Here is a 115,343-nt window from a genome sequence, read left to right as displayed (position 1 = left end):
ACGCCCGGCCGCGACGAGGATCTCGTCGACCTCGAGGGTGTCACCGGAGCCGCGCAACGTCACCCGCGCCGGGCCTCCGTGCAGCCGGCCGTATCCGCTGTCGGCCGCGTCAGGCCGCTCGACGCGGTCGAGCTCGGTCCCGAACCGGATGTCGGCACCGCGCTCGGTGAGCGAGTTCGCGACCATCTCGCCGACGAAGGGCTCGTCCTTGGGCAGCAGCCGACTGCCGCGCACGGCCATCGTCAGCTCACGCACACCCAGGTCCAGCAGCCAGGTGGCCGCCTCGCAAGCCACCACGCCCCCGCCGAGCACCACGATGCGCTCCGGGATGTCGATGAGGTTCGTGGCATCTCGCGACGTCCACGGCAAGGCCTCGCGCAGCCCGGCCACCGGCGGGATCGATGCGATGCTGCCGGTGGCGATCACCACGGCCTCCCGGGCCCGGATGTGCCGATCGCCCACCGACACCTTCCGATCGCCGACGATGCGCCCGTGCCCGCGGATCACGTCGATACCCGCGTTCTGCGCCCACTCGACCTGGGAGCTGTCGTCGCGGCCGCTCGTGATGGTGTCGCGGCGGGCCAGGACCGCCGACGGGTCGGGCGCCACGTCGGACAGCCGTTCTCGCGCACCCGGCAGCGCCTGGGCCGCGGCCAGGGCCGCGCCGGGTCCCAGGAGGCCTTTGCTCGGCATACACGCCCAGTAGGAACACTCCCCGCCGACGAGTTGGTGTTCGATGATCACCGCTGTGCGCTCGCTGCCGCGGATGGCGTAGTCGGCGGCGTTCTCACCGACCGGTCCGCCTCCGATCACGACGACGTCGTAGGTGCTGGTCTCGGAGTTGACGCCCATGGCCCCACGGTAGGTGGCAGGCTGACGAATTGGGGTTGCGATGACAGGATGGACGGGTGACCGCTTCGCAGACTGACACCTCGCAGGTTTCCGGAATCGATCTCAACTGGGTGGACGACGGCGTCCGCGTCCAGGACGATCTGTTCGCCCACGTGAACGGCAAGTGGCTGGAAACTCACGTGATCCCCGAGGATCGCTCCCTCGACGGCGCCTTCCACGTGCTGCGCGATCGCGCCGAGGAGAACGTGCGCGACATCATCACCGAATGCGCCGATGCCGAGACGCTGAGTGGTTCGGACGCCCAGAAGATCGGCGACCTCTACGCGTCCTTCATGGACACCGACCACATCGACGCCCTGGGCATCGGGCCGATCCGCGGCGAACTCGACAAGATCGCGGCGATCACCTCGACCGACGAACTCAGCCTGCGCATCGGACGCCTGCAACGCCACGGCGTCGGCGGATTGTTCGGTTTCTACGTGGACACCGACGCCAAACAGTCCGACCGCTACCTGGTGCACGTCGTGCAGTCGGGACTCGGCCTGCCCGACGAGTCGTACTACCGCGAGGACAAGCACGCCGAGACCCGCGACGCCTACGTCGCGCATGTGGCCCGGATGTTCGGGCTCGCCGGTGTCGACGAGTCCGAGACCCGAGCCCGCGCGGTGCTCGACCTCGAGACCGCCCTGGCGGGCCATCACTGGGATGTGGTGGCGCGCCGCGACGCCGAGAAGACCTACAACCTCATGACGTTCGCCGACTTCGCCGATGCTGCCGGGGCACTCGATGCGTCGGCCTGGCTCGGCGGATTGGGCACCAGCAGCGATACGACGTTCGCCGAGGTGGTGGTGGGTCAGCCCTCGTTCATCACCGGCGCCGGCGAACTGGTTGCCGCCCGGCCGCTCGAGGAGTGGAAGACCTGGCTGACCTGGAAGTTGCTGCATTCCGCCGCCCCGTACCTGTCCGGCGACTTCGTCGACGAGAACTTCGCCTTCTACGGCCGCACGCTGACCGGTGCGGAAACCATCCGCGACCGGTGGAAGCGCGGTGTCGGATTCGTCGAGGACTCGGCGGGTTTCGCAGTCGGAAAACTCTACGTCGACAAGCATTTCGGACCCGAAGCGAAAGCCCGGATGGACGAGCTGATCGACAATCTGGTCGCCGCCTACCGCCGCAACATCACCGAACTCGAGTGGATGACACCGACCACGCGGGAGAAGGCGCTGACCAAGTTGGCGAAGTTCACGCCGAAGATCGGCTTCCCCGCCACATGGCGTGACTATGACGCGCTCACCGTCGACCGCAACGACCTGATCGGAAACGTCGCCCGCGCCTCGTCCTTCGAGCAGGACCGCGAGTTCGCCAAGATCGGTCAACCGGTGGATCACGACGAGTGGTTCATGACGCCGCAGACGGTGAACGCCTACTACAACCCCGGGATGAACGAGATCGTCTTCCCCGCAGCCATTCTGCAGCCGCCGTTCTTCGATCCGGATGCCGACGACGCGGCCAATTACGGCGGCATCGGTGCGGTGATCGGTCACGAGATCGGCCACGGCTTCGACGATCAAGGTGCGAAGTACGACGGCGACGGTAACCTGCTGGACTGGTGGACCGACGAGGACCGCACCGAGTTCTCCGCTCGCACACGTAAACTCATCGACCAATACGGCGATTTCACCCCGGTCGGCCTCGATGAGCAGTACAAGGTCAACGGCGAGTTCACCATCGGCGAGAACATCGGGGACCTCGGCGGGCTGTCGATCGCATTGGTCGCCTATCGGCTCGCAACCGAGGGGACCACACCGCCGGTCATCGACGGACTGACCGGCGAGCAGCGGGTGTTCTTCAGCTGGGCGCAGATCTGGCGCACCAAGACCCGTGACGCGGAGGCGATCCGACGCCTGTCCATCGATCCGCACTCGCCGCCGGAGTTCCGCTGCAACGGCGTGGTCCGCAACATCGACGCGTTCTACGACGCCTTCGAGGTGGCACCCGGCGACGCCCTGTATCTCGATGAGTCCGAGCGCGTCCGGATCTGGTAGAGCCGGTGGCGCAGGAATTGCGGGACCTGGCCGACGCGCGGAAGAACGTCGGTCGACGCCAGGTCGCGGCGGCGATCATCCGGCCGATCGCCGCCGCGGTGATCCTGTTGATCGGGTATTTCGCGCTGCCGATCAACAAGGAGAGTTCGGTCAACTATCTCGGGCTGATGGTGGGCGCGCTTCTCCTGACGGCGTTCTGCGCGTGGGAGATCCGGCATTTCATCCGGTCGCCGTACCCGGTGGCGACGGCGGTGGAGATGCTGGTGGCGATCGGCGCCTTCTACATCGTCGGTTTCGCCACCGTCTACTACTTGTTCTCCGAATACGCCCACGGCAGTATGAGCACCCAACTCACCCGGATCGACGCGCTCTACTTCTGCCTGACCGTGTTCACCACCACGGGTTTCGGTGACATCTCCGCGGTGTCCCAGGGGGCCCGGGTGGCCGTGTCGATCCAGATGGTCAGCACCCTGGCCCTGCTCGGCCTCGGCCTACGCTTCGTCAACCTCCTGGTGAACGCACGCGTCAAGCGCTAAGGGCCACTAAGCGATTCCGTAGTACGAACACGCGATTTTTCGCGTGTTCGTACTACGGAATCAGGAACTCAGTAGTCGTCGTCGCCGTAGACGATCATGCCGCGGATGTTGTTGCCCTCCAACATGTCGTCGTAGGCCTCGTTGATCTGGTCGAGCCGGTAGGTGTTGGTCACCAGATCACTCAGGTTCAGCTTGCCGGCGCGGTACTCGTTGAGCAGGGTCGGCACCTGGGTGCGCGGGCTCGCGCCACCGAAGATCGCACCCTGCACCCGCTTCTGCAGGAGCGTGAGTTCGAACAGGTTCATCTGGGCGTCCATGGACGAGAAGTTGCCCATACCGGTCACGATGACCTGACCGCCCTTGCCGGTCAGACTCAGCGCGGGCTGGATCATCGACCCGTCGATCTCGCCGACCGTGAGGATGGTGGTGTTGGCCATCTTGCCCCAGCTGATCTCGCCGAGGACCGGCAGCGCCTCCTCCATCGACTCGAAGGTGTGTGTGGCGCCCATCTTCTCGGCCATCTGACGTTTGAACGGCACCGGGTCGACGGCGGCGACGATCCGGGCGCCCGCGGCTGCGGCCCCCTGTACGGAGTTGATACCGACGCCACCGACGCCGACCACCACGACGATGTCACCGGCGTGGGTCCCGCCGATCTCGACCGCCGACCCCCATCCGGTGGCCACCCCGCAACCGAGCAGGGCAGCGGTCTGCAACGGGATGTCCTCTTCGATTTTGACCAGCGACGCCTGGTTGACGGTGATGTACGGCGCGAAGGTGCCCAACAGGCACATCTGGGTGAGGCCCTGGCCGTCGGTGGTGTGCGCCCGATGGGTGTCATCGGCGATGGACAGACCCGTCAGCAGGCGAGCGCCCTCGTCGCAGAAATTCTGATCACCGCGCGAACACGGATCACACACACCGCAGGCCGGAATGAAGGCGGTGACCACATGGTCACCTTCCTTCAGGTTCGTCACGCCCGGCCCCACCTTGGTCACCACGCCGGCACCCTCGTGGCCACCGAGGACCGGCATCGGCGCCGGGCTGTCACCCGTCCGCAAATGGTGATCGGAGTGACACAGGCCCGAGCTGACCAGCTTGACCTGCACTTCCCCGGCCACCGGATCACCGAGCTCGAACTCCTCGATCTGCCACTTCTCGCCCGGATTCCGGAGGATTGCCCCCTTGGTCTTCATCTCACGCACCCTTTCGTAGACAGCGTTGTGCGATCTGGTTCACATCGTCTCCTCATATGCATCTCTGCGCATACGAAATCGTTGGACTCGTTGCGGCCGTTCACGATTGAGGGGCGTTATCGATCGTTAGATCGGGCAGATCGGCCGGGCGCGTTTGCCTGCGTCCGATTCGTGTAGACATGGAGCCATGGCGACCACGCCCCGGCTCCGCTGGCTCATCCCCGCCCTGCTGCTCCTCGGTTGGCTCGTCATCGGAGGTGTCACCGGCCCGTACGCCGGCAAACTCTCCTCGGTCGCCACCAATGACAACAGCGCGTTTCTCCCCGCGTCGGCGGAGTCCACCGAGGTCAACGACATGCTCGCCGGCTTCACCGACTCCGACACCGTGCCGGCGATCGTGATCGCCGAACGGCCGTCCGGTCTGACGCCTGCCGACACCGAGTTCCTCACCACGGCCACCGCGCCGCTGGCCGGCACGGAGGGGTTCGGCGCGCAGTTCTCGCCACCGATCCCGTCGCAGGACGGGCAGGCGGCACAGATGTTCATTCCGATCTCTGCCGACGGCGAGCCCGCCGACTACGTCGCGGAACTACGCGACGCGTTGGCGTCACCGCCCGACGGCCTGACGGTGCTGGTCACCGGCCCCGCGGGTCAGATCGCCGACCTGGGCGAGGCATTCGCCGGGATCGACGGGCTGTTGCTGCTGGTCGCCGGCGTCGTGGTGATGCTCATCCTGTTCGTCGTCTATCGCAGTCCAATCCTGCCGTTCGTGGTGATCATCTCGGCGATCTTCGCGCTCGGGCTCGCCTCGGGCCTGGTATACGTCCTCGCCTCGACCGACGTTCTGGAACTCAACGGCCAGAGCCAGGGCATCCTGTTCATCCTGGTGTTCGGTGCGGCCACCGACTACGCCCTGCTGCTGGTGTCGCGGTTCCGCGAGGAACTCACCCGCAGCGACGACAAGTACGCCTCCATCCGCGCCGCCTGGCGCGCCACGATCGAACCGATCAGCGCATCGGCCGGCACCGTCATCCTGGGCGTGCTGTGCCTCCTGTTCTCCGACCTCAACTCCAACCGCAGCCTGGGACCGGTGGCCGCCATCGGCATCGCCGCCTCATTCATCGCGTCGATGACGTTCCTGCCCGCAGCCCTGGCCCTGCTGGGCCGGACCGCGTTCTGGCCGCTGCGCCCGAAGCACACCGACTCGTCGGAGCCGGACAGCACCCACCGCTTCTGGGCGGCCATCGCCGACCGGGTCGCCGCGCGGCCCCGGGCCATCTGGATCGGCACCCTGGTGGTCCTGCTCATCGGCGCGGCGTTCGCCCCCACCTTCAAGGCCGACGGCGTCGCACAGACCGACTACTTCCTCGGTTCGGTCGACTCCGTTGAGGGCGCGGAGATCCAGGCGGAGCATTTCGACGCCGGTAGTGGCGCTCCCACCTGGGTGATCTCTGAGCAACCCCAGGGGCAGGCCGTGCTGGAGGCCGTCCGGGGCGTCGACGGTGTCGCCTCGGCCGACCTCGTCCGAGAAGGCGGCAACCCCGTCGTCGTCGACGGCAAGGTCGCGATAGAGGCGACCCTCGCCGACAACGCGGACTCATTGGCCGCCCAGGACACCGTGGTCGCGATCCGCGACGAGGTACACCCCATCGACGGCGCGAACGCGCTGGTCGGCGGCACCACGGCCATCGACCTCGACACCCGCACCACCGCGATCAACGACCGCAACCTGATCATCCCCATCGTGCTGGTGGTGGTGCTCGCGGTACTGATGCTGCTCCTGCGCAGCGTCGCGGCACCGGTGATGCTGCTCGCGACGACGGTCATCTCGTTCGCGGCGACCCTCGGGGTGGGCGCCCTGCTGTTCAACGGTCTGTTCGATTTCGCCGGCGCCGACCCGGTGGTCCCGCTGTTCGCGTTCGTGTTCCTGGTGGCGCTCGGCATCGACTACAACATCTTCCTGATGACCCGGGTCCGCGAAGAAGCGCTGACCCACGGCACACGCGACGGGATGCTGCGCGGGCTGACCGCCACCGGCGGTGTGATCACCTCGGCGGGTGTGGTGCTCGCGGCGACATTCGCTGCACTGGCGGTGATCCCACTGCTGTTCCTGGCGCAGATCGCGTTCCTGGTCGCATTCGGTGTCCTGGTCGACACCCTGATCGTGCGCACCCTGCTGGTACCCGCGCTCACCCTCGACGTCGGCAAGCGCATCTGGTGGCCGAGTGCGTTGTCGCGCTGAGTATTTCGCGGCCAGTCCGGTGTCGAAGCGGATCCACGAGATGTGCCGACACCAAACAGCGACCTGAGAGTTCACAGAAATCAGTACGCCTGTCCGCCAGGCCGACTAGCGTCGATTCATCGGATTCAAACGATCGTTAGCTGGTGATCTCGATGACTCTCGCCGACCACAAGTCGCACGCCCGCGCGGACTTCGCGTCACTGCGCAGCGGGGGGCTCAACTGGGACTCGTTTCCGTTGCGACTCTTCGTCAAAGGCAATGCCCGGTTCTGGGATCCGGCGGCGATCGACTTCGCGCGTGACGCCCAGGACTGGACCGACATCACCGACGAACAGCGCCGCAGCACCACCTACCTGGTGAGTCAGTTCATCGCCGGCGAAGAAGCCGTCACCCAGGACATCCAACCGTTCATGAAGGCCATGGCCGACGAGGGTCGCTTCGGCGACGAGATGTATCTGACGCAGTTCTGCTTCGAGGAGGCCAAACACACCCAGGTCTTTCGCTGGTGGATGGACGCGGTCGGGCTGACCGGAGATCTGCAGTCCTTCGTCGCCGACAATCCCTACTACCGGCAACTGTTCTACGACGAGCTGCCGAACTCGCTGCATGCACTCGAGACCGACCCCTCACCGCGCAATCAGGTCCGCGCCAGCGTCACCTACAACCACGTCATCGAAGGCAGTCTGGCGCTGACCGGCTACTACGCGTGGCAGACCGTGTGCTCGCGCCATCAGATCTTCCCCGGCATGCAGACGTTGATCAGATTCATCGGCAACGACGAGCGCCGACACATGGCGTGGGGAACGTTCACGTGCCGCCGCCACGTGGCCGCCGACGACTCACTGTGGGATGTGGTCACCGGGCGCATGGAGGAGCTCATGCCGTTGGCTCTGGGCATGATCAACTGGGTCAACGAGCAGTTCGAGGAGCAGCCCTTCGGCCTCGACAACAACGAGTTCCTCGTCTACGCCGCCGACCGCGGCCAGCGTCGACTCAGCGCCATCGAGTCCGCACGCGGGCGCCCCGTCGCCGAGATCGACCTCGACTACTCGCCGGAGGCGCTCGAGGAACAATTCGGGGAAGAGGACGCGGCCGCGATGGGGCGGTGAGCCCGACCCGAATGTCCGCGAGCATCGCCAGTCGCTGCCGTCGACTGGATAATCCATCCGAGCCGGCCCACCGGTGATCCCGACGGACACTCGCGCCGCCTCAGGGAGTAGCAGCGCGCGAGCGTACGAACCCTACCCCCACCAGCCGGCTGGGGAGCGACGAGCGAGCGCAGCGAGCCCGCCGCGTCACGTAGCCCCCGTGACAACAAACTAGAACACGTTCTACCCTGATCTCGTGGATGCCACCTATGACGCGACCAAGCGCGAACTCTCGACCGACCAGGGCACACTCCGCTACCACGAGGCCGGCGATCCGTCGGCACCACCGCTGGTGCTGCTGCACGGTTCCGGCCCGGGTGTGACCGGCTGGCGCAACTACCGCGGCAATCTGGGGTTCTTCACGCAGACCCACCGTTGCTACGTGATCGAATTTCCCGGTTTCGGCGTGAGCGACCCAGTCGAAGGTCACCCGGTGTTGACCGCCGGGTCGTCGGTGATCCGATTCATGGACGCCCTCGGCATCGAGTCCGCGCCAATGATCGGCAACTCGATGGGCGGGGTCGTCGGCGTCAACCTCGCCATCAAGAAGCCCGACCGCGTCGAGAAGCTGGTGACCATCGGCGGGGTCGGACCCAACGTATTCAGTCCGAGCCCGAGCGAGGGCCTGCGCTTGTTGCAGGAGTTCACCGACGACCCGAGCCGCGACAAACTCGTGCGCTGGCTGTCGGCCATGGTCTACGACCGCAAGCTGATCACCGAGGAACTCATCGAGGAACGGTGGCAGGCCGCGATCCATCCGGACGCGCAGAAAACCTCTCAGATGATGTACGGGTCGGCGGCGTTCGAGATGCAGCAGCAATTCCTGGCCGCCTCCGACACCCCGCCCTACTGGTCGATGATGCACAAGGTCGCCTGTCCGACGCTGCTCACCTGGGGCCGCGACGACCGGGTCAGCCCACCGGACATGGCGATGGTACCGATGCGGCTGATCCCCGACGCCGAGTTACACGTGTTCCCCCAGTGCGGCCACTGGGTGATGATCGAGGCCAAGGAGGCCTTCGAGGCGACGGTCGCGGCGTTCCTGGTGCGCTGACGGCCGCCCTGATCGTGACCGCCGCAAATCCGGGCCACCATCATCTGGCTCGGACATACGGCAAAGAGCCCCGACCGGAACAAATCCGGACGGGGCCCTTTCGTCAGCTCAGGTCAGCTCAGAACTTTTCGCCCTAGAACTTCTCACCACGGGCTGCCTTGTCCACCAGGCTCTGCGGCGGCTCGAAGTTGCTGCCGTACTTGCTCGCCAGGTCCTTGGCACGGTCGACGAAGCCCTGCAGTCCACCCTCGTACTGGTTGATGTACTGGATGACACCACCGGTCCACGCCGGGAAACCGATGCCGAAGATCGAACCGATGTTGGCGTCCTCGACGGAGGTGAGCACACCCTCGTCGAAGCACTTCACCGTCTCGAGGGCCTCGGCGAAGAGCATGCGCTCGACCATGTCCTCCATCGGGATGACCTTGCTGCCCGACTTGAAGTGGTCACGCATACCCGGCCATAGCAGGCCACGCTTGCCGTTCTCGTCGTAGTCGTAGAAGCCCGCGCCGTCCTTACGGCCGGTGCGTCCGTTCTCGACCATCCAGTCGCTGACGCCGAACGAACCGTGCTGCGGGACCTCTTTGCCCTCGGCCTTGAGCGCTGCCTCGGTCTCCTTGCGGATCTTCTGCGGCAGGGTCAGGGTCAGCTCGTCCATCAGCTGCAGCGGCGGAGCCGGGTAACCGGCCTTGCCGCCCGCGTGCTCGATGAAGGCCGGCTCGACGCCCTCGCCGACGGCGGCGATCGCCTCGTTGACGAAAGTGCCGATGACGCGGCTGGTGAAGAAGCCACGGCTGTCGTTCACCACGATCGGGGTCTTGCGGATCTGCAGGGTGTAGTCGACGACCTTGGCGAGCACCTCGTCGGAGGTCTTCTCACCGCGGATGATCTCCACCAGCGGCATCTTGTCGACCGGCGAGAAGAAGTGGATGCCGATGAAGTCTTCCTGGCGCTTGACGCCCTGCGCGAGGATGGTGATCGGCAGCGTCGAGGTGTTGGAACCCAGGATGGCGTTCGGCTCGACGATGTCCTCGATCTCGGCGAAGACCTTGTTCTTCACCTCGACCGACTCGAAGGCGGCCTCGATGACGAGGTCGACACCCTTGAAGTCCTCGGGGTCGACGGTCGGGTGGATCCGGGCGAGCAGCGCGTCGCTCTTCTCCTGCGTGGTCTTGCCCTTGGCGAGTGCCTTCTCCTCGAGCTTCTCGGAGTAGCCCTTGCCCTTCTTCGCGGCCTCGATGTCGATGTCCTTGAGCACGACCTCGATGCCGGCCTTGGCCGACACGTAGGCGATAGCGGCACCCATCATGCCCGCACCGATGACACCGACCTTCTTGGCGGTGTACTTGGGGTAGCCCTCCGGACGCGATCCGCCACCGTTGATGTGCTGCAGGTCGAAGAAGAACGCCTTGATCATGTTCTGCGCGACCTGGCCGGTGACCAGCGAGACGAAGTAGCGCGTCTCGATGATGTCGGCGGTGTCGACGTCGACGTAGGCACCCTCGACCGCGGCGGCCATGATGGCGCGCGGGGCCGGCATGTTCGCGCCCTTGAGCTGCTTACGCAGCAACGACGGCAATGCCGGCAGGTTCGCGGCCAGCTTCGGGTTGGTCGGGGTGCCGCCGGGCATCTTGTAGCCCTTGACATCCCACGGCTGCGCGGCCTCGGGGTTCGCGGCGATCCAGGCCTTGGCGGCGGGCACCAATTCCTCGATGGAGCCGACGACCTCGTCGATCAGACCGGTTTCCTTGGCCTTGGTCGGGTTGAACCGGGTGCCCTGCAGCAGGACACCCATCAACGCGTTCTGGATGCCGAGCAGACGGACGGTGCGGACCACGCCGCCGCCACCGGGGAGCAGGCCGAGGGTGGACTCGGGCAGACCGATCTGGACACCCTTGACGTCCGCGGCCACGCGGTGGTGGGTGTGCAGCGCGATCTCCAGGCCACCGCCGAGAGCGGCACCGTTGATGGCCGCGACGACCGGCTTGCCGAGAGTCTCGAGACGACGCAACACCTTCTTCATGCCGTTGGTGTTGTTGGTGATCTCGGTGGCGACCTCTTCCTTGGTCTTGTCGCCGTGTCCGCTGGTCATCAGCTTGAGGTCCCCGCCGGCGAAGAAGGTCTTCTTCGCCGAGGTGAGCACGACACCGGTGATGTCGTCCTTCTCGGCCTCCAGCCGGTCGACGGTCGCCGCCATCGACTCCTGGTAGAGCGCGTTCATCGTGTTGGCGCCCTGGTTGGGGTCGTCCATGGTGAGGACGACGACGCCGTCGGCGTCCTTCTCCCAGGCAATCATGTTGTCACTCATAGCGTTTGTGAGATGCCTTTCTGTGAAGTGGAAGGTCAGAGACGCTCGATGATGGTGGCGATGCCCATGCCGCCGCCGATGCACAGCGTGACCAGGCCGTAGCGACCACCGGTGCGCTCGAGCTCGTCGAGGCAGGTGCCGAGGATCATCGCACCGGTCGCGCCGAGCGGGTGACCCATGGCGATGGCGCCACCGTTGACGTTGACCTTCTCGTGCGGAACCTTGAGGTCCTTCATCCACTTCATGACGACCGATGCGAACGCCTCGTTGAGCTCGAAGACGTCGATGTCGTCGACGGTCATGCCAGCGCGCTTGAGCGCGAGTTCGGTGGCCGGCGTCGGGCCGGTGAGCATGATCGACGGCTCGCTGCCGACCTGGGCGAAGGTGACGATGCGGCCGCGCGGGGTCATCCCGTTGCGCTTGCCCGCTTCCTCAGTGCCGAGCAGCACCAGGCCCGCGCCGTCGACGATGCCGGAGCTGTTGCCACCGGTGTGGACGTGGTTGACCTTTTCCACGTTCGGGTACTTCTGCAGGATGACGTCGTCGAAGCCGGCCATGTCGGCCAGACCCTGGAAAGCGGCCTTGAGCTTGCCGAGCGACTCGACGGTCGAGCCGGGACGACGGTGCTCGTCGTGGTCGAGCACGACGACGCCGTTGATGTCGCGCACCGGGACCACCGACTTCGCGAAGTAGCCTGCGGTCCATGCCTTCTCGGCACGCGCCTGGGACTCGGCGGCGTAGCCGTCGACATCCTCACGGGAGAAGCCCTCGATGGTGGCGATCAGGTCTGCGCCGATACCCTGCGGCACGATGTAGCCGTCGTAGGCGGTGGTCGGGTCGGTGAACAGGGCACCGCCGTCGCTGCCCATCGGCACGCGTGACATCGACTCGACACCACCGGCCAGCACCAGGTCGTCGAATCCGCCGGCGATCTTCGATGCACCGAGGTTCACGGCCTCCAGCCCCGACGCGCAGAATCGGTCGATCTGGGTGCCGGGCACGTTCTCGGGCAGGCCACTGTTGATCGCGGCGGTACGCGAGATCACGCCACCCTGCTCACCCACGGGGGAGACGACACCGAGGATGACATCGTTGACCTCGGACGCATCGAGCGATCCGTGGCGCGACAACACCTCGTTGATCAGACCGCTGGCCAGGTCGACCGGCTTTACGCTGTGCAGCGAGCCGCCGCGCTGCTTGCCACGGGGCGTACGGATCGCCTCGTAGATGAATGCTTGATCAGCCACGTTGAGTGTTCCTTTCGCATGAACCTTGTGTGGTTACCCTTCAAGGCTAACGTGGAATAACTTGTTTGGCTATAGCAGGTGGTCAGGCGCTCCCTTGTAACGTCAAATATGCGCTATGGTCGATTAACCATGAGTCCCGATAAATCGTCCCGGCGCACCCGGCCGGCCGACCGCAAGCGCCAGCTCGTCGAGCAGGCCGCTGTGCTGTTCGCCGATCGCGGGTACACCCAGGTGTCGCTGGCCGACATCGCCCGGGCGGCCGGAGTCACCGCACCGTCGGTGTATCGGCACTTCGACGACAAACAGGCACTGCTGGATGCTGCGGTACTCGCCGGGGTCGACGATCTCGAGACCTGCACCGACCGGGCGCTCGCCAGGCCGGACGCCACCGACCCGACCGAACTGATCGCGGCGGTGTGTTCGCTGGGCGTACGACGGCCACAGTCGACGTCACTGTGGCGTTGGGCCAGCCAACACCTGACCGATGAACAGAACCGCGAGGTGGTGCTGCGCACCCGGGCGATCCTGCACCGCTGGGGCGCGGCGCTGGCCGAGGGCACCGATCTGTCCGAGCGGGAGGCGGTCACGCTCGCCTGGGCTGTGCTGAGTGTGGCGGGCAGCCTGTCGGTGCACAACACCCGGCTCTCGACCACTCGCGCGCTGACCGAGATCGACCGACTGGTCCGCCGTGTGATCGCCCTGCGCCCGGCATCGGCACCGCCGTTGCCTCCATCGCCTCCGCCCGGCGCCGGAGTGCCCACCCGGCGAGATGAGATCCTGGACGCCGCCGCGGCCTTGTTCGCCGAGCGCGGGTACAGCGGCGTCGGCGTCGATGACATCGGCGGCGCGGTGGGCATCACCGGCCCCAGCGTCTACAAGCACTTCAGCTCCAAGCTGGCGATCCTCTCCGGAATCGGCCAACGCAGTGCCACCCGCCTCGAAGCCGGGGTGATGGCCGCCTACGCGTCCACGTCAGATCCCGCCAAACTGCTTGCGCTGCTGGTTGATTCGTATGTCAACGTGATCACCTCAACGCCCGATCTGTCGGTGTCGTTCAACAACGCCTACGCACTCGCCGGCCAACCCAACGCCGCGGATCTCGTCGACGTGCAGCGCAAATATGTGGCGCGCTGGGTCGACCTGCTGATGCAGGCCGACCCGGAACTCTCCCGCGAACAGGCGGCGGTCGACGTGCACGCCTCGCTGTCTGTGGTCAACGACGCGATCCGCATGCGCCGGGGCATGCACCGGCCCGAGTTCGGCGCGGAGATGGCGTATTTGATGAAGGGTGTGCTGGGGATCTGAGATTCCCGATGGTCGAGGAGCGGCGACGAGGGAGCCGCGCATCGAGACCCGTGGCTCCGCCGGCGGAGCGGTGTGCATACAGCTGACGGATCGTGTCGTTCGTCAGACTGACCCGAAGTGGACAGAATTCGAGGAGGGGCACCAGGTCGGGTTATCGTGCTCGAGGGGACAAGTCAGGTCGGGAAATGTCGGGGGGAACCATGTCGGAGTTGATTGTCGACCCAACGTCTCTCGGAGCAGCAGCGACGGAGATATCCCGGTGCGCCTCACGACTCATGGCTCTCACGTCGTTCGCGGGCCTCAACGGCACCACGGCGACCTTCAGTGAACTCGCCGGCCAGTTCACGGGAGCGACGAGCGACATGTCCGCGGTGGCCGCGAGCGCGGACGACACAATCGCCACTTCACTCGAGAACGTCTCGGGGACGGTGTCGGCGTTCTCCGAGCTGGTGCTCGCCGCCAAGAACACAGCCGGCGACACCGATGAGGCCGGCGCTGCCCGAATCCGGGATGCTGTGCCCTACCCCACCCGTCAGGGCCAACAAGTCGACCGCACAGTTCCGTTCAGCGTCTTGATGTCGGTGCAGCACGACTGATGCCACCGAGCTACAACGAGGTCGCGGCCTGGAATCCCGAGGTCATGACGTCCATCGCCAACGGGATCGTCCAGTTGCAGGCCCATCTCGAGGTGGAAGCGCCGAAAGCCGGGAACCCGGTTCTCGATCTCTCGCGCGATGAATGGACCGGTGAGTCGCGGGCGCCGGCGGATGATCGGGCGTCCGCACTGACCAAGTGGATCTTGGGTGTCAGCGACGAGTACGGCGATATCGCCGCGGCGCTGACGGCCGGACAGGCAAGTATCCGCGGCGCGATGACCGCGCTGGCCAACCGAACGACTCTTGCGGACGCCGACGGCTACATCCTGGATCGCGGGAGCCGCATCTACACGGTGAACTTCGATCCGGCACGGGCACCAGAGGAATCGTCCGAGTTCGACGCGGGGAAGGCATACGAACACCACTCGGCCCTGCACGCACTCGGGTCGGCAGCGGATGATGAAGTCACAGCAGCACGCGATGCGATCAACTCCGCACTCTCGGAGATCGCGGCCATGACTCCGGCCGCGACCGCCGCAAATCGCGGGATCATCGATTCCACACTGGGGTCCGGGGACGCCGAGGCAATCCGCAACGGCACCGCCACCCCCGAGCAGCGCGGCAGATTCCTCCGCGCCATGAACCTCACCCCGGAGCAATTGGAGCAACTCAAGGCCGGCGAGGACATCGGCCTCGATCCCTCGCGCGAGACGTACATCAAGAACGCGCTGGGACTCGAGCAGGGGATGAGTCTGGCTGGGCCGGCGGTGACTGGGGCAATCGCAACCGTTCAGCGACGCGGCAACGACATGCATTACGCGTACGACACACAGAGGCCAGGGGGCCGCCACTCCACTAGCCGAGCGGGAATGAGCGCCGACGACATCGCTCGGGCCGGTTCAATTGGGAAGAACCTCGCCCGCGGTGCCAACATCGTCGGGTTGGGAGTCACAGTCGCAGACGAGGGTCTAAAGTTCGCGAACGGTGAGCAGGACGGCGGCGACACCACAGCTGCCATCGTCGGTGCAGTCGGTGGCGGATGGGCAGGTGGTGCCATGGCCGGCGCAGCTATTGGCTCATTTGCGGGGCCTGTCGGCACCGCGATCGGGGCAGGCATCGGCGCTGCGATCGGAAGTAGTGTCGGCGCAAGTGCTGGAAAATGGGTGAAAGGACTATTCGACTGATGTCTAAGAATCTCCGTCGACACAGGCCCCGGCACCAAGCCTCGTCGCAGTCACGCGGGTGGTCATATTGGTTGTCAGGGACGTGGCCATGGACCAGGACTTACCTGGAAAATCTTCCATCCATCGTGACTTTCACCATCGGGGTCTTCCTCGGAATCGAACTGTCGCCCTGACAGGACAATCTTGACTGTCCTTTCGTGGGCGCACCTCAGATGTTCGCAGAACAAACACAGCGAAATTGAGCAACTCAATCTAGCGAGTCAGGAACTGAACAAGCTTGAATCAACGCGACGACGATACCCCGAACTGGAAACAGCCGAAGAGGTACTTCACCGGCAGGCTGTCCATGTTCGTCACCTATCCCATTGTTACATTCTTACTCGGCCTTGCACTCGGTTATTTCGTACTGTGAAGAGTTGCGCCAACTGCCGATGAACTCGGGGGTTGCCACCCGGGCCGTCATCGGCAGTTGGCGCAGATGCACGTAATCGGTGAAGGGACCGTTTGACCTGATGAAAATCACCTACAAGCCCCGGCACTCATCTGGCGAAGAGGCGCGGCAAGGCCACGCTGCTGAAATCATCTCGTGGTTCAGCTACTACCTCGTGAGCCTGCCGTCCGGTGTTAGTTTGATGGCTGGCCTTTTAGTCGGCGGATGGCTCGCGGACTCACCACAATGATTTCCGTCATCGAGTACGCGATCGTGAACCTCGGCGCGCCCGCAACGCTGCGCGCAACGACACCTTCCCTTGACTTCACCCCACCCCCGGCGTGGTACGACCTCGATACTGACCGCGCGCACGCGGCCAGCGCGAGTCGCGTGCTCTTGCGCTCGGAAACACCGACACCGCCTTTCGTTTCCAACGTCGCCATCCAGTACTTCAACCTGGACACCACCCAGGTGATCCGTCTCTCCGAGATCGACACCACACTCGACATCGCCGCTCTCGGCGGGGCGACGATACTCGGGCACGAGACCGAGTACGACGGCTACCTCTGCTCGGACGAAGGTATCTACACCGCCGCCGACAACAACCTGCGTGTCAGACGATCGCAACTGAGTTATCAAACACCCGACGGAAGCGCAGCGCTCACAATTTTCACCGCCACAACCACGTTGGCCCGATGGGACACCGTAGAAACCGAGATCAAGGAAATGGAGCACCAGTGGCTGACGACGACGATCCCAACAAGTGGCGTCAACTGAAGACCTATTTCAGTGGCAAGTTCTCGATGTTCATCACCTACCCCATCCTGACGTTCGCTCTCGGGCTGCTCATCGGATACTTCACGTCTTCGTGACACCTCCACCGCCGCGCCGCAGGTACAGGCCTCGCCATGGTGCCGAGTCGACCCGATGGGACTGGTCCTACGTCCTGTCGGATGCTGCCGAGAATCTCGTCACCAAGCTCATAGGCGCGCCGTCCCTACTCACCTTCGCGCTCGGTCTTCTCACGGGAAACGCACTGTCCGGATGACCCGCGGGCACCCTGTTGCCTTCACCGCCGACAACATCTCGCGCGTGGATCGATCATCCGCGCGCGAAATTTCACGCGCGAATGATGACTGGGCGCGCGACCTTCCCGACCCCGCATCAACCGGCCTCACCTAAGCTGACGCCATGACCGCACCGGGCACCGGCGAGCCCCGCTACACCCGCGACGAGCTCGTCGCCGAGCTGGGGTTGAGCCCCGAGTACGCCGAGAAGATCTGGAACGCCTTCGGTTTCGCGCGGACCTCGACGCCGGACAAGATCTTCACCGAGGCCGATCTCGACGCGTTGCGATTGTTCGCCGACTCCGAGAACACGATGCCGCAGACCGCGCAGGTGGCCACCGCGCGGGCCATCGGCCAGACGATGGCCCGCCTGGCGGACTGGCAGGCCGACCAACTCCGCGAGTTCGACCGCGACCCCGACGTCCCGTTCACCATCGACCAGATGTCGGCAGCGCTCGGGCAGGTGCAACAGCTGATCTGGCGCCGGCACCTGGCCCTGGCTCTCGACCACGGCGTGGAACTCGAGTCCGACGAGAGCCACGATCTGGTGGTGGGGTTCGCCGACATCGTCGGCTACACCAGTTTGTCTCGCCGGATCGCCCTCGACGAACTGGAGCAGCTGCTGGAATCGTTCGAGGAGAACGCCTTCGAGATCATCGTCGCCAACGGTGGGCACGTGATCAAGACCCTCGGTGACGCGGTGATGTTCACCGCGCACCATCCATCGGAGGCCGCCGCGATCGCGATCGCGATCCACCGCCTCTCCGAGTCCGACGACATCCCGCCGCTGCGCGTCGGCCTCGCCCGCGGGCGGGTGCTGAGTCGGCTCGGCGACGTGTTCGGTGAGCCGGTGAACATCGCCGCACGGCTGGCCGGATCGGCCCGTCCCGGAACGATTTTGGTCGACGACGCGGTCGCCATCGGCCTCGTCGAGGACGAGCGGTTCTATCTCCGGTCCATCCCGTCGCTGAACGTCCGCGGATATCGACGCCTCAAGGCGAAAACCCTGGAGGCCAACAAGTACTACGACGGACCGGTCGCCGGCGGCACACGGTAGATCCGCACCTCACTGGCCTTCACCACCAACGTGACCTCCAGCCCGGGGGCCATACCGAGGTCGGTCACCGCCGACCAGGTGACCTCTGCGTCCACGACCTGATCACCGCACAGCGCACGCACCACCGCGTGGTCGCCGCGAGGTAGCACATCGGTGACCTGTGCGCGCAGCTCGGTCCGCGGACTACCGTGCGGCGCTTTCAGATAGACGGCCACCGCCCGCGGCGAGAAGGCGGCGGCGCACGCCTGCCCGTCACCGAGATCATCGGCGGCGACACCGACCACCCGCCGGCCGGCACCGTCGTCGACGGCATCGGTATCGAACCGTCCGACGAAGAGATTCAACCCGGACAGCGAGGCGGTGAACGGATGCCCCGGCCGGGTGAGCACGTCGGCGGTCCGCCCTTCGTCGACGACCCGACCATGGTCGAGGACGACAACGTCACGGGCCAGCGCGACGGCATCGATCAGATCATGGGTGACCAGCACGGTGGCGCCGCGACGCTCCGCGAGCAGATCCCGTAGCAGCGATCGGATCTGCTGCGCCACCGAGATATCCAGGGCCGCGAACGGTTCGTCGAGCAACAGCACGTCGGGTTGCACCGCGAGTGCGCGGGCCAGCGCCACCCGCTGCGCCTGACCGCCGGACAGCTCGCCGGGCATGCGGTCGGCAAGGTCGTCGACCCCCACCACACGCAGCCAATGCTCGGTCCGGGCCGCGATCTCGGTCCGCCCCAATCGCGCGGCGGACGGCCCGAAAGCCACGTTGCGGCGCACGCTCAGATGCGGGAACAGGCGTGGTCGTTGCGCGAGTAGCGCCATCGAGCGACGATGTGGCGCCACGAACTGCCGGGCGTCCTGCAGCATCCGGTCCCCCACCAACACAGTCGAATCGGCGGTCCGTCGCAGCCCCGCCAGTACCGACAGCGCGGTGCTCTTGCCTGCTCCGTTCGGCCCCATCACCGCCAGCGTGGAGCCGGCGGCAACATCGAGATCCACTGAAACCGAGGGGTTGGCCACGCGCACCCGCGCCGACAATCCGCCCATCAGGCCGCCGTCCGACTCGGCCGCAGATGCACCGCGACCACCACGACCAGCGCGACCACCATCAGCACCAGTGCCAACGGCAACGCCTGCGCCGGATCGTTGATCGCGTCGAGGTAGATCCGTAGCGGCGCGGTCTGGGTGGTGCCGGGCAGGTTGCCGGCGAACGTGATGGTGGCGCCGAACTCGCCGAGCGCGCGGGCGAACGCCAGCACGGTACCGGCCAGCAGCGAGGGAACCACCAGCGGCAGTGTCACTTTCCACAATGTCCGGGTCGGGCCCGCACCCAGCGTGGCGGCGATCTGCTCGTACTCGCCGTCGGTGGAACGCAGCGCCCCCTCCACACTGATCACGAGGAACGGCAGTGCCACGAAGGTCTGGGCCACGATCACCGCCGTCGTCGTGAAGGCGATGGTGATCCCGGCGTCGTCGAGGTACTGACCCACGAGGCCATTGCGGCCGAGCGCATAGATCAGCGCCAGCCCACCGACGACCGGGGGTAACACCAACGGCAACAGCACGAACGCCCGGATCACGCGCACGATGATCCCGTCGGATCGGGCGAACACCACCGCCATCGGTACCCCGACCAGCAGACACAGCACCGTACTGGTCAACGCCGTCACCACCGCCAACCGCAAGGCATCGACAGAGGCCTCCGCGGTCACGGATGCGACGAAGTCGTGCCACGGCATCCGGATCACCAGCGCGACCGGACCGATCAGGATGAATGCCATCCCGAGCAGAGCCGGCGCATAGAGCCACCGCGGTATCCGGCGCATCAGGCCGGTGGGTTGAAACCGGCGGCGCCGAGCACTTCCCCACCGGTCTGGCCGAGGACCATGCTGACGAACATCTGCGCGTCCTCTGCGTGCGCCGCGTCCCGCAGCGTCGCGATGGGATAGGAGTTCACCACGGTGGCAAAGGCCGGGTCGCCGACCGCGGAGATCCCGTTTCCGGCGTTCTTGGCGTCGGTGACATACACCAGCCCGGCGTCGGCCTGACCGGAGGTGACCTTCGCGAGCACCGCGCTGACCGAGGTCTCCTCGCTGACCGGCGACAGTTCGATGCCCGTGTCGCGTTCCACCTGGGCGGTCGCGGCACCGCAGGGGACCTCGACGGCGCACACCACGGTCGAGATGTCCGGGTTGGTGAGGCTCTCGAACCCGTCGATGTTCGTCGGATTGCCCGACGCGGTGACGATGACCAGGGTGTTGGTCGCGAAGATCGTCGGATCGACCGCGGTGTCCCCGAGACGCTGCATCGTCGATTCATCCGCGGTGGCGATCACGTCGGCGTCTGCGCCCTGCTCGATCTGGGTCACCAGCGCCGACGATCCGGCGAAGTTGAGCCGCACGTCCACGCCGTCGTGTGCCCTCTCGTACAGGTCCGCGATCTCGGTGAAGGCCTGTTCCAACGATGCCGCGGCATAGACGTCGAGGACCGTGTGCGAACCGGTGCCGTCATTCGAACAGGCCACACTTCCCGCGACGACACACAGCGACACACCGATGACCGCACACCCTCGGCCAACGAGTCCCGAAAATCTCACGTGCTCTCCCTCATCTGGTCCCCTGCGCCCGCTCAGTCGGCCCGTCGCTCCACGATCACGGTGGTCGCCTTGACCACCGCCGTGGCCACCACGCCCGGCTGCAGCGCCAGTTCCCGCGCCGCCTCCGAGCTCATCAGGGACGTGACCTCGAACGGCCCACATTGCATGCTGACCTGCGCCATCACGCCGTCGGCGATCACCTCGGTCACGAGCCCGGTGAAGCGGTTGCGTGCCGAACGCAGCACCGCGCTGCCGTCGTCGGGTGGGCGTCGCGCGCGGTCGCGCGCGAGGGCGGCCAGTTGGGCGCCGTCGACAGTCGCCACTCCCTGCCGGCTACCGGAGGTGCTCAGTTGCCCGGCGCTCACCCATCGGCGCACGGTGTCATCACTGACACCCAGCAGTACGGCAGCATCTCTGATCCGGATCATCGACACCACTCGACATTAACCGCACAATCGTATATTTCAAGCCGAAATTACCGAAGAATCGGAATTCTTCCCCATTGTTGACTTCGAGTGAAGTTGAAGTTCTACCGTGATCTGACATGTCGGACTTCGCCGCAGCGCTGCGGCGATGAGTTTCGGGAGGCGCGCGGGTCTGTGTACCTGACGGGGCAGCGCCGTCCCGACACCGAAAATTGGCTCGCCATCTGTCAGACCCCATCGATAACGTGGAGAATCATGAGCTCACCCACTGCTCCGGCGGTAGCGCCGGCCACCCCGTCGACGCGCGACGTCGCCATCGAGGCCGTCGATCTCGTGAAGCGTTTCGGCGACTTCACCGCGGTCGACGGCGTCAGTTTCACCGTTCCCCAGGGTTCGGTCCTCGGCCTCCTCGGACCGAACGGTGCAGGCAAGACCACCACTGTCCGGATGATGACGACGTTGTCGCCGCCCACCAGCGGTACCGCACGAGTCGCCGGATACGACGTCATCGAGCAACCCGACATGGTCCGGCGCAGCATGGGGCTGACCGGTCAGGCCGCCACCGTCGACGAAATCCTCACCGGCCGCGAGAACCTCCGGATGATCGGTGGCCTCTACGGCATCGGCCGCAAGGATCTCACCCGGCGATCCGAACAACTGCTCGAGCAGTTCTCGCTGAGCGACGCGGGCGACAAGCAGGTCAAGTCGTACTCCGGCGGCATGCGTCGTCGCCTCGATCTGGCGGTCAGCCTGCTGGCCGCCCCACCGGTGCTGTTCCTCGACGAGCCGACCACCGGACTCGATCCGCGCAGCCGCACCGAGCTCTGGGATGTGCTGCGCGACCTGGTCAGGGAGGGCACCACACTCCTGTTGACCACCCAGTACCTCGAGGAGGCCGATCACCTCGCCGACAAGATCGTGGTGATCGACAAGGGCGCGATCATCGCCGAAGGCACATCGCTGCAGCTGAAGGAACAGGCCGGGGCCGCGAGCCTCGTGCTGACCGTCTCCGACCCAGCCGACATCCCCGCCGCCGAGGCGCTGCTACGCAAGACCGGCGGCGAGGTCTTCATCGACGAGGGCGCCCGCAAACTCACCACCGCGGCCGACGGGCTGGCCGACCTCACCCGCGTCGTCGGGTGGTTCGACGAGAGCGGCATCGCTGTCGACGATCTCGGCCTCGCACGGCCCAGCCTCGACGACGTGTTCCTGTCCCTCACCGGCCACCGCGCCGAAGACGAAACCTCCACCGAAGAGGAGCAGAACGCATGACCACCACCGCGTTCACCGGCAGCGCCATCTCCCAGCGCCCGGAAATCCATCAGACAACCATCTGGCAGCAGTCCTGGATTATGGTCAAACGCAACATGATCCACACCCGACGGATGCCGGAGATGCTCTCCGACGTCACCATCCAGCCGATCATGTTCGTGCTGCTGTTCGCCTATGTGTTCGGCGCGTCGATCACCAACACCGGCGGATCGTCGTACAAAGAGTTCCTGCTGCCCGGCATCATGGGCCAGACCATCGTGTTCACCGCGTTCATCGTGTCCACCGGCATCACCGCCGATCTGGAGAAGGGCATCATCGACCGGTTCCGGTCCCTGCCCATCCGACGCTCCGCGGTGATCATCGGACGCAGCATCGCCAGTCTGTTGCACTCGTCGATCGGCATCGTCGTGATGGCGATCACCGGCCTGGCCATCGGCTGGCGCATCCACAACGGTTTCGTCGACGCGGTGCTGGCCTTCGCCCTGCTGCTGCTGTTCGGGTTCGCGATGATCTGGTTCGGCATCCTCGTCGGGTCGTGGCTCAAGACCGTCGAGGCGGTGAACGGTTTCATGTTCACCACCCTGTTCCCGATCACCTTCCTGTCGAACGCATTCGTGCCCACCGACCCGATGCCGACCTGGCTGCAGACCATCGCCGAATGGAACCCGATCTCCTCGCTCGTGCAGGCGCTTCGCGTGCTGTGGGGCAACGGTCCGGCCGCCGGTCCCGACGAGCCGTGGCCCCTGCAGAACCCGGAGTTGGCGACGCTGATCTGGTCGGTCGTGCTGACGGTGATCTTCGCGCCGTTCGCCCTGCGCGCCTACAACAAGCGCACCATCGACTGACCGGCCGGCGCGTGAGTCGGACGTTGCGGTTTCCGCAACGTCTGACTCACTCACGCCGTGACGGCCACCGCCTCCAGCGGGTCGGCGTAGATGGCGTCCAACGACACCGCACCGGCGGCCTGCTGCTGCACCGTGGACCCCGAGTGGGACACCCGCACATCCCGGTTGGCGACCACCGAGGTGGCTTTGAGCGCTGTGGCGACAGTCGGCAGGGTCGCCGGGAAGTCGGTGAACGCCTGCCCGCCGAGCACGATGTGGTCGGGGTTGAAGATGTCGGCGATCAACGCGACGGTACGTCCGAGAACCTCGGCGCGTTCCTCGAGCAATGCCCGCGCGGTCGCATCGCCGGTGCGGGCGAGGTCGTGCACACCTTCGATATCGCTCACAGTCATCCCCAGCGCGTGCGCCGCGTCGACGACGCCGGTGTCGCTGGCTGCCGCCTCCAGCTGCCCGGTCTTCTCCGGGTCGAGCAACGTGGTCGGCCCGGTCGGGAAATGTCCGATGACCGGTGGTCCCGCGGCCGGCGTGTGGATGGTCCCGTGAACACAGAAGGCCGTACCGACCATCTCGCGGGCGTAGAAGTACAGGAAGCTCGACTTCTTCTGTTCCGGATTGACGACCAGTTCCGCAGACGCCATGGCCTCGACATGCGATGCCACCGAGACCGGCAGCCCGACCGTCTCGGCGATCACCGGGCCGACCGGGGCCGCGGTCCAGCCCAGTCGCGGATGGTCGACGAGACCGCCGGGCGCGACACGGCCGCCGAGTGCGACACCGGCCCACAACACTCGACGACCCGTCCATCGGGTCAGGAAGCGGCGCGCGCTCTCGCCGATGGCGACGAGCACCTGGTCGGGTGTGTCGGCCGCCGGCGTCTCGATCTGGATCGCCCCGACCACCCGGTGATAGAGGTCGTGGGTGGTGATCGAGGTGACCTTGTAGCCGATGTGGATGCCGAGTGTCAGGAAGCCGGCGACGTCGAGTTCGAACGGCAAACGCGGTCGGCCGATGGCCCCCGCCGGCGCGAGATCGGCCCGTTCACGCAGCAACCCTGCCTTGAGCAGCGCACCGACCTGCCGGTTCACCGTCGACACGCTCAGTCCGCTCTGTTCGGCGGCCTCGTCCCGGAAGATGGGCCCGGCCAAGCGCGCCGTCCGCAGCACCAGCGCGGCAGGTTTCGACGACAGCTGCATCTGTGGAGTGGCGACGTGGATCTCGGGGCCCCCCTTCCGAACCCGCTCTGTGCGAGACGGCGACGTCCGGGCCGGGCCTGATCTGACGCCCACCGGCGAAGGAGGCTTCGTGCGGGTGGCTGCCGGGTTGATCGCGGCGGATCGGTGGTCGAGCGTTGCGGTCATGTGTGTGTGTCCTCATCGAATGTGCCACATCGGGCCAGGCCGCGCTGCCATGCGCGCCGGTGCGGAGATGGCGGAGAGTGGGCCTAAGGGGCCCGCGGGGAAACGCTGGATCAGCGCATTCGCCGACAACACAGAACTCGTGCGAACGGCAGCCGACAGCCCAGCGCAGTGGTCACATAGGTGACCTGCCGGAGACGGATCGTGCCGTGCGTCATGTCGATCAAGCTAGCAACGGCGTCGCTGGACCAGCAACCGCCGCATCCGGGGCCGGGCACCGGCGCCATCAACCGACAGGGCCGTTCACCGACGAAAATATGCCCGCGCGCTACGCGCCGACTACTTGCACGCAGTGTGATTCCAACCCCGATCCGCAGTCGCCGCGGGTCGGCGGTCCCCCTCACAACCGCCGACCCGACGGATTCCCCCGCCGCGGTGCGCGCCCCTTCCACCGGCCGGGAACGCACTGCCAGGTTTTGGACGCATCAGCCTCGTCCGCGGTTCCATCTGATTTGTCATCCATTCGCGGGCTGACCTTGTCAGGGGTCTCCCGTAACCTTTGTCACATGTCCACCGCGACCACCCACACCGCGTCCGACGACGACTTCGTCGAGGTTTTCGAGCCGTACCGGCGTGAGATCCTCGCGCATTGCTACCGCATGATGGGCTCGCATCACGACGCCGAAGATCTTCTGCAGGAGACCTACCTCCGGGCGTGGCGTGGCTACGGCAGATTCGATCGCCGCGCGTCGGTACGCACCTGGTTGCACAAGATCGCGACCAACACCTGCCTGACGGCCTTGCAGAGCAGACAAAGGCGTCCGATGCCGTCGGGGTTGGGCGGCGACGCCTTCGACCCGACCGACACCCTGCTGCAGGATCACGAGGTCCCATGGCTCGAGCCGTTCGCAGGCACGGTGGACGAGATCGCACCGGCCGACGACGCCGATCCGGCCTACGTGGTCGGGGCCCGCGAGTCGATCCGGCTCGCCTTCATCGCCGCGCTCCAACACCTGCCCGAGCGGCAGCGGGCAGTGCTGATCCTGCGTGACGTGCTGCAGTGGAGAGCCGCCGAGGTGGCCGACACCATCGGCGTCACCACCGCGACGGTGAACAGCCTGCTGCAGCGCGCGCGGGAACAGCTCAAGAACACACCCGGACCGGATCGGTCACCGAGCGTCCTCGACGACGCGGCCAAACGCGACCTGCTCGCGAAGTACGTCTCCGCGTTCGAGCGCTACGACATCGACGCCATCGTCGACCTGTTCACCGACAAATCCATCTGGGAGATGCCGCCGTTCACCGGTTGGTACCAAGGTGCCGAGGCAATCGGCGAACTCATCCGACGCAACTGCCCCGCCGAAGGACCCGGCGATCAGATCCTGCTGCCGACGGTCGCGAACGGACAGCCCGCCTTCGGGCTGTACATGCGCGAACCCGACGGCGTACATCGCCCGTTCCAGCTGCAGGTCCTCGACCTCGGCGACGATGGGAAAGTCGACCACGCCGTGGCCTTCTTCAGCCAGACGATGGAGGAGGACTTCGCCCGCTTCGGTCTGCCGCCTACGCCCTACGATGCGCCGGCGCGGACCGCACCGAGCCCGTTCCACTGACGCTCCGGTGACTGACACTCAGGCGACGGCGTCCGCTCCCTCCGGGTCGTCGTCGGAGTCCACCGGTATCCGCGACGGGTCCATCCACAATACTTCCCAGGCATGTCCGTCGGGATCGCAGAAGCTGCGGCAGTACAGGAACCCGAGGTCCTCGGCCGCGCGCAGATGCGTTCCCCCGTTGGCCATTGCGGCGTCGGCGAACCGATCGACATCTGCACGTGAGGACGCCGAGATGGCCACCAGCGCCTCCCGCCCGTGGCGCGGGTCGGCGACCGTTGCTGCGGCGTAGCCGGCGAACCGCTGCGCCCTGTGCAGCACCACCCGACAGCTGTCGTTGACCTCGAAGCACGCCGTCGCCCGATCGCAGAACAATGCGTCGAACCGGAAACCCAGGCTGCTGAAGAACGCGCGGGAGCGCGCAACGTCGGCGACGGGCAGGTTGACGAACAACATCGTCGGCACAGCGACCCTCCTCACAGGGACACTCCTCACAGCGGCACTCCTCACAGGGGCACTCCCCGATCGCGGGATCATCCCGCACAGGCAGACCGCGCAACTGGCCCGAACTCATCGGCTCCGGTCCGCACGCCATAAGGTGAGAGCCATGGGCGTGATCTATCTGGTGCGACACGGGCAGGCCGATCCGAACGCATACGGCGTGTACGGCTCCGATCAACCACCGGTCAACGGGCCCGGCGGCCTCACCGACGCCGGCGAGCTACAAGCACGGCTGACCGGCACCCTGCTGTCCGGGCTCACCGACACGATCACCGCTGCGGTCAGCGGCGATCTGCCGCGGCAGTCACAGACCCTCGCCGGAGTCCTCTCGCAGTTCTCCGACGCCCCGACTCCCGAGGTCGATCCGGACTGGAACGAGTACGCGCTGCCCGCTCTGGTGGGCTCGGCCACCGCCGAGGAGTACCGCGAGGGACGCAGCTACCAGCGGCGGCTCGACGCGGGTCTGGCCGAATGGGTCAGCGGGAGCGGTGAGCACGGCACCGGCGAGACGTTCGCGGATTTCGCCAAGCGGGTACGCGCCGCGGCCGAACGGGCCACCGCGCTCGCCGGCTCCGGGCAGACGGTGCTGGTGGTGTCGTCGGCCGGCACCATCACGCAGTGGCTCGCCCAGCTGTGGGATATCCCGCCGAGCGCATGGCCGGCGTTGGCTCGCACGATGGTCAACGCGTCGATGTCGAAACTGATCGTCGGACGCAGCGGGGTGTCGGTGGTCTCGTTCAACGAGCACGCCCACCTTGCGGACCGAGAGGGCGGGCTCGCCACCTTCCGGTGATCTCGATACGGCTCCTCGCTGCGCTCGTCGCCGACTCGATCAGCAGCCAGATCATCCGCAGACGAGACGCTCCAGCTGCCGGTCGAGTAGCCGGACCGGCGACGAAGGAGACGGGCGGGCGTATCGAGACCCCGTCACGCCCTATGCAGGTTCTCCCCCGGCCGCGTCAGAACGACGTTGGGCAGCACCGCATAGCGTGACAACTGGGTCACCGAGTGCACCATGGTCGCGACATCGCCGACAGTGATCATCTCGTCGCCCGGGATCTTGTCCTTGAGCCAGTCCGACATGTCGGTGTCCACGTAGCCCGGCGCGATGGTGGTGGCGCTGACACCGTTGACAGACTCCTCGAGATTGAAGGTCTCACACAGCGAGATCAGCGCGGCCTTCGTCGCACCGTAGGCCGACAATTCCGGCTCCGGGTAGACACCGGTGATCGAGGCGACGGCGATAACCTTTGCCGCACCGGCGATCTCGGCGGTCGACCGCAGCACCGGCACCAGCGACTGCAGCAGGATGTACGGCGCGCGCACGTTGACCTGATAGAGCCGGTCGAACCTGCGGACCGGGAGGTCGGCGACCTTGCCCTTCTGCCCCATGCCGGCGTTGACGACCAGCGCATCGCAACGACCGAACGCCTCACGATGCGCCGCGGCCAATCCTTCCACCGCGTCTGCGTCGGTCATGTCCGCCGGGATCACCTCGACCCGACCGGCGCCCAGATCACTGAGTTCGCCGGCCCGCTGCTCGAGCGCCTCACGACCACGCGAGCTGATGGTCAGATCCCAGCCGTCGGCGGCGAAACGCTCGGCGATCGCCGCGCCGATCCCGCGCGATGCTCCGGTGACCAGCGCAACTTTGTTGTCAGACACGATTTTTCCCTCTCAATGTGCTCAGTCCCGCCGCGATGAAGTCGCCGGTCGCCTCGGCGGCGCGCTCGGCACCGTCGGACGCCGCGCCGGCCCGCGCCCGATACGTGATTCCCTCGGCGATCACGCCGAGTTTCAGATTCGCCAGGGCGAGATAGAAGTCCCAGTCGCCCAGGTCGCCACCGGTACGGGTGGCGTAGCGCTGCGCCATGTCGTCGGCCGAGGGATACCGGTCGCTGGTCCAGGCCGCGTCGAATCCGACGACGCGATCAAATCCCTTGCGGCGGTATACACACATCAGCGCGATGTCGGTCAGCGGGTCGCCCAGCGTGGACATCTCCCAATCCACAACGGCCCGAACGACACCCGGATCGTCGGCGGACAGGATCGTGTTGTCGACCCGGTAGTCGCCGTGCACGATCGTGGTGCCGGCCTCGGACGGAATTCGCTCATTCAGCTCTGCGACAAGACGATCCACATCGTCGAGGTCGCGCGTCTTGACGTGTCCCCACTGTCGCGCCCACAGTTTCACCTGCCGCACCGCGAACCCGTCCGGCCGACCGAAATCGCCCAGACCGACCGTCTGGTAGTCCACGGCGTGCAGCCGCACCAGGGTGTCGACGAGGCCGTCGACGTTGCGGTCGATCTCATCGTCGGACAGCGCCGCGAGATCGTCGTCGGTCCGGATGATCCGACCGTCGACGAACTCCACCACCGTGAACGGCGCACCGAGTACGTCACCGTCGGAATCGATGGCGACGGTGGGCGCCACCGGCACGTCGGTGGATTGCAGCGCGCTGGTGACCGCCCATTCGCGGTTCATGTCGTGCGCCGAGGGGGTGAGGCCACTCGTCGGCGGACGCCGCACCACCCAGTGTGATTCGTCGTCGCGCACGCTGAAGGTCAGGTTGGACTTGCCGCCGCTGATCAAGTCCACCCGCAGGTCGCCGACGACCCGCACGCCCTCGCGGACCAGGAAATCACGCAGCAGCGCCGAGTCCAGCGCGGGATGCTCACTCATCGGGCGGCCACCGCCTGTGCCGCCTTCTTCGCGCGACCGATGGCACGACGCGCGATCGCCCAGCGGTGGACCTCGGAGGGTCCGTCGTAGATCCGGAACGGACGCAACTCCTGCTGCAGCCGGGCGATCGGCAGGTCCTCGGACACACCGAGCCCTCCACACATCTGCATACTGCGGTCAGCGATTCGGGTATATGCCTCGGCAGCAAAGGTTTTCGCGACCGATGTTTCGTTGGAGGCATGGCTGCCGGCGTCGAGTTCGTGACATGCCTTGACCAGCAGGGCCATACTCGCGGCCAAATCGATCTCGTTGTCGGCGACCATTTGTTGGATCATGCCGAGGTCACCGAGCTTGCCGCCGAAGCCTTCTCGCTTCGAGACGTAGTCGACGGCGACGTCGTGGCAGCGCTGCGCCGAGCCGAACCACCGCATCACGTGGGTCATGCGTGCCGGGCCGAGCCGGACCTGCGCATACCGGTAGCCTTCGTCGACCTCACCGAGGATGTCCTCATCCGGCACGAACACATCGGTGAAGCTGACCTCACAGTGCCCACCGATCATAGACCGGTCGGTGGTGACGATGTGGCGGTCCACCGACAGGCCCGGCGCGTCGGCAGGTGCCAGGAACATGGTGGCGCCGCCTCGGTCACCCGGCTCACCGGCGGTGCGAGCCATGATGATGAAGAAGCCGGCCCCCTCGGCGCCGGTGATGAACCGCTTCTCGCCGTTGATCTTCCAACCACCGTCAACCTTGACGGCCATGGTGCGCAACGCATTGGGGTCGGCTCCGGCACCCGGCGACGGCTCGGTCATCGCGAACGCCGACCGCAGGTCACCGGCGGCCAGCGGTGCGAGGTACTTCTGCTTCTGCTCGTCGCTGGCGATGTGCGCCAGCATGTGCACATTGCCCTCATCGGGGGCGCCGATGTGCAGGGCGATCGGCCCGAAAGTGGAATAGCCCGCCGCGGCGAACACCGGAACCCGGTCGGACATGTTGAGGCCGAGTCCGCCGAATTGCACCGGAGCGTGCGGAGCGAAGATGCCCTCGACCTTGGCCTTGGCGTTCATCTCGCGGCGGAGGTCGTCGCCGCCGGCGGCGTTGATGTCGCCTCGGTGCTCGTTCTCCAGGGGTAGGACGTACTCGCGGACGAACCGGGTCGTCTTTTCCACGACTTCGGTCACATCGTCGTCGTAACGCAGGTCAACGGACATCGCATCTCCTCACCGGGTGGCACCGACCGAGCGATCGTTCGGCGATCGACACCTTGCCAGGTGATCGGCCTCCGGTCAACCCGGGGCCACGTCCGCCGCGCTGGAGATCAGACCGCGTGGGCGTCGGCGCGATAGCCGACGAGGGCGCGGGCGAGCTCCAGATTGCGCGCGATGAGTTCGTCGGCCCCCAGCTCGCCGTCGAGTTTGAACCAGGTCGAAACACCCACACACATGGTGGCGACCGCACGGGCGGCGTCCTTGGGGTATGGCGTGGCGAAATCGCCCGCCTCGACACCGGCGAACACGATCTCGTCGACCATGTGCTGCTGACGGTCGCGGTGGCTGATGTAGGTGGCCTTGTACCCGTCATCGAGGCTGCGGATCTCGGTGGACCCCACGAACGCCTGCTCGCGGCGATACATGTGGAAGCGCAGAAGGGACTCGACGACGGCGTCGAACTGGTCGACCGGGCGTTCGCCGGCCTCGGCGATGGCCACCTCCGACCGATGCAGCAGGTCGGTCATCGTGCGTTCGAGCAGGCCCTGCAGCAGGGACTGCTTGGACGGGTAGTGGTGATAGAGCCCCGGCACCGAGAGGTTCGCGCGCGCGGCGATCTCGCGGACCGACGTCCCGTGATAGCCGTGTTCGGCGAAGGCAGCGAGGGCCGCCGCCAACGGCACCGGCAGCGTCGATTCGCCATAATCGCGCCATTGGCCGAGGGACTCCGGACGCACGTCGGTGTCGCCGGTCCCGCTAGTCATGAGGTCCAACATAGTCGCAGCCGACTCGGCGGCCCGCATCCGGCACTAATCGAAGCGCGCGACGCCGTCGGCCAACGCCATCATCAAGCCCACGCCGACGTCGACGATCCCGTCGCGATCCAACTCCAGATGACCGTCCAGCCAGGCCGCCAGCACCCGCCCCAGGCCACCCACCTGGAAGTGCGCGGCCGCCATTCCCCTCGGTCGCGATTTGAACGTGACCACACCCGCCGCCGACTGCACGGTGAGTGCGGCAAAGATCTCCGTCGATTCCATCCGCTTGCGTGCAATGGTCGGACTCAGCAATGCCTGGGAGAACAACAGCCGCCCCTTGCGTCGGTCCTCGTCGATCACCGCCACCACGGCGCCCACAGCTCCGCGAACCTTGGCCTCCACGTCGTCGCCGGAGTCGAAGGCCGCCAGACCGAGATCGGCGATCTCACCGATGACACCGTCGAATGTCGCACTCACCAACGCCTCGACCGAATCGAAGCTCTCGTAGAAGTAGCGCGTGGTGAGGCCGGCCTCCCGGCACACCCCGCGGACCGTGATGGAACCGCCGTCGGAGGCACCGAGCAACTCCAACGCGGCATCGATGAGGGTGGCACGCCTCCGCGCCACCCGGATGCCGCCGTCCTCGCCGCCGTAGGCGCGCAGATTCTCGCCGGCGCTGCTGTCGGCAGCTTTCGTCGTCCCACTGGGCGTCCTGGCCATCTGTCCATCTTGACACCGGACACCCCGACCGAGCACCCGCCTTGGCAGACTTCACCCTTGACAGCGGCCATGGTGCCAACGTTCAATGAAAAAGACAACACATGTAGTCAGATGGCTGCTCGAACAGGGGGTCTTCAATGAGCACCGAACCGATCGTCGAAGAAATCGACCTACCGGACGCATTCGCCGCGACCGAGCCGGACACCGAGTACATCCCGCCGCAGGCGCGGATGACCCGGGGAGAGCTCGACGCGCTGCCCGCCCGGGAAATCGAGATGAAGGGCATCTCGGCGCTCGCCGGACCTGCCAACGTGATCATGCAGCTCGCGATGCCCGCGGTCGGATACGGCGTCTACGAGAGCCGCGTCGACAGCGGCAACCTGTTCAAGCATCCCATCAAGCGCACCCGGACCACGCTGTCGTACCTCTCCGTCGCCGCGATGGGCACCCCCAAGGATCGTCGCCTGTATCGCAAGGCCGTCGGCAAGGCCCACGCGCAGGTCCGGTCGACGGATGACAGCCCGGTGAAGTACAACGCCTTCGACCCGAAGCTGCAGCTCTGGGTTGCCGCCTGCCTCTACAAGGGGTGGGAGGACATGCAGCACATCTACGGCGATCCCGCGGAGATCACCGAGGAGGCCTATCAGAACGGCGCCGTACTGGGCACCACGCTGCAGGTTCCGCGCGAGATGTGGCCGGCCACCCGCGCCGATTTCGAGACCTACTGGAACGAGACCGTCGACACCTTCGAGATCGATCCCGTCATCCGGGAGCATCTCATGTCGATCGTGCGCGCCGAGTTCATGCCGCGGTGGTTCAGCTTCCTGGTCGGCTGGTGGTTCGAACTGCTGACGACGGGCTTCCTGCCGGAGAACTTCCGCGACAAGATGGGCCTCGAGTTCAAGCCGTGGCAGCGCCGCGTTTTCAACGCGCACAACAAGGTCGCCAAGGCGATCACCGACCACCTGCCGAAGGTGCTGCGCGAGTTCCCCTTCAACTTCTTCCTGTGGGATGTCCGCTGGCGTATCCGCACCGGCCGGCCGTTGATCTGACCCCCGCGATTTCGTAGTACGAACCCGCGAAATTTCGCGGGTTCGTACTACGAAATCTGCTGTAGGGCTTCGCGGGTGACGTCGGTGACCGACGTGTGGCCGGAGAGGCCGAGGGTGAGGTCGAGTTCGGCGATGATGTTGGCGACCACATCACGCGCACCGTCGGCACCGGCGAGCGCCAGCCCGTACATATGCGGGCGGCCGATACAGGCCGCGTCCGCACCGAGCGCGAGCGCCTTGAACACGTCGGCGCCGGTGTGAATGCCGGAGTCGACCAGCACCTTGATCCGTCCGTCCACGACGGGGGCGATCGCGACGAGCGCGTCGATCGACCCGATGGCTCCGTCGACCTGCCGACCGCCGTGATTCGACACGATGATGCCGTCCACGCCGACGTCGATCGCCTGGCGCGCATCGTCGGGGTGCAGCACGCCTTTGAGCACGATCGGCAGCGATGTCCGCTCCCGCAACCCGGCGATGTCGTCCCAATTCAGCGACGGCCGCGAATAGATGTCGAGGAAGGTCTGCACCGCCACCCTCGGCTCGGGCGCCGTCAGATTCTTCAGCAGCCCTCCCGGCGAGTTTCGCGCGATCGAGACCAACGTCTTGATCGCCCCCAGCGAGATCTCTGGCCGCTCCGCCGCAACGGCCGCCTTGACGCGTTCGGCGACGATCTCTCTGAACCGCCGATCCGAGGTGTACTGATCGATCCCCTCCCCACGCGCGAACGGCAGCGACCCGATGTTCAGGTCCTGCGGCCGCCAGCCCAGCATGGTCGTGTCGAGAGTGACCGCGACGGCGTCGGCGCGCATCCTCTCCGCGCGGCCCAGCAGACTGTCCACCAGGTCGTCGTCGGTCGACCAGTACAGCTGAAACCAGCGCGGCGCGCCGGGACGCACCCGATCCATCTCGGCGGCGACCTGCTCCATGGGTGCACAGCCCTGGTTGGAGAAGATGTAGGGAACACCGAGTTCGGCGGCTGCGTGGCCGATGTGCATGTCGGCGTCGCGAGCCGCGAGCGCGCCCGCCCCCACCGGGGAGAACAGCACCGGCGCCGGCAGCGTCCGACCGAACAACTCCGTTTCCAACGAGCGCGACGACACGTCACGCAGCACCCGCGGCACGATCGCCCACCGGTCCAGTGCCGCCCGGTTGCTCGCCATCGTCGACCCCTCGCCGGCTCCCCCGGCGATATAGGCCCACGCCCGCTTCGACATCACCCGCCGCGCCCGGCGCTCGAGCTCGGCGTGATCGGTCGGCACTCGGGGCCCACGACCGTGGATCCCCTCGGTGTAGATCTCGTTCTGTCGGGTCCGCCCGGCACTGGTCGGCGTGGCGGTCTCATCGCTCACGGTGGCACTCCTGACGAATGGCGACGATCATGAACTCATCATAGGAATCGGGCTCCGCCCTGCTGTGCCCGTGGTCACATCGCCGTGTCCGCTCCGCCGACTACCCTGGCCGTCACATCCAAGGGGAGGTTCTGACCGTGGCGTTGTGGTTGTACCGGCTCGGCCGGTTCACGTTCCGACACAAGTGGTCGGTGATCGGCGCCTGGCTCGCTGTGCTGATCGCACTCGGCGCGATCGTCGGCGCGGTCCAACCGAAGTTCGCCACCGATTTCGAACTGCCCGGCACCGACTCCGATCAGGCGATGACGGTGATGCAGGAGAACTTCCCCGCCATCAACGAACGCCAACTCGAGGCGACGACCAGCATCCTCGTCGCCGCCGACGACGGCCTGGCCAACCACATGCAACAGATCGACGCGCTGGTGGCCGACGCACGCGACCTACCCGAGGTGATCGACCCGCAGACCGTCGTCAACCCGGTCACGGCTGCCGAACAGAATCCCGCCATGGCGGCCGCGGTCCTCGGCGATGACGGCAAAGTCGGCTTGATCCAGATCAGCCAGAACATCCCCATGCAGGACCTCACGCCCGCGGACATGGAACAGTTCAAGGAGCTGCTCGCCGAACACCGGGGCGACGGCCTGCAGGTGGAGGGCACCGGATCACTGATGCAGGTCTTCGAGGCCGGCGGAACCTCAGAGCTGCTCGGTTTCGCGGTGGCGTTCATCATCATGATCGTCGCGTTCGGTGCGCTGATCGCCGCGTTCATCCCGATCGTCACGGGCATTCTGGGTGTCGGCATCACCATGCTGCTGGTCACCTTGAGCGCCGAGATCATCAACCTGCAGCAGAGCGCCACCACGATCATCACGATGCTGGGCATCGCGGTCTCCATCGACTACGCCCTGTTCATCGTGTCGCGGTATCGCTCCGAGTTGAACCTCGACGCCAACCTGGAGGCAGCGGTCGGGCGAGCCGTCGGCACGGCCGGATCGGCGGTGGTATTTGCCGGCCTGACGGTGATGGTGGCCGTCGCCGCACTCGGCGTCGTCGGCATCCCGTTCATCACCCAGATGGGTGTGGCGGCTGCGGTGGCGGTGTTCATCGCGGTCCTCGGCGCAATCACGCTCATCCCGGCACTGCTCGGAGCGTTCGGGCGGTTCGCGTTCAAGCCCCGGATTCCCGGCATCCGGCACGGCGACGAGCCCGATTCGCAACCGTCCAATGGTCTGCGCGCAGCCCGATTCATCACCCGCTACCCGCTGCCGGTCGCCATCATCGGGCTGGTGCTGCTGGCCATCGCCGCCATCCCGATGACGAAGATGGAACTGGGCATGGAGTCCACCACCGACAGCGAGTACGAGGCCACTCAGTTGCTGCAACGCGGATTCGGCGAAGGCATCAACGGCCCCCTCCTGGTGACGGTCAGCGACGCCGAGGGCGATGTGGCCACGGCCGCCGGTGATGTCGTGGCCCATGTGAAGACGCTCGACAACGTCGCCAACCCGGCGCAGATCACCTGGATCGGCAACGGCCAGAATCCGGCGAACACCCAGTCGGGTGCCACCGCCGCGTTGATCTCTGTGACGCCGGAACAGTCACCCAGCGGGCCCGCCACCCATGAGCTGATGGAGCAGATCCGGGACTTCGCCGCGACCGATCCGGACGGCGCGACGGTCAACGTCGGCGGTCAGACGGCGATCATGTCCGACATCTCCGACAAGCTCAGCTCGGCACTGATCCCGTTCCTGATCGTCGTCGTGGGCTTGGCGTTCATCATCCTGACGGTCGTTTTCCGATCGCTGCTGGTGCCGTTGATCGCGACGGTTGGCTTCCTGTTCTCGGTGTGCGCCACCTTCGGTGCGACCGTGGCGATCTTCCAGGAGGGCGACTTCGGGATCATCGATCACACCAAGCCGATCATCTCGTTCCTGCCGATCTTCCTGGTGGGCGTGGTGTTCGGATTGGCGATGGACTACCAGGTGTTCCTGGTGACCCGTATGCGCGAGGAGTATGTGCACGGGATGTCGGCCAAGGACTCGGTGATCATCGGCTATCAGCACGGCGCCCGCGTGGTGGCCTCGGCCGCGGTCATCATGATCTCGGTGTTCGCGGCGTTCATGCTCGCCCCCGACACCATCGCCAAGATGATGGGCTTCGCGTTGGCCGCCGCGGTGTTCTTCGACGCGTTCATCATCCGGATGATCGTGGTGCCGGCGGTGATCACCCTGCTCGGCGACACCGCGTGGAAGTTGCCCGGCTGGCTCGACAAGATCCTGCCCAACGTCGACGTCGAGGGCACCGCGATCCGGGAGATCCCGCTGGAGACTCAGGTAGATCCGGATCTGTGGGAGCCGGAGCCGGCGAAGGTGTGAGACCGACTCGCGGCGCGCACTGCGCTTCGGTTCGTGCCGGCGTCCTACACCGACACCAACAGCATCACCCCCATCGCGAGCATCACCACCGCGACGACGACATCGAGCATGCGCCACGACCGCGGTGAGGCGAAGAACCGCGACAGCCGGGTGGCGCCACCGCCCAACGTCGCGAACCACAGCAGGCTGGCCAGGCACGCCCCAATCGCGAACGCCCACTTCGCATTCCCGTGGCTGTTCGCGATCGCACCCATGGTGAGCACGGTGTCGAGGTAGACGTGCGGGTTGAGCCAGGTCAGGGCGAGGGTCATGCCGATGGCGGCCCAGCGGCTCACGGTCGCGGCCTCACCGGCATTGGCGACGATCGCCTCGGAACTGCGCAGACACCGCCGGGCCGCCAGCACTCCGAGCACGATGACGTAGCCGCCGCCGAAGATCTTGGCGATGGTCACCACCGACGGGTGAGCGGCCACCAGGGCGCCCAGGCCGGCCACGCCCGCGATGATCAGCACGACGTCGGAGACCGCACACACCACCACCACCGGCACCACATGGGCTCGCGCGACTCCTTGCCGGAGGACGAACACATTCTGCGGGCCGATCGCGATGATCAGGCCGGCACCGGTGAGCAGGCCGGCGACGGCGGCGAGGACGAAGGTGGTCATGGCAACGACGCTAGAAACAGCGGATAGAACAGTCCAGCGAATGTTTTTCATGAATCATGAGTTGAACTTACGATGTGACTGTGGAGATCAGCCAGGAGGGCGTACAGACGCTCGCAGCAGTGCTGCGGGAGGGCACCTTCGACGGAGCAGCCCGGGCCCTGCACATCACTCCGTCGGCCGTCAGTCAGCGGATCAAGGCGTTGGAGATGTCGGTGGGTCGGGTCGTGGTGCGGCGAACGAAACCCGCCACCGCCACGCCAGACGGGGAGGCCCTCGTCCGACTCGCCAAACAGTGGGACCTACTGGCGGCCGAAGCGCGCGCGGAATTGCTCGGCGGCGATCCCGCCGACCCCGGTCGGCCCCGCATCCATCTGCCCATCGCAGCCAACGCCGATTCGCTGGCCACCTGGTTTCTGCCGGTGATCGCCACGATGCACGCCGAGCATCCGGTGGCCATCGAGGTGCTCCGCGACGACGAGAGTCAGAACAGTCGGTTCCTGCGATCCGGAGAAGTGCTGGGTGCCATCACCTCCGACCCGCTCGGCATCCGTGGCTGCACCATCCACCCGCTCGGCGCGATGCGCTATCTGCCCGTCGCGACACCGGATTTCGTCGCGCGGTGGATGCCGCGGGGACCATCCTCGGAAGCATTGGCGCAGGCACCGATGGTGCTGTTCGATCGCAATGACTACATCCAGCGCGACGTGCTGACCCGCTTGGCCGACGGCCCGGTCTCGCCGCCGATCAGCTACATCCCGTCGTCGGTCGAGTTCCATCGGGCCGTGGAACTCGGTATCGGCTGGGGTGCCGTACCCGAGGTGCAGATCGCCGACGCCCTTCGCGCAGGCCGCGTCACACGAGTTGTCGACGACCACGTCGACGTCCCGCTGTTCTGGCAGTACTGGAAGCTCAGTTCGCCGATCCTCGACGCCCTCACCGAACTGACGGTGACCGCCGCAGCCGAGCACTTGGTACCGGTCAGCGCACCACGATCGTCTCGATGACCACGAACGCCGCGACGGCGAGCACCAGATAGGCGAACCACCTCTGCAGGCGCTCGGTCCGGAGACGGGTGCCGACGATGATCAGCAACAAGGTGCCAATGGCGACCGACATCTCGACCCCCAACGCCATCACCAGCGCCGGGATGATGAGGAAACCGCCCCCGACGCCGAGCATCCCGGTGAGCACCCCGACCGCCGCGGCGACCGGGGTCGATCGCGAGGCACAGCGACGCCAGTCGATGCCCGATTCGTCGATCGCGCACGCGGTGCCCGTGGCACCGACGTCACGCAGCATGCGTACCGCCGCGACCGCCATGACCGCGGCGAACACCATCATGACCACCGGTTCCGGAAGGCGGCCGCCGAGCACGCTGCCCGCCAGCGTTGCCGGGATGCCGACGGCCGCGAAGATGCCGGCGAGGCGCCAGTTGACCTGTCGGGCCCGCACTCTCGGCAGCACAGCCACCGCCGACGACACTGCGATCACCAGCAGCGCGGTGGGCACCGCATGCGAGAGAGGCTCACCCACCCCATAGACCAGTGCGGGCACGGCGAGGATGGAACCACCACCACCCAGCAGTCCCAGCAGGGCACCGATCGCCAGTCCGGCGATCGAACTCAACACGATGTCCACGCCACGAGCGTCAGCCCTCGTTTCCCCTCGGGTGCAGTGCCGATCCAACCTCTCGACACAATACCCTATGGGGTATGTCCGGCCTCGTGAGCCGTGGCCGGCACCGCAGGCACATCGGTCACCTCGATCCGGAGCGGATGCTCGGCCTCATCGCGCCACAGCCGCGCGGCGACGTAGAAGGCGCCCGCTACCGGGACCGGCAGCAATCCGGCCAGCACGAAGGTGGCGGTGAGACCTATCGCCTGGCTCACCGGCGCGGCCAGCGCCATCGACACCGGCATGAGCGCGACCGAGACGAAGAAGTCGAGACTCGCCACGCGTCCGAGCAGCGCGGGCGGCACCCGCCGCTGTAACAGGGTGCCCCACAACACCATCGGTCCGTCGAACAGCACACCCATCAGGAAGCCGGCGACCACGAACAACCAGGTGTGTTCGGCGATGCCCATGATCACCAACGGCAGGCTCGAGACACCCCAGATCCCGAACATCACCGTCAGATAGCGGCGCGGCATGGGGATCGACGCGAACACCAGTGATGCCGAGGCCGCACCGATCCCGAAGCCCGCCAGCACGAGTGCGTGGTCGCCGGCACCGCCGCCGGCCGCGCGCAGTGCGAACGGCACCAGCACCTCGATCGGCCCCATCACGACCAGTACCAGGACGCAGGCGAAGAACAACGTCGCCCACAGCCACGGTGTGCGCCACATGTACCCGAATCCCTCGGCCAGATCCGAGATCACCGATCGGATCGGATGACCCGATCCGATGGCGAGGTCACGCCGCACGGGCACCGGTCGCATGCCCCCGTAGACCAGCGCCGACGCCGCACTTGCCATACCCGCCAGCACGATGGCCGTCGCCGGGGAGGCCATCGCGATGACCCCGCCGGCCACCATCGGACCGGCGGCCTGGAACACCACCGGGCGCAGGAAACCTTCGATTCCATTGGCAGCCTGCAGCTGTGCCGCTTCCACCACACTCGGCAGCAACGCCGAGTAGGCCGGGTAGTACATCCCGGTGGTGACGCCTCCGACCAGCGCCGCGGCCACCAGCAGGGGGTAGTCGAGGACACCGGCCAACGCGGCCACACCGACGACCGCGAACGCGATCATCTTGGCGATTTCCAGACCGATCATGATGCGGCGCTGCGACACCCGATCGGCGAGCACACCTCCGGCCAGTGTCGAACCCACCATGCCCGCTGCGGCGACACCGGTCACCACGGCGAGGAGACCGGGCCCGCCACCGAGCGCGATGACCTGCCACACCACCCCGACCGTCCACACACCGTCGGCGAACATCGCCAGCACCAGACCGGCCGCGAGCAGCCGGTACTGCCGCAGCGCAAAAGGCTTCAGCGCTGCGGGCAGGAACTTGCTGGTCGACGTACTCACCCGTTCAGCTTGCCGGATGCGCAGGTCACGCGGCCAATGATTTTCTTTCACGATGATGTCACGCTTCCTCAACAGAGGATCGCTACGTTCACAGATGTGGATACATTCAACGGATTGCCCGCTCATCCGCTTCTCGTGCACATACCGGTTGTCTTCGTCCCGCTGACCGCAGTCATGGCCATCGCTGTCGTGCTGTGGCCGGTCGCGCAACGTCGATTGGGAGTCCTGGTGCCACTCTTCGCGCTCGCCACGCTGATCGCGATTCCGATCACCACGGGCGCCGGCGAAGCCCTTCAGGAGCAGATGGGCAACCCCCCATTCATCGAGCAACATGCCGATCTCGGTGCGCAGATGATCTATTGGTCGGGGCCCCTGTTCGGGCTCACCGTGGTGTGGTGGGCGCTGCACAACGAACGGGTCGTTGCTGCGATCGGATCGCGGCTGCCGTCGCTGACCGGGCGAACCCGGCGCGTGGTCGACATCGTGATCGGCGTGGCCATTGTGGCCGTCGCCATCGGATCGGTCGTGATGGTCTACCGCATCGGCGACAGCGGCGCCCGGGCGGTGTGGGAATAGCGGCTACTTCAACCGCGCTCGACGACTGGGGCTGCAACCCCTTTCACGCCGATTTCTTGGCGGTCTTCTTCGCGCTGGTCTTCTTGGCCGTGGACTTCTTCTCCGTCGATTTCGCTGCCGTCGACTTCTGCGGGGTCTTCTTGGCCGCGGCCTTTTTGGCCGGCGCCTTCTTCGCTGCGGCCTTCTTCGGCGGAGCCTTCTTCGCGGTCGATTCCGCACCGCCGGATTTCTCGTCGGCGGGCCCATTGTCCTTCACCGATGCTCGCAGCGCGGCGAGCAGATCGGCCACCTCGGAGTCCTCGTCGGCCTCGGGCTCCTCGTCACTCTCCGGGAACGCCTCGGCACCATCGGCCTTGGCGGCCACCAACTTCGACAGTTCGTTCTGGTAGCGGTCCTCGAACTCCGACGGGTCGAAGTCCTTGGCCATGGTCTCGATCAACGACGACGCCATGTCGAGCTCCTGCGGCCGGATCTCGGTGTCTTCCTCGAGGAACGGGAAGTCGGCGGCACGCACCTCGTCGGGCCACAGCAGCGTCTGCAGCGTCATCACGCCGTCCACCACGCGTAAGGCGGCCAACCGCGTGCGGTTGCGCAGGGTGAACTGGGCGATGGCCAACCGATCGGTCTTCTGCAGCGCCTGCGCGAGCAATGCATACGCCTTCGGCGATTTCGACGACGGCTCGAGGTAATAGGGCTTGTCGAAGTAGATCGGGTCGACCTGTTCGGTCGGCACGAACTCCAGGATCGAGATCTCCGGACTCTTCTGCACCGGCAGCGTCGCGAGGTCCTCTTTGGTGAGGATGACCGTCTCGCCGGAATCGGTCTCGTAGGCGTTGGCGATGTCGGAGTAGTCGACCTCGGTGTCGGTGCCCTCCCGGACCCGGCGGTAGCGAATCCGCGTGCCGTCTTTGGAATCGACCTGGTACGACTTGCGGTCGTGGCTTTCCGTGGCGGAGTACACCTTGACCGGCACGTTGACCAGGCCAAAGCTGAGGTCGCCCTTCCAGATCGAGCGCATGGGCCCCATTGTGCCACCCGTCCGCGCAATCCTCGGCCCCGACGCCGACTCGGGTGTGGACAATAGACGTCATGGCCGGTGGAGAGAGCCTCGACGTCGATGGCCGGCGTATCCCCATCACCAATCTCGACAAGGTGCTCTACCCGACCACCGGGACCCGGAAGTTCGAGGTCATCGACTACTATTCGCGAATCGCCGAGGTGATGTTGCCCCACCTCGCCGGTCGCCCGATCACCCGGAAACGCTGGCCCAACGGTGTCGAGTCGATGCCGTTCTTCGAGAAGGACCTGCCGTCGTCGGCGCCGGACTGGCTCGCCCGGTTCGGCGAGCAACACAGCACACGCGTCATCACCTACCCGCTCGCCACGTCACGCGCCGACCTGGTGTGGTTCGGCCAGATGGCCGCGCTGGAACTGCACACCCCGCAGTGGCGGGTGCCGGCCGACGGGGCGGCGCCCAAGGCCGACCGCCTCGTGCTCGACCTCGACCCCGGGCCGGGGGTTCCGCTGACGCAGTGTGCCGAGGTCGCGCTGATGATCCGCGACATGCTCGCCGCGGCCGGTCTGACCGCCTTCCCGGTGACCAGTGGCGGCAAGGGGATGCATCTGTACGCACGTTTCGACCGGCCCGTCTCCCCCGAGGCCGCCCGCACCGTGGCCAAGCAGATCGCCACCAGCCTGGCGGCCGCCCACCCCGACGACATCACCGCGACCATGGCGAAGTCGGTCCGCGACCGGAAGGTGTTCATCGACTGGAGTCAGAACAGCGGATCGAAGACGACCCTCGCGCCGTATTCGATGCGCGGTCGCGAGCAGCCGTGGGTGGCCGCGCCGCGCTCCTGGGGCGAACTCGCCGATCCCGACCTCGCCCAGCTGTTGTTCGACGAAGTCCTCGAGCGCGTCGAGTCCGACGGTGACCTCCTCGCCGACCTCGATGAGCCGCACGATCTCGCCCCGGCGAATGAGGAGGTCCCACCAACCGCTCAGGAACTGATCGAGGCCACCTCGAACAGGCCCGCACCGAACCCGGTCGTCAACCTCGGCGAATACCGCCGCAAGCGCGATGAGTCCAAGACCCCCGAACCGTTCGGCGACGACGCACATCGTGAGCGCACAGGGTCGGACGACACCGCCGGCAACCCGATATTCGTCATCCAGGAACACCACGCCCGACGACTGCACTACGACTTCCGGCTCGAGCGCGACGGTGTGCTGGTGTCCTGGGCGGTGCCGAAGAACCTGCCCGACGATCCCGGACAGAACCGGCTGGCCGTGCACACCGAAGACCATCCGATGGACTACGCCGACTTCGAAGGCGACATTCCGGCAGGTGAATACGGCGGCGGACATGTGGAGATCTGGGATCGCGGCACCTACGAGACCGAGAAGTGGCGCGACAACGAGGTCATCGTCCGGTTGCACGGCGAACGCATCCAGGGCCGCTACGCGCTGATCAAGACCGGCGACAAGAACTGGCTCGCCCATCTGATGAGCGACGAACCGCGGCCCATCCTGCCCGACAGCCTGCGCGACCCGCGTCCCATGCTGGCCACCGACGAATCCATCGAGAACCTCGACGGGCGCGATTGGGCGTTCGAGGGCAAGTGGGACGGCTACCGAATCCTGTTGCGCTACATCGACGGAGACTTCCGCCTCACCTCCCGCTCGGGCATCGACATGACCGCCGACTTCCCCGAACTGCGGTCCATCGCCGACGATCTGGGTCTCCTCGACGTGGTTCTCGACGGCGAGGTGGTGGCCCTCGACGCCAGCGGTCGCACCAATTTCACCCTGCTGTCGGCCCGAAACAACACCGAGGAGGACTTGACGCTGAAGTTCTACATCTTCGACATCCTCTATCTCAACGGCACCTCGCTGCTGCGGCGCCCGTGGTCGCAGCGACGTGAACTACTCGACGAACTCGCGCCGGCCTTTGCCCATTCGGCCTTTGCCGAGGTTCCGGCACTGCTACCCGGGCCCGGCCGTGCCGCCCTCGAGGAGAGCCGCGCACAGGGCTACGAAGGTGTCGTCGCGAAGCGGCGGTCGTCGACCTATCAGCAGGGGCGTCGAACGTCCCAGTGGCTCAAGCACAAGAACTGGAGCGACATCGAGGTGGTGGTGGGCGGATACCGGCCGGGGCGCGGCAACCGGGCGCACACGATCGGATCGTTGTTGCTGGGGTTGCCCGAGGACACCGGCCTGCGCTACGTCGGTCGCGTCGGCACAGGGTTCACCGACGCCCAATTGCGAGCGCTGGCCGAAGAACTCGAACCGCTGCGGATCAAGCGCAGCCCGTTCGTGGACAAACTCGACCGGCCGGTTTCCTCGAGCGCGGTCTGGGTACTGCCCAAGATAGTCGGCGAGGTGCGGTTCATGGACTGGACCACCACCGGCCACCTACGCCATCCCAGCTGGCGCGGTATCCGCCGGGACAAACTGCCCGGCGACCTCTGAGGAGAAGGGAGGACCCATGTCCGACGAACTCATCGCCATCAACACTCCCGACGGTGTGGCCGACGCCTATGTGACCACACCCGACGACGTGCCCGGCCCGATGCCCGGTGTGCTGTTCATCGTCGACGCGATCGGCCTACGTCCGCAGACGAAGACCATGGCCGACCGGATCGCGTCCTGGGGCTACGTCGTGCTGGTGCCCAATGTCTTCTACCGCGACGGGACCGCTCCTTCGTTGGAACCCATCGGCGATCTGACCGAACCGGAGAATCGTGCGACGTTCATGTCCGAGGCGATGTCTCGGGTGAAGGCTCTCACGGCCGACCTCGCCGAGCGAGACCTGTCGGCCTACATCGACGCCCTGCGCGGGCGCGACGACGTCCGGCACAGCGACATCGGTGTCACCGGCTACTGCATGGGCGGTCGCCTGGCGTTGTTGGCCGCGGCCACCCGTCCCGATGCGGTCGGCGCGATCGGTATGTTTCACATCGGCGGGCTGGTCACCGACGACCCGGACAGCCCGCATCACCTGCTCCCGAAAGTTCGTGCCGATGTGTTGGCGATTCACGCCGCCGATGGCCGTCGCCACGTTCGAGCACGCACTCACCTCGAGCGGGGTGAGCCATTCGGCATGGGTTCATGCCGGCGCCCACCACGGGTTCACCATGGCCGACACGGCCGTGTATCACCCGGAAGCGGCCGAGGAGCACTTCGAGCGACTCCACGAGCTGTTCACTCGCACGCTTCGCTGACGTGCCGACGTGGCCGCTCACCGGCGCTGCAGGCACCGCTGCCGCCAACGAATCGGGCCGAATTGCACGCCTCGTCGCGCCGTGCCGACGACTCTTGACTAGCCTCGGATGAGTCAGGGAGCAAGGAGCGTGTGTGTTCGTCGTCGCCCACATCAGCGACCTTCATTTCAACGGCACGCGGTACAACCGCAGCCGGATCGAAGCGACGCTCGACTACATTCATGCCCGCGCGAAAGGCATCAACGCGCTGCTGGTGACCGGCGACATCACCGACGAGGGCAGCGAGGCGGAATACCGGGAGGCCTACGGCACCCTCTACAGCCCGTTGCCCATGCTGATCACGGCCGGCAACCACGACCATCGCGCACACTTCAATGCGGCATTGCTCGGCATGGAGAGCAGTGCGCCGGTCAACCGGGCCGAGCTCATCGACGGAGTTCTTTTCGTCGTCTGCGACAGTTCCATTCCCGGCCGCAATGACGGCCACCTCTCCGACGAGACACTTCGCTGGATGTCGGAACAGATCACGCATGCCGGACCAACGGTGCCGGTGCTGGTCGCCTTCCATCACCCGCCCGTGACGTTGGGCATGTACTTCATGGACTCGATCCGCCAGACCGGCGAGGAGCGGCTCGCCGCGCTGGTCACCGAACACCCGAACATCGTCGGATTCGTGTGCGGGCACGCACACACCCCGGCGGTCACCACCTTTGCCGGCAGGCCGTTGGCGATCGCACCGGGCGTCGCGTCCACACTGAATCTGCCGTTCGAGGGCACGGAGATAATCAACCGCGGTCAGCCACCGGGCCTCGCCTTCCATTTCCTGCACGGACTCGACGACGGTCGCGACGCATGGCGGATGATCACGCACTATCGTGCGGTGATGTTCTAGGCATCGAGGTTGACGAGTGCGGCGAACGTCCCGGAAACCGGCACGTCCACCTCACTCGGCGGGCAGCGAATCGATCGCCGACGACCCTGCGTCGAGCAGCGACTCCAGTAGCTTCCCACCGAACTCGGTGATCAGGCCCGGGCCGGTGTCGGGCAGGTTGTCGGGTAACGGCAGGCCGGCCGCGCGCGTCGCCGGGATCTCGGCCGCACGCGTCGCCTCGAGCCGAATCCCCTTCTGCTGATCGAGGGTCAGGGGTTGGGCGTATTTGCTCAACTCGGTCGCCGTGGTGACCGTGGCGACGGCGCGCAGCCCGACGGCGGCGAAATCGGCCGCGGCACGCCGGATGTGGTTGGGCGAGGTGATCAGGATGATCTCGCTGATGCCCTTGCCGCGCAGGATCTCGGCGGTGTTCTGCGCGTTGGCCACCGTCGATCCGGAGCGGCCCTCCTCGGTGATCCGCGCCGCGTCGACACCGTTGGCCACCAACCATTTCTTCATGGCGGCCGCCTCGGTGATCCCCTTCTTGGGTGCCCCACCGGCCACCACTATCGGTGCCCCCGTTGTGGTTTCTGCCTGCGCCTGCCCCGCGGTCACCCGGCGGACGAGCTCCGGCGCCATCTTGCCGTTGCCGTTGAGCCCGTAGCCGAGGATGACGATCGCCGTGCGGCCGGAGACACTCTTGGGCGACGTGTCCGGAACGATCTGCGCGGCAGCATCGACGCCGGAGATGATGTCGCGGGCGGTGGTGTGCAACGTCCGGTTGATCCCGTTCAGCCGGGTCAGGGCAGCCTGACTGGCGGCCTCATCATCGGCTTGCGCCGACCAGATCGCCTGCAGGGCGAGCGCATACGGGTCGACCGGAACAACGGCGAGCATCTCCTTCAGCGACTGCAGCCCACCGGTCACGTCGCCGGCGGCGAACTTCTGCTGCGCAGAGTTGTAGAAGGTGGAGGGATCGACGGCGGTCACCGCGGGCCGAACGTCGACCCCGGCGGCATGATCGAAGGGCAGCACACCGACGACCAGACCGCCGATCGCCGCACTCACCACAGCACCGACCGCGACCACCCGTCGACATCGCTTCACTTTTGTCACACCCGTCACTTGCGTAACAGTAGGTCTGGCCGGCAACGACGCCGCACCTGTCTGATCCCAACTCGATAACACCGCCACCGATGTCGCTCACGCACTCGTTCCCGTCCCCTCAGACGTGGGGCGGGAACGAGTGAGTGACTGGTTCACCGTCGGATACCGGCCACCTTCAACAGTTCCGGGCGTCGCAAGACCAGGCCGACCCAGATCAGGACGCCGAAGTACACCGGGAAGAGGGTGTGGTCGAGCAATGGGGACTCGATGCGCATGTTGGCGGTGACCGCACCACCGAGGTAGGCGGTGAGTCCGACCGCCCCGAGCACAGCAGTCCGCGGAATCGCCCACACCACAAGGCAGATCAGCAACACGGTGCCCATCACGTAGGTCTGGTCGATCGGGAAGCCGAGTTCGGCGGTGCCCTCGACGACCGCTTCGGGCCGCGTCAGCTTCCCGAACACGTCGAAGACCAGAAATGCGCCGAGCAGAACGCTGATGACGACTCCAGTTGTGTGGCGCCAGTTTCGAGTACCCGATTGCACGTCTGTCGATGTGTCGGTGATGTCTGATGTGGTGGTCATGATGTCCTCCGGTTGGGTGTGGTGGTTCTGCCGGGATAGACCACCGCTTGCGGAGAAACTCATCGCCCACCGTCCGACTCTTCCCCCGGGTGTTGTTTCTTCGGTCGACTGCAGTCAGCCGAAGAAGCGATACCCGGGGGAAGAACCGAAAGCCTACAGCGCCTTGAGCTCCTCGATGACGCTGTCGACGCTCTTCTTCGCGTCGCCGAAGAGCATCGAGGTGGCGTCGGCGAAGAACAGCGGGTTCTCGATGCCGGCGTAGCCCGAACTCATCGACCGCTTGAGCACGATGGTGGACCGCGCCTCGTCGACGTTGAGGATCGGCATGCCGTGGATCGGCGAGCCCGGGTCGTTGCGGGCGGCCGGGTTGGTGACGTCGTTGGCGCCGATGACGATCGCGACATCGGTGCGGTTGAACTCACCGTTGATGTCGTCCATCTCCTTCATCGCGTCGTATTCGACGTCGGCCTCGGCCAGCAGCACGTTCATGTGGCCCGGCATGCGGCCGGCGACCGGATGGATCGCGTACTTGACCTCGACCCCCTTCTCCTCGAGCAGGGCGGCCATCTCCTTGACGGCGTGCTGGGCCTGCGCGACGGCCAGGCCGTAGCCGGGCACCACGATGACCTGGTTGGCGTAGGCCATCTGGATCGCGGCGTCAGCGGCCGAGGTGGCCTTCACGGTGCCGCCGGCAGCCCCGGCGGGTCCACCGCCGGCGGCGTCACCACCACCGAAGGAGCCGAACACGATGGCCGGGATCGAACGGTTCATCGCCTTGGCCATCAGGTTGGTCAGGATCGAACCCGAGGCGCCGACGATCATGCCGGCCACGATCAGTGCGGTGTTGTCCAGCGCGATACCCGCGGCCGCCGCGGACAGACCGGTCATCGCGTTCAGCAGCGAGATGACCACCGGCATGTCGGCGCCACCGATCGGGAACACCACGAACAGACCCATCACACCGGCCGCGACCAGCAGGCCGACCATCCACCACCCACTGGCCCCGCCCCCGTTGGCGGCGTCCACACCGAGATAGATGGCGATACCCAGCGAGACCACGAACAGCACGATGTTGGCCAGCTGGAACAGCCGCGCATTGCCGACGAAGACCTTCTCCAGCCCCTTGGGCAGGATCTCCTGCAGCTTCGAGAAGGCCACCAGCGAACCCCAGAAGGAGATCGAACCGATGATCGCGGCGATCAGCGAACCGATCACCAACGGCGAGGCCGGTTCGGTGTTGTGGAATTCGGCGAAGCCCGACGTCTCCAGGAATTCCGCCCACGCGATCAGCGCGACGGTACCGCCGCCGACGCCGTTGAACAGCGCCACCAGCTGCGGCATCGCGGTCATCTTGGTCTTGAGTGCGGGCGGGATACCCAGTGCCACACCGACCACCAGGCCGACGACGATCAGGATCCAGTTGATCGCGGGCACCCCGACGGTGGAGTGCCCGTCGTCGCCGATCGCGCCGGCGTTGTAGACGTAGAGCAGCGTCGCGGCCACGGCGAGGGCCATACCGCCCGCAGCGATCCAGTTGCCGCGCACCGCGGTCTTCGGCCCGGTCAGACCCATCAGGCCGTAGATGAACAGGGAGAACGAAACGATGTAGAGCGCCATCACCAGGTACGAGATGCCCTGGCTCGGCGTGTGGGCGTCGGCCGCCAACAGCAGGTCCGCGGTCACTTGGCCGCCTCCTTCTTACCCTTGAACATGCCGAGCATGCGGTCGGTGACCGCGAATCCGCCGATCACGTTGAGTGTGCCGAACACCAGCGCGACGAAGGCGATGATGCGGATACCCCAGTTGGCGTCGGCCGGAAGCTTGCCCAGCACCACCAGTGCACCGAGCACGACGATGCCGTGGATGGCGTTGGTGCCCGACATCAGCGGGGTGTGCAGTGTGTTCGGGACCTTGGAGATGACGGCGAAGCCCACGAACCCGGCCAGCACCAGGATCGCGATGTTCGCCAGCAGACCGGTGTACATCAGCCAACCGCCTCCTTCTCGCGGGTCACGCAGGCGGCCGCGATCACCTCGTCGTCGAAATCCGGTGCGATCGCACCGTTGTCGTCGAGCATCAACTCGATGAGCGCGAACAGGTTCTTCGAGTACAGCTCGCTGGCATGTTCGGGCATCGTCGCCGGCAGGTTGAGCGGCGAGCTGATGGTGACGTCGTGCTTCACGACGGTCTGTCCGGGCTCGGTGAGCTCGCAGTTGCCGCCGGTCTCCCCGGCGAGGTCGATGACGACGCTGCCGGGCTTCATACCCTCCACGGCGGCGGCGGTGACCAGGCGCGGCGCGGGACGTCCCGGCACCAGCGCGGTCGTGATGACCACGTCGAAGCCCTTGATCGCGTCCTCGAGCGCCTGCTGCTGTTTCGCGCGCTCCTCGTCGGTGAGTTCGCGGGCGTACCCACCCTCACCGGCGGCGTCGATGCCCAGGTCCAGCCACTGCGCGCCCACCGACCGCACCTGCTCGGCCACCTCGGGCCGCACGTCGTACCCGGTGGTCCGCCCGCCGAGCCGCTTGCCGGTGGCCAGCGCCTGCAGGCCCGCCACACCGACTCCGAGCACCAGCACCGTTGCGGGCTTGACCGTGCCCGCCGCCGTGGTGAGCATCGGGAAGAACCGGGTCGACAGATCCGCGGCCACGACGACGGACTTGTAGCCCGACACGTTCGCCTGCGAACTCAACGCATCCATCACCTGGGCGCGGGAGATTCGCGGGATCGCCTCCACCGCATATGCCTCGACACCCGCGGACTTCAACGCTGCGATCTGATTGTCGGCGTTGCGTGGAGCCAGGAAGCCGATCAGCTTCTGGCCGCTGCGCAGTCTGCCGATCTCGTCGTCGGTCGGCGGCGCTACCCGCACCACCACGTCGGCCGAATACGGATCACCGATCGTGGCACCGGCCTCGGCATAGTGTTCGTCGGGGATCAATGCCCCCAGACCGGCACCCGATTCGACGATCACCGGGACACCCTTTCCGACCAGCGAGGCCACCACCTTGGGGACCAACGCCACTCGGCGCTCGCCCGCGGCGGACTCGCGCACGACACCCACACTCATAGTTCTCACCCTTAGTTCTGGTCAGGTACGCACTTGGCTGACCGAACCCCGCGGTCGCCCCATCGCATTCGGATCGCGGTTGCGATGTGCCGGGAGGCAGTGCATTGTCACCCGGCTCACAAAAACGTGCGACGAACATAGCATGAGGTCACGCGCGCGCGTTCGGTCAGTCGGATTGGTCACTCAACCCTTGACGGAACACGTTCTATGGGAAATGGACATATGTCCAGACGGTGTTACATATGTCGGCGTCGTCGCAGCGTGCCCCCTTGCCGCCGCCGGAGCGTCATCACCGCTGCGGGTTCCGGACCCGTGTTGGCTCAGATCTCCGGATTCTGCGGCCCGCACGGCGGTGACCTGGGTCGCTACAGTGCCCGGTGGACACCAACCCGATCCGGGCCACCCGGAGCCGAGCGCAAGATCCGACATCGACAACCCCACGGCAGCGGTCATTGCCGCCCGGCAGCCCAACGCGGATACCGACCGGTGTTGTGCTGCAACGGAATTTACAACCAGACCTCGCCGCGGCCACGCCGGCCAACGGAATACCGCCGACCCGGTCGATACGGCCGACCCAGATGACACGTCAGCGCGCCGGCACGACACCATCGGCGATGGCGCAGCGCTCCGGCGTCATCTGGGACAGCCGCCGCCACCCCGTCGACCCACTCTCACCGACTTGGGCAGACGTTTCACGGGGTTGGACACCAACGTGAGCCAACTCGGGTAGCACGAGGTCACGCGCGCGCGTTCGGTCAGTCGGATTGGTCACTCAACCCTTGACGGAACACGTTCTATGGGAAATGGACATGTGTCCAGACGGTGTTACATATGTCGGCGTCGTCGCAGCGTGCCCCCTTGCCGCCGGAGCGTCATCACCGCTGCGGATGCCGGACCGTTCGGTCGCGGCCGGCGCGACGCGCCGCCATGTCCATGTCGGCGATGATGCCCTCCGCGCTGCGCGCTGCTGCCCGGCACACGCGCGTCGTGAACACGTCGTTGAGCGGATGGTCGGCTCGACCACGCCACCGCTGCACGGCGGCGACCGCGCTCGACCGGCCCGTCGTCATCGTCTCGAACGGGTCGAGCCCCAACCGGTCGTCGGGCGAGGTGCCGTATCCGCCGATGATCCGGGTGGCGTCTACCAGCTCTCCCTCCGACAACGACGTTCGCTCACAACGCAGCAGGCCGAGCAGTCGCACTTCCTCGAACCCGTGGACGTCGCCGAGCATCCGCCGCACATCGGCCGCGAGTCGCATCGTCGCCGGCATCTCGTACTGCCGGAGAATCCGGAGCAGGTCGGTGAGCGCGGAATGGACTTTCAACTGATCGGCGCGCTGTCCGAATTGCACATCGATGATCGACCGTAGTTCGGTGAGGCCGCTACGGGTCAGCAGTTCGTCGGCCAGCGAGCTCGAATCGCCGACGCCGCCCTGGATCGACGCGATCGCGAGCCGGATGCCGAACAGGCCGAAGCGCCGGAGCAGATGCGCGCGGGTCTCGTGGTCGATCGGCAGCACGCTCTGCTCCCGGACGAAGCGGTCGGCCGACAGCATCGCGAGTTGCAGGTCCTCGGCAGGCGCGGCGGCGAGTGCGGCCAGCGCGACATACTCGCGTTGGCGCAGGGTCCGTGCGGTGAGCGCGAGGAGTCCGGCGACCGGCACCACGGCCTGACACAGTCCCGACGCCGACAGGTCGGCTGCGGTGCGCGCCGCGATCTCCTTCGCCGAGAGCATCGCGTCGATCCGGCCGACCCCGAGTTCGTCGGCGCGCGAGAGCACGCCGATCACGCCGAGGGGCCCGGACCGTCCACCGACCTGACGGCTCAGTTCGGCCAACGTCGAGACGTCGTTCGCCGTGGTCGTGCGCATCAGATACACCACGGCGTCCGCCCCGGACACCCCGTCGGCGGGAGTCAGCAGACGCAGCGTGCGCTCGGAGACCTCGGCATTCAGCGAGGCGGTACCCGGCGTGTCGATGACGGTGCAGCGCGTGAGCTCGGTGGTCGGCCACTGCACTTCGAGCCGGTCGATCGACGCCGGATCGAGGGCAGCGAGATCGAAGTCGAGGCGGCCGTCGGTTCGCTGGATCGGGACCGGCGCGCTCAGTCCGTTCTGGTGATACGCCCGCACCGCCGGCGCGGTGCCATGACGAAACCACGTGACCATCTTGGTGCACTCCGTCGCGTCGGTGGGCGCGAGCTCCTCGCCGATCAACGCGTTGAGCAGCGTCGATTTGCCTGCCTTCAACGTGCCGGCCAGCGCGATGCGCAGTGGTTCGCCGAGCCGTCGTGCGCAACGATCCAGCTCATCGATCGCCGCTGCGACATCTGTACCCGGCGCGGCCCGTTCGGTTCGGTAGGCATGCGCAGCGGTGGCCACGAGCTGCTGTACCCGGTCACACGTGTTCACGGACACCCCCGGCCGCCCAGGTGGTCACCTCGGACAGAAACGATTCGTGGCCGGTGAGAGCCTTCAGTCGTGCTTCCCGGGAGGCCATCTCGGCTCGCGCCGACTCCTCGGTCGCCTTGATGGAATCGCTGAGCGACTGCGCGGTCTGTTCGGCGATACCGCGGAAGTGGTCGCGCAGCACGCGCTGGGCGGTGCGTAGCCGGAAGCGTGACTCGCGGCCGACCTCGAAGAGCACGTCGTCGACGAACTTGCGCACCGCGGCCTTCGCCTCGGCGCGACGACGGGCGAGTCGCATCTCCTTGTCCTCTTTGTAGGACTTGCGGCCCAGCAGCACGCCGGCCGCGATCGAGAACGGGTTGATCATCGCCATGCCGACCACGGTCGACATCATCCCGAACATCATCATGCCGCCATAGGACCCGCGCATGCCGGTGACGAGCTTGTGCACCGTCCCCGACGGCGCCTGTTCCAGATCGCTGAGACCGTCGACGGGTGCGAGGCCGCCTCCGACGGAGGCGAGATCCAGCCGGGGTATCGCCACCTCGCCCGTGTCGGCGAACGTCTCGGCCACTCGTTCGGCGAGCGCCAGCGACTGTTCGTGCGCCCAGATGAAGTTGTCGCCGACCGCTTCCGCCACATCGGATTCGAGCTGCTCGCCGAGCGCCTGCCAGACCGTCGCGGGGTCGCCGGCGTCGATCGTCGACTCGTATTCCTTGACCAGAGTGCGGGTGCGGTTGCGCAGGTCGTAGTCGGATTCCGCAGACAGGTCGGCGACGCCGTCGGCGAGTACCTGCTGCCACAGCGCGGTTCGCGCGGACAGCTCCTTGGCCTCGCGACGCGCCCGCTCGAGTTCGGCCACGATACCCTCGCGCGCCGCCGGATCTCGCAGCGTGGCCAACTCGGGCGCGATGGTGAGGGTGAGGTGCTCGGCGATGGCCCGGATCTCACTCATCACGAACCGCTGCATCTCCGCCGATGCGTCGGCGAGCACCTCCTTGTCGAGGAACTCGATGATGCCGGGGAACCCGGATTCCGAGTTCAGCTCTCTGTCGTCGAGGCGGATGGCATGCGACCTGAGCAGCGACGACACCGGCAAGGGCGCCATGTCGAGTCCGGCCCGGCGAAGATGTGTGACGTCTGCGGCGATGACGTCCCGCCACATCGGGTACAGGTCGGTCTTGGTGGCCGCGCACAGTGCATTGGTGCACAACTCGGTGGACTGACGGATGAACGTCATCTCCGGTGCCGTGTACTCCTGACTGACATCCGACACGACGATGATCGCGTTGGATGCCGCGAGCAGACCGAGGGTGGCGGCGGCGTGTGGCGTTCCGACACCACCGGCGCCGGGGGTGTCGACCAGGACCAGTCCCCGCCGGAGCAGGGCGCTGGGAACGCGGATGTCGACACGCAGCACCCGTGCCCCGTCGGCCTCGGGAGCGTGGGAGAGGTCGCGGGTGATGTCGTCCATGGTGAGCGCAACGGTTCGCTCGTTCCCGTCGGCGTCGGCCACCACGAGCTCTGCGCACGGCTGTTCGGCGTACCCGATCGTCGTGATGGTGGTGGTCGTCTCGGCGTCCCCGACCCGACAGACGGGCACATTGAGCAACGCGTTGATCAGTTGACTCTTACCCTGTTTGAGCTGACCGACCACCACCACACGAGCTCGTGGATCGGTGATCCGTCCCCGCGCGGCCCGCAACCGGGCGACCAGGTCGTGGCGCCCGGTGTCCGCACCGACGGCGATCAGCCTGTCGATGATGGCGCACACCTTGGATGCGTTGGGGTCCACGGGAATACCTCGATTCGATGGAATTGCTCTCGGGGCGGTCGGGTCACGGCCGAGTGTCCGCCGTCATCGGTCGGAGATCACCCGCCCGATGACGGCGGAAACATCGGCGGCATCAGAAGATGTCGTCGAATACGTCTCCGATGGCGCCGACTGCGTCACCGACGGCACCGCCCACGGCTCCGGCCGCCCCGCCGAGCAGCCCGCCGGCCGCGTCGACGACATCGCCGGGCAGCAGGCCCGAGTCGGTGTTGTTGGTGACGTCATGGGAATCGTGGTTGTAGGAGTCGTTGATCGAGTTGTCGTCGTGGGAGTCGTGGATCGAGTTGTCGTCGTGAGAGTCGTTGAACGAATCGGAGATGTCGTGCGAATCGTGTGTCTCGGTGTAGCTGTTGCTGTTGTCGCTGGTGATGCCGCCACGCGTATTACCCAGGTTGATGCCGTCGAGGTTGACGTCGCCGCCGCCCCAACCACCGCCGGCTTCCCCGCCGCCCTCGACGGTCAGGCTGTTGTGGCTGTCGTTGTAGCTGTTGTCCTCGATGTGGGTGTTCTGCGTGTTGCCGCTGTTGTTGCCGTGCACGGATTCGTCGACGTGAACGCTGTTGTCCTCGTAGCTGTTTCCCACCGAATTCCCGTCGCCCGCCACACCGCCCGTGGTGGCGATCGGCCCACTCGCGTCCCCGCCGACGGCCACGGATCCCGTACCCGAGGCGGTGGTCGTGGTGGTGGTCGTGGTGTCGGCGGACGCGTCCATTCCCGAGACGTTGTCCCCGCCGGTCCATTGTGTGGTCATGGTGTTTTCTCCTGATCTCGTCGATGCTGTCCACATCGGTTGCTGCTCTGGCTGGTGATCGAAAGTCGTTGCCTTCCGACACAACTGACGCTACGGGCTACCTGCCGGCGAGAGAACGGGGTTCACCCCCTCCCCTCCGTGGACCCGATCGGGGGTCGTCACGAATGCGCCCCACCACATTAGGGAGTGTGGGCAAGGCGGTCGCCGGGCCGCACACAGATGTGGGCGGCCACCGGTCCGCCGGCGGCCGCCCACATCGTGGTTCGCGCGAGAAGTGTTGTGATCTAACCCATGTCGAGTCCCGCATCGACGGGCGCGACAGCTGCTGCGGCGGGCTCGCCGACGGGTGCGGGGTCGTACCCGGTCGACATGGGTTGCGCCACGGCAGGGGTGTCGTAGGTGACCGGTTCGGCGATGGACACCGGCGCATCCAGCGGCACATCCACCGTGCCGTCGAGCGGGTCGGGATCTTCCGGGTACGTCCACTCCGAGGGTCCGTCCACCGCGTCGGGGGCAGTCGTGCTGTCGGCAAGCTCGGTCGTGTCGGGATCGTCATCGCTCGTCGACTGGCCGCCCGCGGTCAGGTCGTCGACGGTCGTGGTCAGCCTCGGGTCGATGGGCGCGTCCGACACCAGGTCGTCCGGAATGGGGTCGGCGAAAGGCAGAGTGGTGGCCAAGGCGTGCAACGGCTGCTCCGACACCCCGAACACCGTGCTGTCGTCGACCGGAATCGGCGCGGGATGAAACGGCTGCGGCGCCGGGGCGGCAACAGGGGTCGTCGCCGGTGCGGGCGCCGAGACGTCGGCGCGATTGTGACTGTCGTTGCGACTGTTGTCGGTGACGTTCGTGTTCGCGGTGTTGCCGCTGCCGTCGCCGTCAATCGACTTGTCGACGTCGACGCTGTGGTCGTCCGTGGAGTTCCCGACCGTGTTGTCTGTCCCGGCGACACCGCCGGTGGTGGCGATGGGCCCGTTGGCGTTGCCACCGACGGCGACCGATCCGTCCCCGGTCGCCATCGTCTGGGTCGTGTCGACGGTGTTGTTGTCACCGATGATCGTCGTGTTGTTGAACTGCTGATAGTAGTTGTTGGTCACGTTCTGGATGATCGATGCGACGCTGCCGCCGCCGGAGACCGGCGGTGGCGCCCACCCGCCGTCGCCGCCCGCAGCCGGTTGCACCGCCTGCGCCGCGACGGTCGCCGCCTCCTGGACCTGCGCGGGTGTGACGTCGTCCAGCCCGGCCAGTTCCAGGCACCGGCCCGGGTTCTTCTCGAAATCCTCAGCGGCCTCCCCACTTTCGAACAGGTTCTGGATGAAGGCGATGAGTTCGTCCATCTGCTGGTTCGGATTCATGTCGTTCTCCCTGTGGTGATGCCTCTCTTCTGGAGGATTGGGGTGAACGCTACGGCGGTCCGGCGCCCGGGCACACGGGGTCCGACCCCGTCGTCGGACATCGGGATTGGGGATCGGATACGGGGATCCGGGACACCGTTAGGGGCAGCCCGATCACAGTCCGTCGAGCGGAAGGTCCACCGAATGGTCGACATCCGGCAGATCCGCCTGGGCACCGGGATCATCGAGTGCGAGGGCGTTCTCCTGCGATTCCGGGCGGTCCTCGATGAAGGGCCCTGCGGTGTCGACGGCGAACTGGTTGTGGTCGTCCGGAATTCGGCTGTCGTCGGTAGGAAACCGGCCGGCGCCGGCGGGATACGCCTCGACCTCGGCGGGAAAAGGCCTGCCCTCGGGGGCAAAACCCTCGGCCTCGACGGGATTCCGGTCGCTGTCGGCAGAAGGCGGGGCGCCGTCGAGGAATGCGGCGTCGAAGGCGTGGGCGACCTCGCTGGTCGACCAGATACTCGCATCGGACCCGACCGCACCCCGATCAAGGCCGGACGATGGCGGAGACGGACCGACGATCGCGAGGAGATTCTCGACGTCGGACACCGAGACGTGATGGAGTCCGGCGTCGATGAGTGCCTGCTGTGGATCACCGCGGAACGCGGCGGCCGTCTCCGGGTCGTAGTTCAAACACATGACGAAGTCGAGAAGCGTGCGCGTCGTCATGTCCGTTCCCTTCTCCGGCGGTTCTCGGACCGACGACGGCGCGTCGATGGGCCGGAACCCGACCCCGACCGCCACCCTGTGGGTCGGTGCACTTCGATCGTAGAGGCGTTGGTACATCGTCGTTTACGGGGTAGCGCCCGCACACCGACGTGCCGGCACTAGGGGGTGGCCGGCCGCCCCTGCGCGATGCGGTAGGGGGTCACCGACATCCGCGCAGGTGGAGCATCGGTCCGGCGCGCACCGTCGGGTAGGGGGTTGCGGGTTTTTTCGAGTAGTCGATTACTCACGCTTTCGCCGTGGCACCCGCCGAAACTCGACGCAGCCGATTGCACAGCACGAAGGAGGCGATCCGGATGACCGCAACAGGATTGGGCATCTCCATCGGCACAAGCCTATTCCGATCGAGTACGTATCCGATCGACAGCTACCCCGACCACGCACGAGCGTCGATTCTCACCCTCGTACCCCACCTGCCCCCAGAGGTGGGCACGCGACAGGAGAATCCGCGCGTCTCCGACGGCGGGATGACGATCCGGGGGTTCGTCGAGCGCGTCGGCGATCCCATCCCGCTCACCACACCCGACGGTGGCACCCACGATGCCCAGGCCCTGACCGCACACGCGATACGCAGTGTGATGCGCGGCGTCGCCGATCGATTCGACGGCTCGCCGTCGACCGTGATCGCCCATCCGGCGCATTGGCCGGACCACACCGTGGCGACGATGCGCGCCGCGCTCGGGCGCAACGGGTTGCGCCACGACATCCGTATCGAATCGGATATGTACTGCGCAGTGGAACGGCTCCGCGACCAGCCCGATTTTCCGGCAGCAGGGTTGCTGGCAGTGGTTGACGTGGGTGCCTCGGGGAGTTCGGTGGCGGTCCTCGAGCTCGGGTCGTCAGCCGACGGAGCGGAAAGACCCGACTCGGCACCGGCCGATGTCGTACGGCTCGAGCGTCCGAGTGGTGCCGATCTCGATCATGCAATCCTGCAGCATGTGCTCGGTCAGGTCCTCGACCCGGCGTCGGTGTCGACCGCCGACGTGAACCTCACCGACGCCATCCGGGGTGTGCGGGCGCAATGTCGACGCGCCAAAGAGGAGCTGTCGCAGAGCACGGTCTCCGTCGTCGACGTCGATCTGCCGGGTTTTCGCGGGGACATCCGGGTGACGAGAAATGAACTCGACGACCTCCTCGGCGAACAGCTTGCGCCGCTCGATCACGGCATCTCCGAGGCGCTCGACATCTCCGGTCGTCAGGCCTCCGACTTGGTGGCGATCGCCGCCATCGGCGGCGGCGCCAACATCGGTGCCATGGTGCATCACCTCTCGGGTCACTTCCACGTCCCGGTGCTGGTCGATCCCGACCCGGGGCAGACCGCAGCGCGGGGGGCGGCGCTGATCGCGGCCCGCAGCGCTCGGCGACCGGCACCCGTCGTCGGGCCGGCGGCCGGCGCCATGGTCGCGGCGGCCGACGCCGAACACACCCCGGCCCGCCCGCCGGCCACACCCTCGAATGACGCGTCGACACCCACCACGCGGCAGTTCCGACCCGCTACGCTCCCGCCGACCGCGCCGTTGGCCTCCGGCGCGGCCGGACCGGCTGCCGAGCAGGCGCCCGACGCGCGGTCAGCACGTCCGGTCCTTGAGTTCATCGAGTCCGAGCGCCGGACGGAGGCCGATGGCAAGCCCGGCAACAAGCGCCGAGCCGCGATCGTCGCCGTCGCCGCGCTCGCGGTGTTGGGCGCGGTCAGTGCGACCGCCTTCGCCGTCGCCAGGGACGGCGACTCGCCGCCGACGCCCCCTCCGGTGTCCACATCGGCACCGACCACCTCGACGTCGGAGCAAGTGGAGGAGGCCACCCGATTCGAGCAGGCCCCGGCACCGCCACTCGAGCCGCAGGTGACCACGCCAGACCCCACCGACGAGCCGGGTCCCTCGATCAGCACCCCCATCGACACAGAAACCGACTCCGGAACCGGTACGGGCACTGACCCGGGCACGGGTTCGGGTACCGATCCGGGCACCGACCCCGGTGGCGAATCCGATCCGGAGCCCGCTGCCGGTGAAGGCACGCCCGAGGAACCGGTCGCCGAGCCCGCCGGCTCACCGTCCGGGTGAACCCGATGTCCACACCGTCTCCGACGTCGCCGATCGACCTCGCCCGGCTGTCTGCCGACCTCGTCGGGTCCTATGACGACCTGCCCCATCCCGGGGGGATTCAACTCGTCCTCGGCGATGCCGGAACCGGGAAGAGTGAGATGCTACGCCACGTCCGCGCGTCGCTGCGCAGTCGTGGGATGCGTGTCGGCGCGCAGCCCGCACCGAGCCAAGCCGCCGACGTCCCACCGCCGGATGTCGACGTTCTGGTGATCGACGATCTCGATCAGCTCACCGACGAGCGACTGGCCGTGGTCACCGAGATCGCGAGCCGGGCGACGCCACCGATCGTGGCCGCTTCGCGGCCCATACATCGACGCGCGGCACTTCGGGTCGCGCTGACCGCACTGACCCGGGAGTCACCGCCGATCACGCTTGGCGGCCTCACCGTCGATGAGATCGAGACCGTGCTCGCCGAGGTCGGCGGCGACCACGGCAACCGGGCCCGCGAGGTCGCGGCGATGACCAACGGCAACCGGCAGCTCGTCGCCGCCGCACGCCACGCATTCGCTGCGGGAGCCGACATGCGCGGCGCCGCTGCCGCCGTCGCCGCATGCATCCGCGACCGATTGGCATCGCTCTCCGATCTCGAGGTCGAGGCGCTCGGCATTCTCTCGCTCCGGGTGGAGGTCGGGCCGACCGAGATGGCTGCGGCGCTCGGCATCGAGCCCCAACATGCCGCCGACGTCATCGACTCGGCCCGGTGCGTCGGGCTCTGCGGCGATGGTCCTGCGTTTGCGGCCGACGTGCGTCGCCAGGTGCTGGCCGCGATCGGACGGACGCGGATGGTGGAGATCGAACAGCAGCTGACCGCCGCGTTGCGCCCCCACGGCCTGGTCACCGATCACCTGGCGCGTCAGCTGTCGGCCGACGGAGTCGTGCCCTCGGTGCAGGATCGGCTCGACAACGCATGCCGGCTCCTGACCGCCGGCGACGCCGAAGCGGCCGGCACGGTGGTCGACACCCTGTGGCACGAGGTGCTCCCGCAACCACAGCGCGATCGTGCAGTCGAGATCGCATCGACGGTGGCGACGATGACGGGGCAGCCACATCGCGCTGCGAAACTGTACGCCTGGCTCGACACCACCCGAACCGGTGACCGCCCCGATGAGATTGTCGCGGCCGGTGGCGAGCCGATGCGGGCGATCGCGGAGGTGGCAATCGGGTCACCGGACCGTGTCCTGGCATTCGCGCGGGGCGAGTCCGAATTCGACGCCCCAGGTCTCACCACCGAGGTGGCATCCATGGTCGCCACCGGTCTGGCTCAGTCGTTGACCGAGGACAGCCCGGCCGCCCTGCACACCTTGATCCGCGCGGCGGCTGCCGAACGCAGTTGCGGCACCGGGACGTTGACCGCGGGCAGAGCGGTCGCCGTCGCGGCGCTGCTCGCCATGCACCGTGGACAGCTCTCCCGAGCTCGTGCCGTGCTCGAGCGCTCCCCCGCCGAGCGCCTGCCGCCCATGCATCGACCGCGGCATCGTGTGCTCATGGCCTGGGTCCACCTCTTGGAGGGCGACGTCGAGGGCACCGCGGCGCACATCTCCCACCTGACCGACCAGGTACGGTGCGTGCGGGACGAACTGGCGATCGCCGCGCTGCGGGTTGCGGTGGCTCGTCGGCGGGGCGACCCCGCGCAGCTCCGCGCCGCGTGGGATGCGGCGGCGAACGCGTTGGGCGAGTGCGAGATCGACCTCTTCGGCCTTCTGTTCGTCGGCGAACTGTGGGTGGCCGCGGCGGCGCTCGGTGAAACCGAGGAGATCGCCCCGCTGCTGGCACAGCTCCGATCGATCCTGCACGGCATCGGCGATGCCCCACAGTGGTCGGTGGCCACTCACTGGTACGGCGTGCACGCCGCCATCGCCGCCGAGTCACCGTCGGAATTGATCCCGCACGCGCAGGCGCTGGCCGCGGCGGGACGTGCCAATCGTCAGGCGGCCACGCTGGCCCGGGCCGGCCGGGTCTGGGTACATGTGTTGGGCGGCACGGTGACTCCGGAGGACGTGGAGATGGCGGCGCGGGGACTGGACCGGTACGGATACGCCTGGGACGGGGCCCGGCTCGCCGGTCACGCCGCCCTGCAGGCCTCTGATGCGCGGGTCAGCGCAGCGATGTTGCAGCTGGCCCGGTCGCTGCGCACCTACCGCCACGGCGTCGCTCCCGGGGGCGATCCGACACCCGACGCCGTCCCGGCATCGTCGGCGCCGGGCGAGCGGGCCACGCCGGGACCTGCCGTGACAGCGCTCAGCGAACGCGAACGCGAGGTTGCTGTCCTGCTGCTCTCCGGTATCACCTACCGCGGGATCGGCGAGCAGTTGTTCATCTCCGCGAAGACCGTGGAACATCACGTTGCGCGCATCCGCCGACGCATCGGCGCCGAGACGCGATCGGAGATGCTGTCCATGCTCCGTGCGATGCAGCTCGGCCGCGAGCTGACCGCCTGACGGGCGGACCCTGTGACGACGTCGCCGACGCGAGGCGCCGCAGAAGTGTCCGCGAGCATCACACCTTCGGCCCGACCGATCAGGACGGCGAGCAACGATCCGGTGCCCGAGGCCATGACGACGATCGGCACACCCCACCAGGGAACTCGTCTCAGATGACACGTGAGCGCGACACGATCGCTGCTGAGACGACCGCACGGCGCTGAGGTGCCATCTGGGACAGTCTCACGGCCAGACGACGATCCGCCCGTCGCGATCCTCCACGCGGTATACGCTCAGCGAGCCGATCCCCCTGTCGGTGCATCCAGTGGACACGACGGCACGTGCTGTGAGGGCACCTCGGCGGGCCGCACAGAACCGTCGGCCGGACACACCATCCGAGCAAGCTGAGCGATGAGCCGAACGGACACCCGCGATCAAGACACCGAGAAGGTACGCGCGTCGAGTCCGGTGGCGCCGTCGGGAATCGGGGACGCGTAGCTCTCGACCTGCTGCCGACCGTCCTTGTCGACGGCGCGACACTCCACCCTGTGCTCGCCGGGTGTCGCGTCCCAGGCGAATCGCCACTGCCGCCAGGTGTCGACGGAATATTCGGCGGCCAGGTCGGCACGCTGCCACGGCCCGTCGTCGACGCGTACGTCGACCGCCGCGATCCCGGTGTGCTGTGCCCACGCGGTTCCCGCGACGATCACCTCGCCCGCCTCGATCCTCGAGTCGGTGGGCCGATCGATCCGGGAGGACAGCTTGATGGGTCCGAGCGCCGACCAGCCACGGGTCGTCCAGTAGGCCTTGGCGTCGGCGAAGGAGGTGAGCTCCCAGTCCGTCACCCATTTCGTCGCCGAGACATAGCCGTAGAGGCCGGGCACGACCTGACGCACCGGGTACCCGTGTTCCACCGGCAGCGGTTCGCCGTTCATGCCGACCACCAGCAGCGCGTCGCGGCCGTCGGTGACCGCCGACACCGGTGTGCCGCAAGTCCATCCATCCGCACTCGTCGACAACAGCATGTCGGCGCCGGGCTGCACCCCGGCACGGTCGAGCAGGGCTTTCATCGGGACGCCCAGCCAGCGCGCGTTGTCGATGAGGTCGCCACCGACCTCGTTGGACACACACGTCAACGTGACGAGACGTTCGGTCATCGGCATCGCGATCAGGTCGTCCCAGCCGATGCGGGTCTCGTTGTCGACACGTCCGTGGATGCGCAGCGACCATCCGTCGGTGGTCAGGTTCGGGACCTGCAGCGCGGTGTCGATGCGGTAGAAGTCGGCGTTGGGCGTGACGAACGGGGTGGCACCGGGCAGGTCCAGGTCGGCGGCCGGCGGAACGGGCGGTGCCGGCGCGCGCGGCGTCGGCAACACGACCTTGGTGCGGTCGGCAACGGTACGTGCGGTGTCGGCCAGCATCCGGCGCCCGACCGTGCCCACCACCACGGCCAGGGCGGCGATGCCACCGGCGGTGAGCAGGAACCGCCGGTCGATGCCGGTGCGGGCGGTCTGCTCGCCGTCATCGTCGGGCGTGTCTGCCGACCCGAGCATCCCGACCAGCACGCGCACCGTGAGGATGGCGACCGCCGCGGCCAGCACCGACGGGACCGCGAAGGTCCACCGTGCCTCGGCGCGGCCCAGCGCGGCGACCATGCCGAGCAGTCCGAACGCACCCACGATCACCGACCCGATCGGCGGCCGCCGCTGCTCGACCATCCCGCACCCGGCGGCGATGAATGTGATGAGCACCGCCATCCCGACATAGAGCGCCGCCTTGTCGGCGGTACCGAAGGTGCCGATGGCGAATTCCCGGCCGAACGTGGGCGCATGGTCCACGACCCCCGCGGCGACGGCGAAGAACGGCGATGCGGCGGGATCGACGAAGGCCGCGGCGAGTTCGCCGACCGCGAGCCCCACACCGACGGCCAGCACGCCGGCCAGCGCGGCACCCACCAGCTGGCCACGGGCTCGAACTCCGGAGATCACACCCCTTGATACCTCAGGATGTCGGCCGCTTGCCGCGAGCCGGGCGAGCCGTCATCCTTCGGTCACAAGTGCCGATCGCTGCGCGGCATGCCGGCCGGCGCGGCGACCGAAATACGATCCCTCGCCGAGCTGGGTGCCACTCGCATAGCCCTTGCCGTCCTGGGCGAGATTGGCGGCGCAGGCACCGGCAGCGTAGAGGCCCCGGATGGGTGTGCCCGCCTCGTCGAGCACTTCGGCGTCCACCGATGTGGCCATACCGCCGATCGTGAAACAGGAGTACATGGCCTTGCCGAGGCTCAGATCGAAGGCGCCCCACGGACCGTGATCCTGCGGGGCGAGGAACTCCGCCGACTTGTGGAAGTCCGGGTCCGCCCCGCGGGCGGCGTTGGCGTTGTAGTCGGCGAGGGTCGTCTGCAAGCGGCCTTCGGGAATCCCGAGATCGGATTCCATCTCGGCAACGGTCTCCCACCCGTCGATCAACGTGATCAGGGGCACCTCGGGACGCTGCATATGGGCTTCGTCGACGATGAGGAATGCGGCCGAATCGGGTTGGTCCATCACGAATCCGGACGTGCGCGAATGGTAGGAGTCCTCGGCGACGAACCGGTCGCCGTTGCGGTTGACCACAATCCCGGTCAGCAGGATGCTGGGCGGATAGATCGGTGCGGTGACGAAGGCCTGATCCATGTGGCGTAGCGCCGCACCCACCGACTCCCCGAGCCGGATGCCGAGTCCGTCGTCGTAGGTACTGCCGAGGGTGAACGGCTTCTGCGCGACGTGCGGCACGTACCGCGCGACCATCTCCTCGTTCATCACGAAGCCGCCCGCGGCGATGATCACCGACTTCGCGCGGATGACGCCCTCTTCGCCGGGGGTGCGCCAGGAGGCGCCGACCACCGCGCCGGTGTCGTCGACGACGAGTCGGCGTGCACCGGTCTCGTAACGGATCTCCGCACCGAGTTCGGCGAGGCGCTTCACCAGCAACTCCACCACCATCGATGCACCGCCGGTGTCACCGGGCACCGGGACCTTGTGTCCGCGCGGTGCGGGTGTGGCGATGTTCTTGAACGGCCACACCTTCTCGTTGCCGGTGAACATCAGGCCCTGGGTCTGCGGCTGGATGACCGCCTTCTCGGGGTAGAAGCTGCGCTCAAAGGCGAAACCGAGCGACTCGAGCCAGTCGAAGTGTTCGACACTGTCGACGCAGTAGGCGTGGATCTTGTCCGGCTCCGGATCGCGCGACACCGCGGTGAGGTATTTCTCCATCTCCTCGGGACTGTCGTCGTGGCCGGTGGCCTGTTGCACGGCGGTGCCGCCACCGAGATAGAAGTGCCCGCCGGCCATACAGCTGGTACCACCCGCAGCCGCGGCGCGTTCCAGTACCAGCACCTTCGCGCCCGCTGCCGCTGCCTCCACTGCGGCACTCCCGCCGGCCACCCCGCACCCGATGACCAGCACGTCGACGTCGTCGGAGTAGGCCGCGACAGAGGCGGCGGCGATGGTCTCGGGGATCTCAGAACCTGCCATGCCCACAGCGTAAACGATCAACTAGAACCTGTTCTAGTTCTGGCGTGATCCCTGCGCAGCAGGATACCAACCGCGCACTCGCCACGCCCGCGCGCACGTCGCGATGTGCGCGGGAGCCCGACGGGTGCGCGGTTGCGTAGGGCCCGGACACTAGCGGCGCGAGTGCGCGCGGAACCGCCGCAGTCGCAGGCTGTTGGCCACCACGAACGCCGACGACAACGCCATGGCGCCGCCAGCGAGCATGGGGTTGAGCAGTCCGGCGGCGGCGATCGGGATGGCCGCGACGTTGTAGGCGAACGCCCAGAACAGGTTGCCCTTGATGGTGGTCAGGGTGCGGCGGGCGAGTCGGATGGCGTCGACCACCGCCCACAGGTCACCACTGACCACCGTCAGGTCGCCGGCCTGGATCGCCACGTCGGTGCCGGTGCCCATCGCGATACCCAGGTCGGCCTGGGCCAGCGCGGCGGCGTCGTTGATGCCGTCGCCGGCCATCGCCACCGAGCGGCCGTGGCTCTGCAGATCCGCGATGGTCGCCAACTTCTGGGCGGGCGTGACCTCGGCGATGACCTGTTCGATGCCGACCGACCGGGCCACGTGGTCGGCGGCGCCGGTGTTGTCGCCGGTCAGCAGCACCGGGGTCAGGCCCATGTGTTTCAGTTCGGCGATCGCCGCCGCCGACGACTCCTTGATCTGGTCCCCCACCACGAGCACCGCGACCGGTCGGTCGTCGAACGACACGATCACCGCCGTGGCGCCGCCGCCGTGCGCCCCGGCGACGGCGTCGGCAAGAGGTTCGGGCAGCTCGCCGACGTCGCGGCTCGGCTTCCGGACGGTCACGCGAACGCCGTCGACAACGCCGGTCACCCCGGCGCCCTCGATCGCGCGGAATTCGTCGGCCGGCAGCGCCGGCTCGGCGTACCGGCGCGCGGCGGCCGCCACGATCGCGCGTCCGATCGGGTGTTCCGACCCCGCTTCGACGGCGGCCGCCGAGCGCAACGCCCATTCCTCGCACGGGCCGTCGGTGATGACGGCCATGGATTGCAGGGTCATCTCCCCGGTCGTCACCGTGCCCGTCTTGTCGAGCACGATCGTGTCCACCCGCTTGGTGGATTCGAGCACCTCCGGCCCTTTGAGCAGCACCCCGAGTTGCGCGCCCCGACCGGTCCCGACCATCAGCGCGGTCGGTGTGGCCAGCCCGAGGGCGCACGGGCACGCGATGATCAGCACGGCGACGGCCGCGGTGAAGGCGACCGAGATGCCTCCGGAATCGGCGGCGACGCTTGCGCTTCCGAGCCAGAAACCCAGGGTGGCGACGGCGATGGCGATCACGGCGGGCACGAAGTACGCGGAGATCCGGTCGGCGAGTCGCTGGGCGTCGGCCTTGCCGGCCTGCGCATCGGCGACCATCTTCGCCATCTGTGCGAGTGAGGTGTCCGACCCCACCCGAGTGGCGCGGACCAGTAGTCGGCCGGCGGCGTTGACGGTGGCACCGATGACCTCGTCGCCGGTGGTGACCTCGATGGGCACCGATTCGCCGGTGATCATCGACGCATCGACCGCCGACGCCCCGTCCACGACGATGCCGTCGGTGGCGATCTTCTCGCCGGGACGCACCACGAACACGTCGTCGACGGCCAGCTCGGACACCGGAATCCGGCGCTCGGCCCCATCGACGAGGACGGCGACATCTTTGGCGCCGAGGTCCAGCAGCGCGCGCAGGGCGTCGCCGGCGCGACGCTTGGCACGTTTCTCGAAGTAACGGCCGGCCAGCAGGAAGGTGGTGACACCCGCCGCGGCCTCGAGGTAGATGTTGGCCGCGCCGTCACCGCGGGACGCGATGAGATCGAAGCCGTGATGCATCCCGGGTTCGCCGGCCGTGCCGAAGAACAGCGCGTAGAGCGACCAGGCGAACGCGGCGAGCGTCCCCATCGACACGAGGGTGTCCATGGTGGTGGCGCCGTGACGCAGATTGATCCACGCCGCGCGATGAAATGGATAGGCACCCCAGACGATGACGGGTGCGGCCAGCGTAAGCGACAGCCACTGCCAGTAGGTGAACTGCCACGCCGGCACCATGGCCAACGCGATCACCGGCACGCTGAGCACAGCGGAGACGACGAGCCGCTGCCGCAGACTGTCGAGCTCGACGTCACCGCGCCCGGCCGGCTCCTCGTCCTCGTCGTCGCCCGACCCGGCGGCCGGCGACGCGTCGTATCCGGCGTCGCGCACCACCGTGATCAGATCGGCGGAGTCCAGCGTGGTCGGGAACTCGACATGCGCCTGCTCGGTCGCATAGTTCACCGACGCCCGGACACCGTCGAGCTTGTTCAGTTTGCGCTCGATGCGGTTGGCACACGAGGCGCAGGTCATGCCGTCGATGTCGAAGTCGATCTGTGCGATGGCAGTGGTCATCTCCCGCTACTCCGAATGCTGTTGGTGGGTACCGGGGGCGGGTACCGCCGGGTCCGTGGCCCACGGATCCACGGCCCGACCGACGCCGAAGGCGAGCACGAAGACCGCGGCCAGGGCGAGGACGAAGCCGGCGATCCGGTACGCAGGATTGTTCATGCCAGTTGGTAGCCGGCCTCGGTCACCGCGGCGTTCACCTCGGACAAGTCGAGTTCGCGGTCGCTGGTGACCTCCACGGCCCCGGTGTCGAGGGAGACGTCGACGCTGCGGACGCCGGCGATCTCCTCGATCTCCTCACGCACCGATGCGACGCAGTGTCCGCAGGTCATGCCGGCGACGGTGTAGGTGGCGGTGCTCATGACGGATTCCTCCTTGATTCAACGTCGAAACGACGCGTGCGCAGGGCTGTTCGGGTGTACCGGGATCTGTGTGGATGGTCCGCTCAGGACTTGACGAGACGGGTGATGGCCGCCATGGCCTCGTCGATCTTCTCGTGGCCGGCGGCGCTGCTCTCCTGAGCGGCGTGCATGACGCAATGGTTCATGTGCTCCTCGAGCAATCCCAGCCCGACGGCTTGTAACGCCTTGGTCATGGCAGACAGCTGCGTGAGGATGTCGATGCAGTAGGCCTCGTCGTCGACCATGCGCTGCAGGCCGCGCGCCTGACCCTCGATCCGCCGGAGGCGTTTGAGGTAGTCGTCCTTGCGGCCGATGTAGCCGTGCTGTGCGGTGTCCATGTTGTCCATCCTACCCTCAGATACCGGTACCCCCCTAGGGTACATGGGAAACGGTCTTCCGCCCACCGTCTTTGAACAGCAGCTTTGCCGAGTGAGCAACTCGGCTGACGACCGAAAACGCTTATCCTCGCCCGGTTGGGCCCTCCGGCGGTCGCATCGCGGACGCGAGTTTCTCCAGCGCAACGGCGACTTCGCGCAGCGCGGCCGCGATCTCGGCATCGCGGCCGTCGCCACCGTGGGCGACTCCGGACGCCCGTCCGGTCCCCGACCCGGCGATCGGGCCCGGCACCGCCTCGCGGGGCGGCTGGGCCGGTACGGCGGGGGCGGTCGGCGCGGGAGTGGGCTCCGGGTCGTCGGGTTCGGGCAGACGATGCCGACTCGACGCATTCCGTGTCATATCCGCAGGTGGCGCGGCGTCAGTGGACCGACGGCCGAGTCGGTAACCCTGACGTCCGGCGTGCGCACCCACCGGCTGTGCGGTCGCTTCGCGTCGAACGCCCGACGCGTGGTCCGCGGGTGCCGGTGTGGACGGACGTGGCGCGGCCGGTCGCATCGGGCCGGACCGTCCGGGAGACTGCTGCGCGGGCCGCGGCTCACCGGCGGCCCGCGGCGGAGCGGGCGGGCGGGCCGGCGGCCGGGGTGTCGGCCGCCCGGGTGTCGGCGGCCCGGGTGTCGACTGCTGTTGCGGCGCCCCGCCCGGTGGCGGCACAGCCTGTGGTGGCGCAGCCTGTGGTGGTCTCTGCACCGCTGTGGGCGCGTGCCCGTTGGACGGCGCGAAGAAGTGCCCACCGCCGTGCCCTTCGTAGAAGAGGCATCCGGTGCCCTGCGGCGAACGCACCGTGCAGGGATTGCGCTCGATCAGCGACTGGGCATGATCGTCAAAGTCGTTCCACTCCAACCACAGTCGACGGTCGACGCGGGGATGTGAGCTGGCATCGGTGGCATGGTTTCCCCGGTGGCCCGCAACCAACCGGCAGTGCAGCAGCCACTCCGACTGCCCGGTCAGGCCCAACGCGGCGCGTTCGGACGGTGTACAAACGACCGTCGACCAGCAGCCTTCGCCGTTCATACGGTCACTCCTTCGGGCATCACGCACATCGTGGTAGGTCAACAACTCACTCGGGGCGCGCATGAATGCGCAGCACCCGCCATATGACGCCCCCGACTGCGCCTGATGACCACTCGGTGCCCTCCCCGGCGGCAAGTGTACGAAGGAATCACCCGTCCCCGCCAGAGTCGCGGCCCGGGTGTCGTGGGAAACCTGTGGCGTCGAGAGCTGCCACAATGTGTCGGCCGACGACCTCAGGCTGATCGAGCTGCAGGAAGTGTCCGGCCGACGCCACCCGGACCACGGTGCTGCCGGCCGGCAACACCTCGGGCAAACCGTCCACGAACCCGGGGTGCAGACAGCGGTCGGCGTCTCCGTGGAGGTAGGTGATCGGTGTGAGCGGGCGCCGCAACCACGCGGTGGAGTCGTCGGCATACCGTTCGTTCACCCGCGACCGCACCGGTGCGCGGTAGTAGTTAAGTATCGCGCAGCGGTGGGCCATGGTCGGGATCGTCGCCAGCGCGTTGTCGACGTCTTCGGTCGCCGGTGTCGGTCCCCAGCGGCGCCAGAGCAACGGGATGAGACGGTCGAGCGTCCGCTCCGGCAGGACCGGAAGCTGGTTGACGACGATGTACCAACTCTTGGCGACCTGACTCGGGAGCAGTCGCACGCGGGACCGGATCGACAGATCCCGGACAGCTGCGATCGGCGGCACCGCGAGGGCGATCAGGTGTCGGAACGGATGGTCGGTGCGGGTGGCGATCGCGTGCACGGTCATCGCGCCCCAGTCGTGTCCGATCAGCACTGCGCGGTCGTCGCCGTCGAGCGCACGGTGCAGGGCCAGCGCGTCATAGGCCAGCGCTGCGACGTGGTAGTCGCCGTCGGCGGGGACGTCCGAGGGCGCATAGCCGCGGGTGAAGGGCGCCACCACGCGGTAACCGGCGGCGACGAGCGTCGGGCCGAGATGTCGCCACGTCCAGGCGGAGTCGGGGAAGCCGTGCAGGCAGATGGCCAGCGGCGCCGCCGGGTCGCCCCAGGTGAGCGCATGCAGACGGAGGTGGCCGAGGTCCACGTCGATCCGGGCGGGCGCGGTCATGCTCGCCGACGTTACCGTCATTCGCCCCGGCCGCCGCACGTTTGCGTGACCCGGGTCGCACCGACCGCTCAGGGCACCAGCGCCTGGATGTCGGCGATCACGTCGCTGCCCGCGCAGACGCTGATCTCGCCGTCGATGAGGCCGAAACTGCGGGTGTGGGCGATCGGATCGGTCTGTGGGTGGTCGGTACGGGTGTGACACCCCCGCGACTCGGCGCGGGCGTCCGCCGCGGCGACCACCACGCGGGCGGCCAGGGTCAGCGCGGCATCCTCGGCATCTGCGACGGTGCGCACCGGCCGCACGGTCGCGTGGGCCAGATCGGCGGCCACCCCCGCCAACCCCTCGGCGTCTCGACGCAGGGCGACCGACCGTGTCATCCGGTCCTGGAGCCCGCGTCGGTCCATCATCGGGGCGAGGACCCCGTGCACGTCCGGGTCCACCTCGGCAATCGGCCGTCCGCGCCGTGCGGCCGCCACGGCTGCCGCACGCCGACCCATCACGAGCCCTTCGAGAAGACTGTTGGACGCCAACCGGTTTGCGCCGTGCAGCCCGGTCCGGGCGACCTCACCGGCGGCCAGCAGCCCGGGGACCGCGGTGCGGCCGTCGACATCGGTCAGCACTCCACCGCACAGGTAGTGCGCACCGGGAACGACGGGTATCCGGCCGCTCGACGGGTCGAGGCCGGCGGCGATGACCCCGGCCGTCACGGTCGGAAACCGACGCTCGAAGTCGGGGACACCGCGGATGTCGAGGTAGACGCACGGATCTCCGGAGGCGGCCAACCGGGCCTCGATGGCGTTGGCGACGACGTCGCGGGGCGCCAGATCGCCCCGCGGGTGGACGCCGTCGGTGATCGATCGGCCCGCGGCATCGACGAGCCGGCCGCCCTCACCCCGAACGGCCTCGCTGATCAGGGTGCGGCGACCGCGTGCACCGTCGACGTGGAGCATCGTCGGATGAAACTGGATGAACTCCATGTCCGCGACGACCGCACCGGCGTGCAGGGCCAGCGCGATGCCGTCGGCGGTCGCGCCAGACGGGTTCGTCGTCGCCGCATACAGGTGGCCGCTGCCGCCGGTCGCGAGCAGCACCGTCGGTGCGTGGACCACGCGATCGCGGTCGCCGGTGCGGAACGCGACACCGGACACCTGGCCGGCGGCGCGCAGGATGCCGACGGCGATCGAGTCGTCCACACACTCGATGGGCAGAGTCGTCGCGGCGGCGTGCAGTCGCCGGCTCAGCGTGGTTTGCACCGCGGCTCCGGTGGCGTCACCGCCGGCGTGGACGATGCGGCGTACGGAGTGCCCGCCTTCGCGGGTGCGCGCCAGGTCGCCGGCAGCGGTGCGGTCGAATTCGGCACCCCAGCCGATGAGCCCGGACACCGCAGTCGGGCCGTCGGCGAGGATCGGTCGCGACGTGGTCGGGTCGGTGAGTCCCGCGCCGGCCGCGATCGTGTCCGCGAGGTGCAGGTCCACCGAGTCGTCGGGCGCCGCAGGGTCCACCACCGCGATGCCGCCCTGAGCGTAGAAGGTCGCGGTCGACTGCTCGGGCCGATCCGCCTGCCACGCCGCACCCTTGTGGAGCACGACGACCCGCAGGCCGGCCTCCGCAGCGGTCACCGCCGCAGTCAGGCCGGCCACCCCGGCCCCGACCACCACCAGGTCGGCGCGCATCTCGTCGCGTTCGGTCAGCTGCATGTCGCACCTCTCGGCCGGGACGTGTCACTCCGGTTCAACCCGGCGACCGCGTTTTCGATTCCCAGTCGAAAACTCTACGCCTCGGCGCCGCGGGAGCGCACCCGTGACCGCCGGCTCAGGCGGTCAGCACATGCCAGACCGGCCCGGCCAGCACGCCGAGGGCGACCGACGCCACGGCGGCGGCGACGGCCGTCGCCGCCGCCCACGGTTCGGCGCGGGGCACATCGTCGGATTGCCCGGGTGTGGAGCGGCCGAACACCGGCGCCAGCCAGCGCAGGTAGAAGAACAGGCTGAGCACCGTGACGATCACGACGGCCACGGCGAGCCACGCCCAGCCGCCCTCCCAGGCCGAGGTCGCGACGGTGAGTTTGGCGACGAACACCGCGGTCGGTGGGGTGCCGACCAAACCGAGCAACGCCACCACCAGGCTCCCCGCGAGCAGCGGTGAGGATCTCGCGAGACCACGAAACACACCGAGTTCACGCAGGTCGGGGCGCGCCGCCGAGACCGCGAACGCGGCGACGTTGGTGACGGTGTAGCCGAGCAGGTAGAACAGCAACGCGGGCAGCGCCAACTCGCTGTCGGCGATCACCACGACCGGCACCAGCAGGAACCCGACCTGAGCGACGGTGGACCAGCCGAGCAGTCGCCGCGGGTCGTCCTGCCAGTAGGCGGCCAGCGTGGCCAGCACCATGCCGGCGACCGCGAACACGGCCAGCACCGCCGGCCACGCCACCGTGTCGGGCACGATCTGCGCCAGCCGGTAGATCGCGACCAGCGCACCCACCTTGGGCACCGTCGTCACGAAGGTGGCGACGGTGGCGCTCGCACCCTGCGCCGCGTCGGGCACCCAGAAATGGGCCGGCAACCCGCCCGCCTTGAACAGCAGACCCGCGGTGACCCCGAGCAGCCCGGCGGCGACCACCGCATCCGGCGCGTCGGGCAGCCGCCGAGTCAGTTCCGTGTAGTCGGTGACCCCGCTGACCCCGTACAGCAGGGTGATGCCGGCGAGCAGGACGATGCCGAACAGCGCGCCGAGCAGGTAGGTCTTCATCGCCGCCTCCGCGCTCACGCCGTCGCGGCGCAAGCCGATCAGCCCGTACACCGGGATGCTCGCCAGCAGGAAGCCAGGGGCGAGAACCAGGAGATCCTGCGCGCCGGCGACAACGAGGGTGCCCGCGGTCGCGAACAGGATCAGCGCGTAGGTCTCGCTCTCCCGGTCCGATCCGGCGATCTCACCGCCGGCGAGGGCCAGGACGGCGAGTGCCCCGACGGCGGCGGCGATCCGCACCACACCGGTGGCGGTGTCGACGGCGAACGCGCCCTCGAACGCCGTGGTCTCGCCGCCGGCCCACGCGACGGCGGCGACCACGATGGCGCTCACCAGCACCACCGCCGCGAGAAGTCGCGTCCGCCACTGCCGGGTGCGTGGCAGGAACGATCCGCAGATCAACACGGTCAGTCCGCCGCCGAAGAGCAGGATCTCCGGCAGCATGGCCAGCGGACGCATCATGTCGTCCATCGGCTACCGCCCGACCAGGCCGACAAGGGCGGTGGCGGCCGGTTCGATGACGTCGAGTAGGGGTCGCGGTAGAAGCCCGATGACGACCGACAGCGCGATCAGCACGCCCACCGCCACGATCTCGGAGATCCGCAGGTCGGCGAATCCCGATGATCGGCCCGCGACGGGTCCGGTGAAGATGCGTTGCAGCGCCCACAGGAACAAGCCCGCGACGATCAGGATGCCGATCAGGGCGACGGCGGTGGCCGGCACCGCGGCGATGCTGCCGGTGAAGATCTGGAACTCGGCGATGAACCCGGAGAAGGCGGGCAGCCCGAGCGAGGCGAACGCACCCAGCGAGAACAGGGTGGCCAACCGCGGAGCCGACGACGCCAGGCCGCCATATCCGTCGAGGTCGTAGCTGCCCGCGCGGTCGAAGAACACTCCGGCCAGCAGGAACAGCGCACCGGTGATCAGTCCGTGGCTCACCATCTGGGTGAGGGCACCGGTCACCGCCACCGAGCGGGCGTCGGCGGTATCGGCGGCCACCACTCCCGCGGCGCCCACCGCGACCATGATGTAGCCCATGTGATTGACCGACGTGTACGCGATCATGCGTTTGAGGTCGGTCTGTGCGAGCGCGACGAGCGCACCGTAAATCACCGACACCACGCCGACCACGATGATGACCGGCGCCCAATCCCGCCAGGATCCCGGCAGCATCGGCATCGCCACCCGGACGAAACCGTAGGTGCCCATCTTCAGCAGCACGGCGGCGAGTACGGCCGAGCCGATGGCGGGTGCGTCGGTGTGTGCGGGTGGCAGCCACGTGTGGAACGGAACCGTCGGCGTCTTGATGGCCAGGCCGAGCAGGAGCGCGGCCAGGATGAGGCCGCCGGTGGCCGAGCCGTCCACCGAGGGCGGTGTGGCCGCGAGTGCCACCATGTCGAAGGTGTGCGGATCGGCGGCCACGTACAGCCCGATGAACCCGAGCAGGAGTACCAGCGATCCGACGAAGGTGTACAGGAAGAACTTCAACGCCGAACGTCGGGCGTCGCCGTGGCCCCAGCCGGCGATGACGAAGTACATCGCCACGATCGACAGGTCGAAGAAGACGAAGAACACAATGAGGTCGGCGGCGACGAACAGGCCCAGACTGACGGTCTGCAGGAACAGGAACAGCCCCACCTGCGACCGTGGGCGGTCATCGGCACCCCGCATCGAAAAGATCGCGCAGGCCAGGAAGATCACCGCCGTCATCGCCACCAGCGGTAGCGAGAGGCCGTCGACGCCGACGTGATAGCTGCTGTTCACGCCCGGAATCCAGTCGACCTGGGCCTCGAGGGCGAGTGCACCGTCGGCCGGGGTGTCGTAGATCAGCCAGGCCCACACGACGAGCGCGAGATCGACGGCGGTCACCGCCACCCACAGCCATCGGATCGCCGACGCCGCCCACCCCGGCACAAGGAGCAGCAGCGCTGCGGCCGCCGGCAGGAAGACGATGACGCTGAGCAGGATCTGATGGGGCACGATCACCTCACGAAGACGAGGACGACGACGGCAAGGACGAGGACGGCCACGATCTGCAGGTAGTACTGGTGCAGTTGGCCGGTCTGGGGGCGGCGGGCGAGGGCACCGAGCCGCCCCGCCGCGCCGGCCGCGCCCTCCACCGCGCCGTCGACGACGTCGGTGTCGACGCGGGCGGCCAGCCCCGCGAGCCGGGTGGTTTTGGTGACGGCAACTTCGACACCGCGGTCGAGGCGCTGGTCGGCGCGTGCCACGGTGCGCGCCAGCCACAGCGTCGGCCCGACGACGGCGACACGCACCCCGCGTTCGATGCCCAACCACTGTGCTGCCCATCGCGGTTCGGGCACGCCCCGCCACCAGACCAGGGCGACGACCGCGATGGCGAGCACTCCCGACACGGTCAGTTCGATCGCCGTGGACGAGGCGACCGAGCCGTCGTCGAGCGCCTCGGCCAGGGCGGTGCCGGCCGGTGGCAGGGCGAGCAGTCCGGCGACCGCCGCGCCGACGGCGAGCACGATCACCGGTGCGACCGCACCGGACGGCGGCGCCCCCTCGAACGAGGCCGATACCCGCCGCATGCCCGGTCGGGCCACCACCGCCACGATCTTCCCGGCGTAGACCGCCGACAACACCGACGCCAGCAGCCCGACACCGTAGAGCCACGGCGAGTGCTCCAGCGCCACCGCGAGCACCGAATCCTTGGTGGCCCACAGCGACAGCGGCGCGACACCGGCGAGTGCGAGCGCGGCAATGACGGCCGCGACGCCGAGGCCGCGCCACCGCACCGCGACGCCACCGAGGCGGTCGAGTTGCTTGGTGCCCAGGGCCGCCAGCCAGGCACCGGCGGCGAGGAACAGCGCGGCCTTGGTGAACGCGTGCGCGACGAGCTGTGCGGAGCCGCCGGCGACCGCGCCGAGGCCGCCGGCGGCGACCACGAAGCCCAGCTGCGCCGACGTCGAGGCCGCGAGCAGTTGTTTGAGGTCGCGTTGGGCCGTCGCGACGACGCCGAGAATTACCGCGGTCAGCAGGCCGATCCATGCGGCGGCCGGGCCGGCCCAGCCGGTGACGTCGAGCAGCGGCGCCGTCCGCAACAACAGGTAGCCGCCCATCGCCACCATGGCCGCCGAGTGCAGCAGCGCGCTGACCGGGCTGGGGCCCTCCATGGCCCGTGACAGCCAGAACGAGAACGGCAGCTGGGCGGCCTTGCCGAGTGCGGCCACCAGCACGCCGGCGGCGATCACATGTCGCCACCCGTCACTCGCCGCGGGCAGGTCGGCCAACGCCAGACCCGCTCCCCCGGCGAGTGCCGCGCCGGCCGCGAGGTACAGCCCGAGGTCGGCCGTGCGGGTGGTGACGAAGGCGACCAACCCGGCCGGCATCGTGTCGGCCTGGTGCCAGTGAAAACCGATGAGCGCATACGACATCGCGCCCATGAGCTCCCACGCCAACAGCAACGTCGGCAGCGTCGCGGCGCTGGCGGTGATCATCACCGATGCGACGAACAGCAACATCAGGCCGTGGAAACGGGCCGGTGATTCGGTGATGTCGGCGGCGGCGAAGATGACCACCAGCAACGCGACGACCGCCACCACTCCGATCACCAGCGTGGACAGGTCGTCGACGGTCAGCGCGAAGTCGGCGCCGGCAAGGAACGGCGTGGCGACCGTGGGGCGTTCGAGCGCGACCACCACCGCCAGCGCTGCCACGACTGCGGTGACCGCGACGCCGATCGCGGCCGCGAACCTGTCGGCGCGCGGCGCGAGCGTGAGGACGGCGCCGGCGAGGGCGGGCAGCCCGATGAGTGACCACAGTGCGGCCGAGGCAAGGGTGTTCATCGGCGGCTCACTCGGCGAGCTCGTCGGCCATGTCGGTCATGTCGGCCTGCCGTTGTCGGTGCAGCAGGGTGGCCACCGCGAATCCCATTGCCATCTCCACGGTCATCGCGGCGATGATGACGAGCAGCAGCACCTGCCCGGACGGCTCGGGGGCGAGGAACCACCACACCGCGCCGGCGGCCAGGATGACGCCGTTGATCATGAGTTCGAGGCCCATCATCACCATCACGACGACCTGTTGGGACAGCGCACCGTAGAGACCGACGCAGAACAGCGCGGCCGCCACCATAAGTACGGTCTGCAGGATCATCGACCCACCCCTCCCGGCTGCGGATCACGAGCCGGTCTGGTGAGGTCGTCACCGAACCGGTCATAGCGAGTGCGTTTGGCCGCCAGTACGATCCCGGCCACCATGGTCGCCACCATCACCGGACTGATGACGATCATCGCGAGCATCTTCGGCCCCATGAGTTCCTCGCCGAGCGCGCGCGTGAGGTCGACCGATGGCGTGCCGCGTCGGCTCGGCCAGTCCACCGACAGGATTCCGGCGGCGAGGAGCACAAAGGTGCCGATCGACGCCACGAGCGCCCACCGTTTGTCGTGCACCATGCTCATCGGCATGAGCGCCGGGTTCATCCCCATGAACATGACCATGTAGACGGCCATCACCGCCATCTCCATGATCATCATCAGGATCGTCACCACGCCGACGTAGTTCTGCTGCAACAACAGCAGGGCCACGCCGACGGCGACGAACGAGATGGCCAGGGCGTAGGTGGCCCGCGCCATCGAGTCCACCCAGAAGACGGCGGCTCCGGCGGCCACCGAGAGGACCGCGCAGATCCAGAACACGATGTCGACAACCATGATCAGCCCTTCCAGACAGCGATGACGGCGACCAGGAGGTCTTGGACGAGGACGAGCGGGAGCAGGATGACCCAGCCGATCTCCATGAACTTGTCGGGCCGCAGGATCGGCATCCGGCGGCGCAGCCACACCAGCGCCGTGAGGACGACACCGGTCTTCATCAGCACCCACAGCCAGTCGGGCAACAGCGGCCCGGCGCCGCCACCGAGGAACATCGGCACGGCGAATGCCGCGCCGGCCGCGAGCAGCGCCAGGCGGCCGACCTGGAAGAGCAGTCGATCCGCCCCGGAGAGTTCCGCGGTCACACCGCCTGCGAGGTCACGTCCGACGGCGGCAGCGAACGGTCCCCACACCGAGAATGCGGACACGGCAAGGCAGTAGACGAGAAACGCCACCGGCATCCACACGACGTACCAGAGACCCTGTTGGGCGGCTGCGACATCGGTGACCCGCAGACTCTCGGCGGCGATCGCGGGCGCAACCAGCGCGAACATCAGCGGCAACTCGTAGCCCAGGCCATGTGCGAGGAACCGATAGCCACCCACCAGACCGTAGGTCGCGTTGGCGCCCCACCCGGTCAGCCACACCAGCGCCCAGATCATCACATCCATCGCGTTGAACCACACGATGCCCACGTCGAGATCGAACAGCGTCCACGAACCCAACGGGACCACCGTGATCATGAGCAGCGCAGCGACGAGCATGCCGTAAGCACCTGCACGCCAGAGCAACCGGTCGGCGGCAACAGTGGTCCGGCGGGGTTGCCGCAGCAGACGAGCAGTCTCACGCACCGGGATGGAAGCTGCACCGCGGCGCGCACCGCGTGGCGCCGACAGCATCCCGTCGAGCGTGGCGCCGTAGAGTGCGAACGCTCCCAAGATCGCGGCGCCGGCCAGCGCCCAGATGGCGGGCACGGTCGTGATCGTCGAGTCATCCATGGTGATGTCCCCGGTGCGACGGGCGATCCTGGTGTCCCCGGCCCTCGCTGTCGACAGGAGCGGCGACGGCGTCGATTCCGAGACCGGCGATGACCAACCGAGTGGCGGCGAGGTCGAGGCCGTCGATCAGTTCGGGTAGCAACTCCGGCATCGATCCCTGCGAAGCCCGGGAGCGCCGGCGCGGGGGCGTACGGAAGGGCCGCCCCTCCGGATCAACTCCCCCGGTGTCTCCTCCGATGGCTTCGAGCCGCGCAAGCATCCGGTCATAGGTGTCGCCGGTCAACGCCGGGCGGTGATCGGCAACTCCGAGTGTCTGGGCTCGATCATGCTCCAGCACTCCGAGATCACGCAGCGACCATCGCAGGATCGGTGAACGCCGAATCGTGCGGCGTAGCGCCGCGAGTTCCGTGCGGGCGCGGTCATGCGCGCTGTCGAGAAGGTGGTCACGCACGGCACGGGCCTGTCGCTCTGCGGTTTCCGCGCCGGCGAGTGCCAGCACGTCGATGATGACCGAACAGTGGTGCACCAGTTCGGGAGTCGCGTCGGCCTCGGCCGCAGGCAGGGCGTCGGAGTCGAGCACCTCCACGTGCGAGTCGACCACCACATCGCCGTGCAACGTGCAGCGAACGACGACACCGGCCGGCCAGTTGTTCAGGATCGGCCCCAACGGCAGGTGCGCGACGTCCATCTCGAGGCCGTCGCGGTCGTCGGCGCCCTCGGCGAGCGGGATGCCCGCCGGCGCCATCGACCCGTGATCCATCTGCGCGTCCTCATCGTGGTCCGCGTGGTCATGCCCGGAAGCGTCGCCCTCGCCGCCTGGGTGATCATTTCGTCGATGGGCGTCGTCGCGGTGCCGGTCGGAATCCATCAGTTCCACGGCGGCATTGTCCAAGGCGGTGTCGATCTGGCGGCGGTCGTCGATCGTGACACGGACGCGCGGGCCCGGAAGTTGTTCCCAGACGCGGTCGATCGCCTCGGCGAGCTGCGGGCCCGGCGAGCCACAGACAGCGAGGACATCCGCGTCGGCCGGTGCATCCGCGACCACCCACCCGCGCTCGCGAATGGTTCTGTCAACGGCGGTCTCGAGGCTGCGACGGCCCGGCACCCCGACGACGAGCACGTGGACGCGGCGGGCCGCCACACGGGCCACAAGAGTCCTCAGGCCCATCGCAGCACACCTTCTCGCCACGCCCAGGCGACCACCACGAAGAGCGCGCCGAGGAAGACGAACATCTCGATGACGGCCGACGTCCCGAGTTCGGCGACCACCACCGCCCACGGATACATGAACAACATCTCGACATCGAATGCCAGAAACAGCAACGTCGCCGGATACCAACGCGCGTGATACCTGGACAGGGAGTGTTCGGTGGGCGGCCAACCGGATTCGAACGGCAGGACGGTGAGCCTCGTCGGTGCGACGGCCGTGAGACGGTGCAGCGCAAGGACCGCAACGATGACGGCGGCGGCCACCATGAGCATTGCTCCCACCCCGGCGTAGATGACGCACCTCCTCACGGCTGCCGTTCCGCACGATCACATCCCGCAACTGCGCTTCAGGCGAATTGCCCGATGAGGTCCGCCTCAAACACCGCCCATTCTGTTTATACCCCTATGGGGTATAAGTCAACGGGGCTCGAGTCCACCAGCATGATCTGCCGATACATCCTGTGCCCAGTTCAGGTGATGGGTGTCCGCTTCGGGTCAGGTCATGCCGAGGCGAGAAAATCCGCGACCGCGGCAGGCCAGGAACGCAGTTCGGCGGGTGTGGCGGCGACCTGCAGTTCGGCATTCGGCAGCGCTTCGGCGAGGAGTTCACCGCTGCTGACGGGGTGGGCCGGGTCGCCTGTCCAGGACAAGATCATCGTGGGCCGGTCAAGCATGCCGAGGTCATCAGCCGGCGGGAGGTCGGTGATGGCCGAACCCCGCAGCACCCACGGATAGATCGACGACGGCACCGCGATCGGACCGACATGTCGTTTCGCCTCGGCCAGCGCGGGAGATGCCGGGACGTCAGGCGCCGCACGCAGATACGCGGCGAGGCCGTCGCGTTCGATCTCGGCTGCGTCGGATTCGCGCAGTGCTGCCATCGCGCGCCGCGTCTGCCAGATGGTCGGCGGTGTGGTGAGGACGAGCCGGTCGAACCCGCCCGGCGCAGCGAGTGCGGCGCAGAGGATCGTCGCCGTTCCCATGGAGGCGCCGATGGCATGCACTCGTTCGCCGGGTGCGGTCACATCGAGGAGTGCGAGCAGATCCTGCGCCAGTTCCGGCCAGGTGTACTCGACGGCGGTGCGCCCGCCACTCGACCGGCCGTGTCCGCGGGCGTCATAGCGAATCAGTCGATGGGCCGAACTCACCGCGCGCCAATCGAATTGGCCGGACGACTCCTGGCCGTACGAATTCGTACTCATCCCGTGCGCCCAGACCGCCGCCGGGCCGCGACCCGTCTGATTCCAGGCGAGTCGCGCACCCCGGAGGTCGGCGTATCGAAAGGGCGGGGTCATGAGATCCTCGGCGAATCGAGTCAGAGGGTCGCCGTGTCGATGACGAAGCGGTACCGCACATCGCTGGCGACGACGCGGTCGTAGGCCTCGTTGATCTTGTCGGCACCGATGACCTCGATCTCGGAACCGATGCCGTGTTCGGCACAGAAGTCCAGCATCTCTTGGGTTTCCGCGATGCCGCCGATCATCGACCCGGCGAAACTGCGGCGATTGGCAGCGACCGCGAAGGCCGGGACCTCGATCGGATGCTCGGGCAGGCCGAGTTCCACCAACGTGCCGTTGATGGCGAGCATGCCCAGGTACTTGTGAATCGGCAGGTTGGCCGACACCGTGTTGATGATCAGGTCGAATTCGTTGCGCAGTGTGCGGAAGGTGTCCGGGTCGCCGGTGGCGTAGTAGTGGTCGGCGCCCAGCCGCAGCCCGTCTTCCATCTTCTTGAGCGATTGCGACAGAACGGTCACCTCGGCGCCCATCGCGTGCGCGATCTTGACGCCCATGTGCCCCAGCCCGCCGAGGCCGACGATCGCGACCTTCTTGCCCGGGCCGGCGTTCCAGTGCCGCAGCGGGGAGAACAGGGTGATCCCTGCGCACAGTAGCGGCGCCGCCTCGTCGAGGCCGATGCCCTCCGGGATGCCACAGACGTAGTTCTCGTCGACCACGATGGCTGTGCTGTAGCCGCCGTGGGTGGGAGCGCCGTATCGGTCGACCGCGTTGTAGGTCCCGGTCATGCCACGCTCGCAATACTGCTCCTCACCCTGCCGGCACGGTCCACATTCGCGACAGGAGTCGACGAAGCAGCCCACACCGACCCGGTCACCCACCGAGTAGCGGGTCACCTCGGACCCGACGGCCGAGACGACACCGGCGATCTCGTGGCCCGGAACGACCGGGAAGGCCGTCCGCCCCCACTCGCCGCGCGCGGTGTGGATGTCGGAATGACAGATGCCGGCGTAGGCGATGTCGATGACCACATCGTGCGGTTTCGGGTCACGACGTTCGATGGTGGCGGCCTCGAGTGGTTGGTCGGCGGCGGTCGCGATGTAAGCGTTGACGGTGGTGGGCATGCACACTCCCTCGGCTCGACGTGAGGTTCGCGGGTGGCGATCCAGGTCGCCGACCCCGTTGCGGGCCTTCCCGCACTCGATCCAGTGTTCCGCAGAACAAGCGCCGGGTGTGCCGACGAGCGAGTTCATCACATCGCGGAATATTTATGTGCGCATATGCGCACTTATGGACTACTATCTGGTCGTGGCCACGTTGTTCGGTATCCGGGTGTTCCGCCGGTTGTTCGCCGCCCAGGTCGTCTCCCTACTCGGCACCGGGTTGATGACCGTGGCCTTGGGCTTGCTGGCGTTCGATCTGGCCGGCGCCGATGCCGGGGCGGTGCTCGGTACCGCGCTGGCGATCAAGATGGTCGCCTATGTGGTGATGGCGCCGATCATGCGTGCGGTGTGTGCCCGCTGGTCGGCGCGTTCGGTGTTGGTGGGCGCCGACATCGTGCGCGTGCTGATGGCGGCCGCGCTGCCGTGGGTCGGCGAGGTGTGGCAGGTCTACCTGCTGGTCTTCGCCCTGCAGTCGGCCTCGGCGACGTTCACACCCACCTTCCAGGCGGTGATCCCGACGGTCGTGACCGAGCGCGACACCTACACCCGCGCGGTGTCCGCGTCGCGGGTCGCCTACGACCTCGAGTCCGTGGTCAGCCCGATGGTCGCGGCGGCCCTGCTGGGCGTGATGGGTTACTCATACCTGTTCGCGGGGACCGCGGTCGGGTTCGCGGCATCGGCAACGCTGGTGATCACATCGGGTCTGCGCAGTACCGGTACTCGGACGGCTGCGGTCTCCTCGGTCGGCGATCTCTGGGACACGACGACGGCGGGGTTGCGGATCATGCTGGCACGGCCGGTCTTCCGTGGCATTCTGTGGGCAAACGTGGCCTCCGCGGCGGCCACCGCGGTCGTGGTGGTGGGATCGGTGGTCTATGTCCGCGCAACCCTCGGTCTCGGCGACTCCGTCCTCGCCATCGCACTCGGGACCTTCGGCGCCGGGTCGATCCTGGCGGCGGCCGCGCTCCCCCGGCTTCTCACGGTCTTCGGCGCGGGCCGCCTCGTCGGGCACGGCGCTGCGCTCTGCGCGGTCGCCCTCCTCGGCGTCGCCACGATGTCGGCGACCCGACCGACCCTGGCCGCCCTCCTCGTCCTCTGGTTCGCACTCGGCGCCGGCACCTCGCTGATCACCACGGCATCCACGCAACTGCTGCGCGATCACACCCACGACGACGACCGCGACGCGGTCTTCACCGCACAGTTCTCGGCCTCCCACGCCGCGTTCCTGGTCACCTATCCGGTGGCGGGCTGGGGACCTGGACTCGTCGGTCCGTGGGCGATGCCGCTGCTCATGGCTTCGATGGCGGCGGGTGCCGGCGTTCTCGCCCGGCGCACCTGGACGGCGTCCGCCGAGCGGATTCGCGCGCACCGGTCGCCTACGATGACAACCGAGGCGCTGAGCGGCTGAGATCCTCGAGCGGCGCCGATCTCGCGAGGAGGTTCCGGCCGATGACCGACGAGACGGCGATGTCACGCGACACCCGCAGCCTGCACCACCCCGTCGAGCCCGACCCCGCTCTCCTCGCCGCGGCGACCTCGGTGTTCGCCATGCTCGCCGAACCCACCCGACTACATCTCGTGTCCCTGCTCGCCGACGGCGAGGCCGACGTCAGTTCATTGACCGAGGCGACCGGTGCGTCGCGGACGGCGGTCAGCCAGCACCTGGCGAAACTGCGATTCACCGGGCTGGTGGACACGCGCAAGGAAGGCCGCCGCGTCATCTACCGAATCCGCGACGGCCATCTGCGTCGGCTGATCGCCGAGGCCCTCAACTTTGCCGATCATCAGGTGACCGGCGAGCCCACGCATTCGTGAGCCGGCCTACCGCCCGGCTTCCCGGCGGAACATATCAGGATCATCTAACTTGCAAGTTCGGTTACCCGAAACTATCGTGAGCGCATGTCACCGGTCCGACGCGGCGCGCTCATCACTGCCGTCGTCCTGCTTGCCGCCACCTTGGGGGCGTGCAGCACCGCGGGTGTGGACCGTGATCGCCCGAAGGTGCTGACGACCTTCACCGTGCTCGCCGACATCGCCGGCAATGTCGCCGGGCCGCACGCCGAGGCCGTGTCGTTGACCAAGTTCGGCGCGGAGATCCACGGATACGAACCCACCCCGGGCGACCTGCACAAGGCGATGGACGCCTCGCTGGTGGTGGTCAACGGTCTGCACCTCGACGACTGGTTCGAACGTTTCCTCACCGACATCGACGTTCCGCGCATCGTCGCCAGCGACGGCATCGACCCGATGCACATCAGCGACATCCCGGGCGCCACCGCTTCCGATGTCGACCGACCCAATCCGCATGCCTGGATGTCCCCGATCGCGGCGAAGGTCTACGCCGACAACATCGCCGCCGGCCTCGCGCGGGTCGATCCCGACCATGCCGACGACTACCGCCGCAACGCAGTGCAGTACGGGCGGCAACTCGACGCCGAGCAGCAGCGGCTGATCGATGCGGTCGCCACCCTGCCCGCCAATGAGCGCGCGCTGGTGTCCTGCGAAGGTGCGTTCAGCTATCTCGCCCGCGACACCGGGCTGACCGAGCACTACATCTGGCCGGTGAACTCCGAACAGGAGGCCACACCCCAGCAGATGCGCCGAACGGTCGATTTCGTCCGCGACCGCGCGGTTCCGGCGGTGTTCTGCGAATCCACCGTCAACGACGCCCCGATGCGGCAGGTGCAGGGCGACACCGGCGCACGCTACGGCGGGACCCTGTACGTCGACTCCCTGTCCGAGGCCGACGGGCCGGTACCCACCTACCTCGACCTGCTTCGCCACGACATCTCCACCATCGTCGCCGGACTCACCGGGAAGGACGCCGACCATGTCGAACCCTGATACCCCCCACCAGGTTCCCGCACTCGACGTGTCCGGCCTGACGGTCCGATACGGACCGGTGACAGCCCTCGACGACGTGTCCATGACGATCCGGCCCGGCCGCATCTGCGGACTGATCGGCATGAATGGATCGGGCAAATCCACCCTGTTCAAGTCGATCATGGGGTTAGTACGGCCCACCGCCGGGCGGGTGACGATCGCCGGTCACGACACCGCCCATGCCCGCTCGCGCGGTCTCCTCTCCTACGTCCCGCAGGCCGAGGACGTCGACTGGCAGTTCCCCATCTCGGTCCGCGAGGTGGCGATGACCGGTCGCTACGGGCGGCAGAACCTGTTCCGCCGCATCACCGCTCGTGACAATTCGGCGGTTGACGACGCACTCGCACAGGTCGGTCTCACCGAGCTGGCCGACCGACAGATCGGGCGCCTGTCCGGTGGCCAACGCAAACGAGCATTCGTCGCCCGCGGCATCGCCCAGGGCGCGGAGATCCTGCTGCTCGACGAACCGTTCGCCGGGGTCGACAAACGTTCGGAAGCAACCATCATCGACCTGCTGACCGACCTCGCCGCCGCCGGTCGCACCGTGTTGATCTCCACCCACGACCTGTCCACCCTCCCCTCCTTCGCCGACGAAGCGGTCCTGTTGATGCAGCGCGTCCTGGTGCACGGCACCCCGGAGGAGGCCTTGCGACCGGAAAACCTGGCCCTGGCCTTCGGTGTCGACGTCACCGAACGCCGCGACCACCCCACCCGAACCGACGCGGAGGTCGGCCGATGATCGAGTTCCTCGTCGAACCCTGGACCCTGTCGTTCATGCGCGACGCCTTCTTCGCCAGCGCCGTCGCGGCGGCGGTGTGCGCTCTGATCAGCTGCTGGATCGTGCTGATCGGCTGGTCATTGATGGGCGATGCCGTCTCGCACGCGGTGTTGCCCGGTGTGGTGCTGTCCTACATCGTCGGGGTGCCGTTCGCGATCGGCGCGGTGATCTTCGGGTTCCTCGCCGTCGCACTCATCGGCACGATCCGCGACACCAGCCGCGTCAAAGAGGACGCGGCGATCGGCATCGTGTTCACCACTCTGTTCGCCCTCGGCCTCGTGCTGGTGTCGGCCACCCCGAGCCAGACCGACCTCGGACACATCCTGTTCGGCAACGTGCTGGGGGTCAGCGGCTCGGCCCTCTGGCAACTGGTGATCCTCGGTGCGGCGGTCACCGCCGTGCTGGTGGCCAAACGCCGCGACCTGACCCTGTTCGCCTTCGACCCGGTGCATGCACACGCGATCGGGTTGTCGCGCCGCCGGCTCGGCGCTCTGCTACTCGGCCTGCTGGCACTGACCTGCGTGGTGGCCCTGCAGATCGTCGGCGTCATCCTGGTCGTGGCGATGCTGATCATCCCCGGCGCAGCCGCGCACCTGCTCACCGACAAGTTCGGACACATGCTGGTGCTGGCACCGACGCTGGCCGTCGGGGCAACCGTGGTGGGCATCTACGTCAGCTACGGCGCCGACGTCTCACCCGGCGGCATGGTGGTGGTCACCCAGGGTGTGATGTTCACCCTGATCTACCTGTTCGCTCCCCGCAACGGCCTCCTCACCAGCTGGTACGAACGACGTCGCACAGCACTCGCGGCAGTCTGATCGGCTCGTCACCTGGGATCCGCAGGTCCCGATCGTTACACTTGCCGATGGTGACAACGCAGAATTCCGCTGACGACGGCCGCAATGCCCCCGGGCCCGCCCTCCGCGCGCAGCTGCCCACGGTGTCGCCGCTGACCGAGCTCACCCGGTTCGGCGCGGCCACCGCACACGCCGCGGCGGGAGTCGGGCGTTTCGTGTTCCACACCGCGCAGGGCTTCATCCACGGCAGAACGCCGGCCCCCGCCCTGGTCGCCCATGAGATCCGCACCACCTTCGAACATCTCGGCCCGACCTATGTGAAGCTGGGGCAACTGATCGCATCGAGCCCGGGTGTGTTCACCGAGACCCTCGCCACCGAATTCGAGTCGCTGCTCGACCGGGTACCGCCGGCCGATCCGGCCGAAATCCGGGCACTGTTCATCGCCGAACTCGGGCGCGCACCAGAGGACGTCTTCGCGACCTTCGACGTCGACCCGATCGCGTCGGCGTCGATCGCCCAGGTACACACCGCCACCCTGTACTCCGGGGAGGAGGTGGTGGTGAAGATCCAACGCCCCGGCATCACCGATCGCCTCGCACCCGACATCGCCCTGCTCGAGCGGTTCGCCGGTCTCGCCGAGATCTCGGAGTACGGTCGCATGCTCAGCGCCCGGCACGTCGTCGAGGACTTCGCCGACGGCCTCGACGACGAACTCGACTTCCGCAACGAGGCCACCACGATGCGCGAATGGTATGAGTGCCTGCGCGACGGGCCGTTCGGCAGTCGAGTGCGGGTGCCCGAGGTGTATGACGACTACACCACCTCCCGGGTGCTGACCATGGAACGCGTCTACGCCATCCGCATCGACGACGCCGATGCCGTGCGCGCCGCCGGCCACGACGGGGTGGCGTTGTGCCGCAACCTGCTGCTGTCGCTGTTGGAGTCGGCATTCCGCGGCGGCCTGTTCCACGGCGACCTGCACGCCGGCAATGTCCTGGTCGACGCCGAGGGCACACTGGTGCTGCTCGACTTCGGCATCGTCGGCAGATTCTCCAAACGCACCCGACGCATCCTGCGACAACTCGTCGTGGACCTCATCGTGCGTGGCGACTACGAGGCGGCCGGCCGGGCGATCTTCCTGCTCGGTGCCGTCCACAAACCCGGCTCGACGGCCCAGGGCGCCGAGGACATCAAAAAGGTCGCGTTGCCGTTGGGCGCCACCGACCTCGGGTCGATGTCCTACACCGACCTGGGCCGGCAGCTGGCCGCCGTCGCGAAGGCGCATGACGCCCGGCTGCCCCGAGAGCTGGTCTTGGTGGGCAAGCAGCTGCTCTATGTCGAGAAGTACATGAAGCTCCTGGCTCCACGCTGGAAGGCGATGGCCGACAAAGAGATCTACGGGTACATGGCCGGGATCCTGAAAGAGGCCGAGCGGGATCGCCGCGACGATCGGGCCGTATCCGGCTGACCTCCGACGGTTGCCGACTGCGCGCCGATAGGGTGGGATGTTGAGTCCTGCTGTGTGGCGGGCCCGGTGGTTTTGGGAGTGGAGAATGAGACGACTTTGGCTGGCGCTGCCGGCGTTCCTCGGCGCCGCGTGTATAGCCGCCGCCATCGCCATACCGCTGTTCCTGGTGCCGCAGCTACGAGTGGTGCCCCTCGACCTCGACATCACGTCGGAGGCGACCACCGTCGCCGAGGACGGTTCGACCGGCGAGCGATTCCCCGCGCGGGTCTTCGACCGCTGTTCGGTCAGTGAACCCCGCGCCCAGGTCGACGACGCTCACCTCAGTCAGCAGCGGCGGTCGGTGATCATCGAGCCGTCCGATCGACGCCAGGCGACTCTGCAGTCCGCGCAGACCGTGCAGATCGACCGCCTCCGCAACGCCGACGGCGACGAGACCGAACCCACCATGGCGGCAGCGGACGCGGCGCGCGAATGCGATGACGGACTGCTGACCGCGAACATCGACCGGGTGTCGGTGAACCGCACGACGTCGGTGCCCAACGGCACAGTCAGTTCGCTGCAACTCGAGGCGGCGCCCGAAGGCGTCAATCCGCAGGATGTTTCCGTCGAGCTGCCCGATCGCCAGGGGTTCCAGTACAAGTTCGGGTTCGACGTGCAGAAGCGCTCGTACTTGTACTACGACACCAACACCCGCCAGGACATCCCGGTGGAGTTCGTCGGGGAGACGACCATCGACGGGGTCACCGTCTACGAATTCAGCGGCGAGGTGCCCGAGACCGACGTGTCGAGTCTGCCGAACGCGCAGGGACAGGCGGCGCTGGGCACCATCCTGACCATGCCGGCGAGTTGGTGGGGTATCTCGGGTCCCGGTGTCGAGCCGGAGGACTCGGTCACCATGCACCGGTATGCGACGGCCACCCGCAGCGTGTGGGTCGAGCCCGAGACCGGCACCATCATCGACGGGATGGAAGACCAACACCAGTACTTCCGATCACCCGATCAGAGTGAGGACACGCCGGCGCCGATCCGCGATTTCCAGATGGACGTGCTGAAGGGTCGCTTCAAGTGGACCGACGAGACCGTGTCCAATCAGGCCGCCCGGGCCGACGACTACATGGGCCAGCTGCGGCTGGGCAACTTCTGGTTGCCGCTGATCCTGGGCATCGTCGGCGTGGTGCTGCTGGGTGTGTGGGCGCTGCTGTTCTGGCGCGGACGCCGTAGCGACGACGATGACACCACCCCGCCCACCGACGACGCGGAGACCACGTCGCGGCTCGGCGAGTCGCGGGTTGAGCAGTCGCCGACCGCGCCGGCCGATGACGCGGCCGGCGGCGGTGGTGTTGCGGGTGCTGCGGGAGCCGCCGGTGCTGCGGGTGTTGCGGGTGCCGGTGCTGCCGATAGGCGCGTCGGCGGCGCACACGCTGCCGACCCGTGGGATCAGCCGACGGAGCAGATCCCGCGCGTCGAGACCGCGCCGGAGTCGGAGACCGAGACCACCTCCGAGCCCTCCGCCGACGAGACCCAGCGGTACCGCCGGCCACCGTCGGAGTAGGCCGCCGACAGCCACCCCGATTCGCCAACGTCGCCTTGCTTCGGATGCAAGGTGATGTTGGCGTTTCGGGGTGGCTGCGTCGAGCTCGATCCGAGCGGAGCCGTTCGGGCCTCCGCCTGGCGCAACGTGCGGGCCACCTCGAGTCTCTCGCACGCGGCCTGCTGATCTCGCCGCAGTTCCTCGATGGAACCCGCGAGCAGCGTCATCGCGAGGTCGCGATCACCCGGTTCGCGTTCGAGCGGTGGCATCCGCCTGGTGACCGACACCCGACCGGCAGCGACGACCACGGTCGACGGGGTTCTCGTGACCTGTCCGGCGCGCACCGTGATCGACGTCGCCCGGGGTTCGAGTCGTATCCCGGCGATCGCCGTCGGCGATGCCGCGCTGCACGCCGGGCTCTGCACCATGGACTGTCCGAGTCCGTACTGGAATCTCGGAGCCGAATCGAGTTGACCGACCGCGGGCTCCCGATGCCCGAACTGCAGGTCGACCTGTACGACTCCTGCGGACGATGGATCGCCCGGGTCGATTTCTACTGGCGCGAGCAGCGGGCCGTCGGGGAAGCAGATGGCGAGTCCACCCCACACCCCTCGACACAGACACCCCGAAACGACGAAACCACCTTGGTTTGGAACCAAGAACCAAGGTGGTTTCGTCGAACAGAGGTGGCTGCGCTAGCCGTTCAGATCAGCGCCCAGCCGATCAGAAGAACGCCGGCCGGAAGGTGCTGTTCCACGACTGCTTGAAGTCGCTCTGCCAGTAGTCCCACCAGTGCACGCCGTCCGGGGTGATCCGGGTGGTCAGCTTGACGCCCGGGACCACGGCGAGGCGGCCGATGTAGAGCTGGCTGCTGGTGGAGGCCGCAACCTCCAGCGGGACCATCTGCGCGAACTTCACCGGGTCGAAGCTGGCGCTCGACGGGTTCACCGAGGCGTCGTACTTGCTGCCCACGCCGGTGCCCGACGACACGAAGACGTACTTGCCGGCCAGGTTGTTGGCGGTCAGGAACGGGTCGTTGGCGGCCCACTGTCCGGCCGGCCAAACGCCCCACATGTTCATCGGGTTGCCGCCCATCTCGATCACCGATGCCTGGATGCCCTGGTTGAAGCCCGGCATGGTGACGGTCGGGTAGCCACTATAGGAGGCGACGGCCTGGTAGAAGCCCGGATGACGCGACGCGAGGTTGAGCGCCGAGGTACCCGACATCGACAGCCCGGCGATACCGTTGCGACGGTTGTCGCTGTTGTGCCTGGCCGCCATGTAGGCCGGCAGCTCGCGCGTCAGGAAGGTCTCCCACTTGTTGACGCCCAGCGCAGGATCGGTGCGCTCCCAGTCGGTGTAGAAGCTGCCACCACCACCGAACGGGATGGCGACGTTGGTGCCCTTGCCGTTCATCCAACGCGCGACGTCGGTCTCGATGAGCCAACCGCTGTTGTTGTTCGGGGCACGCAGTCCGTCGAGCAGATACAGCGTGGGCTTCGGTCCGCCGCCGCCGGCCGAGACGATGCACACCGGCACACTCCGATGCATCGCATTGGAGTAGACGGATTCCACCGTGCATCCGTTGGCCGCATGGGCTGCGGGTGCGGCGACCGCTGCGGCGCCCGTGGCGGCGACAAGAGCCACGAGTCCGGCGACCAGGCGCTTACGGGCGCGAGTCAGCATTAACAAGTCCTTTTATCGATCGTGACCTCGAAGCGGGCCAGGTCATTCTCAGGGCATTCTCACGGGATTCTATGGCTCATGCGGCCGGCGCATACCCGTCGTGAGGGAGTGTAACGGCTCTATAACACTCCGGCAAAGCCAAGGACGCGCCCCCGACGGCCGCCCGGACAACGCAAATCTCCGACGACGCAGGGGCCACCTGGGGGAACGCCCGTCATCACCCTGGATCGCCGCCGGCCGTTCACGACTCGATCATTCGGTGTCATCGGGCCGTTACCGGTTTGCGCGATCAACGGTGACTCTCAGCCGACGCACGTACGCTGTGGCCGGTGGACCTGACGGAGTACGTGCGGCACGACGCCACCGCCCTGGCCGAGCTGATCGCCGCCGGCGACATCACCCCCACCGAACTGCTGTCCCTGGCGCGGCGTCGCGCCGACGCCGTCAATCCGGCGCTCAACGCGATCGTCGCGCGAATGGACGACGCGGCAGATGCCCGGACGGCCGACCCCGGATTGTCCGGACCATTCGCCGGCGTGCCGTTCCTCATCAAGGACCTCGCCCAGGAGTACCGCGGCTACCCGACGTCGTGTGGCTCCCGATCGTTGGCCCGACACGTGGCGACCGAGCATTCAGAGGTCACCCGACGGTTCCTCGACGCCGGGTTGGTGATCTTCGGCAAGACCAACACGCCAGAGTTCGGCGCGAAGGGCGTCACCGAACCCGAATTCTGGGGACCCGCGCGCAACCCGTGGAACACCGACCACACACCTGGCGGGTCCTCGGGCGGGTCGGGCGCCGCGGTGGCCGCCGGTATCGTGCCGGCCGCCGGCGCCAACGACGGTGGCGGCTCGATCCGGATACCGGCCGCCTGCAACGGACTCGTCGGGCTCAAAGCGACCCGCGGGCTCGCGCCGTTCGGCCCGATCACCGGCGAACCCAAGTTCGGGATGGTGGTACAGGGCGTGGTCTCGCGCACCGTCCGCGACGCGGCCGCGCTCTACGACGCGATCGTGGGTGCCACCGACGGGTCGGTCTATCCCACCCCTGGCCCGCCGGCGTCATTCGCCACCGCCATCACCTCCGCGCCGGCGAGGTTGCGCATCGGCTACTCGACTGCCTCGGCGATCAACCCGCATCCACATCCGGAGGCGGTCGCCGCCGTCGAGCATGCGGCAACGGTGCTCACCGAACTCGGCCACCACGTCGAGGAGGTGACGCCGCCCCAGGACGACGCGGCGCTCGCCCGTGACTTCCTGACGATCTGGTTCGCCTCCCTCGCCACCGAGGTCGACGCGACGCGCGCCCTCACCGGCGCGACCGACCGGGACTTCGAGGCCGATACCCTCGCGCTCGCCGAACTCGGCCGGTCGGCCGGGGTGGTGGCCGCGATGTCGGCCCTCGACGAGGTCAACAACCACGTGTTGGCGTTGGCCGCATTCCACCGCACGCACGACCTGTTCCTCACTCCGACACTGGCGACACCGCCGTTGCGGGTGGGTGCCACCACCACGCCGGCGCTGCTCCAGACCGCTTCCCGGGTGATCGCGAAGGTCCGTGCCGGAAAGCTGCTGGCACGCACCGGCGTCCTCGACGACCTCATCGAGCAGAGCCTCGGCTGGGTGCCCTACACCCAGCTCGCCAACCTCACCGGACGACCGGCCATCAGCGTCCCGCTGCACTGGACCGCCGACGGACTGCCGCTGGGCGTGCAGTTCGTCGGACGGCTCGGCGCCGACGGCGACCTCCTGGCGTTGGCCGCGCAGCTCGAACAGGCCGCCCCGTGGGCGCATCGCTACGCCGACATCACCATCTGATCGAGTAGCCCGAGCGAACGAAGTGAGGCCGGGCGTATCGAGATCACTGCGTCACGCAATCCCCGAACGATAGTGTCGACACCACCAGCGATGAGGAGGGGCGTGTGAGCCAGCAACAGGCCGACGCGGTGGTGGTCGGATCGGGATTGGCCGGATTGGTCGCGACCTATGAACTCACCCGCGCCGGCCGCAGGGTGATCGTGGTCGATCAGGAGAACCGCAACAACCTCGGCGGGCAGGCGTTCTGGTCGCTCGGTGGTCTCTTCCTGGTCGACACTCCCGAGCAGAGACGCCTCGGCATCAAGGACTCCGCGGACCTGGCGTTGCACGACTGGATGGCGTCGGCCGGATTCGATCGCGACGACGAGGATTTCTGGCCGCGGCAGTGGGCGCGCGCCTACGTCGACTTCGCTGCCGGCGAGAAGCGTCAGTACCTGCACGACCTCGGACTGCGCATCACCCCCATCGTCGGCTGGGCCGAACGTGGCGGCGGGTTCGCCGACGGTCACGGCAACTCGGTGCCCCGCTTCCACCTCACCTGGGGCACCGGGCCGGAGGTGGTGCGCGTCTTCGTCGAACCCGTACTCGAGGCGGAGAAGCGCGGCCTGGTGGAGTTCCGGTTCCGGCACCGCGTCGACGAGGTCGTCGTCGAGGACGGTGCGGCGGTCGGCGTGCGTGGTTCGGTCCTGGCGCCCACCGACCTCGAACGCGGAGTGGCCTCGCCTCGCGACGTCGCCGGTGAATTCGAGATCCGGGCGGGTGCCGTCGTGGTCACCACGGGCGGCATCGGCCACAACCATGAGCTGATCCGCCAGAACTGGCCGACCGAACGCCTGGGACCGGCACCCGCGACGATGATCTCCGGCGTTCCCGCCTACGTGGACGGCCGCATGCTCGGCATCGCCGAGGACGCGGGCGCCAGCCTGGTCAATCGGGACCGGATGTGGCACTACACCGAAGGTATCCACAACTGGGATCCGATCTGGCCCGACCACGCGATCCGCATCATTCCCGGTCCGTCGTCGCTGTGGCTGGACGCCAACGGCAATCGGCTGGCGCCACCCAATTTCCCCGGCTTCGACACCAATTCGACGATGAAGGCGATTCTGTCGACCGGCTACGACTACTCCTGGTTCATCCTCACCCAGAGCATCATCGAAAAGGAGTTCGCGTTGTCGGGGTCGGAGCAGAATCCCGACATCACCAGCAAGGATCTCAAGTTCGCCGCCAAGAGTCGATTCGCCAAAGGTGCGCCGGGGCCGGTGGATGCGTTCACCAGACACGGCGTGGACTTCGTGGTGCGCGACAACCTCCCGGACCTGGTGGCCGGCATGAACGAGATCACCCGGGGACCGAAACTCGACCTGCAGCATCTCGAACGGGTCATCTCCGCCCGCGATGCGCAGATCGACAACAAGTTCGGCAAGGACGCCCAACTGATGGCGATCACCAACGCGCGACAATACCTGGGCGACAAGCTGGTCCGGGTCGCCAAGCCGCATCGGATCCTCGATCCCACACATGGCCCGTTGATCGCCGTACGCCTGAACGTCCTCACCCGGAAAACGCTGGGCGGGTTGGAGACCAATCTGGATTCACAGGTCATGCGGCCCGACGGCAGCGCTTTCGACGGGCTCTTCGCCGCAGGCGAAGTCGCCGGTTTCGGCGGCGGTGGGGTGCACGGGTACAACGCTCTGGAGGGCACATTCCTCGGCGGCTGTATCTTCTCCGGTCGCACCGCGGGACGGACCATCGCCCGTCGCTGACCGACCGATGCGCCCGGTAGCTGTGGGCTACAGTGTGTCCCGTGCCGATCCCCCAGACGATCCTGACTCGGAAGACGACCTCGGCGCTGTTTCTCGTCCTCACCATCGACGACGGCGGTGCGGACGACGTCCGGGATCTGTTGGGCGAGCTGCCCTCCCTGACCCGAGCGGTCTCCTCCCGCGCCCCCGAAGCGGCGCTGGCCGCGATTGCATCGATCGGCTCAGCTGCCTGGGATCGCTTGTTCGACGGTCCGCGCCCCCGCTCGCTGCGGCCGTTCGTCGTCTACGAGGGCGAGGTGCACACCGCCCCCGCCACCCCGGCCGACCTGCTGCTGCACATCAAGGCCGACCGGATGGACCTGTGTTTCGAGGTCGGCCGACTCGTGATGGACGCGATCGGCGAGGCGGTCACCGTCGTCGACGAGGTCTACGGTTTCCGCTACTTCGACCTGCGCGACATCATCGGTTTCGTCGACGGCACCGAGAATCCGGTCGGGCAGGCCGCGATCGACGCGATCACGGTCGGCGACGAGGACCCCGCATTCGCCGGCGGCAGCTACGTGGCCATCCAGCGCTACGTCACCGACCTCGAGGCGTGGAATGCGCTCGGCGTCGGTGAGCAGGAGAACGCGATCGGCCGCACGAAGCTCGACAACGTCGAGATGGACGACGACGTGAAGCCGACGAATTCGCACATCGCGTTGAACGTGGTCGAGGATGCCGACGGCGAGGAGATCGACGTCGTACGCGACAACATGCCGTACGGCGCCGCGTCCGGCTCCGGCGAACGCGGCACGTTCTACATCGCCTACTCCGCAGGTCCCGACGTGACCGAAGAGATGCTGCGCAAGATGTTCATCGGCGATCCGCCCGGCAACTACGACCGATTGCTCGACTTCACCACCGCGGTCACCGGTTCGCAGTTCTTCACTCCGACCATCGATTTTCTCGAGGACCTGCCGGCCCCGCCGACTGCGCCCGCCGACGTTGTCACGAACGAGCGCAGCGAGCCCGAGGCACCAACCGACGGCTCCCTCGGCATCGGCTCCCTGCACTAGACGATCACCCGGCCACACCCGCCACGACCCCAGGAGGCAGCATGAACAATCTGCATCGCGCACTCGCACCGATCTCCGACGCCGCGTGGGCCGAGATCGAGGAGGAGGCCACCCGCTCGTTCAAACGCAACAGCGCCGCGCGTCGTCTCGTCGACGTCAACGGCCCGCTTGGCCTGGACATCGCCTCGGTCACCCTGGGGCACCGCAGCAAGATCGACCCACCGGCCGACGGCATTGTCGCGCATCAGCGGCAGGCGCAGCCGCTGGTCGAGTTGCGCGTGCCGTTCACGGTGAGCCGTGAGGCCATCGACGATGTCGACCGCGGTGCGCAGGATTCCGATTGGGACCCGGTGCGCGATGCTGCCGCCGAGCTGGCCCGCGCCGAGGACCGCGCCATCTTCGAGGGGTACCCCGCAGGCGGCATCGCCGGTATCCGGCCCACCGCATCGGCGACACCGATTCCGTTGCCGGCCGACGTGCGCGACTACGCCGAGGCGTTGTCGCAGGCCACCACCGCGCTGCGGCTGGCCTCGGTCGAGGGGCCGTACTCGTTGGCACTGTCGAAAGACGTCTACACCCTGGTCAACGAGACCTCCAACCACGGTGTCCCGATCCGCGATCATCTGCAGCGGCTACTGGTCGGTGGCGGCGACATCGTCTGGGCACCCGCGATCTCCGGGGCCTTCCTGCTCAGCACCCGCGGGGGCGACTTCGAGATGAGCATCGGGCAGGACGTGTCCATCGGCTACGACCACCACGACGCCGAGACGGTGACGCTGTACTTCCAGGAGTCGTTCACTTATCTCACCTACACCCCCGAGGCCGTGGTCCCCTTCACCTTCGCAGGGTGAGAACCGCTGGTCGATCTCGATACGTGACCTCGCAAGCTCGGCCCCTACTCGATCCAAGGAGTAGTCCGAGGCGCTAGCCGAGGACGTATCGAGACGAGGTGACCCCCATCGCGCCCAGAATCACATCGCGCCCAGAATCACGTCGCACCATGTCGGGGTCAGTTGCTAGCGTCAACCAAGTGATCGCGCGATGCTGAGCCGCCTCATCCGGACATACCTCACGAACTACCGCGGGTACCTGACAGCCGTGGTCGCTCTTCAGTTCGTCGCCACCGCCGCGATGCTGTATCTGCCCACCCTCAACGCCGACATCATCGACAACGGCGTGGCCGAGGGCGACACCGACTACATCCTGCGTATCGGCGGGTGGATGCTGGTGGTCAGCGTTGTCCAGGTGGTCTGCACGATCGCCGCCCAGTACTTCGGCGCGCGCACGGCACTCGGCGTCGGCCGCGACATCCGCCACGACCTGCTGCACCGGGTCAACACCTTCTCCGCGCGGGAGGTGGGCCGGTTCGGCGCGCCGTCGTTGATCACCCGCACCACCAACGACGTCCAGCAGGTGCAGCTGCTGGTGGTGATGAGCACCGCGATCCTGGTGATGGCACCCATCATGTGCATCGGCGGTATCGCCATGGGCGTGCACGTGGCGCCAGGACTGTCGTGGTTGCTCGCGATCGCCGTACCCATCCTCGGGCTCACCATGGCGCTGATCATCGCGCGGATGATCCCCGGTTTCCGGGCCATGCAGGAACGGATCGACGCCGTCAACCGGGTGCTGCGCGAGCAGATCACCGGTATCCGGGTGGTGCGGGCATTCGTCCGCGAACGTCACGAGATCGATCGTTTCGCGCGCGCCAACGATCATCTGGCCGACGCCACTTTGCGGGTGGGCCGGCTGATGGCGCTGATGTTCCCGCTGGTCATGCTGATCACCAACGTCACCATCGTCGCCGTCATCTGGTTCGGTGGGCACGCGGTGTCCGACGGGTCGGTGGAGATCGGTGCACTGACGGCGATGATGAGCTACGCCATGCAGATCATGATGTCGGTGATGATGGCGTCCTTCCTGGCGATGATGGCGCCACGAGCCACGGTCTGCGCCGAGCGGATCTGGGAAGTGCTCGACACCGACACCTCGGTGGTCTCCCCCACCGACCCGATCGGATTCGCCACCGATCCGTCCACCGTCGAGTTCCGCGGCGCAGAGTTCCGTTACCCCGGCGCCGACGACCCGGTGCTGCGCGACATCGGCTTCCGTGTCGAGAAGGGCACCACCACGGCGATCGTCGGTTCCACCGGGTCGGGCAAGACGACGGTGCTCGGCCTGATCCCACGACTCATCGACGTCACCGCGGGCGCGGTCCTCGTCGGCGGCACCGACGTGCGACGCCTCGACCCCGATCAGCTGCGCTCGGCCATCGGCCTGGTCCCCCAACGCCCGTACCTGTTCTCCGGCACCATCGCCGCCAACATCCGGCACGGCAAACCCGACGCCACCGATGAGGAGATCTGGGAGGCACTGCGGATCGCGCAGGCCGACGATTTCGTGGCGCGCATGCCCGACGGCCTCGACACCACCGTCGCCCAGGGCGGCACCACCGTCTCCGGCGGCCAACGTCAACGGCTGGCCATCGCGCGCGCCCTGATCCGACGTCCCTCGGTGTACCTGTTCGACGACTCGTTCTCCGCACTCGATCTGTCCACCGATGCCCGGTTGCGTGCCGCACTGCGCCCGGCCACGCGGGACGCCGCGGTGATCGTGGTGGCACAGCGCATCTCGACCATCGTCGACGCCGATCAGATCGTGGTGCTCAACCGCGGCCGGATCGTCGGGCTCGGACGACACGACGACCTCGTGGAGACCTGCGAGACCTACGCCGAGATCGTCGAATCCCAGCTCGCCATCCAGGACGTCTCATGACCCGCCCCGGTGGCGCGGGGCGTCCGGGCGGGGCAGTCGGCCCGCCGATGATGGCCGGTCCGGCAGAGAAGGCGCGGTCGTTCGGGCCGTCGGTGAAACGGCTCATCCGCCTGCTGCTGGCCTATCGGGCGTTCATGGTGACCGTGTTCGCGTCGATCGTCATCTCGGTGATCCTGTCGGCGGTCGCGCCGCGCGTCCTCGGCCATGCCACCGACCTGGTGTTCGACGGTGTCATCGGCACCACCCTGCCCGACGGGCTCACCAAGGAGCAGGCCGTCGCAGGTCTGCGCGAGCAGGGCCAGAACACCTTCGCCGACATGGTGTCGTCGATGGACGTCACGCCGGGCGTGGGTGTCGATTTCACCGCGGTGGGGCAGGTCCTGCTCATCGTGCTGGTGCTCTACGTGTTGTCGTCGGCGCTGGCCTGGCTGGCTGCCTACCTGCTGAACATCGTCGTGGTCGGCACCATCCGACGCCTGCGCGCCGAGGTCGAAGAGAAGGTGCATCGACTGCCCTTGCGCTACTACGACGCCGCGGCGCGCGGCGATCTGCTGAGCCGTGTCACCAACGATCTCGACAACCTGTCGCAGAGCCTGCAGCAGACCATCGCGCAGTTCCTGAACTCGGTGCTGATGGTGATCGCGCTGCTGGCGATGATGATCTGGATCTCGCCGCTGCTGGCGTTGATCGCGGTGCTCACCGTTCCCTTGGCATTCATCGCGACCGCGCAGATCGCCAAACGGTCCAAACCGCACTTCATGGCCCAGTGGTCATCGACCGGCAAGCTCAACGCCCAGGTCGAGGAGGCCTTCACCGGCCACGAACTGGTGAAGGCGTTCGGGCGTCAGTCCGAGATCGAGGCGACCTTCGACGAGCGCAACGAGAAGCTGTTCGAGTCGAGTTGGCGCGCCCAGTTCATCTCCGGGATCATCATGCCGACCATCATGTTCCTGGGGAACCTGAATTATGTGGCGGTCGCCGTGGTGGGCGGACTGCGGGTGGCGTCGGGCTCGCTGAGCCTCGGTGAGGTGCAGGCGTTCATCCAGTACTCCCGCCAGTTCACCCAGCCGCTCACCCAGATCGGGTCGATGTTCAACCTGATGCAGAGCGGGGTGGCCTCGGCCGAACGCATCTTCGACGTCCTCGACGCCGACGAGGAGACCCCGGACCCTGCCGATCCCCAGACGCCGGTCGACGGGCACGGTCTGATCGAGTTCGACGACGTCTCGTTCCGGTATGTCACCCACCGGCCACTCATCGAGAACCTGTCGCTGGTGGCGCAGCCCGGACACATGGTGGCCATCGTGGGTCCGACCGGCGCCGGCAAGACGACACTGGTGAACCTCATCATGCGGTTCTACGACGTCGACGCCGGCACCATCCGCGTCGACGGTGTGGACTCCCGCCGGATGACCCGCGATGACCTGCGGGAACGCACCGGCATGGTGCTGCAGGACTCGTGGCTGTTCGGCGGCACCATCTACGAGAACATCGCCTACGGCGATCCCACCGCGAGCCGCGCGGAGGTCATCGAGGCGGCCGAACTGAGCCACGTCGACCACTTCGTGCGTACGTTGCCCGACGGCTACGAGACCGTTCTCGACGAAGAGGGCGGCGGGGTCAGTGCCGGTGAGCGGCAGTTGATCACCATCGCGCGGGCCTTCCTGGCCAAACCGACGATCCTCATCCTCGACGAGGCGACGAGTTCGGTGGACACCCGCACCGAGTTGCTGATCCAGCAGGCGATGGCCAACTTGCGGACCGACCGCACGAGTTTCGTGATCGCCCACCGGCTCTCGACCGTGCGCGACGCCGACATCATCGTGGTGATGGAGGACGGCCGGATCGTCGAACAGGGGAGCCACGACGAACTGCTCGCCACCCGCGGCGCCTACTGCCGGCTCTACAACAGTCAGTTCGCCGGTCCGCTCGAGGACGAGCCCCTCGCCGGGGATCACGTCGCCGGTTAGGCGCCGATCTGGTGTGACCGCAGCCCTACTCGGCGCCGCCGCGACCGGGCTCCAGTGCTCCGGCGATCCGCTGTTCGAGTTGTTGCGCCGCCGCGGGCGGTACCGCGATCAAACCCTCCAGTTCGTCGCGCGCCTTACGGTAGGCGGCCTGACGCTCGGCTGCGGTGGCCCCGTCGTCACCGGCCACCGCGATCAGCCGGCGGGCACGTTCGAGTCGTTCGCGCTCCACCGGCGAGAAGTCGGCCTGCCGGCGGCGACGCGCCTCCCGCTCGGCGGTGTCGAAGGCGGCCGCGTAGTCGCTGACGGCGTCCCGGTACTCGGCGAAGGCTGCGGGCTCGAGCAGTTCGTCGGCGTCATTCGGTCGCAGATCGTCAGCGCGGACCTTGGCACGGTGGAACGCGAGGGTCAGCGGCTCCCGCAGATCGGTCATCATCGGGTATTGGATCAGGGTGGCGAGGTCCAGTTCGTAGCCGAACCAGCGATCGTTCACGTCGTCGTGCCGAGCCAGCGTCTTGGCGATGACGGTCTTGCTGGTCTGGGTGATCCGCAGTTCCTCGGCCCGCGACGACGCCTTGATCCGCTCGAGTTCGATTTTGTCGCGGCGGCGCTTCTCGTTGTATGCGGCGATTCGGGCGGCCCAGCCCCCGACGACTCCGCCGATCGGGAAGATCAGCCACCAGAAATCGCCGATGGAGCCCATGAAGCCACCCACGCCTCAATGCTACCGACGCCGAACCTGATGGATGCCGCGTGCGCACGACCTAGGCTGGCGAAATGGCCGATCCGAACGCCGAACGCCTACACCCGGTGTCACTGGCCGAGTGGCACGACTGGCTGCGCGCGAACCACGACACCTCCGGGGGCATCTGGTTCGTGTTCTGGCGCAGAGAGTCCGGCAACGAACCGCTCGACTACGACGCCGTCGTCCGGGAGGCGTTGTGCTGGGGCTGGGTCGACGGCCACACGCGAGTCATCGACCATGATCGTCGGGGCATGTGGTTCACCCGCCGCGGCCGCAACAGCGCGTGGGCCGCGTCCAACAAGGCGCGCGTCACCGAGCTCATCGCCGAGGCGCGGATGCAGCCACCCGGACAGGCGGTGATCGACGACGCGAAGGCGCGCGGCCTGTGGACCCTGCTCGACGACGCCGAGGCGCTCATCGAGTCCCCGGAACTGGCCGCCGCGCTCGACGCCGATCCCGCTGCCCGCACGAATTGGGATGCGTGGCCGCCGAGCGTACGGAAATCCGCCCTCACCCAACTCGCCTTCGCCAAACAACCCGCCACCAAGACGCGGCGCATCACCACGATCGTCGACAAAGCCGCCCGCAACGAGCGCCCGTGACGCGATGCCGTACGCGTCGCTCCAACCGCTGGTCGAGTAGCCCGCGAGCCGCCAGGCGAGCGAGCGTGTCGAGACCAGCACCCACGACGACCGACCGGCACGTCACCTACAGATCCGGGATGGGGAGGTCGAGGTTCGGGATGACGATGCCACCGTCGACCTCGAGGATCTTGCCGGTCAGGTACGACCCGGCCGGCGAGGCGAGGAACAGCGCGGCGGCCGCCACGTCCTCCGGATCGCCGAGCCGGTGCAACGGTGTCGCCGACTCGATCTGTGCGCGCATGTTCTCGTCGTCGGCCACCACGTCGAGTGCCGACGTCAAGATCGCGCCGGGAGCGATGCCGTTGACCCGGATCCTCGGGTTGAGGTCCATCGCGACGAGCCGGGTGTACTGGGCCAGCGCACCTTTCGCGGTGCCATAGGCGGCGTAGGCGCGACCCGGGGTCCGCCCGACGGCCGAGGTGATGTTGATGATCGCCCCGCCGTCGGCATTGTCGAGCAGATGCGGGACCGCCGCGAGAATCAACGCGTGTGCGTTGGTGACGTTGAAGTCGAAAGCCTGGGTCAGGTGTTTGGGCTTGGTGTCGAGCAGCGGCCGAGGCATCGCGCCGCCGACGTTGTTGACGACGATGTCGAGGCGCCCGAACTCGTCGACGGCGGCCTGCGCCAATCCGGCCGCGGCGTCGGGGTCGGCCAGATCGGCCGCCACCACCAGCGCGCGGCGTCCGGCCTCGCGAACACGGGCGGCGACCTTGTCGAGTTCTCCTTCGCTGCGAGATGAGATCACCACGTCGGCGCCGGCCTCCGCGAAGCCGACCGCGATGGCCGCCCCCAGACCACGTCCGGCGCCCGTCACGATCGCCACCCTGTCATCAATACGGAATCTGTCCAGGATCACGCCCTCGAGGATGCCACCGATCGGGCCAGAATGAGAACACGTTCTACGCTTACTACCGAAGCGATCCGGAGTCACGATCGTTTCCCGGCGGGGTCGGCCATCGGTGCGGTCACCCCGTGACCCGCGTCCTCTGGCACACTGGTGACGCCGACGTGATGCATTGCTGCCAGCTGGTCGTGACTCTCGTAGGGCGCTCCTCTCGGACCCGACCTCCGTGGCGCCGGCCTACACAGAAAACACCGAGGCACCCCCATGGCGGACACGGACGGCTCGACTCTTCCCCGCAACCACGTGGTCAGCTCCTACACCGAGCTCATCGCCGAAGTACGACAATCCGGGCTCCTCGATCGGCGGCGTGGTTTCTATGTCCGCAGAGTCGCATTGTGTGTCGCGGCGTTTGTCGGCGTCTGGGTGGCAGTGGTCGCGATCGGTGACTCATGGTGGCAACTGTTGCCCGCCGTCGTACTGGCGGTCGTCAGTACGCAATTCGGATTCCTGGGGCACGACGGAGCACATCGCCAGATGTTCTCCTCGGCCCCGGCCAACGAGTGGACGGCCCGGATCATCGCCGGCGGCTTCGCCGGATTGTCATTGCATTGGTGGCGCGCCAAACACAATCGTCATCACAAGGCGCCCAACAAGATCGGCGTCGATCCGGATATCGAGCCGGGCCCACTCGCCTTCGTTCCCGCGGATGCGACGAACCGAACCGGCTTCTACCGGTGGTTCACCCGCCGACAGGGATGGTTGTTCTTCCCGCTGGTGACCCTCGAGGGCGTGGCCCTGCATGCACACAGCGTCCGCGGACTGCTGGGCAGGACCCCGGTCGCACACCGCTCGGTGGAACTCGGGTTGATCACCGCACGACTGCTGTTCGGCGTCGTGGTCCCGATGACGGTGATGTCACCACCGATCGCCATTGCCTTCATCGTCACCCATCTGGCCCTGTTCGGTGTACTTCTCGGGTGCTCTTTCGCGCCCAATCACAAGGGGATGCCGTTGGTGCCGCGAAACATGCAGGTGGATTTCCTGCACCGGCAGGTGCTGATGTCGCGCAACATCCGCGGGGGCAGGTTCCTCGATTTCATGATGGGCGGCCTCAACTACCAGATCGAGCATCACCTGTTCCCCAGCATGCCGCGACCGCATCTGCCCAAAGTGCAGCCACTGGTGCGTGCGCATTGCATTCGGCACGGTGTGCCATACACCGAGACATCTCTCATCGCCTCGTACGGCATCGTCATCCGCTACCTCAACCAGGCCGGACTCGGTGAACGCGATCCCTTCACCTGCCCGCTCGTCCGGATGTACCGATGATCGAGAAGGCGCCCGACCGCAAAGGAGGGCAGGTTCCAGCGCTCGGGCCGACCAGACTGCGTCTCGGATACGACCTCCGCTCCCCCATCGGTGGGGCATGGCTGCCTTACACCACGCAGATCTCCGATGAACTCGCGGGCCTGCAGGCGGCCGGATACGACCGGCTCGGCAAGATCTCCTCGATCAGCGTCAACTGGCGCAGCCTGGCGCACTACCCCGGCCTGGACTCCGACAATGCCCCCGACGAGTTGCCGTTGATGTTCATCACCGCCGAGCGAGCATCCGTCACCCTGCTGGTCATTCCGGCGCGCACCTCATCGGCGCTCGCAGCCGCGCTACTACGGCAAGCCGGGACCCGAAAGGGCGAGACTTTCCCAGAACACAGTTCCGTGTACCGGACTGCCCGCCGAATCCTGGAGCGGGCCGCGGCACAACATCGGGATGCCACCGCAACGCCTCGTTGATCAACCGCAGGGTTCAGTCGACGAGAATCGGCCGTCCGATGGTTGTGTCGGCCCAGGTATTCAGTAGTCGCGTCCCGGACGCACCACCGCCAACAGCTCCTCACCCGCCTGATACCGCCGCAGGTTCTCGGCCATCCACGGCGCCATCGCCCGCGTCAGCCCGGATGCCGGATTCGCGACGTGCGGCGTGATGATCACGTTGGGCAGCGACCACATCGGGTCGTCGTCGGCCGGGGGTTCCGGATCGGTGACGTCGAGGGCAGCACCCGCGATCTCGCCGTTGCGCAACGCATCGAGCAACGCCGCCTGATCCACCAGCGGTCCGCGCGCCACATTGACGATCCACGCATGTGAGGGCAGCGCGGACAGCGAGCTCGCGTTGATCAGATGCCGAGTCTCCGCGGTGGCGGGCGCAGCGAGCACCACATGATCGGTCTGCGCCCACACCTCGTCGGTACGCGCGGACGGCACGGTAAGCGCGGCACCCTCGACCGGTCGGCCGGAACGGTTGACGGCAATCGCACGCGCACCACATGCCGTCAGCCGCGGGATCAGCGACGCCGCGATACCGCCGGCACCGATGATGGCGACCGTGGACCCGTGCAGCGAGCGGACCGCGGTGTCGATGGGCTGTTTGTCCCAGTGCCGCAGCACCGCCGTGTTGATCTGGCGCAGACCGGCCAGCAGCAGGCCGAGTGCGTGCTCGGCGACGTTCTCCGCGTAGAAGCCCGACGCGTTGGTCCACACCCGCCGATCGTCGATGACGCCCGCCGACACGTACTCCTCGATCCCTGCGGTCTTCAGCGCCACCCACACGATCCGGTCGTGGAGGTCGGGGAAGTCGTCGACGGCGCCGATCCACACCAGCACCCGGGCCTCGGCCAGGTCCACCACGCGGCCGCCGGCCGATTCGACGGCCGCCACCAGATGTTCGTCCCGGGTCGGCTCCACGGCCACCGGGATCGCGGTGGCACTCATCGGCGCACGTCCCGGGCGGCCGAGGTGGCCAGTTCGTCGGCGATCTCGTTGTAGTGATCACCGGAGTGGCCCTTGACCCACTTCCAGGTCACCTCGTGGCGCTTCTCCTCTTCGATGAGTCGACGCCAGAGGTCGGCGTTCTTCACCGGCTTCTTGTCGGTGGTCTTCCAGCCGTTGCGCTGCCATCCGGCGACCCACTTGGTGATGCCGTTGCGCACGTAACTCGAATCCGTGTAGATGATCACGGTCGACGGTCGGGTCAGTGCCGCGAGTCCTTCGATGGCGCCGGTCAGCTCCATCTTGTTGTTGGTGGTGGCCGGGTCCCCGCCGGACAGGCGCTTCTCGCGCCCCCGGTGACGCAGCACCGCACCCCATCCACCCGGCCCCGGATTACCCAGGCACGCACCGTCGGTGGAGATCTCGACCACGTCGCGGGGCTCGGCCGGTTCGGTCGGCAGGAGGTCGGTGGTCGGTTCGTCGGGGGGGCTGTCGAACAGGGCATCGGTCACTCACCGAAGGGTACTGCACAGGCCCGACCGGCCGTCCCGAGGAGTTTCGTCGGCGCCGAGCCCCTGCCACCGACGCGTGCTGACGCATAGGGTTGAGGCATGCAGCCCTGGGATCCGGACCGTTACCTGCAATTCGCCGACGCTCGTGCCCGCCCCTTCCTCGACCTCATCGCACAGGTGCCGACCGCACCGTCCACCATCGTCGATCTCGGGTGCGGACCCGGCCACCTGACGCGCCACCTGCGCGCGCTGTGGCCCGATTCCCAGATACTCGGGATCGACTCGTCGCCGCGGATGATCGAAAAGGCCTTCCGCGAGAACACCGACCCGCATGCCAACTACGACATCGCCGACGTCACCACCTGGGAGCCCAACCAGCCCGTCGATCTCATCGTGTCCAACGCGATGTTCCAGTGGTTGCCCGACCCGATGGCGGTGGTCGAGCGACTGCTCGGCCATCTCAACGACGGCGGGGTCTTCGCCGTCCAGGTGCCGGACAATCACGAAGCTCCGATGCACCGGGAGTTGCGCGAGCTCGCCGACGACCCACGTTTCGCCGAGCAGCTGCGCGACGTGCGCCGGATGCCCGGTTTCGACCCCGCCGACTTCCTCGCCTTTTTCACCGAGCGTGGCTTCACCGCCAACACCTGGTCGACCACGTACCTGCACGTGTTGCACGGCGACGACCCCGTCTACGACTGGAGCGCGGGCAGCACTGTCCGGCCCTATCTGACCGCCCTCGGTGACGATGACTGCACGACGTTCACGGCCGAATACAAGCAGCGACTACGCGAGGCCTACCCGCCGCAATCGATGGGCACGGTGTTTCCGTTCCGACGAACCTTCGCGGTGGCCACGCCGTTCTGACATCGCTCGGTCAGCGCCTCGACGCGCCGATTTGCCGGGATAACGCCTGAGTCTCGGTTCGGTCCATGATCTGTGGAGTTCGGACGACTTCTGCAACACTGACACCACAGTCACCGGGTTGCAGGGGGTTCTCCCATGTCCAGCCGACGTGCCCTCGTCACGGGTGCATCCGTCATCGCGGTCGCCATCGGGACCACGCTCGGCCCGGTGGCGCCCGCCCACGCGTCGATCTGCAGCGCCGTCGGTTTCCACGGCGGCGATGTCGGCAGTACCGGCAGTAGTGGATCCAGTGAGATCGGACTCGGCAGTGCCGACTTCGGCAGCTACCGGGCAGACGGCAAGAAGCCCCAGGGGCCCCTGGTGAAGCTGCGCGGCGCCAGCACCGCCATCGAATGGGTGACCGGGCCACGCAGCCCCAATCGCACCGACCAACGGTTCTCGATCACCGCCACCGATGTCGGAGTGCCGTGGGACAACGGCTCCGGTCAGGTGCTGATGGCCTTCGGCGACACCTGGGGCCGGTGTGCCGGCCAGATGGTGTGGCGCCACAACACCATGCTGCGCAGCGACGGCAACGCCGACCTGGACAAGGGCATCAGATTCCCGAACGCCATCCCCGGGTCGGTGCGTTCGGGAGCCTCGGTGACACCGCAACGTCCCACCTTCGCGCAACCCATGGTCAACGCGCTCGGCGTCCGCAACATCGAGGTCGGCAAGATCCCGACCGGCGGGATCGCGATCAACGGGGTGCAGTACCTGAGTTACATGTCCATCCGGCGGTGGTTGTCGCCGGGGCGTTGGGCCACCGGGTATTCGGCGATCGCCGTGTCCCGCGACAACGGGCAGACCTGGGTCACCGACAACCGCACCATCCGGATGAACGTCGACGTCTCGGTGCCCGGGGTTCGTCAGATCGCCGCCGGCCACGGGCGTTTCCAGATGGGCGCGTTCGTGCGTTCGGGTGACTACGTCTATCAATACGGCACCCCCAACGGTCGGTTCGGCGCCGCCTTCGTCTCCCGCGTCCGCCCCTCCGACATCCTCGATCTGAGCCGCTATGAGTACTACCGAGGTGGCGGGGCGTGGTCGGCTGACCCGGCCGCGGCCGCGCCCATCGTGAGCCAGCCGATGAGCGAGATGTCGGTGGCGTACAACAACTTTCTGAAGCGATACGTGATGCTCAGCGAACAGATGGGCAGCATCATGATGCGGACCGCTCGTTCGCCGGTCGGCCCGTGGAGTGGTGCGAAGGTCGTCGTGTCCGCTGCGCAGACCAAGGGCTTGTACGCGCCCTACATCCACCCACGTTCGCAGGGACAGCACCTCTATTTCGTCGCGTCACGGTGGGACGACTACAACGTCATGCTGATTCGCACCGATCTGGCGAAGGTCCGTTGAGACCGGAGCGCCCAGGCACCGACGTCGTGGCCGGGTTCGGAGGACCGGCGTAGCGTCGGGCGTGTGGAGCGATCCGCGCCGGACCGCTCGGCTTCGACGACAATTCGGCTTCACCGACAGTGAGGAGTGATGATGGGTCAGCCAGTCCCACCCCCGCAGCCACCCCCGGACCCCGTTCCCGCACCCGAACCGATCCCGGAGCCGCCACCGGAACCACCGATTCCCGTGCCCGAACCGGAGCCCATTCCCAAGCCGGGACCACCCGAGCCGGACCCACCACCGCGACCGACCGTCATCTGAACCGGATAGGAGCGCGATGCCTGCTCGTGTGGTGCTGATCCGTGCGATCAATGTGGGTGGCGCGAAGCTGCCGATGGCCGACCTCCGTGCGATGGCCGCCGAACTCGGTGCCACCGATGTCAGCACCTACATCGCATCCGGCAACCTGCTCTGCCAGCCACCTGGTGCGCCAGGCGATTTCGACCGGGCGCTGGAGCAGGCCATCACCGATCGCTTCGGCTATGTCCGCGAGGTGATCAGCCGGTCCCGTGACGATTTGATGCACGCACTCGATGTTCATCCGTTCGACGTGGTCAACCCGAAGTTCTCCTACGTCTACTGTCTGACCGGTACGCCCGATCCGGGCAGGGTGGCCGACTTCGCCGAGCGCGATTTCGGCGCCGACGAGTTCCGGGTCATCGGTGCCGACCTGCACATCCGCTATGCCGACGGTGCCGGCGTCTCCAAGCTGACCGCCCCGGTCATCGCCAAGGGCCTCGGTGTGCAGGGCACCGGACGCAACCTGAAGACCATCCGGAAGCTGATCGAGCTGGCTGCCGACTGACTGGCTCGCCTATCCCGGTGTACGTTCGGCGTCCTCGTTCTTGTGCAGCATCCGCACCCGCAGCGCGTCGTAGATCGGCGGGGACCGCAGGGCGGATGCGACCACCACGGCCATCGCGCCCGACACCAACATGGGGATGGTGACCGAGGTGACCGCCGTCATCTCGATGACCAGGACGAGACCGGTGAACGCGGCGCGTACGATCGCCGCGAACAGAGCGGCCATCCCCACCAGGGCGAAGGCGATGGTCAGATCCTCGTTCAGGCCCGGCACGATGACCTGGGTGATCCGGCCGGCGACCAGTCCGATCAGCGCACCGAGCGCCAGAATGGGCGCGAAGATGCCGCCGGGTGTGCCGACCGCGTACGAGATCGGTCCGGCGACGAATCGCACCGCGACGTAGAGGATCACCACGGGCAGCGCGAACTGCTGTCCGGTGAGGATGAGTCCGGCCAGCGCCTCACCGCCTCCGCTGATGGTCGGGTCCGCGATGAGCAGCGACCCGACGAGCGCGCCGACCACACCCGCCTTCACCACTGCGGGTACCCGGGTGATCATGTCGAAGAGGTCGAGGCAGGCGAGGATGAGGCGGTTGTAGACCACCCCCATCAGGCCCACCGCCAGGCCGAACACCACGAAGATGGGCACGGTGGTCAGCGGTGGCGACGACACCGCGGCGACGTTGCGGAAGTCGGGTTCGTCGCCGAGCACCAGGCGGCTGACACCGACGCCGATGGCGACCGCGATCATCGTGACGATCCCCTCGCGGAGCCGGAATTTCTTGGTGACCTCTTCGAAGATGAAGAACACCGCGCTGATCGGGGCGTTGAAGGCGACCGCCAGGCCCGTCCCGGACAGCACCGTCTGCAACAGCCGGATCTCGTCGGCGGCCAACCGCGCGAGTCGGCCCGCGGCCGCGCCGACGGCTGCGGCCATGTGGACCGTGGGCCCCTCCCGGCCGAGCACCATGCCCGCGGCGCCGATCGACAGCACACCACCGACGAAACGCGCCGGCACCACCGACAGCGGCGGCGGATCGGCCTCGCCGCGATCGACCGCTTCGACGTGCTGGATACCGCTGCCCGCGGCGAGCGGTTGCCTGCGCGCGATCCCGGCGGCCACGGCTGCGGCCACGCCGGCGATGGCGACCGGGATCAGCCATCCCCAGCCGGGGTGGGTGTGCGACCACTCGATGAGTTCGGCACGCCAGTGGTCGACACGTTCGAGGGTCCACCGGAATGCGCCGCCCAGGAACCCGGCGACCGCACCGGCACCGGCGGCGAGCAACAGGATGACCCATAGGGTGCGCCCGGTGAGGATGGCGTCGTCGACACCGGCGTCGCCGCCGATCTCGTCTTCGATCATGTGCTCGTAGGCGAGGATCTCGTCCCGCGCGCGCTTGCGTACCGACTCACCAGAGGCGCGTTCGCCTGGGGTGTCGGGGATGTCGGGGTCCGGGGTCTGGTCGTCGTCCGCGGTCACGACCGTACTCCCGCCGGCGCCGTCATGCTCGCTCGAGAGCGGTCGTCACCTTCTCCATATCCGCGAGCTGGGAGTCCTCGGGCGCCTCCCACAACTTCTTGGGCAGCTCCTCGAGTGCGACCACCGCCGATTCCGCCGACGACAGACGCGCGTTCTGCTCCTCTTCGTCGGCGATCTCCGAGGCGGCGATCAGTTTGTCGTCGAGGTCGAATACCGCGTCGTCGAGCCGGTCTCGCGCGGCGACGAGATCGGGGTAGTGCGGGATCGCCGGATTGGCGTGCACGTCGGCGATGGCGTAGCGAATTCGGCGATGCAGCAGAGCTTCCGGCGATGTCGCCGTCGTCCATGACTCCGGCGCCCGACCCGGCTTACCCGGGACGAGCTCGGTGGACCGGGCGAACTTCTTGACCCTTTTGTCGGAGTCCCAGGCGAACCAGGCCGCACCGACGAGTATGAACAGTGCCATCACGACGGTGATCGCGATGACCACAAAAGCGATCATGCCGAGCCCCTCGCCTTCGGTGTCATCAGCCCGTCCGCTCTGATCAGCTCTGCCATTCTTCGAGCCTATCCCCCGGGGGGCTGTCGGCGAGTCCCGGTGGCGAATCCGTCTGTCGGACTGGTTCCGGCGGGGCCGGTAGGCCGGCCGGCGACCAGGTCCTCCACGTTCAACCCCCAGGCGCCGTAGCGGGAGTCGAAGTGTTCGGCCCGTCGCCCTGCCCGGGCCGTCTTCTCCGGCGAGTACCTTCGTTGCGCCCACCGGGATCGTGGTCGCGCCAGCCGGATGGCGCCGACCCAGGCAACGGGCGGGATGAACGCGCCGATCGCCGCGGTCGAGTACTTGCCCTTGGCCACACACGCCAGCAGACAGACGATGTGCAGGAGCAACGGTATCGACAAGACCATCGGCCCCACTCGAACGCTGTCGGCGGTGTCGGCCTCCCGCAATGGGTTGATTCCCAGCACGGCCATGCCGAGTCCGGCCACGGTCAGGCAGACCACCTGTACCGACAGTTGCCCTTCGCGCGCCCAGTAGACGTCCTCGAGGTGCAGGATGAGCGCGAATTCGTCGAGCACCAGCGACGTCCCGATCCCGATGGCGACGGCGCTGATCTCGGCGCCCGGCGACGCGCCGTCGGCGGCGACCGACCCGAAAGCGCCGACGACGGTCAAGATGAGTCCCGGTACCGCGTGGTGGATGTGGACGCCGCCGCGCACATTGTTGCGGAACGGGCCGCGGCCGGCACGGATCAGCCGGGTGATCGCACGGGTGACGAGAAAGGTCACCGAGAATGCGAGGAACAACAGAAAAAGCGGCAGGTGACTGCCACCGGCCACGTTCGAAAGGTCGAGGTCCACCACCGGGTCCCGACGTCAGGACTTGGTGGGGGCCAGTCCGGTGCGGCGCTGTTCGATGATGAGGCAGCGGTCTTCGACGTAGAGGAGTCCGGCGTCCTCGGCGATGGCTCGCGCCTCCGCGGAGGCGATGCCGAGTTGCAGCCAGATCGCGCTCGCCCCGGCTGCGACCGCCTGACGCGCGACCTCGGGGGCGTCGTGGGACGGCCGGAACACGTCGACGAGACCCACCTGCTCGGGGATGTCGGCGAGGCTGCGGTACACCTTCTCCCCGACGATCTCGTCTGCGTGCGGATTCACCGGGATGATGCGCCAGCCATGCTGCTGCATATAGGCCGGGACATCGTTGGCAGCCTTCGCGGGGTTGGCGCTGGCTCCCACCACGGTGATGGTGTCGTACGTACTCAGGATCTGTTCGACTACCTCATCTGTTGTGCTCATACCTCGAGCTTAATGGTGCTGCTCGACCCGCCCAGGGTGGTCGTGGCGCTCTGGGGCAGGCTCGATGTGTGACGACATGGGAATTGCTGGCTGTACTCCTCGCCGGTGTCGGCGCGGGCGCCATCAACACGGTGGTCGGCAGCGGGACACTCATCACCTTCCCCACGCTCGTCGCCTTCGGCGTTCCACCGGTGACCGCGACGATGTCCAATGCGGTCGGTCTCGTCGCCGGTGGCGTGTCCGGGACGTGGGGGTACCGCCGGGAGTTGGCCGGGCAGTGGACGCAATTGCGCTGGCAGATCCCTGCGTCGTTCACCGGCGCGATCCTGGGTTGCTGGCTGCTGTTGCACCTCCCCGAAACCGTCTTCGAATCGGTCGTCCCCGTGCTCCTCATCGCGGCGCTGATCCTGGTGGTGGCCCAGCCACGGATTCAGAAGTGGGTCGGTCGACGTTCGGTCGGTCCGGGGCACCATGTCGCGAAATTGAGCAGAACGCGTATCGCCCTCATGGTGATCGCCACCTTCGCGGTGGGCGTATACGGCGGGTATTTCACTGCCGCGCAGGGAATCATGTTGATGGGAGTGCTCGGTATCGTGGTGCCCGACCATCTGCAACGCATGAATGCCGCCAAGAACCTGCTGTCCCTGGTGGTGAATGTCGTTGCGGGCGTGGTCTACACCCTCGTCGCCTTCGACCGGATCGATTGGGCCGCCGCCGCGGTCATCGCCGTTGGTTCACTGCTCGGCGGCGTCATCGGCGCCCGTTACGGACGACGCCTGTCGCCGGCCGCGCTGCGAGCCGTCATCGTGGTGGTCGGCCTGATCGGTCTCTGGCGTTTGCTCGGGTGACGGCGCCCTTCTGGTGGTCGAGTAGACCGAGGCGCCAGCCTTTCTGGTGGTCGAGTAGGCCGAGGCGCTAGCCGAGGTCGTATCGAGACCATCACCACCCGAGACGAACTGGCCACGAGCATTGGCCCGCAGGCTATGTCACCCCGAACGGAATTGTCACACCCCACCGATATCCTGAACCCGACACCGAACGAACAACTCATCCACACCCCACCCGCAGCCCACCGAAACTGTCGGACCCACCGGATACTCTGGTAGCAGTTCGATTCCCCACCAATTGATCCCCGCCGCCGAACGTTCTGGTGGTCGAGTAGACCGAGGCGCCAGCCCTCCTGGTGGTCGAGTAGGCCGAGGCGCTAGCCGAGGTCGTATCGAGACCACCACCAGCCGAGACAGACAGTCCACGAGCATTGTCCCGCAGGCAATGTCACCCCGAACGGAATTGTCACACCCCACCGATATCCTGAACCCAACACCTCAACGACCAATCAATCCACACCCCACCCGCAG

General features: G+C 67.4%; 103 protein-coding genes and 1 pseudogene (1 of these 104 cut by a window edge). 45 read left to right on the top strand and 59 right to left on the bottom strand.

The window, feature by feature from the left end:
* Positions 1 to 852 carry the 5' portion of a dihydrolipoyl dehydrogenase family protein gene (locus NWF22_RS12775; protein ID WP_160902040.1) on the bottom strand. It extends 594 nt beyond the left edge of the window, so 852 of the gene's 1,446 nt are visible here — the first part of the coding sequence; it begins with the start codon at positions 850 to 852; its stop codon lies off the left edge, out of view.
* 56 nt (positions 853 to 908) lie between these two features.
* Between NWF22_RS12775 and NWF22_RS12770 the strand changes: the two genes are divergently transcribed.
* Together NWF22_RS12770 and NWF22_RS12765 are read left to right on the top strand one after the other, a co-directional pair.
* Positions 909 to 2,897: a M13 family metallopeptidase gene (locus tag NWF22_RS12770; RefSeq protein ID WP_160902039.1), complete on the top strand. Its 1,989-nt coding sequence runs from the start codon at positions 909 to 911 to the stop codon at positions 2,895 to 2,897.
* 17 nt (positions 2,898 to 2,914) lie between these two features.
* Complete coding sequence (locus NWF22_RS12765; protein WP_233751137.1) at positions 2,915 to 3,433, top strand: potassium channel family protein; 519 nt, start codon at positions 2,915 to 2,917, stop codon at positions 3,431 to 3,433.
* A 68-nt stretch (positions 3,434 to 3,501) separates the two neighbouring features.
* Here the strand turns inward: NWF22_RS12765 and NWF22_RS12760 are convergent, their stop codons facing one another.
* Complete coding sequence (locus NWF22_RS12760) at positions 3,502 to 4,629, bottom strand: NDMA-dependent alcohol dehydrogenase (protein ID WP_160902038.1); 1,128 nt, start codon at positions 4,627 to 4,629, stop codon at positions 3,502 to 3,504.
* A gap of 187 nt (positions 4,630 to 4,816) precedes the next feature.
* On the opposite strand from NWF22_RS12760, the gene NWF22_RS12755 reads away from it, so the two are divergent.
* The 3 genes from NWF22_RS12755 (at position 4,817) to NWF22_RS12745 (ending at position 9,073) form a co-directional block, all read left to right on the top strand.
* The gene (locus NWF22_RS12755; protein WP_160902037.1) at positions 4,817 to 6,871 is read left to right on the top strand and encodes an MMPL family transporter; all 2,055 of its coding nucleotides are present in this window, start codon (positions 4,817 to 4,819) and stop codon (positions 6,869 to 6,871) included.
* A gap of 152 nt (positions 6,872 to 7,023) precedes the next feature.
* Complete coding sequence (locus NWF22_RS12750) at positions 7,024 to 7,980, top strand: R2-like ligand-binding oxidase (RefSeq protein WP_160902205.1); 957 nt, start codon at positions 7,024 to 7,026, stop codon at positions 7,978 to 7,980.
* Positions 7,981 to 8,215: 235 nt separating this feature from the next.
* Positions 8,216 to 9,073 (top strand): alpha/beta fold hydrolase, encoded by an 858-nt coding sequence (locus NWF22_RS12745; protein WP_160902036.1) that lies wholly within the window; start codon positions 8,216 to 8,218, stop codon positions 9,071 to 9,073.
* 133 nt (positions 9,074 to 9,206) lie between these two features.
* Here the strand turns inward: NWF22_RS12745 and NWF22_RS12740 are convergent, their stop codons facing one another.
* The gene (locus NWF22_RS12740) at positions 9,207 to 11,381 is read right to left on the bottom strand and encodes a 3-hydroxyacyl-CoA dehydrogenase NAD-binding domain-containing protein (RefSeq protein ID WP_160902035.1); all 2,175 of its coding nucleotides are present in this window, start codon (positions 11,379 to 11,381) and stop codon (positions 9,207 to 9,209) included.
* A 35-nt stretch (positions 11,382 to 11,416) separates the two neighbouring features.
* Positions 11,417 to 12,628, bottom strand: a complete 1,212-nt coding sequence (locus tag NWF22_RS12735) for an acetyl-CoA C-acetyltransferase (RefSeq protein WP_160902034.1) — start codon at positions 12,626 to 12,628, stop codon at positions 11,417 to 11,419.
* Positions 12,629 to 12,736: 108 nt separating this feature from the next.
* Here NWF22_RS12735 and NWF22_RS12730 point away from each other — a divergent pair, with 108 nt between their 5' ends.
* The 7 genes from NWF22_RS12730 to NWF22_RS12700 all read left to right on the top strand — a co-directional run bounded on the left by NWF22_RS12730 (position 12,737) and on the right by NWF22_RS12700 (position 18,267).
* Positions 12,737 to 13,933 carry a TetR/AcrR family transcriptional regulator gene (locus NWF22_RS12730; RefSeq protein WP_160902033.1) on the top strand — a complete coding sequence of 399 codons (1,197 nt, stop codon included), beginning with the start codon at positions 12,737 to 12,739 and terminating at the stop codon, positions 13,931 to 13,933.
* Between the two features lie 275 nt (positions 13,934 to 14,208).
* On the top strand, positions 14,209 to 14,529 hold the full coding sequence (locus NWF22_RS12725; RefSeq protein ID WP_233751059.1) for a hypothetical protein: 321 nt from the start codon (positions 14,209 to 14,211) through the stop codon (positions 14,527 to 14,529).
* Positions 14,529 to 15,713: a hypothetical protein gene (locus tag NWF22_RS12720; protein ID WP_160902031.1), complete on the top strand. Its 1,185-nt coding sequence runs from the start codon at positions 14,529 to 14,531 to the stop codon at positions 15,711 to 15,713. Before NWF22_RS12725 ends, NWF22_RS12720 begins: the two co-directional genes overlap by 1 nt.
* A gap of 512 nt (positions 15,714 to 16,225) precedes the next feature.
* The gene (locus tag NWF22_RS12715) at positions 16,226 to 16,393 is read left to right on the top strand and encodes a hypothetical protein (protein ID WP_160902030.1); all 168 of its coding nucleotides are present in this window, start codon (positions 16,226 to 16,228) and stop codon (positions 16,391 to 16,393) included.
* Entirely contained in the window at positions 16,390 to 16,920 is a 531-nt protein-coding gene (locus NWF22_RS12710) for an acetyltransferase (protein ID WP_160902029.1), read from the top strand. Before NWF22_RS12715 ends, NWF22_RS12710 begins: the two co-directional genes overlap by 4 nt.
* Entirely contained in the window at positions 16,881 to 17,015 is a 135-nt protein-coding gene (locus tag NWF22_RS12705; RefSeq protein ID WP_258321132.1) for a hypothetical protein, read from the top strand. Before NWF22_RS12710 ends, NWF22_RS12705 begins: the two co-directional genes overlap by 40 nt.
* Before the next feature lie 319 nt (positions 17,016 to 17,334).
* A complete protein-coding gene (locus tag NWF22_RS12700; protein ID WP_160902028.1) occupies positions 17,335 to 18,267 on the top strand; it encodes an adenylate/guanylate cyclase domain-containing protein in 933 nt (310 codons plus the stop codon).
* Here NWF22_RS12700 and NWF22_RS12695 read toward each other — a convergent pair.
* Genes NWF22_RS12695 through NWF22_RS12680 form a run of 4 tightly spaced genes read right to left on the bottom strand, consistent with a single transcriptional unit; the run spans position 18,234 to position 21,296 of the window.
* Complete coding sequence (locus tag NWF22_RS12695; RefSeq protein WP_160902027.1) at positions 18,234 to 19,313, bottom strand: sulfate/molybdate ABC transporter ATP-binding protein; 1,080 nt, start codon at positions 19,311 to 19,313, stop codon at positions 18,234 to 18,236. The two genes, NWF22_RS12700 and NWF22_RS12695, sit on opposite strands and share 34 nt — an antisense overlap.
* Positions 19,313 to 20,092, bottom strand: coding sequence for an ABC transporter permease (locus NWF22_RS12690; RefSeq protein WP_160902026.1), 780 nt, complete (start codon positions 20,090 to 20,092; stop codon positions 19,313 to 19,315). The genes NWF22_RS12695 and NWF22_RS12690 overlap by 1 nt, the downstream gene beginning before the upstream one ends.
* Complete coding sequence (gene modA / locus NWF22_RS12685; RefSeq protein WP_373691888.1) at positions 20,092 to 20,862, bottom strand: molybdate ABC transporter substrate-binding protein; 771 nt, start codon at positions 20,860 to 20,862, stop codon at positions 20,092 to 20,094. The genes NWF22_RS12690 and modA overlap by 1 nt, the downstream gene beginning before the upstream one ends.
* 32 nt (positions 20,863 to 20,894) lie before the next feature.
* The gene (locus NWF22_RS12680) at positions 20,895 to 21,296 is read right to left on the bottom strand and encodes a TOBE domain-containing protein (RefSeq protein WP_160902025.1); all 402 of its coding nucleotides are present in this window, start codon (positions 21,294 to 21,296) and stop codon (positions 20,895 to 20,897) included.
* Positions 21,297 to 21,542: 246 nt separating this feature from the next.
* Between NWF22_RS12680 and NWF22_RS12675 the strand changes: the two genes are divergently transcribed.
* Positions 21,543 to 22,559, top strand: a complete 1,017-nt coding sequence (locus tag NWF22_RS12675; protein ID WP_160902024.1) for an ATP-binding cassette domain-containing protein — start codon at positions 21,543 to 21,545, stop codon at positions 22,557 to 22,559.
* Positions 22,556 to 23,404, top strand: coding sequence for an ABC transporter permease (locus NWF22_RS12670; RefSeq protein WP_160902023.1), 849 nt, complete (start codon positions 22,556 to 22,558; stop codon positions 23,402 to 23,404). Before NWF22_RS12675 ends, NWF22_RS12670 begins: the two co-directional genes overlap by 4 nt.
* Positions 23,405 to 23,454: 50 nt before the next feature.
* Here the strand turns inward: NWF22_RS12670 and NWF22_RS12665 are convergent, their stop codons facing one another.
* Entirely contained in the window at positions 23,455 to 24,597 is a 1,143-nt protein-coding gene (locus tag NWF22_RS12665) for an ROK family transcriptional regulator (RefSeq protein WP_233751058.1), read from the bottom strand.
* A gap of 728 nt (positions 24,598 to 25,325) precedes the next feature.
* Between NWF22_RS12665 and NWF22_RS12660 the strand changes: the two genes are divergently transcribed.
* Positions 25,326 to 26,372, top strand: a complete 1,047-nt coding sequence (locus NWF22_RS12660) for a sigma-70 family RNA polymerase sigma factor (RefSeq protein WP_160902022.1) — start codon at positions 25,326 to 25,328, stop codon at positions 26,370 to 26,372.
* Positions 26,373 to 26,390: 18 nt separating this feature from the next.
* On the opposite strand, the gene NWF22_RS12655 is transcribed toward NWF22_RS12660, so the two are convergent.
* Positions 26,391 to 26,834 (bottom strand): VOC family protein, encoded by a 444-nt coding sequence (locus NWF22_RS12655; protein WP_160902021.1) that lies wholly within the window; start codon positions 26,832 to 26,834, stop codon positions 26,391 to 26,393.
* A 142-nt stretch (positions 26,835 to 26,976) separates the two neighbouring features.
* On the opposite strand from NWF22_RS12655, the gene NWF22_RS12650 reads away from it, so the two are divergent.
* Positions 26,977 to 27,663 (top strand): histidine phosphatase family protein, encoded by a 687-nt coding sequence (locus NWF22_RS12650; RefSeq protein ID WP_160902020.1) that lies wholly within the window; start codon positions 26,977 to 26,979, stop codon positions 27,661 to 27,663.
* A 134-nt stretch (positions 27,664 to 27,797) separates the two neighbouring features.
* Here NWF22_RS12650 and NWF22_RS12645 read toward each other — a convergent pair whose 3' ends face one another.
* From NWF22_RS12645 to NWF22_RS12625, 5 genes are all read right to left on the bottom strand, one after another.
* Positions 27,798 to 28,535 carry an SDR family NAD(P)-dependent oxidoreductase gene (locus NWF22_RS12645; protein WP_160902019.1) on the bottom strand — a complete coding sequence of 246 codons (738 nt, stop codon included), beginning with the start codon at positions 28,533 to 28,535 and terminating at the stop codon, positions 27,798 to 27,800.
* Entirely contained in the window at positions 28,528 to 29,553 is a 1,026-nt protein-coding gene (locus NWF22_RS12640; RefSeq protein WP_160902018.1) for a phosphotransferase family protein, read from the bottom strand. The genes NWF22_RS12645 and NWF22_RS12640 overlap by 8 nt, the downstream gene beginning before the upstream one ends.
* Positions 29,550 to 30,764, bottom strand: coding sequence for an acyl-CoA dehydrogenase family protein (locus tag NWF22_RS12635; protein WP_160902017.1), 1,215 nt, complete (start codon positions 30,762 to 30,764; stop codon positions 29,550 to 29,552). Before NWF22_RS12635 ends, NWF22_RS12640 begins: the two co-directional genes overlap by 4 nt.
* Positions 30,765 to 30,871: 107 nt before the next feature.
* Positions 30,872 to 31,525: a TetR/AcrR family transcriptional regulator gene (locus NWF22_RS12630; protein ID WP_202398472.1), complete on the bottom strand. Its 654-nt coding sequence runs from the start codon at positions 31,523 to 31,525 to the stop codon at positions 30,872 to 30,874.
* Positions 31,526 to 31,570: 45 nt separating this feature from the next.
* A complete protein-coding gene (locus NWF22_RS12625) occupies positions 31,571 to 32,239 on the bottom strand; it encodes a TetR/AcrR family transcriptional regulator (protein ID WP_160902015.1) in 669 nt (222 codons plus the stop codon).
* 137 nt (positions 32,240 to 32,376) lie between these two features.
* Between NWF22_RS12625 and NWF22_RS12620 the strand changes: the two genes are divergently transcribed.
* On the top strand, positions 32,377 to 33,291 hold the full coding sequence (locus NWF22_RS12620) for an oxygenase MpaB family protein (protein WP_160902014.1): 915 nt from the start codon (positions 32,377 to 32,379) through the stop codon (positions 33,289 to 33,291).
* 47 nt (positions 33,292 to 33,338) lie between these two features.
* Here the strand turns inward: NWF22_RS12620 and NWF22_RS12615 are convergent, their stop codons facing one another.
* Positions 33,339 to 34,643, bottom strand: coding sequence for an alpha-hydroxy-acid oxidizing protein (locus tag NWF22_RS12615; RefSeq protein ID WP_160902013.1), 1,305 nt, complete (start codon positions 34,641 to 34,643; stop codon positions 33,339 to 33,341).
* A 137-nt stretch (positions 34,644 to 34,780) separates the two neighbouring features.
* Between NWF22_RS12615 and NWF22_RS12610 the strand changes: the two genes are divergently transcribed.
* Positions 34,781 to 37,018: an MMPL family transporter gene (locus NWF22_RS12610; RefSeq protein WP_160902012.1), complete on the top strand. Its 2,238-nt coding sequence runs from the start codon at positions 34,781 to 34,783 to the stop codon at positions 37,016 to 37,018.
* 44 nt (positions 37,019 to 37,062) lie between these two features.
* Here the strand turns inward: NWF22_RS12610 and NWF22_RS12605 are convergent, their stop codons facing one another.
* Positions 37,063 to 37,683, bottom strand: a complete 621-nt coding sequence (locus NWF22_RS12605) for a LysE/ArgO family amino acid transporter (RefSeq protein ID WP_160902011.1) — start codon at positions 37,681 to 37,683, stop codon at positions 37,063 to 37,065.
* 80 nt (positions 37,684 to 37,763) lie between these two features.
* Between NWF22_RS12605 and NWF22_RS12600 the strand changes: the two genes are divergently transcribed.
* Positions 37,764 to 38,687, top strand: a complete 924-nt coding sequence (locus NWF22_RS12600; RefSeq protein WP_160902010.1) for a LysR family transcriptional regulator ArgP — start codon at positions 37,764 to 37,766, stop codon at positions 38,685 to 38,687.
* Here NWF22_RS12600 and NWF22_RS12595 read toward each other — a convergent pair.
* Positions 38,662 to 39,321, bottom strand: a complete 660-nt coding sequence (locus NWF22_RS12595; RefSeq protein ID WP_160902009.1) for a sulfite exporter TauE/SafE family protein — start codon at positions 39,319 to 39,321, stop codon at positions 38,662 to 38,664. The genes NWF22_RS12600 and NWF22_RS12595 overlap by 26 nt on opposite strands.
* 65 nt (positions 39,322 to 39,386) lie before the next feature.
* Entirely contained in the window at positions 39,387 to 40,715 is a 1,329-nt protein-coding gene (locus tag NWF22_RS12590) for an MFS transporter (RefSeq protein ID WP_258321131.1), read from the bottom strand.
* A 9-nt stretch (positions 40,716 to 40,724) separates the two neighbouring features.
* Between NWF22_RS12590 and NWF22_RS12585 the strand changes: the two genes are divergently transcribed.
* A complete protein-coding gene (locus NWF22_RS12585; RefSeq protein ID WP_233751056.1) occupies positions 40,725 to 41,291 on the top strand; it encodes a DUF2231 domain-containing protein in 567 nt (188 codons plus the stop codon).
* 43 nt (positions 41,292 to 41,334) lie between these two features.
* On the opposite strand, the gene ku is transcribed toward NWF22_RS12585, so the two are convergent.
* Positions 41,335 to 42,309: a non-homologous end joining protein Ku gene (ku, locus tag NWF22_RS12580; protein ID WP_444881595.1), complete on the bottom strand. Its 975-nt coding sequence runs from the start codon at positions 42,307 to 42,309 to the stop codon at positions 41,335 to 41,337.
* A 71-nt stretch (positions 42,310 to 42,380) separates the two neighbouring features.
* Here ku and NWF22_RS12575 point away from each other — a divergent pair, with 71 nt between their 5' ends.
* The 3 genes and pseudogenes from NWF22_RS12575 (at position 42,381) to NWF22_RS12565 (ending at position 46,406) form a co-directional block, all read left to right on the top strand.
* A complete protein-coding gene (locus tag NWF22_RS12575) occupies positions 42,381 to 44,762 on the top strand; it encodes an ATP-dependent DNA ligase (protein WP_160902005.1) in 2,382 nt (793 codons plus the stop codon).
* A gap of 16 nt (positions 44,763 to 44,778) precedes the next feature.
* Positions 44,779 to 45,514: pseudogene (locus NWF22_RS12570) on the top strand (dienelactone hydrolase family protein).
* A gap of 133 nt (positions 45,515 to 45,647) precedes the next feature.
* Positions 45,648 to 46,406 (top strand): metallophosphoesterase, encoded by a 759-nt coding sequence (locus NWF22_RS12565; protein ID WP_160902004.1) that lies wholly within the window; start codon positions 45,648 to 45,650, stop codon positions 46,404 to 46,406.
* 51 nt (positions 46,407 to 46,457) lie between these two features.
* On the opposite strand, the gene NWF22_RS12560 is transcribed toward NWF22_RS12565, so the two are convergent.
* The 10 genes from NWF22_RS12560 to NWF22_RS12515 all read right to left on the bottom strand — a co-directional run bounded on the left by NWF22_RS12560 (position 46,458) and on the right by NWF22_RS12515 (position 58,202).
* On the bottom strand, positions 46,458 to 47,453 hold the full coding sequence (locus NWF22_RS12560; RefSeq protein ID WP_373691886.1) for an ElyC/SanA/YdcF family protein: 996 nt from the start codon (positions 47,451 to 47,453) through the stop codon (positions 46,458 to 46,460).
* Between the two features lie 191 nt (positions 47,454 to 47,644).
* Positions 47,645 to 48,076 (bottom strand): DoxX family protein, encoded by a 432-nt coding sequence (locus NWF22_RS12555; protein ID WP_160902003.1) that lies wholly within the window; start codon positions 48,074 to 48,076, stop codon positions 47,645 to 47,647.
* 153 nt (positions 48,077 to 48,229) lie between these two features.
* Positions 48,230 to 49,759: an NAD(P)(+) transhydrogenase (Re/Si-specific) subunit beta gene (locus tag NWF22_RS12550; RefSeq protein ID WP_160902002.1), complete on the bottom strand. Its 1,530-nt coding sequence runs from the start codon at positions 49,757 to 49,759 to the stop codon at positions 48,230 to 48,232.
* Positions 49,756 to 50,061 (bottom strand): NAD(P) transhydrogenase subunit alpha part 2, encoded by a 306-nt coding sequence (locus NWF22_RS12545; protein ID WP_160902001.1) that lies wholly within the window; start codon positions 50,059 to 50,061, stop codon positions 49,756 to 49,758. The genes NWF22_RS12550 and NWF22_RS12545 overlap by 4 nt, the downstream gene beginning before the upstream one ends.
* Positions 50,061 to 51,146, bottom strand: coding sequence for a Re/Si-specific NAD(P)(+) transhydrogenase subunit alpha (locus NWF22_RS12540; RefSeq protein WP_160902000.1), 1,086 nt, complete (start codon positions 51,144 to 51,146; stop codon positions 50,061 to 50,063). Before NWF22_RS12540 ends, NWF22_RS12545 begins: the two co-directional genes overlap by 1 nt.
* Before the next feature lie 875 nt (positions 51,147 to 52,021).
* On the bottom strand, positions 52,022 to 53,557 hold the full coding sequence (locus tag NWF22_RS12535) for a dynamin family protein (protein WP_160901999.1): 1,536 nt from the start codon (positions 53,555 to 53,557) through the stop codon (positions 52,022 to 52,024).
* The gene (locus NWF22_RS12530; RefSeq protein WP_160901998.1) at positions 53,544 to 55,349 is read right to left on the bottom strand and encodes a dynamin family protein; all 1,806 of its coding nucleotides are present in this window, start codon (positions 55,347 to 55,349) and stop codon (positions 53,544 to 53,546) included. Before NWF22_RS12530 ends, NWF22_RS12535 begins: the two co-directional genes overlap by 14 nt.
* Positions 55,350 to 55,461: 112 nt before the next feature.
* Positions 55,462 to 56,139: a hypothetical protein gene (locus NWF22_RS12525; protein WP_160901997.1), complete on the bottom strand. Its 678-nt coding sequence runs from the start codon at positions 56,137 to 56,139 to the stop codon at positions 55,462 to 55,464.
* 284 nt (positions 56,140 to 56,423) lie between these two features.
* Positions 56,424 to 57,491 (bottom strand): IniB N-terminal domain-containing protein, encoded by a 1,068-nt coding sequence (locus NWF22_RS12520; RefSeq protein ID WP_160901996.1) that lies wholly within the window; start codon positions 57,489 to 57,491, stop codon positions 56,424 to 56,426.
* A gap of 153 nt (positions 57,492 to 57,644) precedes the next feature.
* Positions 57,645 to 58,202, bottom strand: coding sequence for an IniB N-terminal domain-containing protein (locus NWF22_RS12515; RefSeq protein ID WP_160901995.1), 558 nt, complete (start codon positions 58,200 to 58,202; stop codon positions 57,645 to 57,647).
* Positions 58,203 to 58,555: 353 nt separating this feature from the next.
* Between NWF22_RS12515 and NWF22_RS12510 the strand changes: the two genes are divergently transcribed.
* Positions 58,556 to 60,319 carry an Hsp70 family protein gene (locus tag NWF22_RS12510; RefSeq protein ID WP_160901994.1) on the top strand — a complete coding sequence of 588 codons (1,764 nt, stop codon included), beginning with the start codon at positions 58,556 to 58,558 and terminating at the stop codon, positions 60,317 to 60,319.
* Positions 60,320 to 60,324: 5 nt separating this feature from the next.
* Positions 60,325 to 62,799 (top strand): helix-turn-helix domain-containing protein, encoded by a 2,475-nt coding sequence (locus tag NWF22_RS12505; protein ID WP_160901993.1) that lies wholly within the window; start codon positions 60,325 to 60,327, stop codon positions 62,797 to 62,799.
* A gap of 416 nt (positions 62,800 to 63,215) precedes the next feature.
* On the opposite strand, the gene NWF22_RS12500 is transcribed toward NWF22_RS12505, so the two are convergent.
* The 19 genes from NWF22_RS12500 to NWF22_RS12410 form a co-directional block, all read right to left on the bottom strand.
* Positions 63,216 to 64,769 (bottom strand): molybdopterin-dependent oxidoreductase, encoded by a 1,554-nt coding sequence (locus NWF22_RS12500; RefSeq protein ID WP_258321130.1) that lies wholly within the window; start codon positions 64,767 to 64,769, stop codon positions 63,216 to 63,218.
* A gap of 51 nt (positions 64,770 to 64,820) precedes the next feature.
* Positions 64,821 to 66,296 (bottom strand): FAD-binding protein, encoded by a 1,476-nt coding sequence (locus tag NWF22_RS12495; RefSeq protein WP_160901992.1) that lies wholly within the window; start codon positions 66,294 to 66,296, stop codon positions 64,821 to 64,823.
* A gap of 150 nt (positions 66,297 to 66,446) precedes the next feature.
* Positions 66,447 to 68,708, bottom strand: a complete 2,262-nt coding sequence (locus NWF22_RS12490) for a heavy metal translocating P-type ATPase (RefSeq protein WP_160901991.1) — start codon at positions 68,706 to 68,708, stop codon at positions 66,447 to 66,449.
* Between the two features lie 6 nt (positions 68,709 to 68,714).
* Entirely contained in the window at positions 68,715 to 68,864 is a 150-nt protein-coding gene (locus NWF22_RS12485) for a hypothetical protein (RefSeq protein WP_202398469.1), read from the bottom strand.
* Positions 68,861 to 69,064, bottom strand: a complete 204-nt coding sequence (locus tag NWF22_RS12480; RefSeq protein WP_160901990.1) for a heavy-metal-associated domain-containing protein — start codon at positions 69,062 to 69,064, stop codon at positions 68,861 to 68,863. The genes NWF22_RS12485 and NWF22_RS12480 overlap by 4 nt, the downstream gene beginning before the upstream one ends.
* Positions 69,065 to 69,147: 83 nt before the next feature.
* Complete coding sequence (locus NWF22_RS12475; RefSeq protein ID WP_160901989.1) at positions 69,148 to 69,441, bottom strand: metal-sensitive transcriptional regulator; 294 nt, start codon at positions 69,439 to 69,441, stop codon at positions 69,148 to 69,150.
* A 121-nt stretch (positions 69,442 to 69,562) separates the two neighbouring features.
* Entirely contained in the window at positions 69,563 to 69,838 is a 276-nt protein-coding gene (locus NWF22_RS24490; RefSeq protein WP_309249709.1) for a hypothetical protein, read from the bottom strand.
* Between the two features lie 820 nt (positions 69,839 to 70,658).
* Positions 70,659 to 71,585, bottom strand: a complete 927-nt coding sequence (locus tag NWF22_RS12465; RefSeq protein WP_160901987.1) for an alpha/beta fold hydrolase — start codon at positions 71,583 to 71,585, stop codon at positions 70,659 to 70,661.
* Between the two features lie 68 nt (positions 71,586 to 71,653).
* The gene (gene nadB, locus NWF22_RS12460) at positions 71,654 to 73,282 is read right to left on the bottom strand and encodes an L-aspartate oxidase (RefSeq protein WP_160901986.1); all 1,629 of its coding nucleotides are present in this window, start codon (positions 73,280 to 73,282) and stop codon (positions 71,654 to 71,656) included.
* A 115-nt stretch (positions 73,283 to 73,397) separates the two neighbouring features.
* Positions 73,398 to 74,804 carry an NADH-quinone oxidoreductase subunit N gene (locus NWF22_RS12455; RefSeq protein ID WP_233751054.1) on the bottom strand — a complete coding sequence of 469 codons (1,407 nt, stop codon included), beginning with the start codon at positions 74,802 to 74,804 and terminating at the stop codon, positions 73,398 to 73,400.
* Positions 74,805 to 74,807: 3 nt separating this feature from the next.
* Positions 74,808 to 76,298: a complex I subunit 4 family protein gene (locus tag NWF22_RS12450; RefSeq protein ID WP_160902199.1), complete on the bottom strand. Its 1,491-nt coding sequence runs from the start codon at positions 76,296 to 76,298 to the stop codon at positions 74,808 to 74,810.
* Positions 76,299 to 76,315: 17 nt separating this feature from the next.
* Positions 76,316 to 78,145 carry a proton-conducting transporter transmembrane domain-containing protein gene (locus NWF22_RS12445; protein WP_160901985.1) on the bottom strand — a complete coding sequence of 610 codons (1,830 nt, stop codon included), beginning with the start codon at positions 78,143 to 78,145 and terminating at the stop codon, positions 76,316 to 76,318.
* Between the two features lie 7 nt (positions 78,146 to 78,152).
* Positions 78,153 to 78,455: an NADH-quinone oxidoreductase subunit NuoK gene (locus NWF22_RS12440; protein WP_160901984.1), complete on the bottom strand. Its 303-nt coding sequence runs from the start codon at positions 78,453 to 78,455 to the stop codon at positions 78,153 to 78,155.
* The gene (locus NWF22_RS12435) at positions 78,452 to 79,012 is read right to left on the bottom strand and encodes an NADH-quinone oxidoreductase subunit J family protein (protein ID WP_160901983.1); all 561 of its coding nucleotides are present in this window, start codon (positions 79,010 to 79,012) and stop codon (positions 78,452 to 78,454) included. Before NWF22_RS12435 ends, NWF22_RS12440 begins: the two co-directional genes overlap by 4 nt.
* Positions 79,013 to 79,014: 2 nt before the next feature.
* On the bottom strand, positions 79,015 to 79,950 hold the full coding sequence (locus NWF22_RS12430) for a complex I subunit 1 family protein (protein WP_160901982.1): 936 nt from the start codon (positions 79,948 to 79,950) through the stop codon (positions 79,015 to 79,017).
* Complete coding sequence (locus NWF22_RS12425) at positions 79,943 to 81,118, bottom strand: hypothetical protein (RefSeq protein ID WP_233751053.1); 1,176 nt, start codon at positions 81,116 to 81,118, stop codon at positions 79,943 to 79,945. Before NWF22_RS12425 ends, NWF22_RS12430 begins: the two co-directional genes overlap by 8 nt.
* Positions 81,109 to 81,432 carry an NADH-quinone oxidoreductase subunit A gene (locus NWF22_RS12420; RefSeq protein WP_202398468.1) on the bottom strand — a complete coding sequence of 108 codons (324 nt, stop codon included), beginning with the start codon at positions 81,430 to 81,432 and terminating at the stop codon, positions 81,109 to 81,111. The genes NWF22_RS12425 and NWF22_RS12420 overlap by 10 nt, the downstream gene beginning before the upstream one ends.
* A gap of 227 nt (positions 81,433 to 81,659) precedes the next feature.
* Positions 81,660 to 82,454: an alpha/beta fold hydrolase gene (locus NWF22_RS12415; protein ID WP_160901981.1), complete on the bottom strand. Its 795-nt coding sequence runs from the start codon at positions 82,452 to 82,454 to the stop codon at positions 81,660 to 81,662.
* A gap of 20 nt (positions 82,455 to 82,474) precedes the next feature.
* Positions 82,475 to 83,518 carry an NAD(P)-dependent alcohol dehydrogenase gene (locus tag NWF22_RS12410; protein WP_160901980.1) on the bottom strand — a complete coding sequence of 348 codons (1,044 nt, stop codon included), beginning with the start codon at positions 83,516 to 83,518 and terminating at the stop codon, positions 82,475 to 82,477.
* 184 nt (positions 83,519 to 83,702) lie between these two features.
* Between NWF22_RS12410 and NWF22_RS12405 the strand changes: the two genes are divergently transcribed.
* The 7 genes from NWF22_RS12405 to pgfA all read left to right on the top strand — a co-directional run bounded on the left by NWF22_RS12405 (position 83,703) and on the right by pgfA (position 91,036).
* A complete protein-coding gene (locus NWF22_RS12405; protein ID WP_258321129.1) occupies positions 83,703 to 84,965 on the top strand; it encodes an MFS transporter in 1,263 nt (420 codons plus the stop codon).
* 41 nt (positions 84,966 to 85,006) lie between these two features.
* Entirely contained in the window at positions 85,007 to 85,372 is a 366-nt protein-coding gene (locus NWF22_RS12400) for an ArsR/SmtB family transcription factor (RefSeq protein WP_160901978.1), read from the top strand.
* A gap of 84 nt (positions 85,373 to 85,456) precedes the next feature.
* A complete protein-coding gene (locus NWF22_RS12395; protein WP_160901977.1) occupies positions 85,457 to 86,401 on the top strand; it encodes a metal ABC transporter substrate-binding protein in 945 nt (314 codons plus the stop codon).
* Entirely contained in the window at positions 86,388 to 87,179 is a 792-nt protein-coding gene (locus NWF22_RS12390; protein ID WP_160901976.1) for a metal ABC transporter ATP-binding protein, read from the top strand. The genes NWF22_RS12395 and NWF22_RS12390 overlap by 14 nt, the downstream gene beginning before the upstream one ends.
* On the top strand, positions 87,176 to 88,036 hold the full coding sequence (locus NWF22_RS12385) for a metal ABC transporter permease (RefSeq protein ID WP_160901975.1): 861 nt from the start codon (positions 87,176 to 87,178) through the stop codon (positions 88,034 to 88,036). The genes NWF22_RS12390 and NWF22_RS12385 overlap by 4 nt, the downstream gene beginning before the upstream one ends.
* Before the next feature lie 47 nt (positions 88,037 to 88,083).
* On the top strand, positions 88,084 to 89,484 hold the full coding sequence (locus NWF22_RS12380; protein ID WP_160901974.1) for an ABC1 kinase family protein: 1,401 nt from the start codon (positions 88,084 to 88,086) through the stop codon (positions 89,482 to 89,484).
* 85 nt (positions 89,485 to 89,569) lie between these two features.
* Positions 89,570 to 91,036: a cell envelope lipid trafficking protein PgfA gene (pgfA, locus tag NWF22_RS12375; protein WP_160901973.1), complete on the top strand. Its 1,467-nt coding sequence runs from the start codon at positions 89,570 to 89,572 to the stop codon at positions 91,034 to 91,036.
* Here the strand turns inward: pgfA and NWF22_RS12370 are convergent.
* Entirely contained in the window at positions 90,922 to 91,623 is a 702-nt protein-coding gene (locus tag NWF22_RS12370; RefSeq protein WP_160901972.1) for a hypothetical protein, read from the bottom strand. The genes pgfA and NWF22_RS12370 overlap by 115 nt on opposite strands.
* Before the next feature lie 115 nt (positions 91,624 to 91,738).
* Entirely contained in the window at positions 91,739 to 92,701 is a 963-nt protein-coding gene (locus NWF22_RS12365; RefSeq protein ID WP_160901971.1) for an alpha/beta hydrolase, read from the bottom strand.
* 329 nt (positions 92,702 to 93,030) lie between these two features.
* On the opposite strand from NWF22_RS12365, the gene NWF22_RS12360 reads away from it, so the two are divergent.
* The 6 genes from NWF22_RS12360 to NWF22_RS12335 all read left to right on the top strand — a co-directional run bounded on the left by NWF22_RS12360 (position 93,031) and on the right by NWF22_RS12335 (position 102,087).
* Complete coding sequence (locus tag NWF22_RS12360; protein ID WP_160901970.1) at positions 93,031 to 94,518, top strand: amidase; 1,488 nt, start codon at positions 93,031 to 93,033, stop codon at positions 94,516 to 94,518.
* A 104-nt stretch (positions 94,519 to 94,622) separates the two neighbouring features.
* Positions 94,623 to 96,284 carry an FAD-binding dehydrogenase gene (locus tag NWF22_RS12355; protein WP_160901969.1) on the top strand — a complete coding sequence of 554 codons (1,662 nt, stop codon included), beginning with the start codon at positions 94,623 to 94,625 and terminating at the stop codon, positions 96,282 to 96,284.
* A gap of 41 nt (positions 96,285 to 96,325) precedes the next feature.
* A complete protein-coding gene (locus NWF22_RS12350; protein WP_160901968.1) occupies positions 96,326 to 97,342 on the top strand; it encodes a Dyp-type peroxidase in 1,017 nt (338 codons plus the stop codon).
* Positions 97,343 to 97,383: 41 nt separating this feature from the next.
* Entirely contained in the window at positions 97,384 to 98,193 is an 810-nt protein-coding gene (locus tag NWF22_RS12345; RefSeq protein WP_160901967.1) for a family 1 encapsulin nanocompartment shell protein, read from the top strand.
* 190 nt (positions 98,194 to 98,383) lie between these two features.
* Positions 98,384 to 100,117, top strand: coding sequence for an ABC transporter ATP-binding protein (locus tag NWF22_RS12340; RefSeq protein WP_160901966.1), 1,734 nt, complete (start codon positions 98,384 to 98,386; stop codon positions 100,115 to 100,117).
* Positions 100,114 to 102,087, top strand: coding sequence for an ABC transporter ATP-binding protein (locus NWF22_RS12335; RefSeq protein WP_160901965.1), 1,974 nt, complete (start codon positions 100,114 to 100,116; stop codon positions 102,085 to 102,087). Before NWF22_RS12340 ends, NWF22_RS12335 begins: the two co-directional genes overlap by 4 nt.
* 25 nt (positions 102,088 to 102,112) lie before the next feature.
* Here NWF22_RS12335 and NWF22_RS12330 read toward each other — a convergent pair whose 3' ends face one another.
* Positions 102,113 to 102,787: a hypothetical protein gene (locus NWF22_RS12330; protein ID WP_160902197.1), complete on the bottom strand. Its 675-nt coding sequence runs from the start codon at positions 102,785 to 102,787 to the stop codon at positions 102,113 to 102,115.
* Between the two features lie 74 nt (positions 102,788 to 102,861).
* Between NWF22_RS12330 and NWF22_RS12325 the strand changes: the two genes are divergently transcribed.
* On the top strand, positions 102,862 to 103,431 hold the full coding sequence (locus NWF22_RS12325) for a YdeI/OmpD-associated family protein (protein WP_160901964.1): 570 nt from the start codon (positions 102,862 to 102,864) through the stop codon (positions 103,429 to 103,431).
* A 106-nt stretch (positions 103,432 to 103,537) separates the two neighbouring features.
* On the opposite strand, the gene NWF22_RS12320 is transcribed toward NWF22_RS12325, so the two are convergent.
* Positions 103,538 to 104,329: an SDR family oxidoreductase gene (locus tag NWF22_RS12320; protein ID WP_160901963.1), complete on the bottom strand. Its 792-nt coding sequence runs from the start codon at positions 104,327 to 104,329 to the stop codon at positions 103,538 to 103,540.
* A gap of 252 nt (positions 104,330 to 104,581) precedes the next feature.
* Between NWF22_RS12320 and NWF22_RS12315 the strand changes: the two genes are divergently transcribed.
* Together NWF22_RS12315 and NWF22_RS12310 are read left to right on the top strand one after the other, a co-directional pair.
* Entirely contained in the window at positions 104,582 to 105,646 is a 1,065-nt protein-coding gene (locus tag NWF22_RS12315; protein WP_160901962.1) for a fatty acid desaturase family protein, read from the top strand.
* Positions 105,643 to 106,110 carry a DUF5994 family protein gene (locus tag NWF22_RS12310; RefSeq protein ID WP_160901961.1) on the top strand — a complete coding sequence of 156 codons (468 nt, stop codon included), beginning with the start codon at positions 105,643 to 105,645 and terminating at the stop codon, positions 106,108 to 106,110. Before NWF22_RS12315 ends, NWF22_RS12310 begins: the two co-directional genes overlap by 4 nt.
* Positions 106,111 to 106,170: 60 nt before the next feature.
* Here the strand turns inward: NWF22_RS12310 and NWF22_RS12305 are convergent, their stop codons facing one another.
* Together NWF22_RS12305 and rnhA are read right to left on the bottom strand one after the other, a co-directional pair.
* Positions 106,171 to 107,088, bottom strand: coding sequence for an NAD(P)-dependent oxidoreductase (locus NWF22_RS12305; protein ID WP_160901960.1), 918 nt, complete (start codon positions 107,086 to 107,088; stop codon positions 106,171 to 106,173).
* Positions 107,085 to 107,546 carry a ribonuclease HI gene (rnhA, locus tag NWF22_RS12300; protein ID WP_160902196.1) on the bottom strand — a complete coding sequence of 154 codons (462 nt, stop codon included), beginning with the start codon at positions 107,544 to 107,546 and terminating at the stop codon, positions 107,085 to 107,087. The genes NWF22_RS12305 and rnhA overlap by 4 nt, the downstream gene beginning before the upstream one ends.
* Before the next feature lie 150 nt (positions 107,547 to 107,696).
* Here rnhA and NWF22_RS12295 point away from each other — a divergent pair, with 150 nt between their 5' ends.
* The 3 genes from NWF22_RS12295 to NWF22_RS12285 all read left to right on the top strand — a co-directional run bounded on the left by NWF22_RS12295 (position 107,697) and on the right by NWF22_RS12285 (position 110,706).
* Positions 107,697 to 108,464, top strand: coding sequence for a methyltransferase domain-containing protein (locus NWF22_RS12295; RefSeq protein ID WP_160901959.1), 768 nt, complete (start codon positions 107,697 to 107,699; stop codon positions 108,462 to 108,464).
* A gap of 135 nt (positions 108,465 to 108,599) precedes the next feature.
* Entirely contained in the window at positions 108,600 to 109,862 is a 1,263-nt protein-coding gene (locus NWF22_RS12290; RefSeq protein WP_160901958.1) for a glycoside hydrolase family 183 protein, read from the top strand.
* Positions 109,863 to 110,178: 316 nt separating this feature from the next.
* Entirely contained in the window at positions 110,179 to 110,706 is a 528-nt protein-coding gene (locus tag NWF22_RS12285) for a DUF1697 domain-containing protein (protein ID WP_160901957.1), read from the top strand.
* A 9-nt stretch (positions 110,707 to 110,715) separates the two neighbouring features.
* Here the strand turns inward: NWF22_RS12285 and NWF22_RS12280 are convergent, their stop codons facing one another.
* The 4 genes from NWF22_RS12280 to NWF22_RS12265 all read right to left on the bottom strand — a co-directional run bounded on the left by NWF22_RS12280 (position 110,716) and on the right by NWF22_RS12265 (position 113,985).
* Entirely contained in the window at positions 110,716 to 112,071 is a 1,356-nt protein-coding gene (locus NWF22_RS12280) for a ClC family H(+)/Cl(-) exchange transporter (protein ID WP_160902195.1), read from the bottom strand.
* Positions 112,072 to 112,210: 139 nt separating this feature from the next.
* A complete protein-coding gene (locus tag NWF22_RS12275; protein ID WP_160901956.1) occupies positions 112,211 to 112,690 on the bottom strand; it encodes a hypothetical protein in 480 nt (159 codons plus the stop codon).
* A 65-nt stretch (positions 112,691 to 112,755) separates the two neighbouring features.
* A complete protein-coding gene (locus NWF22_RS12270) occupies positions 112,756 to 113,547 on the bottom strand; it encodes a hypothetical protein (protein WP_258321127.1) in 792 nt (263 codons plus the stop codon).
* 15 nt (positions 113,548 to 113,562) lie between these two features.
* Positions 113,563 to 113,985, bottom strand: a complete 423-nt coding sequence (locus NWF22_RS12265) for a CoA-binding protein (RefSeq protein ID WP_160901955.1) — start codon at positions 113,983 to 113,985, stop codon at positions 113,563 to 113,565.
* Positions 113,986 to 114,053: 68 nt separating this feature from the next.
* Between NWF22_RS12265 and NWF22_RS12260 the strand changes: the two genes are divergently transcribed.
* Positions 114,054 to 114,833 carry a sulfite exporter TauE/SafE family protein gene (locus NWF22_RS12260; RefSeq protein ID WP_160901954.1) on the top strand — a complete coding sequence of 260 codons (780 nt, stop codon included), beginning with the start codon at positions 114,054 to 114,056 and terminating at the stop codon, positions 114,831 to 114,833.
* Positions 114,834 to 115,343: the final 510 nt, after the last annotated feature.

This window comes from Gordonia mangrovi (assembly GCF_024734075.1).
Classification (GTDB): Bacteria; Actinomycetota; Actinomycetes; order Mycobacteriales; family Mycobacteriaceae; genus Gordonia; species Gordonia mangrovi.
The sequence above is the reverse complement of the archived record's forward strand: the minus strand, read 5'-3'. Positions and strand labels throughout refer to the sequence as shown.

What these genes read in the sequence shown, in the direction of transcription:
- NWF22_RS12280 (WP_160902195.1), bottom strand. Translation starts at nt 112,071, where the DNA reads ATGATCGAAGACGAGATCGGCGGCGACGCCGGTGTCGACGACGCCATC.
- NWF22_RS12495 (WP_160901992.1), bottom strand. Translation starts at nt 66,296, where the DNA reads ATGGCAGGTTCTGAGATCCCCGAGACCATCGCCGCCGCCTCTGTCGCG.
- NWF22_RS12695 (WP_160902027.1), bottom strand. Translation starts at nt 19,313, where the DNA reads ATGGGCGGATTGTCGGCGCGGGTGCGCGTGGCCAACCCCTCGGTTTCA.
- NWF22_RS12465 (WP_160901987.1), bottom strand. Translation starts at nt 71,585, where the DNA reads ATGACCGCGCCCGCCCGGATCGACGTGGACCTCGGCCACCTCCGTCTG.
- NWF22_RS12520 (WP_160901996.1), bottom strand. Translation starts at nt 57,491, where the DNA reads ATGAATCCGAACCAGCAGATGGACGAACTCATCGCCTTCATCCAGAAC.
- NWF22_RS12335 (WP_160901965.1), top strand. Translation starts at nt 100,114, where the DNA reads ATGACCCGCCCCGGTGGCGCGGGGCGTCCGGGCGGGGCAGTCGGCCCG.
- NWF22_RS12275 (WP_160901956.1), bottom strand. Translation starts at nt 112,690, where the DNA reads ATGATCGCTTTTGTGGTCATCGCGATCACCGTCGTGATGGCACTGTTC.
- NWF22_RS12430 (WP_160901982.1), bottom strand. Translation starts at nt 79,950, where the DNA reads ATGGATGACTCGACGATCACGACCGTGCCCGCCATCTGGGCGCTGGCC.
- NWF22_RS12650 (WP_160902020.1), top strand. Translation starts at nt 26,977, where the DNA reads ATGGGCGTGATCTATCTGGTGCGACACGGGCAGGCCGATCCGAACGCA.
- NWF22_RS12725 (WP_233751059.1), top strand. Translation starts at nt 14,209, where the DNA reads ATGGCTCTCACGTCGTTCGCGGGCCTCAACGGCACCACGGCGACCTTC.
- NWF22_RS12720 (WP_160902031.1), top strand. Translation starts at nt 14,529, where the DNA reads ATGCCACCGAGCTACAACGAGGTCGCGGCCTGGAATCCCGAGGTCATG.
- NWF22_RS12515 (WP_160901995.1), bottom strand. Translation starts at nt 58,202, where the DNA reads ATGACGACGCGCACGCTTCTCGACTTCGTCATGTGTTTGAACTACGAC.
- NWF22_RS12395 (WP_160901977.1), top strand. Translation starts at nt 85,457, where the DNA reads ATGTCACCGGTCCGACGCGGCGCGCTCATCACTGCCGTCGTCCTGCTT.
- NWF22_RS12345 (WP_160901967.1), top strand. Translation starts at nt 97,384, where the DNA reads ATGAACAATCTGCATCGCGCACTCGCACCGATCTCCGACGCCGCGTGG.
- NWF22_RS12555 (WP_160902003.1), bottom strand. Translation starts at nt 48,076, where the DNA reads ATGACCACCACATCAGACATCACCGACACATCGACAGACGTGCAATCG.
- NWF22_RS12420 (WP_202398468.1), bottom strand. Translation starts at nt 81,432, where the DNA reads ATGCTCATGGTGGCCGCCGCCGTCATCGTTGCGGTCCTTGCGCTGCAC.
- NWF22_RS12545 (WP_160902001.1), bottom strand. Translation starts at nt 50,061, where the DNA reads ATGTACACCGGTCTGCTGGCGAACATCGCGATCCTGGTGCTGGCCGGG.
- NWF22_RS12675 (WP_160902024.1), top strand. Translation starts at nt 21,543, where the DNA reads ATGAGCTCACCCACTGCTCCGGCGGTAGCGCCGGCCACCCCGTCGACG.
- NWF22_RS12605 (WP_160902011.1), bottom strand. Translation starts at nt 37,683, where the DNA reads ATGACCACCTTCGTCCTCGCCGCCGTCGCCGGCCTGCTCACCGGTGCC.
- NWF22_RS12485 (WP_202398469.1), bottom strand. Translation starts at nt 68,864, where the DNA reads ATGAACAATCCTGCGTACCGGATCGCCGGCTTCGTCCTCGCCCTGGCC.
- pgfA (WP_160901973.1), top strand. Translation starts at nt 89,570, where the DNA reads ATGAGACGACTTTGGCTGGCGCTGCCGGCGTTCCTCGGCGCCGCGTGT.
- NWF22_RS12330 (WP_160902197.1), bottom strand. Translation starts at nt 102,787, where the DNA reads ATGGGCTCCATCGGCGATTTCTGGTGGCTGATCTTCCCGATCGGCGGA.
- NWF22_RS12700 (WP_160902028.1), top strand. Translation starts at nt 17,335, where the DNA reads ATGACCGCACCGGGCACCGGCGAGCCCCGCTACACCCGCGACGAGCTC.
- NWF22_RS12740 (WP_160902035.1), bottom strand. Translation starts at nt 11,381, where the DNA reads ATGAGTGACAACATGATTGCCTGGGAGAAGGACGCCGACGGCGTCGTC.
- NWF22_RS12480 (WP_160901990.1), bottom strand. Translation starts at nt 69,064, where the DNA reads ATGAGCACCGCCACCTACACCGTCGCCGGCATGACCTGCGGACACTGC.
- NWF22_RS12540 (WP_160902000.1), bottom strand. Translation starts at nt 51,146, where the DNA reads ATGAGTGTGGGTGTCGTGCGCGAGTCCGCCGCGGGCGAGCGCCGAGTG.
- NWF22_RS12640 (WP_160902018.1), bottom strand. Translation starts at nt 29,553, where the DNA reads ATGAGTGAGCATCCCGCGCTGGACTCGGCGCTGCTGCGTGATTTCCTG.
- NWF22_RS12410 (WP_160901980.1), bottom strand. Translation starts at nt 83,518, where the DNA reads ATGCCCACCACCGTCAACGCTTACATCGCGACCGCCGCCGACCAACCA.
- ku (WP_444881595.1), bottom strand. Translation starts at nt 42,309, where the DNA reads ATGCGCTCGATCTGGAAGGGCGACCTCAGCTTTGGCCTGGTCAACGTG.
- NWF22_RS12730 (WP_160902033.1), top strand. Translation starts at nt 12,737, where the DNA reads ATGCGCTATGGTCGATTAACCATGAGTCCCGATAAATCGTCCCGGCGC.
- NWF22_RS12625 (WP_160902015.1), bottom strand. Translation starts at nt 32,239, where the DNA reads ATGGCCAGGACGCCCAGTGGGACGACGAAAGCTGCCGACAGCAGCGCC.
- NWF22_RS12490 (WP_160901991.1), bottom strand. Translation starts at nt 68,708, where the DNA reads ATGACCACTGCCATCGCACAGATCGACTTCGACATCGACGGCATGACC.
- NWF22_RS12440 (WP_160901984.1), bottom strand. Translation starts at nt 78,455, where the DNA reads ATGATCCTGCAGACCGTACTTATGGTGGCGGCCGCGCTGTTCTGCGTC.
- NWF22_RS12325 (WP_160901964.1), top strand. Translation starts at nt 102,862, where the DNA reads ATGGCCGATCCGAACGCCGAACGCCTACACCCGGTGTCACTGGCCGAG.
- NWF22_RS12630 (WP_202398472.1), bottom strand. Translation starts at nt 31,525, where the DNA reads ATGACTAGCGGGACCGGCGACACCGACGTGCGTCCGGAGTCCCTCGGC.
- NWF22_RS12390 (WP_160901976.1), top strand. Translation starts at nt 86,388, where the DNA reads ATGTCGAACCCTGATACCCCCCACCAGGTTCCCGCACTCGACGTGTCC.
- NWF22_RS12660 (WP_160902022.1), top strand. Translation starts at nt 25,326, where the DNA reads ATGTCCACCGCGACCACCCACACCGCGTCCGACGACGACTTCGTCGAG.
- NWF22_RS12505 (WP_160901993.1), top strand. Translation starts at nt 60,325, where the DNA reads ATGTCCACACCGTCTCCGACGTCGCCGATCGACCTCGCCCGGCTGTCT.
- NWF22_RS12475 (WP_160901989.1), bottom strand. Translation starts at nt 69,441, where the DNA reads ATGGACACCGCACAGCACGGCTACATCGGCCGCAAGGACGACTACCTC.
- NWF22_RS24490 (WP_309249709.1), bottom strand. Translation starts at nt 69,838, where the DNA reads ATGACACGGAATGCGTCGAGTCGGCATCGTCTGCCCGAACCCGACGAC.
- NWF22_RS12710 (WP_160902029.1), top strand. Translation starts at nt 16,390, where the DNA reads ATGATTTCCGTCATCGAGTACGCGATCGTGAACCTCGGCGCGCCCGCA.
- NWF22_RS12285 (WP_160901957.1), top strand. Translation starts at nt 110,179, where the DNA reads ATGCCTGCTCGTGTGGTGCTGATCCGTGCGATCAATGTGGGTGGCGCG.
- NWF22_RS12575 (WP_160902005.1), top strand. Translation starts at nt 42,381, where the DNA reads ATGGCCGGTGGAGAGAGCCTCGACGTCGATGGCCGGCGTATCCCCATC.
- NWF22_RS12265 (WP_160901955.1), bottom strand. Translation starts at nt 113,985, where the DNA reads ATGAGCACAACAGATGAGGTAGTCGAACAGATCCTGAGTACGTACGAC.
- nadB (WP_160901986.1), bottom strand. Translation starts at nt 73,282, where the DNA reads ATGCAGCTGACCGAACGCGACGAGATGCGCGCCGACCTGGTGGTGGTC.
- NWF22_RS12435 (WP_160901983.1), bottom strand. Translation starts at nt 79,012, where the DNA reads ATGGTTGTCGACATCGTGTTCTGGATCTGCGCGGTCCTCTCGGTGGCC.
- NWF22_RS12385 (WP_160901975.1), top strand. Translation starts at nt 87,176, where the DNA reads ATGATCGAGTTCCTCGTCGAACCCTGGACCCTGTCGTTCATGCGCGAC.
- NWF22_RS12295 (WP_160901959.1), top strand. Translation starts at nt 107,697, where the DNA reads ATGCAGCCCTGGGATCCGGACCGTTACCTGCAATTCGCCGACGCTCGT.
- NWF22_RS12755 (WP_160902037.1), top strand. Translation starts at nt 4,817, where the DNA reads ATGGCGACCACGCCCCGGCTCCGCTGGCTCATCCCCGCCCTGCTGCTC.
- NWF22_RS12305 (WP_160901960.1), bottom strand. Translation starts at nt 107,088, where the DNA reads ATGAGTGCCACCGCGATCCCGGTGGCCGTGGAGCCGACCCGGGACGAA.
- NWF22_RS12415 (WP_160901981.1), bottom strand. Translation starts at nt 82,454, where the DNA reads ATGACCCCGCCCTTTCGATACGCCGACCTCCGGGGTGCGCGACTCGCC.
- NWF22_RS12315 (WP_160901962.1), top strand. Translation starts at nt 104,582, where the DNA reads ATGGCGGACACGGACGGCTCGACTCTTCCCCGCAACCACGTGGTCAGC.
- NWF22_RS12340 (WP_160901966.1), top strand. Translation starts at nt 98,384, where the DNA reads ATGCTGAGCCGCCTCATCCGGACATACCTCACGAACTACCGCGGGTAC.
- NWF22_RS12455 (WP_233751054.1), bottom strand. Translation starts at nt 74,804, where the DNA reads ATGGACGACATGATGCGTCCGCTGGCCATGCTGCCGGAGATCCTGCTC.
- NWF22_RS12715 (WP_160902030.1), top strand. Translation starts at nt 16,226, where the DNA reads ATGAAAATCACCTACAAGCCCCGGCACTCATCTGGCGAAGAGGCGCGG.
- NWF22_RS12525 (WP_160901997.1), bottom strand. Translation starts at nt 56,139, where the DNA reads ATGACCACACAATGGACCGGCGGGGACAACGTCTCGGGAATGGACGCG.
- NWF22_RS12380 (WP_160901974.1), top strand. Translation starts at nt 88,084, where the DNA reads ATGGTGACAACGCAGAATTCCGCTGACGACGGCCGCAATGCCCCCGGG.
- NWF22_RS12400 (WP_160901978.1), top strand. Translation starts at nt 85,007, where the DNA reads ATGACCGACGAGACGGCGATGTCACGCGACACCCGCAGCCTGCACCAC.
- NWF22_RS12750 (WP_160902205.1), top strand. Translation starts at nt 7,024, where the DNA reads ATGACTCTCGCCGACCACAAGTCGCACGCCCGCGCGGACTTCGCGTCA.
- NWF22_RS12510 (WP_160901994.1), top strand. Translation starts at nt 58,556, where the DNA reads ATGACCGCAACAGGATTGGGCATCTCCATCGGCACAAGCCTATTCCGA.
- NWF22_RS12690 (WP_160902026.1), bottom strand. Translation starts at nt 20,092, where the DNA reads ATGCGCCGGATACCGCGGTGGCTCTATGCGCCGGCTCTGCTCGGGATG.
- NWF22_RS12635 (WP_160902017.1), bottom strand. Translation starts at nt 30,764, where the DNA reads ATGTCCGTTGACCTGCGTTACGACGACGATGTGACCGAAGTCGTGGAA.
- NWF22_RS12620 (WP_160902014.1), top strand. Translation starts at nt 32,377, where the DNA reads ATGAGCACCGAACCGATCGTCGAAGAAATCGACCTACCGGACGCATTC.
- NWF22_RS12445 (WP_160901985.1), bottom strand. Translation starts at nt 78,145, where the DNA reads ATGAACACCCTTGCCTCGGCCGCACTGTGGTCACTCATCGGGCTGCCC.
- NWF22_RS12670 (WP_160902023.1), top strand. Translation starts at nt 22,556, where the DNA reads ATGACCACCACCGCGTTCACCGGCAGCGCCATCTCCCAGCGCCCGGAA.
- NWF22_RS12310 (WP_160901961.1), top strand. Translation starts at nt 105,643, where the DNA reads ATGATCGAGAAGGCGCCCGACCGCAAAGGAGGGCAGGTTCCAGCGCTC.
- NWF22_RS12665 (WP_233751058.1), bottom strand. Translation starts at nt 24,597, where the DNA reads ATGCAGCTGTCGTCGAAACCTGCCGCGCTGGTGCTGCGGACGGCGCGC.
- NWF22_RS12760 (WP_160902038.1), bottom strand. Translation starts at nt 4,629, where the DNA reads ATGAAGACCAAGGGGGCAATCCTCCGGAATCCGGGCGAGAAGTGGCAG.
- NWF22_RS12290 (WP_160901958.1), top strand. Translation starts at nt 108,600, where the DNA reads ATGTCCAGCCGACGTGCCCTCGTCACGGGTGCATCCGTCATCGCGGTC.
- NWF22_RS12365 (WP_160901971.1), bottom strand. Translation starts at nt 92,701, where the DNA reads ATGCTGACTCGCGCCCGTAAGCGCCTGGTCGCCGGACTCGTGGCTCTT.
- NWF22_RS12425 (WP_233751053.1), bottom strand. Translation starts at nt 81,118, where the DNA reads ATGGGCCTGAGGACTCTTGTGGCCCGTGTGGCGGCCCGCCGCGTCCAC.